Source organism: Stenotrophomonas sp. YJH_SMC_105-26, assembly GCF_059368915.1.
Window position 1 is genome coordinate 285986 of sequence record NZ_JCAFSD010000003.1, and the last position, 89968, is coordinate 375953.

Here is an 89968-nt window from a genome sequence, read left to right on the forward strand (position 1 = left end):
CGGCCATGGCACACATTGCAGGTTTCGACCTTGCCGTCTTCGGAGCCACTGCCATCGCAGTCGCCGCACTCGGCCAGGGTCGGGATCTCGATGCGGCGCTCGACGCCGCGTACCGCTTCTTCCAGGTCCAGCTCCATCACGTAGCCGATGTCGGCGCCGCGACGGGCCTGGCGCGGCCCACCGCCGCCACCGCCAAAAATGTTGCCGAAGATATCGCCGAAGATATCGTTCATGTCCGGGCCGCCCGGACCACCACCGCCCATGCCGTGCTCGAACGCGGCGTGGCCGTGGCTGTCGTACATGCGGCGCTTGTTGCCATCGGACAGCACTTCGTAGGCTTCCTTGCACTCCTTGAAGGAGGCTTCGGCCGCCGCATCACCCGGGTTGCGGTCCGGGTGGAACTTCATCGCACAGCGACGGTAGGCCTTCTTCAGCTCGTCGTCGGTGGCGGTGCGGGCAACGCCCAGCACTTCGTAGTAATCGCGCTTGCTCATATGGTGAATCTGGTTCCGGAAAGTCGGGATTCGTCAAAGCGGAAGAGCGGAACCAGGTCCGCTCTTGCGTCGGGCGCCCCGACACGCCGGTGGGCGGTCAGGACCCTGATGCGACAACGGGACGCTGATGGCCAGCGTCCCGTGTCGGTCCGGATCAGGACTTCTTGTCGTCCTTGACTTCGGTGAACTCGGCGTCGACCACGTCGTCCTGCGCCTTGCCGGCGTTGCCGGCGTCGGCGCCCGGGGCACCGCCCTGGTCGGCCGAAGCAGCGGCGAACAGCGACTGGCCGGCTTCCTCCAGCACCTTCGACTTGGCTTCGATCTGTGCCTTGTCGTCACCCTTCATCGCGGTTTCCAGGTCGGCCAGGGCCGCCTCGACCTTGCCGATGACATCGCCGCCGACCTTGCTGCCGTGCTCGGTGATGGCACTGCGGGTGCCGTGGATCAGGGCATCGGCCTGATTGCGGGCCTGCACCAGCTCCTGGAACTTCTTGTCTTCTTCGCGGTTGGCTTCCGCGTCGGCGACCATGCGTGCGATCTCTTCCTCGGACAGGCCCGAACCGGCCTTGATCTCGACCTTCTGTTCCTTGTTGGTCTTCTTGTCCTTGGCCGACACGTGCAGGATGCCGTTGGCGTCGATGTCGAAGGACACTTCCACCTGCGGCAGGCCACGCGGAGCCGGCTCGATGCCGGACAGGTCGAACTTGGCCAGCGACTTGTTGAAGCGGGCCTGCTCGCGCTCACCCTGCAGCACGTGCACGGTCACGGCCGACTGGTTGTCCTCGGCGGTGGAGAACACCTGCGAGGCCTTGGTCGGGATGGTGGTGTTCTTCTCGATGATCTTGGTGAACACGCCGCCCATGGTTTCGATACCCAGCGACAGCGGGGTCACGTCCAGCAGCAGCACGTCCTTGACGTCGCCGCCCAGCACGCCGCCCTGGATCGCAGCGCCCAGTGCCACGGCTTCGTCCGGGTTGACGTCCTTGCGCGGTTCCTTGCCGAAGAATTCGGTCACCGCCTGCTGCACCTTCGGCATGCGGGTCTGGCCACCGACCAGGATCACTTCGCTGATGTCGCTCGAACGCAGGCCGGCATCGTTCAGGGCGACGCGGCACGGCTCGATCGACTTCTTGATCAGGTCTTCCACCAGTGCTTCCAGCTTGGCGCGGGTCAGCTTGATGTTCAGGTGCTTCGGACCCGAGGCGTCAGCGGTGACGTACGGCAGGTTCACTTCGGTCTGCTGGGCGCTGGACAGCTCGATCTTGGCGCGCTCGGCAGCGTCCTTCAGGCGCTGCAGGGCCAGCGGATCCTTGCGCAGGTCGATGCCCTGGTCCTTGTTGAATTCTTCAACCAGGTACTCGATGACGCGGTTGTCGAAGTCTTCGCCGCCCAGGAAGGTGTCGCCGTTGGTGGCCAGCACTTCGAACTGCTTCTCGCCGTCGACGTTGGCGATCTCGATCACCGAGACGTCGAAGGTGCCGCCGCCCAGGTCGTACACCACGATCTTGCGATCCTTGTTGTCGCCCTTGTCCAGGCCATAGGCCAGCGCGGCCGCGGTCGGCTCGTTGATGATGCGCTTGACGTCCAGGCCGGCGATGCGGCCGGCATCCTTGGTCGCCTGGCGCTGGCTGTCGTTGAAGTAGGCCGGCACGGTGATGACCGCTTCGGTGACCTTCTCACCGAGGAAGTCCTCGGCGGTCTTCTTCATCTTCTCCAGCACCTTGGCCGAGATTTCCTGCGGGGCCATCTTCTTGCCATCGCTGGTCGACACCCAGGCATCGCCGTTGTCATGGGCCAGGATGCTGTACGGGACGTGGGCGATGTCCTTCTGCACTTCGGCGTCGGTGAACTTGCGGCCGATCAGGCGCTTCACCGCGTAGAAGGTGTTCTTCGGGTTGGTGACGGCCTGGCGCTTGGCCGAGGCGCCCACCAGGACTTCGCCGTCCTTGGTGTAGGCGACGATCGACGGGGTGGTGCGATCGCCTTCCGAATTCTCGATGACGCGGGCCTTGCCGCCGTCCATGATCGCCACGCACGAGTTGGTGGTGCCGAGGTCGATACCAATGATCTTGCCCATGGGGGAGACTCCTGAGGATGCTTGTTGGGGTCAGTCCGGCCGTTCGGCCGGTGGATGAATACGATGTGGGGGAGGCTCGTGGAACATTCAAGCCATCTCCCGAACGCTGTGTTTCCGGTCGCCCGGCGCGTTCAGCGTCGGGCCGGGTGACGGGACATTCCCGCCTTCCGGCCCTGGAGGGGTCAGTCGGCGGCCACCACCACCAGCGCCGGCCGCAGCAGGCGCTCGTTGAGCAGGTAACCCTTCTGGAACACGGTCACCACGCTGCCCGGGGCGGCGTCTGGGGCCGGCACCTGGCTGATGGCCTGGTGGTGTTCCGGGTTGAACGGCTGGCCGATCGGGTCCAGCAGGACCAGCCCGTTGTCGGCGGCAACCTTCAGCAGCTGCTTGTAGGTCAGCTCCAGGCCCTCGCGCAGCGGATGCGGGTCATCGCCGGCCGCCTTCAAGCCGGCATCCAGGCTGTCGAACACCGGCAGCAGCTCGCCCAGCAGCTTCTCGTTGGCGAACTTGCGGGCCTGCTCGATGTCACGGGCAACGCGCTTGCGCTGGTTCTCGATGTCGGCGCGCTCACGCAGCGCATCGGCCTTGATCTGCTCGACCTCGGCGCGCAGGCGCTCCACTTCGTCGTTGACGCCGGCGGCGGCGGCCGCATCGGCGGCAGTCTGCTGGGATTCGATATCTGGATGTTCGTGGTTCATGTCTGGGTCCCTGGCGGTCAGTCTCCGCCTCCACCCACCCTAGTGTGGGCGGGATGCTGCGTTTCAAGCGTCGGATGTTCCAGGAGTGCGCCCGGCTGGCGAAAACGCCGCGCCGAGTACATCGGCAGTAGCCTGGACCAGCGGGATCATCCGGTCGTAGGCCATCCGCTTGGGGCCGATCACGCCCAGCACGCCCAGCACCTGGCCATTGGCGGCATAGGGGGCGGTGACCAGCGAGACCCCCTGCAACGGCATCATCCCGGTCTCTTCGCCAATGAAGATGCGCACCCCCGGGGCCTGGATGGTGCGCTCCAGCAGCTGCAGGATCTCCCGCTTGCTGGAGAACAGCTCGAACAGCTCGCGCAGCCGCTCCAGGTCGGACAGGTCCTGCACCCCCATCAGACGGGTCTGCCCGGCCACCAGCATGTCATCGGCCGCCGGCTGCAGGGCCTGCTCGGCCAGCTCGATGCTGTGCGCCAGCAGCTGCTCCAGCTCCGAACGGGCATCACGCAGTTCCAGCAGCAGGCGGGTGCGGATCTCGGCCATCGGCAGGCCGGCGAAATGCGCGTTGAGGTAGTTGGCGACCTGTTCCAGCTGGCCCGGCGCGAACTCCTGGCGGGTCTCGATGACCCGGTTCTGCACCTCGTTGTCGGCGAACACCAGGATCGCCAGCACCCGGCGCCCGTCCAGCGCCACGAAATCGATCTGGCGGAACGCGAACTGCTCGCGCCGCGGGGCGCTGACCACGCCGACGAAGTGGCTCATCGCCGACAGCAGCTCCGAGGCGCTGCCAAGCAGGGCCTGGGTGCTGCCGCCGCCGGCCAGTTCCTGGCGCAGCCGGGCCAGCTCGCCTTCGCCCGGCGGCTGCATCTGCAGCAGGCTGTCGACGAACACCCGGTAGCCATGTGCGGTCGGGACGCGCCCGGCCGAGGTGTGCGGCGAAGCCAGCAGCCCCAGGTCTTCCAGGTCACCCAGGATGTTGCGGATGGTGGCCGGACTGACCTCCAGCCCGGCCACGCGCGCCAGCGTCTGCGAGCCGACCGGCTCACCGTCCTGGATGTAACGCGCGATCAGCGTGCGCAGCAGATGGCGCGCACGCGGGGCAAGCTGGTCGGGAGAACCGTGCATGGAATCAACCTGTGAGACACGGACACTAGATAATGGCGGCGGATCACCTTGGCAAGTCATTGGACCTCCCGCGCCCGCGTGCTAGCGTTGCGCGGCTGCTGACACCCCCTTACCCATGCTCAGACATCTTTCGATCAAGGATTTCGCCGTCGTCCGCGCCACCGAACTGGAGTTCGGGCCAGGCATGACCGTGGTTTCAGGCGAGACCGGCGCCGGCAAGTCACTGATGGTCGACGCGCTGGGCTTCCTGTCCGGCCTGCGCGCCGACAGCGGCGTGGTCCGCCACGGCGCCGCGCGCGCCGAGCTGTCGGCCGAGTTCGCGCTGGACCAGCTGCAGGCCGCGCGCCAGTGGCTGGCCGACAACGAGCTGGACGACGAAGAACAATGCCAACTGCGCCGCGTGATCCGTGCCGATGGCGGATCGCGGGCCTGGATCAACGGCCGCCCGGTGACCCTGGCGCAGCTGGGCGACCTGGCCTCGCTGCTGGTGGAGATCCACGGCCAGCACGAGCAGCAGGCCCTGCTGACGCGCCCTTCGCAGCTGGCCCTGCTGGATGCCTATGCCGGCAACGAGGACGAGCGCCGCCAGGTGCGCCGCGCCGCTGCGGCCTGGCAGGCGCTGGTCGATGAATCGCTGGCGCTGTCGCAGCAGGGCGACGTCAGTGACCGGATCGGCTTCCTGGAGCACCAGCTGCGCGAGTTGGACCGCGAGGATCTGGAACCCGAATCGATTGCCGCACTCGGTGCCAGCCACCGTCGCCAGGCCCACGCCAGCGCCCTGCTGAGTGCCTGCCAGGCGGCCAGCAACCAGCTCAACGGCGACGACGGCAGTTCCGCACTGGACCTGCTGCAGCAGGTGCGCCACGAGCTGTCGCGCCTGATCGAGCACGACCCGCGCCTGGGCGAGGTGGACGGGCTGATCGAGAACGCCTCGATCCAGCTGCACGAAGCCCTGTCGCTGCTGGACCGCGTGCATGACGACCTCGACGCCGACCCGGAACAGTTCGAGGAGAACGAGCGTCGCCTCGGCCGCCTGCACGACCTGGCCCGCAAGCACCGTGTGCCGATGGACGAGCTGGGCGCGCAGCGCGAGCGCATGCACGCCGAAGTGGAACAGCTGCGTGGTGCTGACGAACGCCTGCAGCGCCTCGCCGGCGAGATCGACAAGGCCGCTGCGGCCTGGCGCGTGCAGGCCGGGCTGCTGACCGCCAGCCGCCGCGCCGCCGCTGCCGAGCTGTCGGCCACCACCACCGGCATCATCGCCGAGCTGGGCATGGGCGGCGGCCAGTTCCTGATCGAGCTGGAACCGCAGGACGCCGGCAAGCCCGACCCGCAGGGTGCCGAGCGCGTGGAATTCCTGGTGGCGGCCAATGCCGGGCAGCCACCGCGTGCCCTGCGCAAGGTGGCCTCGGGTGGCGAACTGTCGCGCATCTCGCTGGCCATCGAAGTGGCCGCGCTGGACCTGGATGCAGTGCCGACCATGGTGTTCGACGAAGTCGACTCCGGCATCGGTGGCGCGGTGGCGGACATCGTCGGCCAGAAGCTGCGCGCCCTTGGCGAGAAGCGCCAGGTGCTGTGCGTGACCCACCTGCCGCAGGTCGCCTCGAAGGGCCATGCCCATTACCGGGTCAGCAAGGCCCCGGTGGAAGGCATGACCCAGAGCGCAGTGGAAAAGCTGGACAGCAAGGCGCGCGAGGAAGAACTGGCGCGCATGCTCGGCGGCGTGGAAGTGAGCAAGGAAGCGCGCGCCGCCGCACGCAAGCTGCTGCAGGTGTAACGCCGGCCGAGCCGAGCATTGGCTCGGCTTCCGCACGGTAGTGCCGGCCGCTGGCCGGCACCCCGATGCGGGTGGATGAAGATCATGAGGTTGCCGGCCAGCGGCCGGCACTACCCCTGTGGCTGCGTCAGATCGACGTTCTCCACCAGGAAATCAAGAAACGCGCGCACCCGCAGCGGCAGGTAGCCGCCCTGCCCCAGGAACACCGCGTGCACCTCTTCCAGGTCACCGGGATTGGCGTCCTCCAGCACCGGCAGCAAGCGCCCGGCGGCAATGTCCTGCTGCACCTGGAATGCTGCCAGCCGCGCCATGCCCAGCCCACCCAGCACCAGCTGGCGCAGCGCATCGCCGTTGCTGGCGCGCGCGTTGCCACTGGGCAGCAGCATGCGTTCGCGCCCGTCCTGCAGCAACGGCCAGCCCTGCATCGCGCGCGCATGGCCGATATCCAGCCGGTTGTGCGACTGCAGCTCCTCGGCAGTGCGTGGCAGCCCGTGCCGCTGCGCGTAGGCCGGTGCAGCCACGATCATCATCCGCGTCGCACCAAGCCGCCGCGCCACCAGGCTGGAGCTCTTCAGTGGACCGGCCCGCACCGCCACGTCGGTGCGCTGCTCAAGCAGGTCGATCACCTCGTCATTGAGGGTCAGGTCCACGCCTACCTGCGGGTTGCGTTCGAGGAATGCCGGCAGCAGCGGCAACAGGAAATGCTGGCCGAACGGCACGTTGGAGTTGACCCGCAACCGTCCACGCGGCTCGGCATGGGCACTGGCACAGCGCTCGGCCTCCTCCAGGTCGGCCAGCACGCGCAGGCCGCGCTCGTAGAACGCGCAGCCTTCCGGGGTCAGCTGCAGCTGGCGGGTGGAGCGTTGCAGCAGGCGCGTACCCAGCCGCTGCTCCAGCCGGGCCACCAGCTTGCTCACTGCTGACGGCGTCATGTCCAGGGTGCGTGCGGCGGCGGAGAAGCCACCGGTCTCGATCACCCGCACGAACACTTCCAGTTCGCCGGATCGGTTGATGTCGGGTCGCGCCATGGCGATGAATCCAGTTCACAGATGATTGTCCATACGCAGTCTAGTTCACAGATGACCCCGGAATCACCATGGCGTTCCCTCCCACCTGGATTGCCCGATGAACCGCTTGAGCCAGCTCACCGCCACCGCCCTGCTCGCCCTGTCCGGCGTCGCCAGTGCCGCATCCGCCCCGCACTGGGTCGCCAGCTGGCAGGCCAGCCCGCAACCGGTCTGGGACGCGGATTTCCTGTTCCCGACCCTGGTTCCGGCCACGCTGCAGGACCAGACCTTCCGCCAGACCGCGCGCATCAGCCTGGGCGGGCCCCGGCTGCGGGTGCGGCTGAGCAATGCCTACGGCACCCAGCCGCTGCGGATCGGGGCGGCCAGCGTGGCCGCGGGCGCGGGCGCCACCCCGCAACCGCTCAGCTTCGACGGCCAGCCTGGGGTGTTGATCGGTGCCGGTCAGGAACGGCTGAGCGATCCGCTGGCGGTGGCCACGGAAGACCACCAGGCGCTGCAGGTCAGCGTTTTCGTGCCGGGGCCGACGCCGGTGCAGACGTTCCATTGGGACGGCCGCCAGACCAGCTGGATCGCCGGCGGCAATCAGGCCCGGGCGCGCGACCTGCAGGGTGCCAGTTCCACTACCGCACGCCTGTTCCTCACCGGGATCGAGGTCGAGGCCGCCGCCAGTGCGCGTAGCGTGGTGGTGATTGGCGACTCGATCACCGACGGCGCCACCGCCAGCCTCGACCAGGACCAGCGCTGGACCGACCATCTGGCCGCGCGTCTGGCACCGCGCGGCGTCGCGGTGGTCAACGCGGGCATTTCCGGCAATCGGCTGCTGAGCGACGGCATGGGCGAGTCGGTTCTGGCCCGCCTGCGGCGTGACGCACTGGATCAGCCCGGCGTCGCCAGCGTCATCGTGCTGATCGGCATCAACGACATCAGCTGGCCCGGTACTGCCTTCGCCCGCGCGCAGCCCCGGCCCAGCCTGCCCGAGCTGCAGGCCGGCTATCGTGCCCTGGCCGAACAGGCCCACCGGCGGGGTCTACGCATATTCGGCGCCACCCTGATGCCGTTCGCGGGCGCCCTGCCCGGCACGCCGCTGGACGACTACTACCACCCGGACAAGGAGGCCCTGCGCCAACAGCTCAATGCATGGCTGCGCAGCAACAGCCCGTTCGACGCGGTGATCGACCTGGACGCGGCGCTGCGCGACCCGGCCGATCCGTCACGGATGGCCGCCGCCTACGACTCCGGCGACCACCTCCACCCGGGGGATGCCGGCAACCGGGCGATGGCCGAGGCGGTGGACCTGGAGATCCTGCTCGGTTGCAAGGGGTCAGAGCCCTTTGCTGGCGCAAAGGGATCCGACCCCGCAGAGCGCCCGGGGCCGGCCCCCTTTCCTGGAGGGAAAGGGCCCTGACCCCGGCAACGAAAAACCCCGGGCAAGCCCGGGGTTTCGTCGCTAGCGGCTGGCCGGAACGGCCTACTTGCGCTTCTTGCGCACGTAGAGCACCAGCGAGTGTTCTTCCAGCTCATAGCCGTGATCGGCCGCGATCTTGCGCTGCAGCTCCTCGATCTCATGGCTTTCGAATTCGATGATCTTGCCGCTGTCCACGTCGACCATATGGTCGTGGTGGCCACCACGGTCCAGCTCGTAAACGGCCTGGCCACCCTCGAAATTGTGCTTGAGCACGAGGCCGGCGGCCTCGAACTGGGTCAGCACCCGGTAGACCGTCGCCAGGCCGATCTCGTCGCCATGCTCGAGCAGCTGGCGGTAGATGTCCTCGGCGGTCATGTGGTGCTGGTGGTGCTGGGCATTGCGCTGTTCGAGCAGCGCCAGGATCCGCATCCGCGGATGGGTCACCTTCAGGCCGACTTTACGCAGGTCGTGGGTTTCCATAGGTCTCCGTTCATTGGCGATTTAGCGCCAGCTGCCTCGGATTGGGTCGCGGTGGCACGCCGGGAGTGTATCATCGGTTTGATTTCCCCAACCGCCAGTCCCGATGCGCAATCTCCTGTTGGTCGCCGCCGTCGCCCTGTCCACCACCGGGTGCGGCATCATCTACAAGCAACCCATCTATCAGGGCAACCTGATCCGGGAAGATGCCGTGGCCAAGCTGCAGGTCGGGCAGAGCAAGCAGCAGGTCACCGCGCTGCTGGGCACCCCGTCCATCCCCGACCCGTTCCACGCCCAGCGCTGGGACTATACCTCCAGCCAGCGCGTGAACCGCCTCGGCCGCACCGAAGTGAAGAACTTCGTGGTGTTCTTCGAGAATGACGCCGTTACCCGCTGGGAAGGCGACTACTTCCCGGGCAACGACAAGGCCCTGGCCCAGCAGACGGTGCGCCAGTTCGGCCGCAACCTGCCGAAGGACAAGAAGAAGAAGGGCCGCTGAGGCCTGCCCGTCCGCAGGGACGGGTTGCCGGGATCAACCGCCGAGCGCGCGACGCCGGCGGTTGTCCTTGGGGTCGGCCAGCAGCGGGCGCAGCAGCTCGATGCGGTCCCCGTCCAGCAGCGCCTGCTGTGGACGGGCCAGCACGCCATGCACCGCGGCGGCCGGACAGTCGGCACTACCTTCCAGCGCAGCGGCGGCGATGGCGTCGGCCACGGTCGCTCCCTCTTCCAGCTGCAGGTGGCGCGACAGCACGCGCTCCGGCCAAGCCAGCACCACCTCGACCTCGATCATCGCTCAGCCCTCGTCGGCGACGCGGACGAAATCATTGACCATGCGATCGGCCAGTCCCTGGAAGCCGATCGCCAGGGCCGGACCGAGCAGGCGCGAGCTGGGTTCGAACTCCAGGGTCAGGGTGACCTTGCACGCATCCTCGGCCAGCGCATGGAATTCCCAGCGGCCGTGCAGCTGCTTGAACGGGCCATCGCGCAGCTGCATGTCGATGCTGTGCGGGCGCTGCAGGGTGTTTTCAGTCTGGAACCAGGTACTGAACGACCCCAGGCCCAGGTCCAGGCGCGCCACCAGGCGGTCCTCGCCCTGCTCCAGGATCTGGGCAGCCGAGCACCAGCGGAAACGGCGCGGATAGGCCTGGACGTCGTTGACCAGGTCGAACATGCGCGCGGCCGAATGTTCGACCAAGGCGCTGCGGCGGATAGTAGGCATGAATACAGGACGTTTCGGCAATCGACCGGGCGGGCCCGAATCGGAGACAATACGGAAATGAGCAAGAACAGCGGCAAGGATAAAGCAAAGAGCGCGACGGCCAACAAAACCATCGCGTTGAACAAGCGTGCCCGCCACGAGTACCACATCGAAGAGCGCTTCGAGGCCGGCCTGGCCCTGCAGGGCTGGGAGGTGAAGTCGATCCGCGCTGGCCGCGGCAACATCATCGACGCCTACGCCTATGTGAAGCACGGCGAGATCTTCCTGATCGGCGCGCAGATCACCCCGTTGATCCAGGCCTCCACCCACGTGGTGGCCAATGACCGGCGCGAGCGCAAGCTGCTGCTGCACCGGAGCGAGATCGACAAGCTGGTCGGCAAGGTCGAGCGCGATGGCTACACGATCGTGCCCACTGCGATGTACTGGAGCAAGAACAAGATCAAGCTCGAAGTCGCGCTGGCCAAGGGCAAGCAGACCCACGACAAGCGCGATGCCGCCAAGGACCGCGACTGGGCGATCGAGAAGCAGCGTGTGATGCGTCGCGGCAACCGCGACGCATGACCGCCCCCATCGGCGCCATGGTGACTGCCAGCGCCGATGAAACGCGCACGTTGTGCGCGCGCCTGCTGGCCTTCAATCAGGCCCACGGCGGCGATTCACTCGATGAGACTCCAGTCCGCCTGGCCTGGCATGACGAGCACGGCGCGCTGCGCGGTGGTGTGCTGGCCGACGTCTGTGCCGGCTGGCTGCAGGTACATGTGCTGTGGGTGGATCCGGAACTGCGCGGGCAAGGCATCGGCCAGCGCCTGCTGGCGGAAGCAGAAGCCGCCGCGCGCCAGCTTGGCGCCCGCAACGTGATGCTGGATACCTTCGACTGGCAGGCCGAAGCTTTCTACCTGCGGCAGGGCTACACCGTCTATGGGCGGCTGCCCGATTGCCCGCCCGGGCACGAGCGGATCTACCTGCGCAAGCCATTGTCAGGTTCCTGACCGCGGCCGCGGAAACCGCCGACCGGTCACCCTGCCAGCACGCCCTGCCCGCGCATGCGCGGTGCCAGCGCTGCGTGCATCACGGCCAGGTGCATCACCACTGCCAGTTCCGGCGCATGCCGGTCATCGCCGGCGCGCCACCGCTGCGCCAGCTGGGCCGCGTCGGCCGGCAGCAGGGCCAGCAGCTGGGCGTCATCCAGCGAATCGGCCGCGCCCTGGAGCTGCCGCGCCATCTGTCGCGCCTGCCATACATGCACGCCGATGCTGAGGCTGGCCAGCGACATCAGGACCACGGCCAGCCCGTGCTCGAACCATTGCGACAGCACTTCCGGCCCCCACAGCAGGGCCGCCAACACGGCCAGGCCCGGCAGGCGCCAGCCCAGCCAATGGATGCGACCGCGCTGCGACCAGTGCACAACCACCGCACTGGCCACCAATGCCGCGGCCGCAGTCGCCGGCAGTTCGGTCAGCGCGGTGGCCGCAAGCAACACCGCCAGCACCGCCCAGACCCAGCCGGGCGGCAGGGCGCGTCGCTGGTAGTCGGCACCGACCGGCCCGATCAGCTGCCGCAGGCTGCGTTGTTGGCTTGCATCGGTCACCCACAGTCTCCGTGTCTGTCCTGGCCCGGATGGTCGCCGCCAGTGTGTCGCAAATTCGTGCCAGTGACGTTACCAATCCGCTATGCCGCTGGCTCTACAACATGTTGTGGATTGCCACGGTGACTGTTCAGCTGTTTTGGCGTAGCATTGGCAGCGTTGGGCAGGCACTGGCCGTGGCGACACGAAACAGGCCTTGTACCTTGCAGAACTTGAAGAAACCGGGGGTGCATTGGTTTCGACGGGGGTTGTGAAGTCGCCTGGCGCATGCCGAGGGGGTAGCTTTCCTCGTAAATCCAGCTGCAAAACTCTAGTTGCCAACGACGACAACTACGCTCTGGCCGCTTAAGGCCTAAGCCTCGAAACCGCTTGTGTCCATGCTCGCGGTGTAGAGTCACTATCATGGAATCGCGCTGGATGGCTGCCTGTCAGTCCGGCACTAGAACACAACAGGCTGGTTCCCGGATGCGCTTTGCGCACCGTGCTGTTCGGGGACGAGATCCAACGGTGAGCTAAGCATGTAGTGCTGGGGATGGAGTGCCTTCGGACGGCGGTTCAATTCCGCCCACCTCCACCATCTGTATGGCCTGTCGAGGCCGCAAGAAGCCGGATCTCCCGTCGAGGGGGTTCTGGCTTTTTTGTGCCTGCTCGTCGTGCGGGAAGCGTGGGGCATAATCGGGATGGAGCTTTCGCTCCATCGCTGCATTGCCCCGGCCTGCTGCCGCCAGAAGGATCTGCAATGAAAACCGCCACAACCACGCTCGTCCTGCTCCTCACCACCCTCGCCGCAGCCTCAGCCACGCACGCTGCGGCGCCGGCCATCGCGCCCCCCGGCACCGCCACGCTGGAAGCGCTGCTGGCCTGCAAGGCCGGCTCGAACTTCAGTGCGGCCGACGCCATCGATGCGCTGCAGGCCGCCGGCCTGGCCAAGAAACCGGGCGGCACCTTCGAGCCGGAGGACAAGCCGGTCGCGCTGTTTGGCGGCACGGTCACCAGTGCCGACGTAAACGTGGCCGAAGGCGAGAAGAGCCTCTTCGTGTACTTGAACGGTGTCGATTCCAAGCGCCTGGCCAAGGCCTGGTCGGTGACCGAGGTCAACGAGCATGCCAACACCGAAGAGCCGTCGTACGTGAAGCGCATCGACAAGCGCCACACCCTGCACGTGATCGCGGGCGACGACTACGAGGGTTATTCGGCTGCGGTGAAGTGCCAGATCAGCCGCTGATGGCGTAGCCGACGCTACAGCCAGCGCGGCACGCGATGACGGTATTGCGCGTACGCCTCGGGAAAGCGGGCCATCAGTGCCCGCTCCTCCGGCAGGATCTGCAGCCGGGTGATGTACACCAGGAACAGCGGCACCACCAGCAGCGCGATCAGGTTCTGCAGGTACACCATGGCGCCAAGCAGGACCAACGCCTGGCCCAGATACATCGGATTGCGCGTGCGGCGGTAGATTCCGCTGGTAACCAGCGCGCTCGACGCCGAAGGTCGCAGAGGATTGACGGTGGTACCGGCGCGCTGGAAAGACAGCTTGGGCAGCAGATTGAGCACGACACCCAGCGTCACCGTCACGCCTGCGAGCAGAACCGGCACCGGCACCCGAAGGTGGAAACCCGGCCACAGCCAGCGTGCTGCAAAGCCCGCAGCGGCGAACAGCAGCATTACCACGGGCGGGGGAATGCGGGTTTCCAGCCAGGCCATCGCGATCACCGTGTCCCTTCCATTCGCCGCAGTGTCACACGGGAATGGCTGAATCGCCCAGGGCGGCCAGGCCCAAACCAACCGTTCGGTCTATTCCGCTTTGACAGGCCGGCCGCTAGAGTGACGCCACCGCGCAGGAGCATCGTATGGCTACCACGGGCATGGGCTTCATCGGCCGCACGACCCTCATCATCACCGTGCTGCTCACCCTGGGGGGCTGCGCGACGCTGCGCCAGTTCGGACCGTCGGTGCAGGTCGCCTCGGTCACGCCCGGCCAGTACATCGCGCTCAAGCGCGGTGACATCCTCACCTCCGGCAAGCTCAGCGCGGCGACCACCGAGACCCTGCGCGTGGCCGGGCTCGATGAGGGCGTCTGTGCCAAGCCCGGCCTGCCCTGCATCGAGGCCATGGAAAGCAGCATCGTGGTGCGCGAGGAAGACAAGCGCTCCAGCCTGGCCGAGTTGTGGCTGCAGCATGCGATGACCCTGCCGGCACCGAAGCGCGAGTACTCGGCATCCGGCCGCGCCAAGACCGCGATCACCGAACTGGATGCCGACTTCCAACCGCGCCTCGATGCGTGGATGCAGGTCGCGCGCCAGGCCTATGCCTATCTGTTCTTCACCGAGCGCACCGCCAATCAGCGTGGTTTCGAGGACCGCCAGACCCAGGTGCGCGACTACTACAACCTGGCTGTGCAGGAAGCCTCGGTGCAGCTGTACAACGCGTACGCCACCGGGCGCGTGCACAGCCAGGCCAGCCATTTCCAGCTGGGCCGCTGGACCTTCGTGCTGGCCCCTTCAGGCGAAGCATCGCCGCTGGACACGCGCACCCCCACCGAGCTGGTACCGGCGGCCTCGCTGTCGTTCACCGGTACGCTGCGCAGCGTGCATCGCCGCGATGGCTTCGGTGCCGAGCTGGTGGCGGTGATGGACGATCCGGCTGGCAGCACGGCCACCCCGCCTTCGGCAGCGACGCCCGCCGCGCAGGCAAGCACCCCGGCCGCGCAGAGCTGGAGCGAGATGCCCTCGCCTTCGATGACGGTGCTGCTGCGCTTCTCGGGAAAGAACCTGTGGGAAGTGCTGCACGACGACGAGCCGGAACTGGAGATCCACGATCCCTACCAGGTCTCGGAAGTAACCCTGCACGGCCAGCAGGTGCCGTTGGCGGCCAACTTCACTGCGGGCTACGCACTGTGGCTGGCGCGCTCCAACTTCAGCCAGCAGTCGCTGCGCTCGTTGTTTGGTGGCAAGGGCGGCATCGACGCGCCGCATCTGTACATGATGCAGCCCTACGACCCGAACCGCCGCGTGCTGTTGATGATCCATGGCCTGGCCAGCAGTCCCGAGGCCTGGGTGAACGTGGCCAACGAACTGATGCGCGACGACGAGATCCGCCAGGACTTCCAGGTCTGGCAGTTCTACTACCCGACCAACATGCCCATCGCGATGAGCCACGATGCGATGCGCCACACGCTGGCCGAAGTGCTCAAGCACTTCGACCCCAGCGGCAAGGCGCAGGCCTCGCATGACATGGTGCTGGTCGGGCACAGCATGGGCGGGGTGATCGCGCGGTTGATGGTCTCTTCCTCCGGCGACCACCTGGTCGACACCCTGCTGGCCACCGCGCAGATGACGCCCGCCCAGCGCGAGCTGCTGCGCACCAAGGGCGCGCCAGTACTGACCTTCCTGCCGGAACCGGAAGTATCGCGGGTGGTGTTCATCGCCACACCGCATCGCGGCACCGACGTGGCCGGTACCCGCCTCGGCCGCTGGATCGGCCGCCTGGTACGGCTGCCGCTGACCGTGCTGGAGGACGTGGCGACGCTGGCCAACGACGGCCAGATCGATCACAACGATGGCAAGCACGGCTACCAGATGAACAGCATCCAGAACCTGGACAAGGACGACCCGTTCGTCCGCGCCGTGGCCGACCTGCCGATGTCACCGAAGGTGCACTACCACTCGATCATCGCCCGCGCCAAGGCCGATGGCCCACTGGAAAAAACCGATGACGGGCTGGTGCCCTACTGGAGCTCGCACCTGCCACACGCCGTTTCGGAGAAGGTGATCGTGTCCGGTCACAGCGTGCAGGAAGCCACGCCGGCCATCGTCGAGCTGCGGCGGATCCTGCATGAGGACATGCAGGAACACGGGCGTACGGCAAAGTAAGCCGCCCGCCCCTGCAGATCAGGCACCGGCCGTATGGCGCGAGAACGTGCCGTGCAGCGCCGCGGGAATCACGAAGCCTTCCATGCGCACCTCGGGCCGGTAGTCGGCGCTGGGGGTGAAACGGAATTCGCGCGCCAGCAGCGCGCACAGCAATACCAGCTGTGCATTGCCGACCGCCGATCCCACGCAGGAACGCGTGGGGAAGCCGTAAGGCACATAGATGCCGGCGGTGCGCTTGCGCCGCTCGGGCAGCCAGCGATCGGGATCGAACTGCAGCGGGTCATCCCAGTATTTCGCCGAGCGATGCTGGATGAACGAGCTCAGCTCGAACACCGTGCCCTCGGCGATGGCCTGCCCTTCCACCTGCAGATCGCAGGCGGCCACCCGACGGTTGTTGAAGGGCGTGGAATACAGCCGCATCACTTCCTTCAGGAAGCGCATCGTGCAGGGAATCCTGGCCATCGGCAGCGCATGGATCTCCGCATCCGAGAGCGGCGCGAATTCCTCCTCGATGCGCTGGCGCCAGTGTGGATGCATCTGCATCGCCAGCAGCAGGCAGGCGGCCATCATGCCGGGCACCCCGGAAATGGCGATCAGTTGCACGGTGACCAGGTAGGTGACCTTGTCCAGGCCGATGCGCTCGCGAAGGGTCAACAATGACTGCGCGTAGTCCAGCGGCGAACGTCCGCTGCGGACCCGGCGCCTGAGTTCGGCGGCGATCGCCCGCGATTCGCCACGACCGATGAGGAAGTTGCGCAGCAGATGACGCCGATGGATGACCTGCTCGACCTGGGTGGTGTAGCGCAGATGCAGGGCGCGTTCGATGGCCTCGGTACCGCGCGCGTCGAGCCCGTCGATCACCAGTGGCACCAGCGGATGCGCCATCACCTTCCACACGGCTGGCGTGGCATCCAGCTCGCGCCCGCACAGTGCGTCCAACGCCTGCCGCATGCGCGACTGCAGCGCCTCCAGGGTCTGCGCTCCGGTAAGCTCAGCACTGCGCGTGGCGATCAGGCTGCGCACTTCGGTCCAGCGCACGCGTTCGTGCCGGCGGAACAGGTCGGCCAGCGACTCGACCACGAACAGGTGCTCGGAATTCTCCTTGTCGACCTTGCCGGCCAGCTCTGGGCAGAACACCCCGATACCGCCGGTTTCCAGTTTCAGCACCGGTCCTTCGCGCTCCACCCGCGCAGCCAGGCGCTCGGCAGCAATGGCGCTGCCTTCATTCGACATCCCTTGCATGCAGTGCGTCTCCGGCAGGAAGGGACTCGAAAGACGAGTCCCTTCGTCTTGCTACCGCTCAATCGCGGGGTTGCCCCGCAGGATCAGAACTCGACCCAGAGCGGCCAGGTATTCCACACACTGCTCTTCTCGTTCGGATGGATATTCAGAGTGACGCGCAATGCTCGGGCGAATCTTTTCATTTTCATTCCTTTGCTTGCTGTGTGGTTATGCCGGGATTATCCCGGCACCGGCTAGATAACACGACATAATCCCGCTGTCCAACCGGGCCGGTGGCGCGATGCAGCATCCGGGTGGTGGTCCATTGAGGGGAATCCCTCATCGCGCCTGCGCACGCGGCCTCCTATGCTGGGCTCACTTTCCCCCAACGGAGGTCCGCATGAACACGCAAGAGCCCAGCCGCCAGCCCAGCCCCGATCCGGCCGAGCGCGATGCCTTCTTCCCGTCGCCGTACTCGCTGTCGCAGTTCACCTCGCCCCAGAGCGACCTGTCCGGGGCCGACTATCCGGATGCGCGCCGCGACGGCCGCTGGAAGGTGCTGATGATCGCCGCCGACGAGCGTTATCTACCGACCGCCAATGGCCACCTGTTCTCCACCGGCAACCATCCGGTGGAAACCCTGCTGCCGATGTACCACCTGGACAAGGCCGGCTTCGACATCGACGTGGCGACGCTGTCCGGCAACGCCGTCAAGTTCGAATGGTGGGCCTTCCCGCGCGAGGACCGCGAGATCGGCGCCCTGTACGAACGCTATGAGTCGCGCTTCCGCCAGCCGTTGCAGCTGGATGAGGTGGTGGCCGGCCTGGGAGCCGATTCGGACTATGCCGCCATCTTCATTCCCGGTGGCCACGGCGCACTGATCGGCCTGCCGGAGAGCGCGGCGGTGAAGGCCACGCTGCAGTGGGCCATGGCCGGGCAGCGCCACATCATCACGCTCTGCCATGGCCCGGCGGCGCTGCTGGCGGCGGGCGTCGACGAAGCCGACGGTGGCTCGCTGTTCCGTGGTTACCGCATCTGCGCCTTCCCCGACGCAATGGACCGGCAGACACCGGAGATCGGCTACATGCCGGGGCAGCTGCGTTGGTTCTTCGGTGAACGACTGGCCCAGCAGGGCGTGCAGATCGTCAATGAGGGCATCGATGGCAGCGTGCTGCAGGATCGCCTGCTGCTGACCGGCGATAGCCCGCTGGCCGGCAACGCGTTGGGCAAGCTGGCCGCGCGTACGCTGCTCGATGCACTGGCGGGGCGCTGAGCTAATGCCTGCGCTGGTGCCCGCGCTGCTGGAACTGGAACAGGCGCGGTCACTGCCCGCGGTGGGCGGCGTGCTGCGCGCCGCCGCCTCACCCCTGGGCTACGATCGACTGCTGGTGTTTGCCACCGGGACCGGGCTGGAACGCGACGCGCAGCGCGTGTACTGGATCGAGGGTGACTGGTTCGGCGACGGCAGCGATACCGGACTTGCCCGCTACCTGCATGCCTGCCCGGTCAACCGCCATGTACTGGACAGCAATGCGCCGTTCTTCTGGAGCAAGCGCCAGGGCGTGCGCGGCGAACGCTATCAGGTGGTGAAGCAGCCGCGCGGCGATGGCCTGCATGGATTACAGGTTCCGGTGTTCGGCCCGACCGGCCTGGAGGGTGCGGTCAGTTTCGCCGGCACCTCGATTGATGCATCCGCCAGCGCGCGCCTGCTGCTGGAAATGGTCGGAAGGTCAGCCTTCCGTGCGGCGCGCCAGCTCGCCGAGGCGCCCGCGGATGTTCGCGCAGGCGCGTTGAGCGCACGCGAACGCGAGGTGCTGCGCTGGGTCGCCGCTGGACGGCGCCAGGCGGAGATCGCGGCCACGCTGGGGCTGTCTCCCCGCACGGTGGAGAACCACCTGCGGCGAGCGCGACAACGGCTCGGCGTGGCCACCACCGCGCAGGCGGTGCGCGCGGCAGGCCGCCGTGGCGAGATTGAAGACTGAGCCAGGCAGTACAGATGCTGTCAGGCGTGCCGCGGCGTCAGCGTACCGATGAAATCGACCGGAATCGCAAAGCCTTCCAGCTGCATCCACGGCGTGGGCTCATCCTGCACCGTCAACTCGAAATCGCGGGTCACCAATGCGCAGAACAGCAGCAGCTGCGCGTGGCCGACCGCACTGCCGATGCAGGCCCGCGAGGAAAATCCGAAGGGCACGTAGGCGCCCTTGTTGGCCTGGCGTCGCTCCGGCAACCAGCGATCAGGATCGAAGCTGTCCGGGTTCTGCCAGTACTCCGGCGAATGATGCTGGAAGTAGGACGACAACTCGTATGCCCCGCCCTTGCGGATGCACACGCCCTCGATGTCGATATCGTGCGAGGCCGGACGATGCAGGGCGAACAGTCCCGGCCACAGCCGCAGGGTTTCCTTGACGAAACGCGACGTGCACGGCAGCGACTTGATCGGCAGCGCATACAACTGCTCCAGGCTCAGCGCCGAGGTTTCCTCGCGGATGCGCGCCTGCCAGTGCGGAAATCGATGCATCGCGTACAGCAGGCTGGCCGCCGTGATGCCCGGCAGGCCCGACATGCCGGCCAGCACCATCGACACCAAATAGGCCACGCGATCCACCCCGACCCGCTGCACCAGCGGCAGCAGGGATTGCAGGAAGTCCTCGCGCGGCACGGTCTGGCGCGCACGACGCCGGATGTGCCGCGACACCGTGCGGGCCGCGCGGCGGGAAAGATGGAAGTCGATGATCCGCCGCCAGAACGAGAAGTTCTGCAGCACGATGGCGTTGTATCGGGTCTTCTGCTCACCGATGAGCGCATCGACGTCGGATCGACTGAGGCCGTCGATCAGCATCGGCAACAGCGACTGCGAGATCGTCCACCAGCTCAGTTCGCTGAGGTCATGCGGCCTGTCCGCGCGCTGGGCAAGGAAGCCGTGCATGCGCGTGTAGAGGTCGCGCATGTGGCCGGGACTGGCCAGCCGCCCGGCCTGCTCGCTCAGCAACGCCCGCACCTCGCGCCACGCAACGGGGTCCCTGCCACTGCGCAGCCCAAGAAAATCAATCAGTGAATCCGGTACGGTGTGCCGGTCGGTGTTGGCCTTGTCGATCCTGACCGCCAGGGCCGGATCAAAGATGCCGACGACATCATTGTTGAAGCGCAGTACCGGCCCTTCGCGACGCACGCGTTCGAGCAGGTCGTCGATGGAAACCACTTCCGCATCCGCTGCACGCTCATCCATGCCCTGCCTCCAATGCCAGGGAAGATCATCGACCCTCCCTGGCGATGTCATCGAATACGTGGAGTCCTTCCGGTCAGAAGATATTCCAGTAGCGATACTTGGAACGGATGCACTGCGTGGAATTGTCCGAACGCAGGTTCAGCGACACCTGCAGGGCGCGAATCAATCGTGTCATGGCACAGCTCCTTGTGGTTCCGTTGATGGTTGCTGCGGTGCCGGGTTCAGTGGCCGGCAGCGCCGTTCTAGCACGCAGGCCCGCGCGGGCGGGTCAATGCGCTGTCAAAGGCCCTGCTGAATACACCGCGGCGACCGGCGGATACCGCCAGCGCGCGCACAGCCATGAACAGACAATCCGTGCGATGCTCTATGAAACCGTTTTCATGGAATGGAGGGATTCCACGATGTTGTCGCGTTTCCGTCGCCCTGTACTGTCTGCGCTGCTGGCGCTTGCCCTGCCTGCGACCAGCGCCTGGGCCGCAGCCCCCGCGCCGTTGAAGGTGATGTCGTTCAATGTGCGCACCCCGGCCGATACCGAGCCGGGCAAGCGCTGGCCCGACCGTCGCGACGCGATGGTGAAAGTCATCCTCGATGCGCACCCGGCGGTGATCGGCACCCAGGAACTGGTGCAGGAGCAGGCCGAGTACCTGGCAGGGCACCTCCCCGGCTACCGTTGGTTCGGCGAGGGCCGCCGCGGCGGCAGCGGCGACGAGCACATGGGCGTGTTCTACGACAGCAAGGTGCTGGCGATCGAGGAATCAGGCAACTTCTGGTTGTCCGATACGCCCGATGTGCCCGGCAGCATCACCTGGGGCAACCTGTATCCACGCATGGTCACCTGGGCGCTGTTCCGCCGCATCGACGACGGCCGCCGCTTCTACTTCATGAACACCCACCTGCCCTACCGCGACGAAGACGAGCCGCGGCGGGTCAAGGGTGCCGAACTGATCGGCAAGCGCGTGGCCAACCTGCCGGCCGATCTGCCCGTCGTGCTGACCGGCGACTTCAACAGCGAACCCGGCGGCGACACCTACAAGGCATTCACCCGCGTGCTGCAGGACACCCGTACCCAGGTGAAGGCTCCGCAGGGCCCGCGGCTGACCTTCCACGATTTCACCGGCAAGGCCACCGTGCAGCTGGACTGGGTCCTGGTGCGCGGCTTCCATGCGCGCAGCTTCCTGACTGATGACCGCCGCATCGGTGGCGTGCTGCCATCGGATCATTTCCCGCTGGTGGTCGAACTGGACTGGCCCAGGCACTGAGCAGCCACGGCAGCCGCCGCTACGGCGGTGGCTGCCGCGACAGCAGGCGATACAGCGCCTGATGCTGGTCGCGCGCCTGGCAGATGCGGGCCCCGATCGCCAGGAACACGGCCACGCCAATCAGGCCCAGCCCCAACATCGAATCCTGCAGGCGCAGGAAACCGACCGCCGCCGCCATCGTCGCCAGCACCAGCAGCACCACGACCGCCACTGACAGACCCGCACCGGGTGGACCCGGATCGCCGAACAACATCCGTTGGGTATCCCGCCTTCCATCCGCCATCGCCTGTCCTCCCGAGTGCCTGACCCACTTGTTACACGTCGGGCCGGCATTCCGGCAGAGTCAGAAACGTCACGAAGGTGAAGATGTACGCGGAACGCATCGCGTTACCCTGCCTCCTCCCCCGAACTGCGGAGCAGGACATGGCCCACCAGAGCCGGCTGGCTGGATTCATCATCGACTGCCAGGACCTTCCCGCCGACGCAGGTGCCGGCTTCTGGGCCGCCGCGCTCGGCCTGCAGGCACAGGCGGCGCGTGTCGAAGGGGGCGCCGAGTATGCCGACCTGCTGGGTGCACCGGCGGGCTTGAACGTGGAAGTCCAGCGGGTCGATCACCCGTCACGGGTGCACCTGGACATCGAGAGCGACGACATCGATGCCGAGGCCGACCGCCTGGAGAAGCTCGGCGCGCGCCGGATAGGCTTCGTCAAACGCTGGTGGGTGATGGAAGCACCGACCGGCCATCGCTTCTGCATCGTGCGCATGCGCGAGCGCGAGGTGCCGGCCAATCAGTGGCCTTGAAAGCAGGAGGGGACGGAAGCCACTGCCTCCGTCCCCTGCGGTTACTGCACCTGCGCCACGCTCGGTTGCTGCGGTGATTGCCCCCAGCCGCCCAGCGCCTTGTACACGCCCACCACGCTGACATTGACTTCGGACTCGGCCGCCGCCAGGGCGTCATCGGCCGCCAACTGCGTGCGCTGCGCATCCAGCAGGGTCAGGAAGTCTTCCGAGCCTTCGCGATAGCGGATCTGTGCCAGTGATTCGGCACGCCGTGCGGCCTGTGCCTGCTCGACCACGATCGCCAGCCGTGCCTGCTGCTTGGAATAGCGGGTCAGCGCGTTCTCGGTATCTTCCAGCGCCAGCAGCACGGCCTGCTCGTACTGCGCGGCCACGCCTTCGGCTTCAGCCTTGCTGGCACGCAGGCGTGCACGCACGGTACCGAAGTCGAATGCTGCCCAGCTCAGCGACGGGGTCAGCGACCAGGCCTTGTTGTTGCCATTGACCAGGCCACTGGCATCGCCGCCGAGGAACCCGACGAAGCCGGACAGCGACAACCGCGGGAACAGGTCCGCGGTGGCCACGCCCACGCGTGCGGTCGCAGCGGCCAGGCGACGCTCGGCCACGCGCACGTCGGCGCGCTGGCGCAGCAGTTCGCGGGTATCGCCCAGCGGCAGCGCCTTGGCGAAGGCCGGCACGTCGTGCGGCGCGAGCATGTCGGTCAGCACTTCCGGGCGCTGGCCGAGCAGCACGGCCAGCCGGTTGCGCGACTGCGCCTCGGCCACTTCCAGCAACGGGATGTCGGCCTCGATCGCCTTCAGGCGGGCGCGGCTGCTCTGCACATCCAGCTCGCTTCCCGCGCCCAGTTCCCAGCGCGCCTCGGTCAGCTTCTGCGTATCGCGCAGGTTTTCCAGCGTGTGCTGGGCCACCGCGATGCGCTTCTGCGTTCCGCGCAGCTCGAAGTAATTGCGTGCCACTTCGGCGGCGACCAGTACCTGCGCATCGGCCAGGTTGGCCTGCTCGGCACCGAGGTCGGCGCGTGCGGCCTCAGCGGCACGGCGCTTGCGGCCGAACAGATCCAGCTCCCAGCCGGCGTCGAAGCCGAGCTGGTAGCTTTCACTGAATATCCGCTGCCCACCCAGCTGCGGATCGGGTTGCTTGCGGCGGTCGTAGCTGCCGCCAGCGGTGATGTGCGGCGCCTGGTCGAAACGGCTTTCGACGAACACTGCGCGGGCCTGGCTGACGCGGGCCACGGCCACGCGCAGGTCCAGGTTGTCCGACAGGGCGCCATGCACCAGCTGTTCCAGCACCGGATCATCGAACTGCGCCCACCAGCTGGCCACCGGCGAAACGCTGCTGAAGACCGGCTGCTGTGCGCTCTGCAGGACCACCGGTTCCTGCACCGGTGCCTTGTAGTTCGGGCCGACGCTGACACAGCCTGCCAGCACCAGGCTGGAGACGGCCATCGCCAACGTGCGGATCACCATGGCAGCACCTCGCCCAGGTAGGTGAAGCTGCCGCTGGCACCGGATTCGCCGATCAGCGCCATCTGCACGCTGGAGCGCGCGCCTTCGGCGATTTCGATTTCGCCGTTGCCGCCGTTCATGTCGGTCTTCACGTAACCGGGATGCACGGTATTGACCTTGATCGGGGTGTTGCGCAGCTCGTAGGCCAGGCTCAGGGTCCAACTGTTCACCGCGGCCTTGGACGCGTTGTAGGCGGGAATCTTGAAGTGGTAGATGCCCGATGAGGGATCCGCGTGCAGGGTCTGCGAGCCGAGCATGCTCGACACGTTGACGATGCGCCCGGACTTGGCCTGCTTGACCAGCGGCAGGAATGCCTGGGTTACTGCGACCAGCGCATACACGTTGGTGTCGAAGGTACGCTTCCAGGTGTCGAGCGACTGCTCCGACGGCGCCTGCGCCGGGTTCTCGATCATGATGCCGGCATTGTTGACCAGGATGTCGAGGCGGCCGTGACGCTGGCGCACCTGCTCGACCGCTTCGGCGATGCTGGCCGCGTCGGTCACGTCCAGTTGCAGGGCTTCGACCGGCAGGCCTTCAGCCTGCAGCTTCAGTGCCAGCTCCACCGCCGTATCGCGCTTGCGACCGGCCAGCAGCGTATGCACACCTGCCTGGGCCAGCTGGCGCACGGTTTCCAGGCCGATGCCACGGGTGGCGCCGGTGACCAGCGCGATCTTGTTCTGATGGGTATTCATGGATGCATGCCTTGTGGGTGGAAAGCCGCCGCCGGCCAGTGACCGGCGGCGACGGGGTTCCATGTCAGTGGTGGATGGTCGGCTCGCCGTGCTGCACCAGCTGGCCACCGCCGTTGCGGGTGACGAACTTGCGCAGGGCCACGTAGAACACCGGGGTGAGGAACAGGCCGAACAGGGTCACGCCCAGCATGCCGGCGAACACGGTGATACCGGTCACCGAGCGCACCTCGGCACCCGCGCCGTGCGACAGCACCAGCGGCACGGTACCGGCGATGAAGGCGATGGAGGTCATCACGATCGGGCGCAGACGCAGGCGGCAGGCTTCCAGCGCGGCTTCAACGATGCCCTTGCCGCCCATCTCCAGCTCTCTGGCGAATTCGACGATCAGGATCGCGTTCTTGCACGCCAGGCCCATCAGCACCACCAGGCCGACCTGCACGAACACGTTGTTGTCGCCACCGGTCAGCCACACGCCGAACAGCGCGGACAGCAGGGTCATCGGCACGATCAGGATCACCGCCAGCGGCAGCGACCAGCTCTCGTACAGCGCGGCCAACACCAGGAAGGCCAGCATGATCGCCACCGGGAACACGATGAAGGCCGCCTTGCCCTGGGTCGCCTGCTGGTAGCTCAGGTCGGTCCATTCGGTGGTCATGCCCACCGGCAGCACCTTGCCGGCGATCTCGGTCAGCTTGTTCATCGCCTCGGCCGAGGACAGCAGGCGCGGGTCAGCCTCACCGGCCAGGTCTGCTGCCGGATAGCCATTGAAGCGCAGCACCGGGTCCGGGCCGAAGGTCTGCTTGATGGTGACCATCGAACCGATCGGCACCATTTCGCCGCGGTCGTTGCGGGTACGCAGCTTGCCGATGTCCTCGACCGTCTCGCGGAACGGACCGTCGGCCTGGGCGATCACCTGCCAGGTACGGCCGAACTGGTTGAAGTCGTTGACGTAGGCCGAACCGAGGTAGGTCTGCAGGGTGTCGAACAGCTCGGTGAGCTGCACGCCCTGCGCCTTGCCCTTGACGCGGTCCACTTCGGCATCCAGCTGCGGCACGTTGGCCTGGTAGCTGCTGATCGGGAAGGCCATGCCCGGCGTCTGCGCAACGGTGCCCTGCATTGCCTGCACCGCATTCTGCAGCGCGCCGTAACCCAGGTTGCCACGGTCCTCGATGAACATCTGGTAGCCGTTGCCGTTGCCCAGGCCGAGGATCGGCGGCGGCATCATCGCGAACGCGAAGCCTTCCTGCAGGCCGGCGATCTTCTGGTTGATCTCGGCATTGATCTGTGCGGCGGTGCGGCCATGGCGCTCGGCGAACGGCTTGAGCGGGATGAACGCCACACCGGTGTTCGGCGTGTTGGTGAACTGCAGCGCGTTCAGACCCGGGAACGAGATGGTGTGGGCCACGCCATCGGTTTCCTGGGCGATCTTGGCGACCTTGCGCAGCATTTCATCGGTGCGCGCGATCGACGAACCTTCCGGCAGCTTTACACCGGCGATCAGGTACAGCTTGTCCTGGGTCGGGATGAAGCCCGGCGGCACCAGCTTGAAGATCACGCCGGTACCGACCAGCAGGATCGCGTAGACCACGAACACCGCGCCACGACGGCCGAGGATGCGGGCCACGCCACGCTCGTACTTCTCCGAGCTGGACTTGAAGAAGCGGTTGAACGGACGGAACACCCAGCCGAACAGGCGGTCGATCAGGCGGCTCGGCGCATCCTTCGGAGCACCATGGGCTTTCAGCAGACGCGCGGCCAGGGCCGGCGACAGGGTCAGCGAGTTGATCGCCGAGATCACCGTGGAGATGGCGATGGTGACTGCGAACTGCTTGTAGAACTGGCCGGTGACGCCGGACAGGAAGGCCATCGGCACAAACACGGCACACAGCACCAGCGCGATCGCCACGATCGGGCCGGACACTTCACGCATGGCCTGGTGGGCCGCAGCGGTGGGTGACAGGCCTTCCTCGATGTTGCGCTCGACGTTCTCCACCACCACGATCGCGTCGTCGACCACGATGCCGATCGCCAGCACCAGGCCGAACAGGCTCAGCGTGTTGATCGAGAAGCCCAGCAGGTACAGCGCGGCGAAGGTACCCACCACCGACACCGGCACCGCGATCAACGGGATGATCGAGGCACGCCAGGTCTGCAGGAACAGGATCACCACCAGCACCACCAGGGCGATGGCTTCCAGCAGCGTGGAGACCACGGCCTTGATCGAGTCGCGCACGAAGATGGTGGTGTCATACACCGCTTCGTACTTCACGTCGGCCGGCATGGTCTTCTGCATCTCGTCCATCGTCGAGATGACCTGGTCACGAATCTCCAGCGCATTCGCACCGGGCGACTGGAAGATACCGATACCGACCGCGTTCTTGCCATCCAGCTGCGAGCGCAGGGTGTAGTCACCGGCACCCAGTTCAAGGCGGGCCACGTCGGCCAGGCGCACGATCTCGCCATCGGTGCCGCTCTTGAGCACGATGTCGCCGAATTCCTTTTCGCTCTTCAGGCGGCCCTGGGCGTTGATCAGGGTCAGGAACTGGCTGTTCGGCAACGGTTCGGCGCCGAGCTGGCCCGCCGAAACTTGCACGTTCTGCTCGCGCATGGCACGCACCACGTCGCTGGCGGTCAGGCCACGCGAAGCCACCTTGTCCGGGTCCAGCCAGGCACGCATGGCGTAGTCGCCGCCACCGAAGATCTGCGCGTCACCCACGCCCGGAATACGCGCCAGCGCATCCTTGACGTGCAGGCGGGCGTAGTTGCGCAGGTACAGGGTGTCGTACTTGCCTTGCGGCGAGGTCAGGTGCACCACCATCAGGAAGGTTGGCGACTGCTTCTGCGTAGTCACGCCCTGCCGGCGCACGTCCTCGGGCAGGCGCGCCTGCGCCTGCGCCACGCGGTTCTGCACCTTCACCGCCGCCGCGTCCGGATCGGTACCCGGGCGGAAGGTGACGGTCATCTGCAGCACGCCGTCCGAGCCGGCAACCGACTTCAGGTACATCATGCCTTCGACGCCGTTGATCGCTTCTTCAAGCGGCGTGGCGACGGTCTCGGCAATGACCTTGGGGTTGGCGCCCGGATACACCGTGCGCACGACCACCGACGGCGGCACCACTTCGGGGTACTCGCTGATCGGCAGGATTGGAATCGTGATCAGGCCTGCGGCGAAGATCACGATCGACAGCACCGCCGCGAAGATCGGCCTGTCGATGAAGAAACGGGAAAAGTCCATGGAGGAATTCCTGGGAAAGGCGTCCGGCGGGCAACAGCCACCCTGCCCCTCGCCGGGATGACGAAGGCAGGGAAGGCTGCCGCTGGCGCCGGCAGCTAAGCGGGGACGCGGATCAGGAGCCGGCGGATCAGTGGTTCAGGGCGGCGGTGGCATCGCGGCCCGGTGCCGGCGCAGCCTGCGGCTGCATCGCCACGGCCTTGGCCTGCACCGGCATGCCCGGCATGAAGACCTTCTGCACGCCGTCGATGATCACCTTGTCGCCGGCGGCAAGGCCGTGCTCGACAATGCGCAGGCCGTCGGCGGTGCGGCCGAGCTGGATGTCGCGGCGCTGGGCCTTGCCATCCTTGTCTACCACGTAGACGTACTTGCGGTCCTGGTCGGTCAGCACGGCCTTGTCATCGATCAGCATGGCCTGGAACTGGCCGCTGCCAAGCAGCTGCACGCGGGCGAACAGGCCCGGCGTGAACTGCCGGTCGGCGTTGTCCAGCAGCGCACGGACGCGGATGGTGCCGGTGCTGCGGGCCACCTGGTTGTCGAGGAAGTCGACCTTGCCCGCATGCGGGTAGCCCTCTTCGCCGGACAGGCCGACCTTCACCGGCAGCGCGCTGTCACGCTCGCTGGGGCGCTCGCCCTTGCGTGCCATCTGTGCATAGCGCAGGAAGGTGCTTTCGTCGGCATCGAAGTAGACGAACACGGTATCCAGCGAGACCAGCGTGGTCAGCACGCTGGCACTGTCGCCGGCGGTGACCAGGTTGCCGGCGGTGACCATCGCGCGGCCGGCGCGGCCGTCGATCGGTGCACGCACCTTGGTGAACTCCAGGTTGAGGCGGGCGGCATCCAGCGCCGCCTGCGCGGCCTGCACGGCGGCTCCGGACTGGTCGGCCGCGGCACGACGCTGTTCGGCGGTCTCGGTGGAGATCGCCTGCTGCTCGGACAACCGCTTGGCGCGCTCGGATTCGCTGCGGGCCAGCGTGGCCTGGGTGCGGGCGCGGGCCAGCTCGGCGGCGGCGCGATCGTACTCGGCCTGGTAGCTGCGCGCGTCGATGGTGAAGAGCACTTCGCCCTTCTTCACTTCCTGGCCTTCGACATAGTTGACCTTGTCGATGTAACCGGACACGCGCGGGCGCAGTTCAACGCTCTGCACCGCTTCGACGCGGCCGCTGAACTCGTCCCACTGGCTGACCTGCTTGACCAGCACCGGCGCGGCGCTGACCTGCGGCGGCGGCGGAGCACCGGCCTCTTCGGCATGGCCGCCGCTGCAGGCCGCAAGCACGGCCGCGGCGAGGATCGACACGCCGACCATCGCGATGCGATGGCCGAAACGATGTGGGGTGGTATTGGGGGAAGTCATGGCATGCATCCGTACGGAGGGGTGGTACAGCTATATGAGAACGTGTTGCAAAAATCGGCGGCGCATACTGCGACCTCAACCATGGTCGAGGTCAAGCGATGCCCGCGGTATCGCGCCACAGTGGAGGGACATCCAGGTGCAGCAGGCCGCGCGGCAGTTCGGCATCGCTGCTGTCGCAGCGGACGATGGCGCGGTTGTCGCGGCAGCCGTCCAGCAGGGAGACCACACGACGACCGACCAGCAACGAGCTTGGCCACTCGATGCACGCATTGGCCGCGTTGGCCGGGGTGCACACCGGACTGCAGACTTCCAGCATCTGCGCGCGCACACCCAGTGCCTGCGCTTCCTGGTGCACCACCTGCGCGTACATGCGCAGCGCGGCGGTGGTGATCGAGGTCTCGCCGTAGCCCGCCCAGGGCTTGGCGTTGGCGGGGCTGCCGATCATCACGTAGCGGCGCGCATGCACGTTGTCCTGCAGCAGTGGCAGCAGGTGACGCACCGCGTGCACGTGCGGCATCAGGTCGGCCTGCATCGCCCCCAACAGCTCATCGCCATTGCGGTCGGTCACCCGGCCGCGACGGTAGGGGCCACCCATTGCGGCGATGACCGCCGCCAGCGGACGCGGGCGCTGCGCGATGCGTTCGGCCAAGGCACGTGCCGAGCCGTCATCGCTGAGCGAGCCCAGCAGCGTCTCCAGGCCAGGCTCATCGGCGAACTGCTCATGCAGCGCCGCCAGCCGACCCGGGTCGCGGCCAACCACCAGCACAGGGCTGCCGGCTTCCAGCAATGCGCCGACCACGCCCTGGCCGACGGCACCGGTGCCGCCGAGGACCAGGACTTCGGGCGTCAGTATCCCATTCACGGGACATTTCCTCCCAAATCCGGGATAGTCCCGATCCGGCGCAGCCGGTCACCCTTGTGCGGGGCCAGGCGGATGGCACCGCCACGCTGCTGACGCATGGGCGCGGTAAACTCACGAAAGTCCTTGTGTACCAAGGAACTCGGACGGGCTTCGACGGTCATCGCCAGGTCCAGGGCGTTCTGGCCGACATGCCGGAAGCGGGCAAGAATGTTGCGCAGGCTCATGGCGAGGGGGCTCCATTTCACGAATGGCGCCACGATAGACCTCAAACCTTTACTTGATTAGTCCTGATTAAGGGGAATAATCATCCCGCTCCCGGTCCAATCGTTCTGTCACGATTGGCCCATCCCCGACGTCCAGGATCCCCGACCATGTCCCACGATCTCAACGAGACGCTGATCTTCGTCAAGGTGGTCGAGCAAGGCAGTTTCATTGCCGCTGCCAAATCGCTCGGCCTGCCCAAGACCACGGTCAGCCGCAAAGTGCAGGAGCTGGAAACGCGCCTGGGCGCGCGGCTGCTGCACCGGACCACCCGCCGCCTCGGCCTGACCGAAGCCGGCTCGATCTACCACGAGCATTGCCAGCGCATCGCGCGCGAGCTGGAAGAAGCCGAAAGCGCGGTGAGCCAGTTGCAGTCCGGCCCGCGCGGCTGGCTGCGCTTCACCGTGCCCTATTCGATCGGCATCACCTGGATCGCCCCGCTGCTGGGCCAGTTCCATGCGCAGTATCCGGAAATCCGCCTGGACATGCACATGGGCAACGAGAAGCTGGACCTGATTGCCGGCGAAGCGGATCTGGCGCTGCGTGTGGGCGCCCTGCCCGATTCCAACCTGGTCGCGCGCAAGCTGGGCAGCCTGCGCACGCAGGTGTTCGCCAGCCCGGCCTACATCGAGCGCTATGGTGAGCCGCTGCATCCGGAAGAACTGCAGTTCCATCGCATCCTGGCGATGCGCAAGCCGTATCACACTGGCAATTCACCGCGCTTCACCTGGCAGCTGGGCGAGAACGGCGGCGAGCTGCGTGACTTCCCGGTCACCCCGCTGATGACCGCCAACGACATGTCTGCGCTTAATGGTGCACTGGTGTGTGGCGAAGGCCTGCTGCTGACCGGTGATGTGATGGCCAAGCCGTTCGTCGAGTCCGGCATGGTACGGCGCGTGCTGGCCGGCTGGACCGGCCCGGAAGTGGACTTCAACGCCGTGTTCGCCGGTGGCCGCCTGGTCTCGCCGAAGGTGCGGGCGTTCGTCGATTTCCTGGTGGAAAAGCTCAACTTCGACGCCAACTACATGCTGGCGCAGTGCCCGGGTGCGAAGCTGGCACAGCAGCAGAAGGCCCAGGAAGACGCGGCGTTGGAGAGCAGCGGCAAGCGCATCCTGGAGAAGGTCGCCGCCTCGGCGGTGTAACCGGCTTCTGTAGAGTCGAGCCATGCTCGACTGCGGTTGGAACGGCGCCGACCAAGGTCGGCATCTACCAGGAGATGAGTTGCGGCATTTCCTTCCGGCTGCGCCGCGTCCGGTAGATGCCGACCTTGGTCGGGGCCGTTCGGAGAAGCCGCGAACGGGAACGCTGTCGGTGTGCCGAGCAAGCTCGGCACCCACAAAAATGCCGCCTGCAAGGGCGGCATTTTCGTTCCGGCTGCGTGGCTTTCGGTAGATGCCGACCTTGGTCGGCGCCGTTCGGAGAAGCCGCAACCGGAAGCGCTATCGGCGTGCCGAGCAAGCTCGGCACCTACAGAAAATGCCGCCTGCAAGGGCGGCATTTTCGTTCCGGCCAGGCCGGAACAGCAACAACGCTACGCGTTATTGCTTGAGCGGAATCACGCGGATCTCGACGCGGCGGTTCTTGGCACGGCCGGCATCGGTGCTGTTGTCGGCAATCGGATACGACTTGCCGGCCCCCAGCGTTTCGATGCGCACGCTCTGCACGCCTTGGCCGATCAGGTACTGCGCCACCGAATCGGCGCGTTCCTTCGACAGGCGGTTGTTGACCGCGTCGCTGCCGATGCTGTCGGTGTGGCCCACCACTTCGATCATGGTCTGGTTGTACTCGCGCAGCGTACCGGCCACACCGTTGAGCGAGCCGTAGAACTGCGGCTTCAGGGTGGCCTTGCCGAAGTCGAAGGTGATGCCGTCCGGCAGGTTCAGCATGATGTTGTCGCCCTGGCGCTGCACATCGATGCCGGTGTTGGCAGTGCGCTCGCGCAGCGCGCGTTCCTGGCGATCCTGGTACTGGCCGACGGCGGCGCCGCTGAGCGCACCGATACCGGCACCGATCAGTGCGTGCTGACGACGCTCGGTGGCGCTGTCACCGGTCAGAAGGCCGGCAGCCACACCGATGGCGGTACCGATCAGCGCGTTGCGGCCGGTACGGTTCTGCTGTTCGGTCGGGTTGCCGTACTGGTCGCTCTGCACATAGGAGCCGCCGGTGGCGCAGGCCGACAGGACGGCCGCACTCATCAGGGCCAGTGCGACGTTGCGGGTGGTGTTGCGGATCATGTGGTTCTCCTTGTTTTCCGGTCGGGTCGGCGGCTTACGGGCGCAGAGAGAATAAACAGCCCGATGCGATGTCGGGATGATGATCGGTCGCGGCAACAGGGCCGCGTTCAGCTAACTGACTGGAACGCTCAGCCCGCGCTTTACCCAGCCCCCGTCTGCCGGTAGGCGGCCAGCGCAGCATCGCGGCCGGCGGCCAGATCCACCAGCGGCGTACGCGGATAGCCCGGGGCATGCGCCGCCAGCAGCAGCGGATGCTGCCACGGCGCGAAGCGCGCCTTCACCGGCAGCGCCGCCAGTTCGGGCACCCAGCGGCTGATGTAGCGCGCCTGCGGGTCGAACTTCTCCGCCTGGGTGACCGGGTTGAACACCCGGAAGTACGGGGCCGCGTCGGCGCCGGTGCCTGCCACCCACTGCCAGCCCATCGTGTTGTTGGCCAGGTCGGCATCGACCAGGGTGTCCCAGAACCAGCGCGCGCCCTGCAGCCAGTGCGCACGCAGGTGCTTGCACAGGTAGCTGGCAACAATCATCCGTACCCGGTTGTGCATGTAACCGGTGTGCCACAGCTCGCGCAGGCCCGCATCGACGATCGGCACGCCGGTGTTGCCGCGCTGCCAGTCATGCAGTTGCGCTGCAGTGGGCGTGGCCCAAGGGAAGCGGTCGAAACGCGGATTGAGGTTGTCGGTCGGCGTCTTCGGGAAGTGATGCAACAGGTGGTAGGCGAAATCGCGCCAGCCCAGTTGCCGCAGATAGCCGTCGATGTCGGCGTCAGTGCCGGCACTGCGCAATCTCTCCAGCGCATGCGCGATGCGCCACGGTGCAATCTCGCCGAAATGCAGATGCGGCGACAGCCGCGAGGTGCCGACCCGGTCCGGCAGGTCACGCTGCTCGCGGTAACCGCGCAACGCGCCGTCCTCGAACACGGACAACGCCTCCAGCGCGCCGGCCTCGCCCGGCTGCCAGTGCTCCCAGAAGCCGGAATCCCAGTCCAGCGTGGGCGCCAGCCGCAGCTCGTCCAATGCGAGGCCGTCGACCGAGTGCGCGGTCAGTGCCTTCGGCGCGGCACTCAGCGTCGGCAGGCGCCAATGACTGAGTACGTTGCGCCAGTACGGAGTGAACACCTTGTACGGCTGACCCTGCTGTGTCGCGATGTCCCAGGGCTCGAACAACAGGCTGCCATTGCAGCTCTGTGCGTCGATGCCCTGCTCGCGCAGCGTGCGTTTGATGGTGGCGTCGCGTGCCTGCGTAGCCGGCTCGTACTTGCGGTTCCAGTACACCGCCTCGGCGCCGGTCTGCCCGATCAGCAACTGCAGGGCCGGCAGGCTGTCACCACTACGCAGCACCAGCGACGAACCGCGCGTGCGCAGGTCGGCGTCCAAGGCACCCAGTGAACGGTGGCGCCACGCATCGGAGGCCGCGCCAGGCACCCACTCGCCTTCCTCGTGCGGCGCGTGGAGATAGACCGGCACCACGTCGTGACCCGCATCCAGCGCGGCCTGCAGGGCCGGATTGTCCTGCAGCCGCAGATCACGGCGGAACCATACCAACGCTACCGACACATGCACCGCCTTCGATGTGGAAGGCGGACATGATAGCCAGGGGCGGTGAAGGTGATGCGCGCGTCCGGCCACCCACCCACGGCGGGGTTCTAGCGCTTGAACCGCTGCATGGCCTCGCGGATCACTGACCGTGCCTCGGCGGCGTTGCCCCAGCCATTTAGCTGCACCGGGTTGCGCCCGGCCGGCAGGTCCTTGTAGACGCGGAAGAACGCTTCGATCCGCTGCCGTTCGGCCTCCGGCAAGTCCGCCAGGTCGCGGATGTTGGCGTAGGTCGGGTCGACCTTGTCGGTCGGCACCCCGATGATCTTCTCGTCGTGCTCGCCGCCATCGATCATCTTCAGGTAACCGATCGGCCGGAAACGCACGATCACGCCCGGATGCAGCGGTTCGCGGGTCAACACCAGCGCATCCAGCGGATCGTTGTCGCCGGCCAGGGTGCGCGGCATCGAGCCGTAGTTGGCCGGATAGGCGACCGGCATCGACTGGAAGCGGTCCACGTGCACCAGGCCGTCTTCCTTGATCTCGTACTTGGTGAAGCTGCCGGCCGGGATCTCCACCGCCAGGTTCACTTCCTGCGGGGCCTGCGCCGGCTGGGCGACCAGGAAGGGATGCAGCACGGTATCGGCGGCGGTTACCGCACTGGCCAGCAACAGCAGGGACGCGCCGATGGCAGCCAATGGAATGATGCGGCGGGGTGTGGTCATCGGCGTCTCCTCATTCCCAGCAGCGGTCGGCGCGACCCTTGGCGGTCTGCGCGCGCGGGCAGTCGCGCGGAGCAATGCGGCCTTCGGTCAGCTCCGTGCGCTGCTTTCCACCCTTGGCATCACGACGCAAGTCGAAGGCATCGTAAAGACGGCCGGTCACGGTGCGTGCTTCATAGCGCAGGTGCTGCGGGTCGATGTTCAGCACCTGGAACAGCTGGGTGTCCTCGGCCACCGGGTCCATCGTCCTGCGCGCTTCGTCGGAAAGGCGGTACTGCTTCGGTCCGGCCACGGTCACCACATACTGCGGCGTCGCGGCCTGCCCTTCGCCACGGCGGCCATAGGTGTGGTCATGGCCCTGCAGCACCAGATCTACGTTGTGGCGGCGTACCACCGGCAGCAGCACGTCACGCAACGCGGCGTTCTCGCGCCCTTCGCGCGGCGAGTAGAACGGCTGGTGCAGCAGCACGATGGTCCACGCCTGCCGATTGCCGGTCAGCACCTTGTCCAGCCACTGTGCCTGCGCCTTGGCGGTGCCGAGGTCGAGTGCCGATGTGCCATCGACCACGGCCACGCGCACGCCCTGCGCATCGAACCAGTAGCTGGTCTGCTGCGCGGCGGTGGCACCATTGCCCGGCAGCGCGAACGTCACCGGCCAGTGGCGGCCCAGCACGCGGCGCTCCTGCGGGGTGTCCTCGAATTCCTCGAAGTACTCGTGGTTGCCGATGGCCGGCGCCACCAGCGTTTCCTGCGCCAGCCAACTGGTCGCAGCGAACCACTCACCCCACTCGCTGTCATCCATGTTGTCGCCTCCGCTGACCAGGTCACCGCCAAACAGACTCATGCGCGCCTGCGGCGCAGCCTTCTGCGCGGCACGCACCACGCGGCTGACATGGCTGACGTTCTTGTTCTGGGTATCGCCGAAGTACAGCAGGGTCAGCGGCTGATCGGCGCTGGCCAGCGTGCGCAGCTGGTTCCAGGCGCTCCAGCTGCCATTGCCCTGCACACGGTAGACGTACTGGGTATCCGGCTGCAGGCCATCGATATCTGCCCGATGGTGGTGCGACAGACCGTTCTCGGTCTGCAGCGCGCGGGTCGTCGCACGCACCTGGCGGATGCCTTCAATGGCCGGCGAATCTGCGGCCAGCGCGATTTCCAGCAGCGGCGCCTGCACGCTGTCGTCGGTACGCCAGGCCACGGCGAACCCATGGCTGGAATCAACCGCCGGCGAGGCGACGATGCGGTCCGGCACCGTCGTCGCCGCGTAGTGGCGGCTACCTGCCGGCACCTGGGTATTCGGTTCGCCCGCCGCGAACGACAGCGACGGCAGCGCCAGCAGCAGGCCCAGCGCCAGCGCGCGCATTACGCACTGCCCGCTCATGCGCCACACTCCAGCGGCAACGCCAGCTGCTTGGCGATGCTCTCCCAGTCGAAGGCCACCACGCCCTGGTCGTCATGTACTGCATACAGCGCACCGTGTGGGAAGCGCGCGCTGGGCTGCTGCATCATCCAGATGCCATCGGTGTTGGCCACGGTATTGCCCTGGAACGCGCCGACCGGCTTCAGCGTGTGCCGGTCGAACAGGTGGAACACGCTGCGCCGCTTGCCCTGTTCGGTGGTGATCCACCAGCCGTCCTTGCCGCAGGTGCGCAGGGTCACGCCTTCGGCCTGGGCCTTGAACACGTCGCGGCCAAAGGTGGTGCCAGTGAAGCGGCCCGCCAGGGTGTAGACCTTGAACTCGCTGGCGTAGCGCTCGTCCTCTTCGGCAATCAGCAGCCGGTCGTTCTCGGGGTCGCCCCAGATCGACTCGACCACGCGCAGTGCACCGGCCTCGGTGGTATCGCCGATGCTGGCCACCAGCTTCGCCTCGACCTTCGCGCCGTCGCGGGTCACATGGTACTGGCGCACCCGCTTGTCCAGCTCGGCCAGCGGCGGCAGGATGTCACGCCCCTGCGCATCCTCGCCGTTGTCCCAGGAATCGGTGACGTAGACGCTGTAGCCATCGGCACGGCGGTCGACCCACAGACCGTACGGCTTGCGCAGGTCGTCCGCAGCGAAGGTCGCCAGCGGCGCGAAGTCCGGCAGGCTCAGCACCTGCACGCGGTGATTGTCGCGCTCGACGATCCACAGCAGGTCGTCGGTCACCGCGATACCGTTTGGGCGGTCGAACTGCCCCGGTGCGGTGCCGCTGCTGCCGACGTCACGCAGGTGCTGGCCGGTGCTGCCGTCGTAGACCACCAGCTTGTCGGTGGCCTTGGCGGTGGCGATCAGCCACAGCGCGCCGTCCGGCGCGCGCCAGGCCGCCGGCGAGTCGATGTTGTCCGCCGGGGTCATCGGTGACAGGAACGCTTCGGCGATGGTGCTCACCACGCGCTCGCCATTGGCGGCCGGCGCGGCCGCTCCCGCAACCGGATCGTTGCCGGTGGCCGGCGTGCAGCCGGCGACCAGCGTAGCCGCCAGCGCGGCGGCCAGGACAGTGACGCCACGCCCCATCACAGCGCCACCTTCAGGCCCAGCGCATAGGTGCGGCCGTACTCTTCCATCTGCAGGGTGCGCGAGCGGGTGCCCTGGTACAGCTCCAGCGGCTTGTCCAGCAGGTTCTGCGCTTCGAAGTACATGCTCACGCGCGGGGTGAACTTGTAGTCCAGCGAGAAATCGAGCTGGGTGTTGGGTGCCACGTAGATGTCGAATGCACGCCCCTTGCCGATGCTGTCCAGATACTCGCTGCGGTACACGGCCGCCAGACGCGTGCTTACACCGTACTTTTCATAGCCGATGTGTGCGCTGTAGACATGCTTGGAAGCGCGCGGCAGGGTGAAGTCCTCGCCCTCACGTCCCTTGATGCCGGCATCGAACGTGGTGTCCAGCCAGGTGCCACTGGCACCGACCAGCAGGCCATCCAGGCCCTCCGGCAGGAAGGCCAGCTGCTGCTGCCAGTTGAATTCCGCGCCACGCACGGTGGCCTTGCGACCATTGATCGGCTGGGTCACGTCGAATCCGCCGTAGGCCGGATCATTGGTCCGCACGGTCTCCACGATGTAGCCATCGATCGACTTGTGGAACAGTCCCAGCGAAACGATGCCGCTGCTGCCGATGTACTTCTCCACCGACAGGTCGATGTTCTTCGACTCGTACGGATCCAGTTCCGGGTTGCCCAGGCGCACTTCCTCGTCACCGCGGCTGTAACCCACGCGCGGCGAGACGTCGCCGAAGGACGGGCGCGATACGGTCTTGTTGGCCGAGGCGCGCAGCACCCAGTCATCGGCCGCGTCATAGCGCAGATGCAGGCCCGGCAGCACGTTGGTGTAGCTGCTGTTGGCCACGCGCGGGGTGACGGTGAAGCTGCGGCCGTTGGCGGCCACGTCCACCTGGTTGCCGACTGCCTTGAAGCGGGTGTTCTCCACGCGCACGCCGCCGATGATGCGCAGCGCGCCCACATCCCAAGTACCCATGGCATAGCTGGCGAAGATGTCCTCGCTGGCCACGTAATCCTCTTCCAGCGACGTCATCGCATTGCCGCCGACATCCTGCGGGCGGGCGCTGTACTGGCCACCATTGGCGGCCCAGAACGCGCGCATCGCAGCCGAGTCCATGCCATCCCCCATGTTGCCGTGGCGATGCTCCGGCGAAGAGGTGGTCCAGCTCGACAGCACCACCTTCGGGCCGACGCGCAGTTCGCGCTCATCGACATTCACGTCGCGGTCGCGCCAGCGGCCGAGCAGGCCGAACTTGATGCTGCTGCTGTCGCCGTCGAAGCGCACGTTGACCTGCGCGCTGTGTTCCTTGTCGTTCACCTGCTTGGGCGAAAGCACGACGCGGTCGAACGCGTAGTTGCCGTTGTCCAGCCACTGCGGGTTATCGAAGCTGTAGCTGGGCAGGCGGCTGCTCTGGTCCAGGGTGCCATTGAAGGCCTTGCCGTTGAGCTTGAAGCGCGCCTCCATCTCGTCGTTCACGCGCTCTTCGGTACGGGTGTAGCCGATCCGGTAATCGACCACGGCGTTGGTCAGCTTGTTCTCGCCACCAAGACTGGCCGCAAAGGTGTTCTCCTTCTTGGTGCGGTAGCGCATGCGCTTGTCGATCGAGTCCTTCGGCATGCCATCGAGCCGGTACTGGTCGGTGCCGGTCTTGACCATCTTCGCGTCGTCGAAGTTGAAGATCACGCGCTGGCGGGTCTCCGCATCGTCGAACTGGCTGTACAGCGTGCGCAGGTAGTACGTGCTGTCTTCGTTGGGGCGCCAGTCGAGGTTGAGGTTGGCACCGATGCGCTTGCGCTCGATCTCGTACTTGCGGTGCTGCAGGTTGATCGCGGTCACGTCACCGGGGGCGGCATCGTCCTCGCCGTCATATTCCACTTCGGTGTTGTCCGACTCGAACTTCCGCTTCTGGTAGTTCACGTGCAGCGCCACGCCGAACGTGTCGTTGAACACTTCGCTGTAGTTGAAGGCGGCCTTGGGGCTGGTCTCGCCGGACAGCTGCTGGTGGCTGCCCTCGATCTTGCCGCGCAGGCTGCGGCCGTCGCGGTCGAAGGCCGACGCCGATTCCACCAGCACGGCGCCGCCGATGGCATCACCGGGCATGTCCGGGGTCGGCGACTTGACCACGCGCAGGCGCTCGGTGGAGTCCGATGGGATCACGTCCAGCGGCGCGGCGCGGCTGGAATCTTCCGGCGTACCGATGGCGATGCCATCCACGCTGACGCTGTTGAGATTGGCATCCAGGCCGCGAATGACCACGAAGCGGCCTTCGCCCTGGTCGCGGGTCACGCTGACGCCCGGCAGGCGCTGCAGTGATTCGGCCACGTTCTTGTCCGGATACTGGCCCAGGGCATCGGAGGACACCGCGTCCTCGATGGCGTCGCTGCTGCGCTTGAGGTCGACCGCGCGGATCTGCGATTCGAGCTGGGCGCGCACTTCGATACGGTCCAGGTCGACCGCGTCGGCCGCCACGGCGCCGGTAGCGGCTACCGCCTGTTGCCCGGCAGCCTGCAGCGGTGCCGCGGCCCCCATCGCCAGGGTCAGGGTGATGGCAACGGCCAACGGAGTCTTGATATGCACTGGGAATCCCCATTCCTGTTAAGAATGGGTCTGCACGGTATGTCCGCAAGGTTGCATGGCCGTGACATGCGCCTGCACATTTCATGTAGATCAGATCCAGGCCCGGTTTGGGGTTCGACACGCCAATCCGGCAAAATGGCCTCCTCTCTCCTTTTCCCCCTTCCCGACCATGAAGATCGTCGAAGTGCGCCACCCGCTGGTGCAGCACAAGATCGGCCTGATGCGCAACGCTGCGCTCAGCACCAAGGATTTCCGCGAACTGGCCAACGAGCTGGGTACGCTGCTGGCCTACGAGGCCACCGCCGACCTGGACACCGAGCCGCACACCCTGCCCGGCTGGGCCGGCCCGGTGACGGTGCAGCGTATTGCCGGCGCCAAGATCACCGTGGTGCCGATCCTGCGTGCCGGCCTGGGCATGCTCAGCGGCGTGCTGTCGCTGATCCCGGCGGCCCGTGTCAGCGTGGTCGGCCTGCAGCGCGACGAGGAAACCCTGCAGCCGGTGCCCTACTTCGAGCGCCTGACCGGCCGCCTGGAAGAGCGCGACGCGCTGATCCTGGACCCGATGCTGGCCACCGGCGGCACCCTGATCGCCACCATCGACATGCTCAAGCGTGCCGGTGCCCGCCGCATCAAGGGCATCTTCCTGGTGGCCGCGCCGGAAGGCATCGAAGCGGTCAAGGCCGTGCACCCGGACGTGGAGATCTACACCGCAGCCATCGATGCCCAGCTCAACGACAAGGGCTACATCCTGCCGGGCCTGGGCGACGCCGGCGACCGCATCTTCGGTACCCGCGTCGGTTGATCCGGTGAACCGGGGTCAGAGCCCTTTCACAGCGAAAGGGATCCGACCCCAACATCGCGGGGGTCGGACCCCTTTCGCAGAAAGGGCCCTGACCCCACCACCCCGCATTCCGGCCTACAGCCCGGCGGCGAAGGCTTCCAGCTGGTCGATGGCGGTGTTCCAGCCGTCGAAGAAGCCCAGCTGCTCATGCTGGTCACGCAGCGCCTTGTCCGGGTGCATCACCCGCGCGGTGTAGCGGCAGCCCTGCCCCTCGTCCTCCATCGTGATCACGGCGGTAAAGCCCAGCCAGGGTGACTGCGGTCGCCAGCCCGCACCCAGCATCGAGGTGAACACCAGGCGCTGCTGCGGCACGATCTCCAGGAAACTGCCCGGATTGTCACTGCTGCCGCCATCGGGACCCTGCATGAAGGTGTGGAAGGCCCCGCCGGGGCGCAGGTCGAATGCGCGTACCTCGGTGGTCCACGGCTTCGGGCACCACCACTGGCGCAGCAGTTCCGGGTCGGTCCACGCCCGCCACAAGGCGGCGCGCGGTGCGTTCAGCACACGGCAGATCACCAGATCGGTGTCGGGGTTGTTACCTGCGTCTACGGCCATGGGCCTGCTCCTGTCGGTGAAGGGTTTCGACGAAATCGACCATGCGGTCGGAACGCGCTTCCCAAGCCGCACGCTGTTCTGCGAGCCATTGTTCGGCCTGGCCCAGCCGCGCCGGCACCAGTTCGCAGGTGCGTGTGCGCCCCTGCTTGTGGCTGCGCACCACGCCGCTGCGCTCCAGCACGGCCAGGTGTTTCATCAGCGAGGGCAAGGCCATCCCGAAGGGTTCGGCCAGCATCGACACCGTGCGCGGCCCCTGCCCCAGCGCCGCTACGATCGCGCAACGGGTCGGGTCGGCCAGTGCCTGGAAGACGTCTTCAATGGCAGGATAATACTTACCCATATGGCTAAGTAATACGCCGGTCTGAACGTTGCCGCAAGCAGGCGCGGCACTGGCGTGATTCTTCACGTGGCCTTGCCGGCCCGAAGCAAATGCTCCGCGCACCCGCCACCCTTGGAGCTCCCGATGAAAGCCTCTTTCCTGTTGGCCGCCGTCCTGCTGGTCGGCCTGCCCCTGGCTGCCAACGCCGCCACCCCGCAGCAGCAGCGCATGGCCGAATGCTCGGCCAAGAACAAGGGCTTGAAGGGTGATGCCTACAAGACCGCGCAGAGCTCCTGCCTCAGCGGCCACGCCGCCGAGACCAAGGCGGTCAATCCGCAGCAGGAACGGATGCGCAAGTGCAACGCTGACGCGGGCGCGAAGAAGCTGGCCGGTGATGCGCGCAAGACCTTCATGAGCAGCTGCCTGAAGTCGTCATAATCGTCGCGTCCGGATCGAACGCCATCCACGCATGGCGTGGATCTGCCACCATCAGTGAAAGGCCGGGCATTGCCCGGCCTTTTCATTACCCCAGGGCGCGCGCCTTCAGCTCGCCCTGTTCGTGCAGGGTCACGAAACGTCCCTTGTCATCACGGCCCAGCTGCGCCAGCGCCACCTGCGGGTCGTGGGTGAAGAACAGCCGCACGTTGCGCGCCAGCTTGTCTTCAAGGAACTGCCGCTTCTCGTCGATCAGCAGCTCGGCGTTGCGGTCGTAGCCCATGGTGATCGGCACGTGTACCCATGAGCGCCCCGGGATCAGGTCGGCACAGAACACCACGCCACCATGCGCACTTTCGCCGGCATGCGCGTGACCGACGATCTCGGCCAGCATCAGTCCCGGCGTATGCCCGTCGCTGTAGCTGAAGCGCACGCTGCGGCCAAGTGCCTTCGAGTATTCCCCGTCCACCACTTCCAGCCGGCCACTGGCCTGCAGCAGGCCCGGCAGTTCCGGAATGAAGCTGGCACGGTCGCGCGGATGCGGCTGCACGGCGCGCTGCCAATGCTGCGCACCGACCACATAAGTCGCATTGGGGAACAGCAGTTCCGGCTCTCGCCCTTCGCTCCATGCCGCCAGCAGGCCGCCAGCATGATCGAAGTGCAGGTGGCTGAGCACCACCACGTCGATATCCTCGTGCTCGAAGCCGGCTTCGCGCAACGAATCGATCAGTACGTGCTGGCTTTCCTGCACGCCGTAGCGCTCGCGCATGCGCGGATCGAAGAACGCCCCGATACCCGTTTCAAACAGCACGGTCTTGCCTTCCAGCGGACTGGCAAGCAGTGCGCGGCAGGCCAGCTCGATGCGATTGAGCTCGTCCGGCGCCGCCCATTTTTCCCACAACGCACGCGGTGCGTTGCCGAACATCGCGCCGCCATCGAGGCGCTGCGAGTTTCCACGAATAGACCAGAGTTTCATGCGTCGATTATCGGCGCCGGCCCGTTAAATAATCGCTAGAAAGGAAACAGAAAACCCCACCGGCAAAGGCGGGGTTTCGGTAATCTGCCGGATTGCCGGCCAGCAGCCGGCGCTACCGGATCAGCGTGCCGGCACGACCTGGGCGCTGCCCACCGGGTTGCGGGGGTCGCTGCCGCCGAACAGCTTGTTCGCCTTGCGGTCCCATTCCACGGTCTGCAGGTTGCCCCACACGTGACTGGAACCGCGGCCGCCTGCGGCGACGTCACCCGGCAGGTCGATCTTGTGGCCCATCGCCTGCAACTGCTTCACCGTCGCCGCGTCGAACGCATCGTCCTCGGCTTCGATCAGGTCCGGCAGCCACTGGTGGTGGTAGCGCGGCAGCGCGGCAACCTGCTGTGCATCCAGGCCGTCGTCGTAGCCGAGGATGCCCAGCAGCACCATGGTGATGATGCGGCTGCCACCCGGGGTGCCCAGCACCACGACCTTGTCGGCGTTCTCCATGAAGGTCGGCGTCATCGAGCTGAGCATGCGCTTGCCGGCCTTCGGCGCATTGGCCTCATAGCCCATCACGCCGAACGCATTGGGCGTGCCCGGCTTCAGCGCGAAGTCGTCCATCTCGTTGTTCAGCAGCACGCCGGTGCCCTTGGGAATCAGCCCCGAGCCATACAGCAGGTTGACGGTCTGGGTGGCGCCGACGCGGTTGCCGTCGCGGTCGATGATCGAGAAGTGCGTGGTCTCGTCATCTTCCAGCGGCGTCGGGTTGCCCGACAGCAGGTCGCTGGGCGTGGCCTTCTCCGGATGGATGGTCGCCCGCAGGCCCTGTGCGTAGTCCTTGCTGGTCAGCACTTTCTGTGGGATCTGCACGAAGTCCGGATCGCCGAGGAAGAAGGTGCGGTCGCGGTAGGCGCGGCGCATCGACTCCACCACCAGGTGGGTGCGGTGGGCCGGGTCCATCTTCCTGATGTCCCAGCCTTCCAGGATCTGCAGCATGCTGGCCAGCGCGATGCCACCGGACGACGGCGGCGGCGCGGTGGTGATCTTCCAGCCGTTGTAGTTGAACACGATCGGCTCGCGCTGCTTGACGCGGTAACCGGCCAGTTCTTCAGCGGTCCACTTGCCGCCAGCCTGCTTCACGCCCGCCAGCAACAGCTTTCCGGTCTGGCCCTTGTAGAAGCCATCAAAGCCACCCGCGGCCAGGCGCTCCAGCGTCTGCGCCAGTTCCGGCTGCTTGAACAGGTCACCGCTGGCGATCGGCTTGCCATTGCGCAGGTAGACCTCGCGCGTGCCGGGATAGCGCTCCATCACTTCACGCCGCGACGCGTAGCCCTTGGCCATGCGGTCGTACACCGGGAAACCTTCGCGCGCGATGCGGATCGCCGGCTGCAGCGAGGCCGACAACGGCAGCTTGCCATGCTTGGCCGACAGCTCGACCAGCGCTGCGGGCAGGCCGGGAATACCCGCCGACCAGGCACCGTTGACCGAACGATCACGGTCCAGGTTGCCCTGCTTGTCGAGGAAGGCCTGCGGGGTCGCCGCGGCCGGGGCGGTCTCGCGCGCATCCAGCATCACATCCTTGCCGGTGGCCGCGTCGTGCAGCAGGAAGAAGCCGCCGCCGCCCAACCCGGAACTGATCGGCTCGACCACCGCCAGCGTGGACGACACCGCCACTGCAGCGTCGAAGGCGTTGCCGCCCTGCGCCAGGATATCGATGCCGGCCTGGGTGGCCAGTGCGTGGCCGCTGGCAATGGCCGCGCCATCAGGGCGATCGGCACGGGCCGGGCTGTCAGCCCAGGCCATGGGGCTCAGCAGCAGGCCGAGCAGCAACAGGGGGCGGACGATCAGCGTCTTCATTCGGATGGGGGCTCCGCGTAGAGTTCGGGGTGATCGTGCTGCAGCTGGCGCAGCTTGGCCAGCAGCTGGTCTTCCGTTTCCACGATCTCCGGGTCCGGGTCGATGCACTCGACCGGGCAGACGACCACGCACTGTGGCTCGTCGAAATGACCCACGCATTCGGTGCAGCGCGCAGGGTCGATCACGTAGATGGTTTCACCCATCGCAATGGCCTGGTTGGGGCAGGCCGGCTCGCACACGTCGCAGTTGACGCAGAGCTCGTTGATTTTCAGCGACACGGCGATACTCCTCGCCCGCGCCCTGGGACAAAGGACCGGCCAGCGCGGGCGCGCGGGCCGGTCAGGTCATCAGCGGCGCCCCTTGCAGGATGCCGCCCGGGCCATGCCGGAGCATGGCCGCCATGGCTCGGTATTACTTGGCTTCGACGAAAATGTACTCGGCACCGGTCGGCTGGATCGCAGCCTGCACGCGGGCGTTGTCGGCCGACTGGCCGATGAAGACGACGCGCACGCCCTTCATCGAATCCGGCGACACGTCCTTGAACACGGCCTGGATCATGTCCGCCATCTTGCCCGAGGCCGACGAACCGAAGGCCAGCATGTTGCCCGGCTGCACGCCACGGGCCACGGCCTGGGTCGCGCTTTCGGTCTGGCGCTCGTACTTGGCCTGGAAGTCCGGGTCCGATTCCGGCGAGAGGTAGTACAGGAACGGGCTGTTGGTGATGTTGCCCATGTTCTGGATCGCCACTTCCTGCAGGTACTTCTTCCAGCCTGCATCGTCGTCCTTGGCCGGGGCGACCAGGGCCGGCTTGGCCTCGTCGACCGGAGCGGCCTCTTCCTTCTTGCAGGCGGTGAAGGCCAGGGCCAACGAAGCGATCAGCATCGCGCGCATGGTGGTGTTCATGGGTTTCCTCCCGGAATGGTGCGTGGTGGTGTACGTAATGGGGTGCGGGTACAGCGGGGCTTACGACTGTGCCGACTTCGCTTCGCGGACCTTGCGCAGGGCTTCGAGCACCGCGGCCGGCACGAAACCGGACACGTCGCCGCCCAGGCGCGCGATCTCGCGGACCAGCGAGGACGAAATGAAGCTGTGCTGCTCGGCCGGGGTCAGGAACAGGGTCTCGACCTCGGGGATCAGGTGGCGGTTCATGCTGGCCATCTGGAATTCGTACTCGAAGTCGGACACCGCGCGCAGGCCGCGCAGCAGCACCCCGCCCTGCACCGAACGTACGAAATGGGCCAGCAGGGTATCGAAGCCGATGACCTCGACGTTGCCGTGGTGGGCCAGCGCGCCACGCGCCAGCTGCACGCGCTGCTCCAGCGGCAGCGCCGGGCCCTTGGACGGGCTCTGCGCCACGCCGACCACGACCTTTTCGAACAGCGGCGCGGCCCGGCTCACAAGGTCGATATGACCGTTGGTGATGGGGTCGAACGTGCCGGGGTAGACGGCAATGCGGCGATTGGCCACGGTCATGGGCGGATGCAGATGTTCAGATGAGGTCAAAGTGTAGCAGTGGCACGGCGGTACAGGGCAAAGCGCACCTCGCGGGTGCCACCCTCGCGGTGCAGCAGCCAGTCCGGCGGCAGCACCGGCACGTGGCCGGCCGGCGATTCCAGGTACAGCCAGGCGTCGGCGGCCAGGTGCCGCGGCAGCTGGGCCAGCACGTCCTGCCACAGGCCATCGGCAAACGGCGGGTCGATGAAGACCAGGTCGGCCTGCTGCGCCTGCGCCCCTTGCAGCCAGCGCAGGGCATCGGCCTGCACGACGGTGATCTGGTCGCTGGCCTGCAGCCTGGCGACGGCGGCGGTCAGGTTGCGTCCCAGCTGCGCATCGCGCTCGACCAGGGTGGCGTGGGCAGCGCCACGCGAGACCGCCTCCAGGCCCAGCGCGCCACTGCCAGCGAACAGGTCCAGCACGCGGGCCCCGCCGAGCTTGGGCATCAGCCAGTTGAACAGGGTCTCGCGCACGCGGTCGCTGCTGGGGCGAAGGCCCGGCAGGGTCGGCACCGACAGCCGGGTATTGCGCCAGCGCCCGCCGATGATGCGGACCTGGCCGTCATTGCCACCGCGGCCGCTCATCGGCGCCCCCGGCGGGAGGAATTCGAGAAATTCAGCATGAGCGGGATTGTAGTTCGGCCGGGCTTTGCCCGGCACCCGTCGAAGCCACGGCAACGGCCGAAGCAACGGCAAAAGCCGGCTATCCGTGGGTTGGCGGGGTGGGTCCGGTCGAGGGGGACGCTGCAAGTACGTCCATGTAAGCTCGGTCGCCGCATCCATGCGGCTCACGCCCCCTCAACCGGACCCACCCCGCCTTCGACAGTTTCCTGCGATCTGTCGGAACGGCTCTTGGGGTCAGATCCGTTTTCCTGCGGAAAACGGATCTGACCCCAGATTTGTTTCGATGTCTGACAGATGTGTCGACCAAGGTCGACACCCACCAACAGCCGAGTGAACCTGTCAGAGGCGGGGCGGTGTGGGGTGGCAGGACCGTTGGCGCCATGGATGGCGCCATCGAGCCCCCATGGGTGAGGGCGCTTTGCTTGCGAAGCACTGCTTCGCAAGCGCCCGAACGCACAGCCGCCAGCGGCTGGGCCGGCCCCCGGAGGGGGGGTTACGGCGTGTCCTGCCAACCCACACCGCCCCGCCATCCCACGGATAGCCCGCTGTTGCTGTTGCTGTTGCTGTTGCTGTTGCTTCGGCCTCTGCAGGTGCCGGGCGCCGCCCGGCCGACCAACCCCTTGATTTCGGGACAATCAGCCATACCCCTTGGCGAGGCCGCACGCGCTGGCGCGGCATTGCACATGGAGCCCTATCGATGACCGAGACCACCCAGACCGAAACCCTTGGCTTCCAGACCGAAGTCAAGCAGCTGCTGCAGCTGATGATCCACTCGCTGTACTCCAACAAGGAGATCTTCCTGCGCGAGCTGGTCTCCAACGCCGCCGACGCCGCCGACAAGCTGCGCTTCGAGGCCCTGACCCAGCCGGCCCTGCTGGAAGGCGACAGCGAACTGCGCGTGCGCGTCAGCTTCGACCCCGCCGCCCACACCATCACCATCGAAGACAACGGCATCGGCATGAGTCGCGCCGAGGCGATTGCCCATCTCGGCACGATCGCCAAGTCCGGCACCGGCGATTTCCTGCGCCAGCTGTCCGGCGACCAGAAGAAGGATTCGCAGCTGATCGGCCAGTTCGGCGTCGGCTTCTACAGCGCCTTCATCGTTGCCGACGAGGTCGAAGTGACCTCGCGCCGCGCCGGCCTGGCCGCAGGTGAAGGCGTGCGCTGGACCTCGCGCGGCGAAGGCGATTTCAACGTCGCCACTGTCGACAAGGCCGAGCGCGGCACCCGCATCGTCCTGCATCTGAAGGATGGCGAGCACGACTTCGCCGACGGCTGGCGCCTGCGCAGCATCCTCAAGAAGTACTCGGACCACATCGGCCTGCCGATCCAGATGCCGAAGGAAGGCGAGGAAGGCGCCACCGTCGAGTGGGAGACCGTCAACCGCGCCAGCGCGCTGTGGACCCGTCCGCGCACCGAGATCGGCGACGCCGAGTACACCGAGTTCTACAAGCACGTGGCGCACGACCACAGCGATCCGCTGGCGTGGAGCCACAACAAGGTCGAAGGCAAGCTGGAGTACACCTCGCTGCTTTACGTGCCCGGCCGCGCGCCGTTCGACCTGTACCACCGCGATGCGCCCAAGGGCCTGAAGCTCTATGTGCAGCGCGTGTTCGTGATGGACCAGGCCGAGCAGTTCCTGCCGCTGTACCTGCGCTTCATCAAGGGCGTGGTCGACTCCAACGACCTGTCGCTGAACGTCTCGCGCGAGATCCTGCAGTCCGGCCCGGTCATCGATTCGATGAAGGCAGCGCTGACCAAACGCTCGCTGGACATGCTGGACAAGCTGGCCGCCGACAAGCCGGAACAATACGCCACGTTCTGGAAGGAATTCGGCCAGGTGCTGAAGGAAGGCCCGGCCGAGGACTACAACAACCGCGAGAAGGTGGCCGGGCTGCTGCGCTTCGCCTCCACCCGCGGCGACAGCGATGCGCAGACGGTGTCGCTGGCCGATTACCTCGGCCGCATGACCGAAGGCCAGGACAAGATCTACTACCTGACCGGCGAGAGCTACAGCCAGGTGCGCAACAGCCCCCACCTGGAAGTGTTCCGCAAGAAGGGCGTGGAAGTGCTGCTGCTGACCGACCGCATCGACGAGTGGCTGATGGGCTACCTGACCGATTTCGACGGCAAGGGCTTCGTCGACATCGCTCGTGGCGATCTCGACCTGGGCGCGCTGGAAACCGAAGCGGACAAGCAGGAACAGGAAGCCGCGGCGAAGGACAAGCAGGGCCTGGTCGAGCGCCTGAAGACCGTGCTGGGCGATGACGTGGCCGAAGTGCGCGTGTCACACCGCCTGACCGATTCGCCGGCGGTGCTGGCCATCGGCGAACAGGACCTGGGCCTGCAGATGCGCCAGATCCTGGAAGCCAGCGGGCAGAAGGTGCCGGACAGCAAGCCGGTGCTGGAAATCAACCCGGGCCACCCACTGATTGCCAAGCTGGATGCCGAAGCCGATGGCGCGCGTTTCGACGACCTCGGCCGGGTGCTGTTCGACCAGGCCGCGCTGGCCGCCGGTGACAGCCTGAAGGACCCGGGTGCCTACGTGGCGCGGCTGAACAAGCTGCTGCTGGAGCTGTCGGCCTGATCGACAGGGTGGTCGCCGGGCATGGCCCGGCTTACCCGGCGGTGCTCTGGTAGAGGCCGACCTTGGTTGGCGCCCCAAAAGCGTGCCAACCAAGGTTGGCACCTACCGGGGCGGATCGAGCGTGCCAACCAAGGTTGGCAGCTACCGGCGCGGGTGGAGAGTGCCAACCAAGGTTGGCACCCACCAGGGGCGGCGGTTGGCGCCTGCCGAAGGGGTTCAGGCGTCGCGATCCAGCAGCGAACCCAGCATCTGGTCCTGGCGGCGGATCACCGCGGCATTGGCGGCGAAGGCCACCACCTCGGCTTTCGCGGCCAGCAGGTCACCCAGCGGCGCGCCGGCATCGGCGCCGACGGGAATCACAGCGGCCTGCACCCCACCCTGCCCGGCAGCACTGCGCTGCAGCTGCAGGCGCTGGGCATCCGGGGTCGCCAGGTTGGCCACGTTGTGCGCAGCCACCTGCACGCCCTGCTGGGACGCACGCATCCCGCCGAGGGCAATTCCCATCACGTTGTCCATGGCGGTCTCCGAGCCGCACGACGCAGCCCTCCGGACCGGTTAACGGCCGGCGGGCCGCGACCTTGAGTCCACATCGGCCCGACAGGCCCGAGTGGTAGCATATCCCCCTGATTTCAGCGCCTTTTGCCAATGCTCAGTTTTTTCCGCCGCAAGAAGCCCCAGGATGCCCCCGCAGCGGAGGCACCCAAGACCCAGCACTACTCGGCTGAAGAGCTGGCGGCGGCGTTCCCGTCGGCCGCGCCGGTCGAGGACAAAGAGCCAGCACCGGTAGCCGTACCGGCCGCGCCTGCGCCGGCCGAGCCGCCGCCGGCAGCCGTCGTTCCGGTCGCTTTCGAGCCCACCCCGGTGGTTCCGGCTCCGGTGGTTCCGGCTCCGGTCGTTCCCGCTCCGAGCGCTCCGCAATCGGCCGCCCGGATCGACGTCGCCCCGGTGGCGGCCCCGGCCATCGAACCGGCACCCGCACCACTGCCTCAGCCCACCCCGGCACCGGTCACCGACGACCTGCCTGCCGCCGCCTCGATCGATGGCGTTCCGGCGCCTGCCGGCAAGCCCGGCTGGCGCGAACGCCTGCGCAACAGCGTCATCGCGCGCAGCTTCGGTGGACTGTTCTCGCGCAACCCCAAGCTCGACGACGATCTGCTGGACGAACTGGAAACCGCACTGATCACCGCCGACGTCGGCGTGGGCGCCACCACCGATCTGGTCGAGGGCCTGCGCAAGCGCATGAAGTCGCGCGAGTTCGCCGACGCCAATGCGCTGCTGGCCGCGTTGCGCGCCGAGCTGATCGCGATCCTGCAGCCGGTGGCCAAGCCGCTGGTGATCGATCGCAACGCCAAGCCCTTCGTGGTGCTCACCGTCGGCGTCAACGGCGTCGGCAAGACCACCACCATCGGCAAGCTGGCCAAGCGCTTCAAGGACGACGGCCACAGCCTGATGCTGGCTGCCGGCGATACCTTCCGCGCCGCCGCCGTGGCCCAGCTGCAGGCCTGGGGCGAGCGCAACGGCGTAGCCGTGGTCGCGCAGGGGCAGAACGCCGATGCCGCTTCGGTGGCGTTCGACGCGCTGCAGGCCGGCAAGGCCCGCGGCACCTCGGTGCTGATCGCCGATACCGCCGGCCGCCTGCATACCCAGTCCGGCCTGATGAACGAGCTGGGCAAGATCCGCCGCGTGCTCGGCAAGATCGACCCCACCGCCCCGCACGAAGTGCTGATGGTGATCGACGGCACCACCGGCCAGAACGCGCTGTCGCAGTTGCGCCAGTTCAATGCCGCAGTGAACGTGACCGGCCTGGTGGTGACCAAGCTGGACGGCACTGCCAAGGGCGGCGTGGTGTTCGCGCTGGCCCGCGAGTTCGGCATCCCGATCCGCTTTGCCGGTATCGGTGAGCGCCCGGAAGACCTGCGCGTGTTCGATCCGGAAGCGTTCGTCGACGCCCTGCTGCCCGAAGCGCTGGGCGCCTGATACACCGCGCAGCCACGCATGGCGTGGCTCTACCGCAGCCTGGTAGAGCCACCCCACGGGTGGCTGCCTCTCTGGAACTCCAATGCCCCGCCAGCCGCACGCCAGCGCCGAAACTGCAGAACGGGACGGTTTCGTCGCCCGCCTGCTGCACTGGTTCGACGACCATGGTCGCCACGACCTGCCCTGGCAGCACCCACGCAGCCCCTATCGGGTCTGGCTGTCGGAAATCATGCTGCAGCAGACCCAGGTAGCCACGGTGATCCCGTACTTCCAGCGGTTCCTGCAGCATTTCCCGACGCTGCCCGACCTCGCCGCCGCCAGCAATGACGCGGTGATGGCGCAGTGGGCCGGGCTCGGCTACTACGCCCGCGCACGCAACCTGCATGCCGCCGCGAAGCGCTGCGTGGAACTGCACGACGGCGACCTGCCGCGCGATTTCGATGCCTTGCATGCCCTGCCCGGCATCGGCCGCAGCACCGCAGGTGCGATCCTCAGCCAGGCCTGGAACGGTCCGTTCGCGATCCTCGATGGCAACGTCAAGCGCGTGCTCAGCCGTTACCACGGCATCGACGGCTTTCCCGGCCTGCCGGCCATCGAGAAACAGTTGTGGTCGATTGCCGAGGCGCACGTGGCGCAGGTGCCGGCCGGGCGAATGGCTGATTACACCCAGGCGCAGATGGACCTGGGTGCGACGGTGTGCAGCCGCGCCAAGCCAGCCTGCGTGATCTGCCCGCTGCAGGACGCGTGCGTGGCGCGCCGCGAAGGCCGTACCGCCGAACTGCCCACGCCCAAGCCCAGCAAGACCCTGCCCGAGCGCGAAGCCGTGGCCCTGCTGCTGCGCGATGCCCAGCAGCGCGTGCTGCTGCAGAAGCGGCCGGACACCGGCATCTGGGCGCAGCTGTGGACGCTGCCGCAGGCCGATGCCGGCAGCGTACTGCAGGACTGGTTCGACGCGCACGTCGAAGGTTCGCTGGAAGACGCCGAGGAGCTGCCCGTGCTGCAGCACACCTTCAGCCATTACAAGCTGCACCTGCAGGTACTGTCGCGGCAGGTGCACGGCCTGCGCGTGGAAGAACCCACGCTGCGCTGGGTCGCCACCGACGAACTGCCCGCGCTGGGCCTGCCGGCCCCCATCCGCAAGCTGCTCGATGGCGCCACGGTCAAGGCGCCGAAACGAACGCCCAAGAAACCCCGCAACCACGAGTGAGTACCATGTCCCGAACCGTCTTCTGCCAGTACGAACAACGCGATGCCGAGGGCCTGGACTTCGTGCCCTACCCCGGCGAACTGGGCCAGCGCATCTTCAGCAACATCGGCAAGCAGGCCTGGGCCGCGTGGCTTGCGCACCAGACCATGCTGATCAACGAAAACCGCCTGTCGCCGCGCACCCCGGAGCATCGCGCATTCCTTGAGGGCGAACTGGTCAAGTTCCTGTTCGAGAAGGACGCGGAAAAGCCTGCCGGCTTCACCCCGGAAGCCTGACCCACAGGTAGTGCCGGCCGCTGGCCGGCATCGCGCAGATGCCAGGTTGCCGGCCAGCGGCCGGCACTACCGCGCTATTTCGTATTTTCCTCGCGCTCCTGCACCTGCGCCTGGCGCAGCTCCTGCTCGGAGGCACGCAGTGCCTTCACGTCCAGCTTGCGGATGCTGTTGATGAAGCACGGCATGCGCGGGCCACCGGTCGGGTCGCGCACCAGCACCTTGTCGAAACGCGATGACACGCGGCCCATGCTGCTGGTCAACCCGATGGCGGTGGCGTACGACAGGTCCGGGCACGGACCACTCAGTTCCAGCAGGTAAGCCTCGCTCGGCCGGGTCCACACCGCCAGCGCGCTGTCACCCAGTTCGGTCCAGCCATTGAGGCTGCCGAAGAACTGCATGTCGTTCTGCGGCGCGCCGGCGTGGGCGCGGTACAGATCCAGTTTCTCGGTACTGCTGAGCCGGCCGGTGGTCGCGCAGGCGGCCAGCGCCAGGCAGAGTCCGGCGATCAGGATCGGGGTCTTCATGGCGATCTCCTCGGGGAACCTGCTGCGATCATGCGCCGGCCGATGTGCGGCCGGCGCGATGGCAGGTAAACCCGTTCAGGCGCCGGGAGGCGGCCGTTGCCGGCCGCTCAGACGTCGGCGTGGGCCAGTGCGTGCAGGCGCCCTTCGCGCAGCTCCAGCACCCGGTCCAGGCGCCGCGCCAGGCTGCGGTCGTGGGTAACCAGCACCAGGCTGGTATGACGCGCACGGTTGAGTTCCAGCATCAGCTCGAACACGGTGCCCGCGGTGCGGTCATCCAGGTTGCCGGTCGGCTCGTCACCGAGCACGCAGGCCGGATGATTGACCAGCGCACGTGCCACCGCGGCACGTTGGCGTTCGCCGCCGGACAGCTCGCCCGGCTTGTGGTCCAGGCGATGTCCGAGGCCGACCGCTTCCAGCAGCGTGGTGGCCCGGCTGCTCGCTTCGGCCACGGCAGTGCCGGCCAGCAGCACCGGCATCATCACGTTTTCCAGCGCGGTGAATTCCGGCAACAGGTGGTGGAACTGGTAGACGAAGCCCAGCGCCTGGTTGCGCAGCAGGCCGCGCGCGGTATCCGACAGCGCCGACATGCGCTGGCCCGTGACGTACACCTCGCCTGCGGTCGGAACATCCAGCCCGCCCAGCAGGTGCAGCAGCGTGCTCTTGCCGGCACCGGAGGCACCGATGATCGCCACCGTCTCGCCGGCGGTCACGGTCAGGTCCAGTCCATCGAACACCGGGGTCTGCATGCGCCCTTCGGCGTAGGTCTTGCCCAGTGCTTCGGCGCGGATCACCTCATCGCCGCGGTTGAAGACCTTATTCATAACGCAGGGCCTCCGCCGGCTGGGTGCGTGCTGCCCGCCAGGCGGGATACAGGGTGGCCAGGAAGCTCATCAGCAGCGCGACCACGGTGATCGCCACCACGTCGCCGGTCTGCATGTCGGTCGGCAGGCCGGTGATGTAGTACACATCCTCCGGCAGCAGCTTGACGTTGAACACGCTCTCGATGGCACCGAGGATGCGTTCCAGGTTGAGGGTCAGGGTGATGCCGCCGATCAGGCCGGCCAGCGTGCCGAAGATGCCGATCAGCGAACCCTGCACCATGAACACCTGCATCACCCCGCCCGGGGTCAGGCCGAGGGTGCGCAGGATGGCGATGTCGGCCTGCTTGTCGGTCACCAACATCACCTGCGAGGACACCAGGTTGAACGCACCCATGGCGATGATCAGCGACAGCAGGATGCCCATCACCACCTTCTCCATGCGCAGCGAGTGGTAGAGGTTGGCGTTCTGCTGGGTCCAGTCACTTACCCGGTACGCACCACCCAGGCTCTGCGCCAGGTCCACGCCCACTTCCAGCGAGCGGTCCATGTCGTGCAGTTTCAGCCGCACGCCGGTGGCGCCGTCGCTGCGCAGCACGCGCTCCAGGTCCTGCATGTTGGCGAAGCCGACGCCCCGGTCGACCTCGTTGTAGCCGGCCTCGAAGATGCCGCTGACGGTGAAGCGTTTCATCCGCGGCACGGCACCGGCAGGCGTGCCCTGCACTTCGGCGAAGGTCACCAGCACCTGGTCACCGACGTCGACGCCGAGCCAGATCGCCAGTTCCTTGCCCAGCAGCAGGTTGAAGCTGCCCGGCGTCAGGCTGGCATAGCTGCCCTTGGTGACCTTCTTGTCGATCACCGATACCTTCGGCTCCAGCGCCGGATCGATGCCCTGGATGATCGCACCCTGCACGCGCGGGCCGCTGATCATCGACTGGATCTCGATGTACGGCGCGGCACCGGCCACGCGCGGATCCTTGCGGGCCACGTCGACCACGCGCATCCAGTCCGGCATCGGCTCGCCGTCGCGGCTGATGGTGGTGTGCGCGGTCATCTGCAGCAGGCGGCTGCGGATTTCCTTCTGGAATCCGCTCATCACCGCCAACGTGGTGATCAGCACCGTAACGCCGAGCGCGATGCCCAGGATCGATGCCATCGAGATGAAGGAGATGAAGCCGTTGCGGCGCTTGGCGCGCAGGTAGCGCAGGCCAATGGCCACGGGAATGGGTTTGAACATGCAGGCACGCCGGTCAATTCAGCTTATGGTGCCATCGTCCGGGGCTGACGGGAAACGGCGCGTGCGGCTACGGCCAGTCGCAGTTCACGTCGCTGCCCGGAATCGAGCACATCCGGCCAGAACAGCAGGCGCTGGCGGCGCCGATCCTCACGCCACAGCAACAACAGCCATGGGCCACGCACCACCAGCCGTGGCGTATCAACGTCCTGCCCGGCCACCTGCAGTGGCTCGGGAAGCGGCGGCAGAAGCACCTGCACGCGCGGCCTGCGCTGGCGCCAGGCCAGTTCGGCCAGGCCCGTGCACCAGGCCAGCACCACTGCGGGCATCAGCAGCCGTGAAGGCAGATCCGATGCGCGCAGCAGCCACGGCGCAGCCAGCAGCACCGCCAACTGGGCGGCGGCCTGCAGCCGCGAGGGGCGCCACTCAAGGCTTGAGGGCGAGGATCTTCTGCATGAGGGGGATCGCGTGCGCATGCGGGCAGGCCTCGTAGCCCATGAACCAGCGCCACAACTTATCGTCCTCGCAGTCGAGCAGGAACAGGAAAACCTCGCGCTCTTCGGTCGGCGCAGTGCTCCACTCGTGGTCCAGGTAGCGGCCGAACAGCTGGTCCAGCTCACGCATGCCGCGGCGGCAGCGCCAGCGCAGCTTCTTCAGCAGAACATCTTCTTCCATCGTGTTTCTCCAGATACAGCAAAGCCACGCATGGCGTGGCTCTACTGGGGTCATGCAACTACCCTGCGCCGTGTATCAGGCGCGGCGTTCCATCATCAGCTTCTTGATCTCGGCGATCGCCAGTGCCGGGTTCAGGCCCTTCGGGCAGGTCCGGGCGCAGTTCATGATGGTGTGGCAGCGGTACAGCTTGAACGGATCTTCCAGATCGTCCAGGCGCGCACCGGTGTCCTCATCGCGCGAGTCGATGATCCAGCGGTAGGCCTGCAGCAGGATCGCCGGGCCCAGGTAACGCTCGCCGTTCCACCAGTAGCTCGGGCAGCTGGTCGAGCAGCAGGCGCACAGGATGCACTCGTACAGGCCGTCCAGCTTCTTGCGGTCTTCCGGCGACTGCAGGCGCTCGCGGTCCGGCGGTGCCGGGGTCTGGGTGCGGATCCACGGCTTGATCGACGCGTACTGCGCGTAGAAGTGGGTCAGGTCCGGAACCAGGTCCTTGACCACGTTCATGTGCGGCAGCGGGTAGATCGGCACTTCCTTCTTGCCGCAGTCCGAGATGGCTCGGGTGCAGGCCAGGGTGTTGGTGCCGTCGATGTTCATGGCGCACGAACCACAGATACCTTCGCGGCACGAGCGGCGGAAGGTCAGGGTCGGGTCGATCTCGTTCTTGATCTTGATCAGGGCGTCCAGGACCATCGGGCCACAGGCGTCCAGATCGACTTCATAGGTATCGGTGCGCGGGTTGCTGTCGTCGTCAGGACTCCAGCGGTAGATCTTGAAGGTGCGCACGTTCTTGCCGCCGTTCTTGACGGGGAAGTGCTTGCCCTTCGTGATCTTGGAATTCTTGGGGAGTGAAAACTCGGCCATGGCTGCTCTCGTTGGCTCAGGCGGCCCGCGCCCGTGGGCGCGGATTGCATGGTAGGCGGGGTCGGATCAGTACACGCGCGGCTTCGGCGGCACCACGGACACGTCGTCGGTCAACGTGTACATGTGCACCGGACGGTAGTCGAAGCTGCACTTGCCCTTCTCGTCGACGCTGACCAGGGTGTGCTTCTGCCAGTTGACGTCGTCGCGGTCCGGGAAGTCCTCGTGCGCATGCGCGCCGCGGCTTTCCTTGCGCTGTTCGGCCGAGTTGATCGTCGCCACCGCATTGAGCAGCAGGTTGTTCAGCTCGTAGGTCTCGATCAGGTCCGAGTTCCACACCAGCGAACGGTCGGAGACCTTCACGTCCTGGAACGAGTCGAAGATCTTGTCCATCTTCTCGCAGCCTTCCTTCAGCGTCTGGCTGGTGCGGAAGACCGCCGCGTCGGCCTGCATGGTGCGCTGCATGCGATCGCGGATGACCGAGGTCGGGGTATCGCCGTTGGCGTGGCGCAGCTTGTCCAGCAGGCCCAGCGCCTTGTCGCAGGCATCGGCCGGCAGCGGCTTGTGCGCAGCGCCCGGCTTGATGGTCTCGGCACAGCGGTTGGCCACGGCACGGCCGAACACCACCAGGTCCAGCAGCGAGTTCGAGCCCAGGCGGTTGGCGCCGTGCACGGACACGCAGGCCGCTTCGCCGATGGCGTACAGGCCCGGCACTACCGCGTTGTCGTTGTCGCCGACCTTCTGCACCACTTCGCCGTGGTAATTGGTCGGGATGCCGCCCATGTTGTAGTGCACGGTCGGGATGACCGGAATCGGCTGCTTGTGCACGTCGACGCCGGCGAAGATGCGGGCGCTCTCGGCGATGCCCGGCAGCTTCTCGTCGATCACGCCCGGGCCGAGGTGGGTCAGGTCGAGCAGGATGTGGTCCTTGTGCTCGCCGACGCCGCGGCCTTCGCGGATCTCGATGGTCATCGAACGGCTGACCACGTCGCGCGAGGCCAGGTCCTTGTAGTGCGGCGCGTAACGCTCCATGAAGCGCTCGCCGCTGCTGTTGCGCAGGATGCCACCTTCACCGCGGACACCCTCGGTGATCAGGCAGCCGGCGCCGTAGATGCCGGTCGGGTGGAACTGCACGAACTCCATGTCCTGCATGGCGATGCCGGCACGCATGGCCAGGCCGCCACCGTCGCCGGTGCAGGTGTGCGCCGAGGTGGCGCTGAAGTAGGCACGGCCGTAGCCGCCGGTGGCCAGTACCACGCCCTGGGCGCGGAACAGGTGCAGGGTGCCGTCGGACATGTCCAGGGCCAGCACGCCGCGGCAGGCGCCTTCCTCGTCGAAGATCAGGTCGAGCGCGAAGTACTCGATCATGAAGCGCGCGTCGTGCTTCAGCGACTGCTGGTACAGCGTGTGCAGCATCGCGTGGCCGGTACGGTCGGCCGCCGCGCAGGTACGCTGCGCCGCCGGGCCTTCGCCATACTTGGTGGTCATGCCACCGAACGGACGCTGGTAGATCTTGCCTTCGGCGGTGCGCGAGAACGGCACGCCGTAATGTTCGAGCTCGATGATGGCCGGGATGGCCTCACGGCACATGTACTCGATGGCGTCCTGGTCGCCCAGCCAGTCCGACCCCTTGATGGTGTCGAAGAAGTGGTAGCGCCAGTCGTCCTCGCCCATGTTGCCGAGCGCGGCCGAGATACCGCCCTGGGCGGCAACGGTGTGAGAACGGGTCGGGAAGACCTTGGTCAGGCACACGGTCTGCAGGCCCTTGGCGGCCAGGCCGAACGTGGCGCGCAGGCCGGCACCGCCGGCGCCGACCACGACCATGTCGTACTTGTGTTCGGTGATCTTGTAAGCGGACATCTAATCTGGATTCCTGTGTAGGTGCCTGGGCTCAGGCAACGCCGAGGGCGATGCGGCCCACCGCAAACACACTGACGATCATGCCGAGCACGGCGACGAACTTCACCGCGGTCTGCAGCACCAGGGCCAGCAGCGATTCGTGGATGTAGTCTTCCAGCACGACCTGCATGCCGAGCTGCGCGTGCCAGAACATGGCGATCAGCAGGCCGATCAGCGGCACCGCGTTCCACGGCTTGGCCACGGCGGCGGCGGCGGTGGCGTAGTCCGAGCCCAGCAGGCCCAGCACGAAGACCAGGAACCAGATGCCCAGCACCACCAGTGCGGCGGCGGTCAGGCGCTGGTGCACGAAGTGCTCGGTGCCGGTCTTGGCCGAGCCAAGGCCGCGCACGTTCTTCAACGGGGTACGGAACTTGCTCACGCGGCACCTCCGAACATCACATAGGCCCACACCAGCAGGGTGATCACCAAGCTGCCGATGACCGACAGCCAGCTGCTGCGGATGAAGGCGGGGATGCTGAAGCCGATGGCGAAGTCCTGCACGACGTGGCGGATGCCATTGCACAGGTGATAGGCGAACGACCATGTCCACGCGAACAGGAACACGCGGCCATACCAGGCCCCGGCATGGCCGGTGAAGCAGTTCCAGGACTCGGGCCCCATCATCAGGGCCAGCAGGCCGGCGGCGATGATGAGGGCACCAACAGACAGAAAGACGCCAGTGGCTCGATGCAGGATCGAGGTGGCCATCTGAATCTGCCAGCGATACACCTGAAGGTGCGGGGAAAGTGGGCGTTGTCTGGTCGCCATTCGCTGGGCTCGTTGTCTCGGCTGGGCGGCACACGGCCGCGTTGGCTCAATGCTGATCAGAAATCGATGCAGCGTCCGTTTTTCTCCCAATCGCCATACCGCACCGGATCAAGTCCGCCGCGGCCGCCGAATTCTTCCGCTTTTTCCTGTTCCACGGGCACGGGTGCCACGGGGACCAGCGGGGCTTCAGATTCGTCGTCGGGAGTGGGGGTTGTTTGGCCTATCATGTTCGGTCTCGCAACGCACAAATTTTAGACCTCGTTCACGTGCCTGACAACCTGCCCCCTGCTTTCGTCGGATATCCTCGCCTGCCCGGCCACCAGCTGCTGAGCCTGCAGGGCCCGGATGCGGCTGTCTTTGCCCACGCCCAGTTCAGCAGCGATGTCACCGCCCTGCCCCTGCAGCACTGGCAGTGGAGTGCCTGGCTGAGCGCCAAGGGCCGCACCCTGGCGGTGTTCCAGCTGCTTCGGCTGGCCGAAGACCACGTGATGCTGGTGCTGGCTGACGGCGATGCCGATGCGATTGCGTCGCAACTGCAGCGCTTCGTGTTCCGCCGCAAGGTGAAGGTGCAGGTGCGCAGCGATCTGGCGGCGGCTGGCGCGTTCACCGCGCCCGAGGCCGCCAGCGGCGCGGCGATTGCGCAGACCGCAGGCGACGGCTGGGAGCTGGACCTGGGCAGCGATGCCCTGCCGCGCACCCTGCGCGTTGGCAGCGCCGACGCGTTCGCGGCCGGCAATGAAGCCGATGAGGCCGCTTTCGCCCTGGCCTGGCGCCAGGCCGACCTGCGCTACGGCCTGCCGCGGCTGGAAGAAGGCCAGCGCGAAGTGTGGACCCCCCAACAGCTGGGCCTGGACCGCCTGAACGGCTACAGCGTGAAGAAGGGCTGCTATCCCGGCCAGGAAATCGTCGCCCGCACCCACTTCCTCGGCAAGGCCAAGCGTGCGGTGCAGTTGCTGCATACCGCAGCACCGGCACAGGCCGGCGATGGCGTGCAGCAGGATGGCGCGGGGCTGGGCACGATTGCCAGCGTGGCCGGCGACCTGGCACTGGCGGTACTGCCACTGGAGGCCAGCGACGCTGATCTGCAGGTGGGCGATGCCATTGCGCAGCGCGTGCCGTTGCTGGATGGCCTGGCCCGCTGAAGCAGGCGGGGACCTGCACGGGTGGGTGCAGGAATGGTAGTGCCGGCCGCTGGCCGGCAACCATGCAGGGTTGAGGTTGCCGGCCAGCGCCCGGCACTACCCCTTACAGGCGCGCGCCGGTTTCCGGGTTGAAGAAATGCAGGCCCTGCGGATGGATCGCCACGCGGATCTGCTCGCCCACCTCGGGCAGCGCCTGCGGCGCCACGCGCATGGTCAGCGCGTGCTGGCCACTGCTCAGGTTGACGAAGATCTCGTTACCGACCGGTTCGATGCCTTCAATGCGTGCGACGAACGCATGCGCATCGTCGGCGGCCGCCGGCTGCAGGTGCTCCGGACGCACGCCCACCGCGATCGGCTTCTGCAGCCAGGCCGGATCGATGGTGGCCTGGCCCAGCGGTGCACGCCACTCACCATCGACCACGGTCACGCCACCGGCATCGCCCTGCAGCGTACCGCGCAGCACGTTCATCGCCGGGCTGCCGAGGAAGCCGGCCACGAACAGGTTGGCGGGGCGATCGTACAGCGCCATCGGCGTATCGATCTGCTGGATGACGCCATCCTTCAGCACCACGATGCGCTGGCCCAGGGTCATCGCTTCGACCTGGTCGTGCGTCACGTAGATCATGGTGGTACCCAGCTTGCGGTGCAGCTGCGCGATCTCGGTACGCACGCTGTGGCGCAGCTTGGCATCCAGGTTGGACAGCGGTTCGTCGAGCAGGAACACCGCCGGCTCGCGCACCAGCGCACGGCCCAGCGCGACACGCTGGCGCTGGCCACCGGACATCGCCTTGGGCAGCTTGTCCATCATCTCGGTCAGGCCCAGCGTCTGCGCCGCCTCGGCGATGCGCTTGTCGATGGTCGCCTTGTCGTGACCGCGCAGCTTCAGGCCAAAGGCCAGGTTCTCGGCCACGGTCATGTGCGGGTACAGCGCATAACTCTGGAACACCATCGCGATGTCGCGATCCTTCGGCGCCACGTCGTTGACCACGCGATCACCGATGGTCAGCGTGCCGCCGCTGATCTCCTCCAGGCCAGCCACCATCCGCAGCAGGGTCGACTTGCCACAGCCGGACGGGCCGACCAGCACCATCAGCTCGCCATCGGCGACCTCGAAGCTGGCGTCCTTCACCGCGACCTGGCCGTTGTCATAGACCTTGCGCACACCCTGCAACTGCACTTTTGCCATATCACCTATCCGGTCCGCCCGAAGCCGGGCTGTCTTTTGGGACTGCCTCGGCCCTCCCGATGGCAGTGATGATTGCGCGCTTGCCGCATGACGGCGAGCACTGCAATCGAATACAGTTGCCCATTCTGCCATGTAAACGTTTTCACGTGGCACTATCCGATGATCGGTGCGCACCGATCTGCGTCGGCGGTTGAACGAAGGTTCCGCCGAGGCAGTGGTTTCGAATGGAACGGTCTTCCGGCACCCCGGAGAACGCCCCTGACGAACCTCGGACAGGCAGTTGCGCGGATGTCCCCCGAACCCAGCCATGAAGCGATTGACAACGATGTCACCCGGATCTGAAACTCGAGCGATGCACGACACCCTCTTCCTGTTCGGTGCCACAGGTGATCTGGCCCAGCGCTACCTGTTCCCTTCGCTGCTTCGCCTGCTTGGCGACGGCCTGCTGCCGGAGGACTTCCGCATCCGTGCGCTGGCCCTGTCCGGGCATGACACCGAAGCCTTCCATGACATCCTGCGGCCGCGCCTGCAGCAGGCCATGCCGATGGCCACGCAGGACGACATCAGCGCCCTGCTGCGTCGCATCGACTACCGCTCTGTGGACCTGCGCGACGTCGACTCGGTTGCCGCCGCGGTCGCCGACCTCGTGCACCGCAAGTGCGTCAGCTACCTCGCCATCCCGCCGGGCCTGTACATCTCCACCTGCGAAGGCCTGGCCAAGGGCGGCGCCCTCGCCGCGCCGGCACGCCTGATGCTGGAAAAGCCGATCGGCAGCGACAGCGAGAGCGCCGAGGAAATCATCAGCACCATCGGCCAGTGGATCGACGAGGACCGCGTGTTCCGCCTCGACCACTACCTGGGCAAGGCCGCGGTGCAGAACCTGATCGCACTGCGCTTCGGCAACACGCTGCTGGAAGCGGTGTGGAACCGCAACTACATCGAATCGGTGCACATCCTGGTGGCCGAAAGCGAAGGCGTGGATGGCCGCGATGCCTATTACGCCCGCTCCGGCGCGCTGCGCGACATGGTGCAGAGCCACATCCTGCAGCTGCTGTGCATGGTGGCGATGGAACCGCCGGCATCGCTGGAAGCCGATCGCATCCGCGACGAGAAGGTCAAGGTGCTGCGCGCCCTGCGCCCGCTCGATGCCCGGCACGCCGCGCGTGACAGCATCCGTGGCCGCTACACCGCCGGCACCATCAATGGCCAGCCGGCACAGGCCTACCAGCCGCCGGAAGGCAGCGACGTGGAAACCTTCGCCGGTGTCACCGCGCATATCGACAACTGGCGCTGGAGCGGCGTGCCGTTCCACCTGGTCACCGGCAAGCGCCTGCCCGAGCGCACCACCCGCGTGGTGGTCACGCTGAAGCCGGTCACCCACTGGCTGTTCGAGCGCCCGCAGCGCGCGCAGGCCGCACCGAACCGCCTGGTGTTCCAGCTGCAGCCGCAGGAAAACATCGAACTGGGCCTGATGAGCAGCCTGGCAGGCCCGGAATGGGGCGCGCTGGAGCTGCATCCGCTGGAGCTGGAACTGTCGGTGCCGACCGGCCTGCACCGCCGTATCGCTTACGAACGCTTGTTCCTGGATGCCTTCAACGGCAACCACACGCTGTTCGTGCGCGATGACGAAGTGCGTGCGGCCTGGGCCTGGATCGACAGCGTCGCCGACGCCTGGAAGGACGCCAAGCTGCCGCTGGAGCCCTACCCCGCCGGCCAATGGGGCCCGGGCAATGCGGGCGGGTTCCTGCCGCAGGACCTGGACGCGCCCGACAGCGGAGCGTCGGCATGAGTGCCAGCTCGCAGCCAGTGCTGGTCGCCGACATCGGTGGCACCAACGCGCGCTTCGCCCTGGCCGACACCTCGCTGGACGCACCGCTGCAGAAGGACAGCATCCGCGAGTACGCGGTGGCGGAGTTCCCGTCGCTGGGTGATGCCGCGCGCCACCATCTGGAACAGATCGGCGCCACGGCAAGCCGCGGCGTGTTCGCCGTGGCCGGTCGCGTGGATGGTGACGAAGCACGCATCACCAACCATCCGTGGGTGATCTCGCGCAGCCGCACCGCTGCCATGCTCGGGTTCGACGAACTGCACCTGATCAACGACTTCGCCGCGCAGGCGATGGCGATTTCGCTGCTTCAGCCCGATGACGTGGTCCAGGTCGGCGGGGCTGCCTGGGTACCGGGCAAGCCCGGCCAGCCACGCAACTACGCGGTGATCGGGCCCGGTACCGGTCTCGGCGTCGGCGGCCTGATCATGCGCCACGGCCGTTGCTATCCGCTGGAAACCGAAGGCGGCCATGTCAGCTTCCCGCCGGGAACCCCGGAAGAGATCCGCATCCTGGAGATCCTGTCCGAGCAGTTCGGCCGCGTCTCCAACGAGCGCCTGATCTGCGGCCCCGGCCTGGTCAACATCCATCGCGCCGTGTGCGAGATGGCCGGCATCGATCCGGGCCAGCTGCAGCCGGTGGACGTGACCGCCCGCGCCCTGCACGGCGATCCGCAGGCGATGCGCACCGTGGATGTGTTCTGCGCCGTGTTCGGCGCCATTGCTGGCGATCTGGTGCTGACCCAGGGCGCCTGGGACGGCGTGTTCCTGACCGGCGGGCTGACCCCGAAGATGCTCGATTCGCTGCAGCACTCCGGTTTCCGCCAGCGCTTCGAGCACAAGGGCCGGTTCTCTTCCATCATGGCGCGCGTGCCCTCGTTGGCGGTGATGCATCCCCACGCCGGACTGCTGGGCGCCGCCGCCTATGCCGCCGACGCCGAACGTGACGCACCTGGAGTTGCCGCATGAGCCCCACCACCTTCCACGACGACCGCATCGAGTTCATCAACCATGGCGATGCCGATGGCTGGATCGAAGCCGTTGCCGCCGAGATGGCGCACACCCTCAACCACGACATCAACGAAGTGGGCCGCGCCCGCATCCTGCTGTCTGGCGGCACTACACCGGCGCCGGTCTACCAGGCGCTGGCCGAGTTGGACGTGCACTGGGACCGGGTGGAAGTGAGCCTGGCCGACGAGCGCTGGCTGTCGCCGCAGGATCGCGACAGCAATGCCTGGCTGGTGCGCGAGCACCTGCTGAAACGCGCCGAGGGTGCGCATTTCGATCCACTGGTGCGGATCGGCAAGCCCCTGCCCGAATGCGTGTACACCGCCAACCTGCAGGCACAGCACAGCCAGCCGCCGAGCCTGGTGGCACTGGGCATGGGCAACGACGGCCACACCGCCTCGCTGTTCCCGGGCTCGAAGGACCTCGCCCGCGCACTGGAAAGCACCCTGCCCTATGCCGCGCTGGATGCCACCGGCTGCCCGGGTGCGAACCAGTGGCCGCTGCGCATCACGCTGACCCCGCATGGGCTGCGCCAGTGCCGACAGCGCCTGCTGCTGCTGCGCGGCAAGCAGAAGCTGCAGGTGCTGCGCCAAGCGTTGGACAGCAACGACGCCCAGCAGTATCCGATCCTCAACGCGATCAACCTGGAAGGCGCGCGCCTGCGCGTCCACTGGGCTGATTGATGTCGGCGGCGGTGCCCTGCCGCCGCTTGCCTCTCGCCACCTTGAACGCCGGTAGCCAATGAGCCTCCATCCGCAATTGCAAGCCATCACTGAGCGTGTCATCCGCCGCAGCGCCGCCTCGCGTGCCGCCTACCTGGCCGCGATCGACGCCTCCCTGCGCGAAGGCCCGTTCCGCAGCCGCCTGAGCTGCGGCAACCTCGCCCATGGATTCGCCGCCTGTGGCGGTACCGACAAGAGCCGCCTGCGGGGCGGCGTGACGCCGAACCTGGGCATCATCACCGCCTACAACGACATGTTGTCGGCGCACCAGCCGTTCGAGACCTATCCCGAGCAGATCCGCGAGATCGCCCGCGAGCTGGGTGCTACGGCACAGGTGGCCGGCGGCGTGCCGGCGATGTGCGACGGCGTCACCCAGGGCCGCGGCGGCATGGAACTGTCGCTGTTCTCGCGCGATGTGATCGCCCAGGCCACTGCGATCGGCCTCAGCCATGACATGTTCGATACCACCGTCTACCTCGGCGTGTGCGACAAGATCGTGCCGGGCCTGCTGATCGGCGCGCTGGCCTTCGGCCACCTGCCGGCGGTGTTCGTGCCGGCTGGCCCGATGACCCCGGGCATCCCGAACAAGCAGAAGGCGGAAGTGCGCGAGCGCTATGCCGCCGGCGAAGCCACCCGCGAAGAGCTGCTGGAAGCCGAGTCCGCCTCGTACCACGGCGCCGGCACCTGCACCTTCTACGGCACCGCCAATTCCAACCAGGTGCTGCTGGAAGCGATGGGCGTGCAGCTGCCGGGCGCATCGTTCGTCAATCCGGGCACGCCGCTGCGCGACGCCCTCACCCGCGAAGCCACCGAACGTGCACTGGACATCACCGCGCTCGGCGACGACTTCCGTCCGCTGGGCCGGATCATCGATGAGCGCGCGATCATCAACGCGGTCATCGCGCTGATGGCCACCGGCGGTTCGACCAACCACACCATCCACTGGATCGCAGTGGCGCGTGCCGCCGGCATCGTGCTGACCTGGGACGACTTCGACGAACTGTCGCAGCTGATTCCGCTGCTGGCCCGCGTCTATCCGAACGGCGAGGCCGACGTGAACCGTTTCGCGGCCGCTGGCGGACCGGCCTTCGTGTTCGGCGAGCTGATCAGGGCGGGCCTGATGCACGGTGACCTGGTCAGCGTGGCGCGCGGCGGCATGGCCGACTACGCGCGCGAGCCGCAGCTGCGCGACGGCCAGCTGGTCTACCTGCCGGGCCTGCAACACAGCGCCGATGACGAAGTGGTGCGTGGCGTCGACAATCCGTTCGAGCACCAGGGCGGCCTGCGCCTGCTGCGCGGCAACCTGGGCAAGTCGCTGATCAAGCTGTCGGCGGTGAAGCCGCAGTACCGCACGATCGAAGCACCGGCCGTGGTTGTCGATGCGCCGCAGGTGCTGAACAAGCTGCATGCCGGCGGCCTGCTGCCCGAGCACTTCGTGGCGGTGGTGCGTTACCAGGGCCCGCGTGCCAACGGCATGCCGGAACTGCATTCGCTGGCGCCGCTGCTGGGGCTGCTGCAGAACCAGGGCCGGCGCGTGGCACTGGTCACCGACGGCCGCCTGTCCGGCGCCTCGGGCAAGATTCCGGCGGCGATCCATGTGACGCCGGAAGCGGCACGCGGTGGTCCGCTGGCCAAGGTCCGCGAAGGCGACATGATCCGCCTCGATGGTGAGGCCGGCACGCTGGAAGTGCTGGTGGACGCGGCCGAGTGGGCCGCGCGTCCGCTGGCCCCGAACACGGCGCCTGCCGCGCATGACCTGGGCCGCAACCTGTTCGCGATCAACCGACGCGTGGTGGGGCCGGCCGATCAGGGTGCGATTTCGATTTCGTGCGGGCCGGCGGCGGCCGATGGCGGGCCGTGGGAATACGACGCGGAGTACGAGCTGGGGCACGATGCCGCAGCGGCGGCGGCGCCGCATGAGGCAAAAGACGCCTGAAGCGAAAAGCCGCGGCAGGCTTCCCGGCCTGGGCAGTAGAGCGCCCTGGACAATTCCCGGCGCGTCATTTGCGCTGCGGCCACTGAATCAAGAAGAGCAAAGGCAAGGGCAAAAGCATGGGTATCGAACAACATCAGGTGAAGGCGGCGGAGCTGTTGCGTGCGGCGGGCATCCTGCCGGTGGTGACGATTCATACGCTGGACCAGGCGCGTGCGGTCAGTGCGGCGTTGCTGGAAGGTGGCCTGCCGGCGATCGAGTTGACGCTGCGTACGCCAGTGGCGATGGAAGCATTGGCGATGCTCAAGCGCGAGCTGCCGGACGTGGTGGTGGGCGCCGGCACGGTGCTGACCGTGGAGCAGATGCAGCAGTCGATCGATGCGGGCGCGGACTTCCTGGTGACCCCGGGTACGCCACCGGCGCTGGCCGATGCGCTGGCGGCGGCACCGCTGCCGGTAGTGCCGGGTGCGGCCACGCCGACCGAACTGCTGTCGCTGTATGCGCGCGGCTTCCGCGTGTGCAAGCTGTTCCCTGCCACCGCCGTGGGGGGGCTGGCGATGATCAAGGGTCTGGCCGGCCCGGTTGCCGACCTCAAGCTGTGCCCGACCGGCGGCATCACCGAAAACACCGCCGCCGAGTACCTCGAGCAGAAGAACGTGGTCTGCATCGGCGGTTCGTGGATGGTGCCGGGCAGCTGGATCGCCGACGGTCAGTGGGACAAGGTGCGCGCCAGCGCCGCCGACGCCGCGAAGATCATCAAGCGCGTACGCGGCCACTGAGCCCGACACAGCTGTAGAGCCGAGCCCACGCTCGGCTCCGCGCCCGCAGGCCGGAAAGCAGCCGAGCATAGGCTCGGCTCTACATTTCCTCTATCGGCAGTGACGGCGCACGGAACCTGTCGGTGGCCCTGCGGAGGGCTCAGCCGTTGGCCGAATCCCTTACAGCGGCCGTGCCGGATCCACCAGCCCGTACTGGCTGGCCATGCGCGCCAGCGCGATGTTGTCGTGGATCCCCATCTTCTCGAACAGCCGCGCCTTGTGCGTGTTCACTGTCTTCGCGCTCAGGCTCAGGCGCCGCGCGATGTCTTCCTGGCGCAGGCCCTGGGTCAGCAGCAACGCCACTTCCAGCTCGCGCGGCGACAGGCTGTCGAATGGAGAGCCGTTGCCTTCAACGGTCGACAAGGCCAGGTTCTGCGCGATGCTGGTGCCCAGGTAGCGACGGCCCATGGCCACATCGCGCACCGCACGCAGCAGCTCCTGTGCATCGCAGCCCTTGCCGATGTAGCCCGCAGCCCCGGCTTCCAGCAAGCGCTTCGGCAGCGGCCCGTCTTCCAGCACCGACACGATCACCACGCGGGTGTTGCGATGGCTGCGGACGATGCGCTCGGTCACCTCCATGCCACTCACGCCGGGCAGGTGCAGGTCGCACAGCACCACGTCCGGCAGCAACTGGCGGACGTCGCGCAGCGCATCTTCGCCGGTCTCGGCTTCGCCCACCACCTCGATGTCGGTCTCCCCCGACAGGATCATCTTCATCCCGGTGCGGACCAGTGCGTGGTCATCCACCAGGTAGACTCGAATCGTCATTCACGTACCTCTTCGAATGCGGCCATTGCAGGTCAAGCTAGGCAGGGCGCCGATACCCCTGCAAGCGCGTTCGAGATGCGACCCGGGCATTCTGCCTTGCGCATCACAGTACCGCGCGTTGTGCTTGCCCCCTGTCTTGCAGAACCTGCTGCAACGAAACAACTGATCTATTACGTAGACGCCCCGGAGGGGCCATCCACGTCAATCCCCCTGTGATGATGCTTCGCTGGCCGTCGCTGGCGGCGAATCCTGACGTCGCCAAGGATGCCGGCGACTGAACATGACCAGATAGCACCCTACCACCCAAACCAGCGCGGCACACCATCCGGCCAGGATATCGGAGGGGTAATGCACGCCCAGATAGACCCGGGAGACGCTGACCAGCAGGCTGAACGCGGGCGCCAGCAGCAGCACCGGCCAGCGCCAGCGGGTGTTCCAGGCCAGCAGCACCAGGGTCACGGCCAGGGTCATCGAGCCCATCGCGTGGCCGCTGGGAAAGCTGAACGTCGATTCCGGCGCGATCGATTCCCACAGGCTGGGGCGCTGGCGCTGGAAGAAATGCTTGCTGCCCATGTTCAGCAGCGCCGAGCCGACGAAGCTGACCGCCACGAAGGTGGCCTCACGCCAACGCCGGTAGCCCAGCAGCACGCCGATGATCAGCACGTCGGCGGGAATCAGGAACCATTCGTAGCCCAGCCTGGAAATGAGCACGAAGAAGCGGTCCAGCAGCGGTGAGTGCAGGCCATGCATCTGCCACAGCAGCGGCGCATCGAAATGGAACGATTCAAACTCGTGCACTTCGTCGGCCAGGGCGACGAAACCCGCCAACGGCAGCAGCACGCCACCGAACAGCAGCACCAGGCGCCAGGCATTGTGCGCCATCCAGTGGCGGAAACCGGAGGCGGACTCCGGCGCAGCGAGGATCGCAGGCTTATCCGGCGCTTCGGACATATTTGTGTTCGACGTAATCGTCGATCAGGGCGACGAACTCCTGGGCGATGTTCTCGCCACGCAGGGTCACCTTCTTCTCGCCATCGACGAACACGGGCGCGGCCGGGGTTTCGCCGGTGCCCGGCAGGGAAATACCGATGTTGGCGTGCCGCGACTCACCCGGCCCATTGACGATGCAGCCCATCACCGCCAGGGTCATGTTCTCCGCACCCGGATGGTGGATCTTCCACAGCGGCATCTTCTCGCGCACGTGGTTCTGCACCACCTTGGCCAGTTCCTGGAAGAACTCGGAGGTGGTGCGGCCGCAGCCCGGACAAGCCGTGACCAGCGGCGTGAAGGCACGCTGGCCGGTGGTCTGCAGCAGTTCCTGGGCGACGATCACCTCCTGTGTGCGCGACTGGCCCGGTTCCGGGGTCAGCGAGATGCGGATGGTGTCACCGATGCCTTCCTGCAGCAGCACGCCCAGCGCCGCCGACGAGGCGACGATGCCCTTGCTGCCGATACCGGCCTCGGTCAGGCCCAGGTGCAGGGCAAAATCGGAGCGCTGGGCCAGGTCGCGGTACACCGCGATCAGCTCCTGCACGCCACTGACCTTGGCCGACAGCACGATGCGATCGCGCGGCAGGCCGAGCTCCACCGCCTGCTCGGCCGAATCCAGCGCCGAACGGATCAGCGCCTCGCGCAGCACGCGACCGGCATCCCAGGGCTGCTCGCGCAGGTTGTTCTCGTCCATCAACTTCGCCGCCAGGGCCTGGTCCAGCGAGCCCCAGTTGGCACCGATGCGCACCGGCTTGTTGTAGCGGATCGCGAACTCGATCAACTGGGCGAACTGCAGGTCCTTCTTCTTGCCGAAGCCGACGTTGCCCGGGTTGATGCGGTACTTGGCCAGCGCTTCGGCACATGCCGGCTCGGCGGTCAGCAGCTGGTGGCCGTTGTAGTGGAAATCACCGATCAGCGGCACGTCGATGCCCATCATCGCCAGCTTGTCGACGATGCGCGGGATCGCCGCAGCGGCTTCCACGGTATTGACGGTCAAACGCACCATTTCCGAACCGGCCCGCCACAGCTCGGCCACCTGCTTCACGCTGGAGGCCACGTCGGACGTGTCGGTGTTGGTCATCGACTGCACCACGACCGGCTTGCCTCCGCCTACGGTGACCCCGCCGATCTGCACGGCATGGGTCTGGCGGCGGGGCCAGGAGGTGGCATCGGAGGGAGGAGTCGGGCGGGTGACGGCGTCGTGCATGGGCGCATTCTACCGCCCGCCCCCGCATTCCGGGTGACTCGCATTCAGCCGGTGGCACGGCTGCGGCCGATTGTCGCAGGCACAGCCGCCCGTGAACGCATACGATGAGCGTGAATGACCGGTCCCGACGCCCCGTTTCTCCGTACCCTGTGCAGCCTGCGCTGGCTTGCCGTAGGCGGCCAGGCCGCCACCATCCTGGTTGCCACCTGGGTGCTGGGCCTGCCGTTGCCGCAGCTGCCGCTATGGGCCGGCGTGGCGGTGCTGGCCCTGTTCAACATCTATACCCAGTTGCGTCCGGACGCGGCTGACACCGCACCGCTGACCGCGTTCGGCCACATCCTGGTGGACGTGATCATCCTGACCTGGATGGTCGGCTGGAGCGGCGGCATGGCCAACCCGTTCAGCTCGCTGTTCCTGATCCTGATCGCGCTGGCCGCGTTCGCCCTGCCCCTGCGCTGGGCACTGGCGGTCGCACTGGCCTGCCTGCTCGGCTACGCCGCCAGCGGCATCTTCGGCCAGCCATTGCCGGACGGTTATTTCCGCGCGCAGGACCTGAATCGCTGGGGCGTGGTCGCCAACTTCCTGATTTCCGCCGCGGTGGTACTGGCCTTCTCCACCCGGCTGGCGCTGGCCCTGCGGCAGCGCGAACTGGAACTGTCGGCACTGCGCGAGCGCTTCGCCCGCAACGAGGGCATCGTCGCGCTGGCCACCCATGCCGCCTCGGTGGCGCATGAACTGAACACGCCGCTGGCGACCATGACCCTGCTCGCCGACGATGTGGCCGAGCGCAGCGAAGAGCCGGAAGTGCGCGAGGACATGGAAACCCTGCGCGAGCTGCTGGTGCAGTGCCGGGAGCGCGTGCTGGCGCTGGCTGCTCCGGCCTCGGCCGACGCACCGGGCCGCAGCCATTCCAGCGCACAGCAGGTGCTGGAGCAATGGCGCCTGGTGCGGCCGACCATCGACCTGCACCGCAACGATGATGCGCCGCTGCGGCTACCGCTGGACCCGGGCGTTGGCCATCTGCTGATGGTCCTGCTCAACAACGCCGCCGATGCCGGCGAGAAAGCCGGCCGGCCACGCGTGGACCTGGACCTGCGCATCGAAGGCGACGACCTGATCGGCGAAGTCCGCGACTACGGCCATGGCTTCGACGCCCGTGCCGCCGTGCTGCCGGGCAAGCTGTTCGGCAGCAGCAAGAGCGAGGGCATGGGCGTCGGCCTGGCCCTGTCCCATGCCACCATCGAACGCCTCGACGGCGAGATGTGGATGCGGCCGGCCCAGGGGGCCGGCAGCCGCGTCGGCTTCCGCCTGCCGCTGGCCCCACGCGAGGACACCCCATGAGCCTTAACCATTCCACCCTGGGCCTGCTGGTCGACGACGACGAGCTGTACCTGCGTACCCTGCAACGCAGCCTGGCCCGCAAGGGGCTTGAAACGCAGACCGCACAGGATGCCGCCAGTGCGCTGGCGCTGGCCCGGCAGCATCCACCGGCGTTCGCGCTGATCGACCTGAAGCTGGGCAGCGATTCCGGCCTGGCACTGATCCAGCCGCTGCGCGCGCTGCGCGCGGACATGCGGATCCTGCTGGTAACTGGCTACGCCAGCATCGCCACCGCGGTGGAGGCGATCAAGCTCGGTGCAGACGATTATCTGCCCAAGCCGGCCACGGTGCCGATGATCCTGCGCGCCCTCGGCGAGGAAGACGACGGCCCGGCCGACGATGGCGAAATGGAAGTGCCCGATGCGATGACGCCGATCAGCCGCCTGCAGTGGGAACACATCCAGCAGGCGATGCACGAGACCGGCGGCAACGTGTCAGCGGCCGCGCGCCTGCTCGGCATGCACCGGCGCTCGCTGCAGCGCAAACTGGCCAAGCGGCCAAGCCCGGAGCGCGACCCGAGCCGGTGACGCGGTAGTGCCGGCCGCTGGCCGGCAACCCATCTGCTGCGGTAGTGCCGGCCGCTGGCCGGCAACCTCATGAACGATTGAAGCATCACCTGGATGCCGGCCAGCGGCCGGCACTACCAGAGCATCAGCGCTTCAGCTGCGCCAGGATCTCGCGGGTCATCGGATCGGCAACCGCCACATCCTCGCCCTGCAGCGCCGGCAGCAGGCCACTGGCCAGTTGCTTGCCGAGCTCGACACCGAACTGGTCGAACGCGTTGATGTTCCAGATCACCGACTGCACGTACACGGCGTGTTCGTACATGGCGATCAGCGCACCCAGTGCCTGCGGGGTCAGCGCGTCGAGCAGGATCAGCGTGCTCGGCCGCCCGCCCGGGTAATCACGGTGCGGATCGTCGCTGCTCTGGCCATTGGCCAGCGCCTCGGTCTGTGCCAACAGGTTGGCCAGCAGGGCCTGGTGATTGATCGTGTAGGGATCATCGTTGTGCACACAGCCGATGAAGTCGGCCGGAACGACGCTGGTGCCCTGGTGCAGCGCCTGGAAGAAGCTGTGCTGCACATCGGTGCCTGCCCCACCCCACCACACCGGCACGGTGTCGGTGGTGACCGGCGCACCATCACGCTGCACGCGCTTGCCCAGGCTTTCCATCACCAGCTGCTGCAGGTAGGCCGGCAGCAGCGCCAGACGCTGGTCGTAGGTCATCACCGCATGCGTGGCATGGCCCAGCAGGTTGCGGTTCCAGATGTCGGTCAGGCCATGCAGCACCGGCAGGTTGCGCTCCAGCGGTGCATCCAGCGCATGCGCATCCATCTGTGCGGCGCCTTCCAGCAGCTGCTCAAAGCGCTCGAAGCCGATCGCCAACGCGATCGGGAAACCGACCGCCGACCACAGCGAATAGCGGCCACCCACCCAGTCCCACATCGGCAGTACGCGATCGGCGGCGATCGCGAAGGCCTTGGCGGCGCGATCCGAATTGGCGCTGACTGCATACAGGCGCTCGCTGCCGCCCAGCCAGTCGTGCAGGATCTGGCCGTTGAGCAGCGTTTCCTGCGTACCGAAGGTCTTGGAGATGAGGATGCCGGCGGTCTTGGCCGGATCCAGCGTGGCCAGCGTGCGCTGCATGGCGGCGCCGTCCACGTTCGAGACGAAATGCACGCGCAGGCGCGCACCGCTGACCGGACGCAGCGCGTCGGCGACCAGGCGCGGGCCAAGGTCGGAACCACCGATGCCGACGCTGACCACATCGGTCACGCCACTGTCTTCCAGCGCGCGCACCAGCACGCCCATGCGCTGGCGGATCCCGCGCGCGGTGGCATAGGCCTCGGCCGCCACCGGCGCATCGACCACATCGCCGCGCAGCGCGGTATGCAGCGCGGCGCGCCCTTCGGTCAGGTTGACCTGTTCGCCGCGGAACAGGCGCGTGATGGCACCGCCGACATCACGCTCGGCAGCCAGCGCCAACAGCGCCTGCAACGCCGCGGCATCGTATTTCTGCCGGGCGAAATTGACGTACAACGGACCGACCCGCAGCGCCAGCTCCTGTACACGGCCGGGTTCGGCGGCGAGCAGGCTGGGAATGCTTGCGCCCTTCAGGCGCTGGGCGTGGGAATGCAGCGAGTCGAATCCGTTGTTCGTTGTCATGCGGCCTGGGTCGGGATCGTGTCGTTGGTGTGGGTGATCTGGTTGTTGCCATCAACGTACACCAGCTTCGGCCTGAAGCTGTCAGCTTCCTGCTCGGTCATGCTGGCGAACGCGGCGATGATGATGATGTCACCGACCTGCACGTGGCGCGCAGCGCCACCGTTGAGCGAGACAACGCCGCTGCCGGCTTCGGCGCGGATGGCATAGGTCGAGAAACGCGCACCATTGGTCACGTCCCAGATGTGCACCTGCTCGAACTCGCGGATGCCGGTGGCAGCCAGCAGGTTGTCATCGATGGCGATCGAGCCTTCGTAGTTCAGCTCGGAATGGGTGACGGTGGCGCGATGGATCTTGGTCTTGAGCAGGGACAGGTGCATGGGGGCGCTGCAACGGCAAAGGAAAGAGCGGATTCTAGCACCCGCGCAGCGCGGGGCATCACGGCCGGCAACCTGTTCAGGTAGGCGGTGAAACCGGGGTCAGAACCCTTTTCCCCTGGAAAAGGGATCTGACCCCATGCATCGCGCGGCGCCGCCGGAACTCAGAACTCCAGGTTGTCGATCAACCGGGTGGTTCCCAGGCGCGCGGCAATCAGCGCCACGCGGCCACCGCCGTCGAAGGTCGGCTCGGCCAGCTCCGGGGTGCGCAGCACCGCGTAGTCGACCTGGAACCCGGCTGCCTGCAATGCGGCCGTGGCGTCGGCTTCGATGCGATCACGTGCCTGCCCCGCCACGTAGCCCTCGCGCATGCCCAGCAGGGTGCGGTGGATGGTGGTCGCGACCGGGCGCTGTTCGTCGCTCAGGTACTGGTTGCGCGAACTCTTGGCCAGGCCATCCTCGTCGCGCACGATCTCAGCACCGACGATCTGGATCGGGAACGACAGCTCGGCCACCATCTGCCTGATCACGGCAAGCTGCTGGTAGTCCTTGCGGCCGAACACGGCCACGTCCGGCTGCACCTGCAGGAACAGGCGCGCCACCACCGTGCAGACGCCATCGAAGTGCCCCGGGCGGCTGGCGCCTTCCAGCACTTCACTGACACCCGGCGCGTGCATGCGCGTGGTCCTGTCCACGCCCAGCGGATACATCGTCTCCACGCTGGGCAGCCACACGGCATCGCAGCCGACCTGCTCCAGCCCGGCCACGTCGGCCTCGGGCGTGCGCGGGTAGCGACTGAAATCCTCGTTGGGGCCGAACTGGGTCGGATTGACGAAGATGCTCGCCACCACCTTGTCGGCGTACTGGCGGGCCAGGGTCACCAGCGAATGGTGCCCCCCATGCAGGTTGCCCATGGTCGGCACCAGCGCCACGCGCAGGCCCTCACGCTTCCACTGGGCGATCTGCTCGCGCAACGCGCCGAGCTCGTTGAAGGTCTGGATCATTGGGCGTAGGCGTGCTGTTCGTCGGGGAAGCTGCCGTCGCGCACCGCGTCGGCAAAGGCGCGGGTGGCACCGGCCACCGAGCCACCTTCGGCAAGGAAATCCTTGACGAACTTGGGACGGCGATGGCCACTGTCCAGGCCGAGGAAATCGTGCAGCACCAGCACCTGGCCATCGCACTGCGGGCCAGCACCAATGCCGATGGTCGGCACATCCACCGCAGCGGTCACTTCGGCAGCGACCGGGGTCGGCACGCATTCGAGCACCATGATGCTGGCGCCTGCGGCGGCCACGGCCCTGGCGTCCTCCACCAGCTGGCGCGCAGCATCGCCGCGGCCCTGGATCTTGAAGCCGCCCAGTCGCAGCACCGACTGCGGGGTCAGGCCGAGGTGCGCGCAGACCGGAATCTCGCGCTCGACCAGGTAGCGGATGATGTCGACCTTGAAGCCGGCACCTTCGATCTTGACCATCTCGGCACCGGCCTGCAGCAGCTGCAGCGAGGCATCCAGCGCGCGTTCCGGGGTGGCATCGGCGCCGAACGGCAGGTCGGCCACCAGCAGCGCACGCTGCAGCACGCGGGCCACGGCCCGGGTGTGGTAGACCATGTCGGCCACGGTCACCGGCAGGGTCGAATCATGACCCTGCACGACCATGCCCAGCGAATCGCCGATCAGGATCAGATCGACGCCGTTGGCATCGAAGGTGCGGGCGAAGCCGGCGTCGTAGGCGGTCAACATGACCAGCTTCTGGCCATTGCGCTTGGCCTCGGCCAGGGCGGGAACGGTCCAGGGCTTGCTGTCTGCGTGGGTGCTCATGTGCTGATAACCGGGGGAGATAACCCGGGCATTATCACCCTATCGGCGCGATCCCGCAGGCATCGACCTGCATCACTGCATCCTGCACGCGTCCATGGCCAGGAATTGTAAGTTCCGGCGCGATTTCGGCCAGCGGCACCAGCACGAAGGCACGCTCGTGCAGGTACGGATGCGGCACCTTCAGCCCAGGCTGGTCGAGCGCCTGCGCGCCATACAGCAGCAGGTCCAGGTCCAGCGCGCGCGGGCCCCAGTGCACTGCCGGATCACGCGTGCGACCGAAGCGCTGCTCCAGCGCCAGCATGGCCTGCAGCAGCTCATCGGCCGGCAAGGTGGTTTCGACCGAGGCCACCGCATTGACGAACGGCGGCTGGTCTTCATTGCCCCAGGCCGGCGTTGCGTAAAGCCGCGAGGCCTGGCGCAGCCGGGTCCCGGGCAGGCCGTCCAGCGCGGCAATCGCCGCGCCGACGGTGGCGGCCGCGTCGCCGAGGTTGGCGCCGAGGCCGATCCAGGCAAGGGTCATCGCCTACTCGCCCGCTGCACCGGCCGGGGCACCCGGACGACGGCGGCGACGGCGGCGCTTGCGCGGCGCTCCGCTCTCGTCATCGCCATCTTCGCTGTGCATCGCATCCAGCGACGACTCCAGCTCACGACCGGACTGCGCCTGCGCTTCGCGCCAGAACTCGACATCGGCGGCGTGCTCGGACGACGCCACCTGGCGCAGGCTGAGGAAATCGAACGCGGCACGGAAGCGCGGATGGGTCAGGGTGCGGAACACGCGCTTGCGCTGGCGCGAGCTGAAGCGCGACTGCAGCAGCCAGATTTCCTGCATCGGCAGCGAGAAGCGGCGCGGCAGCGCGATGGTGCTCAACTGCTGCACGGTGACGCGGTCGGCGGCGCGGCGCTGCGCCTCTTCCGGTGCCACGCCCTGCTTGAGCAGGGTCGCCTGTGCACGGCAGAACGCCGGCCACAGCAGCAGCGCGAACAGGAACGCCGGCGAGACCGGTTCGTCGTTGGCCACCCGCGCATCGGTATTGGCCAGGCCCTCGACCAGCATGCGGCGCAGCGCGCCGGTGCGGTTGGCTTTCAGCGCCTTGGCGCTTTCCGGGAACAGCACGTCGAGCAGGCCGTAACGCTCAAGGCCTTCGAAGCTGGCCACGCCGTGTCCGGACAGGAACAGCTTGAGCACTTCCTCGAACAGGCGCGCTGGCGCGGCTTCGTTGAGCAGGCCGGCCAGGTGCGGGATCGGCGCGGCAGTACCCTCTTCGATCTGGAAGCCGAGCTTGGCCGCCAGGCGCACCGCTCGCAGCATGCGTACCGGGTCTTCCTGGTAGCGCTGCACCGGGTCGCCGATCAGCTTCATCAGGCGCGCCTGCACGTCCTCGAAACCACCGGTGTAGTCGCGCACCGAGAAGTCCTCGATGGCGTAGTACAGGGCGTTGCAGGTGAAGTCGCGGCGGATGGCGTCGTCTTCGATGGTGCCGTACACGTTGTCGCGCACGAGCATGCCGTTTTCCATCTCGCGGTCGCCGCTGCCGTCATCGCTGTTGGCACGGAAGGTGGCGACTTCGATGATTTCGCGACCGAACACTACGTGGGCGAGGCGGAACCGGCGGCCGATCAGGCGGCAGTTGCGGAACAGCTGCTTGACCTGCTCGGGCGTGGCGTCGGTGGCCACGTCGAAATCCTTGGGTTGGCCATTGACCAGCAGATCGCGCACCGCGCCGCCGACAAGGTAGGCGCCGAAGCCGGCATCGCGCAGGCGGTAAAGCACGCGCAGGGCGTTCGGGCTGATGTCCTTGCGGGAGATCGTGTGCTGGTCGCGCGGGATGACGCGCAGGCTGAACGGTGATGTAGCAGAGGAAATGATGTTGGCGCTTCCGGTTGAAGTTTCGGGATTGCCCAATGGCATCGAGGTGCATATACTAGCGCTCCTGCCTCGGCAGCGACACAGTTACGCTCCCTTCGTCTAGTGGTTAGGACGTGGCCCTCTCAAGGCTAAAACAGGGGTTCGAGTCCCCTAGGGAGCGCCAGTCGCCGCAGCAGGAACCGAAAAAGCCCGCCTTGTGCGGGCTTTTCTGTTTTCCGGGATTGCAGTGATTGCGGTCGGGTTGGTCGCTTTGGCGCCTCCCTGCAATCGGCTCGAGCCGGTGGGGTCACCCAGGGCAGGACACGCCGTGAACCCATCCATGGGGGCTCGATGGCGCCATCCTTGGCGCCAACGGTCCTGCCCTGGGTGACCCCACCGACTCTGGACGGTTTCCCGCCAGCTGCGGCAACAACCGACCAGCGCTTCGCCGCATCCGCACGCACCATGAAACTGTCAGGAGGGGGCAGGCCGCCCTCTCCAGGACCGTTGGCGCGATGGGTTGGGCGCATGCGCCCGACGGGTTGGGCAGGAGCCCAAGCCTGGTCTTGCCGAGTGCGCAGGACAGCGCACGCGAGCAAGGCGCCATCGAGCACCATGGATGGGCTCTTGCGTGTCCTGGAGAGGGCGGCCTGCCCCCTCACACTCTGGACAAGCAGGCGCCAACGGAACGCAACCGAAGCCAGTCGCCGTCAGCCTTCCATCTGCTCCAGCTCCTTGCCCTTGGTCTCGCGCACGTAGCGGACCACGAAGACGATCGAGAGGATCGCCGCGACCGCGTAGATGCCATAGGCGCCGGCCAGGCCGATGCCGGCCAGCAGCATCGGGAAGGTCACGGTGATCGCGAAGTTCGAGGTCCATTGCGCCGCACCCGCCACCGCCAGCGCCGGGCCGCGGATCTGGTTGGGGAACATCTCGCCCAGCATCACCCACATCACCGGGCCCCAGGACATGTTGAAGAACACCACGTAGACGTTGGCGGCGACCAGCGCCAGCCGTCCCATGCCATCGGACAGCTGCAGGCGCCCGCCGGCCAGGCTGCCGCTGGCAAACGCCACCACCATCAGCACCAGCGCCACCGACATGCCGACCGAGCCGACCCACAGCAGCGGCTTGCGCCCGATGCGGTCGATCAGCAGCACGGTGAGCAGGCAGGCGCCGATGCTCAGCGCGCCGGACAGCACATTGATCAGCAGTGCGTCGCTTTCAGAGAAACCCACCGCCTGCCACAGCACCGCGCCGTAGTAGAACACCACGTTGATGCCGACCAGCTGCTGGAACATGGCCAGGCCGATGCCCACCCAGAGGATCGGGCGCAGCCTGCCGGTAGCCCTGCTGCGCAGGTCGCCGAAGCGCGGCTTGTGCTGGTCCTGTGCCAGGCTGGCTTCGATCTCGGCCTGCTTGGCCCGGGCAGCGGCCTCGCCGTACAGTCGCGACAACACCGCCCTCGCCTGCCCCTGGCGGCCCTTCAGCACCAGGAAGCGCGGGCTTTCCGGAATCACCAGCAGCAACAGCAGGAACAGCGCGGAGGGCAGCGCCTGCATCCAGAACATCCAGCGCCACGCCTCATGGCCCAGCCACAGCGGCTCGGTCGAGGCGCCGGCGGCGCGGGCCAGCAGGTAATTGCTGAGGAAGGCCGCGAACAAACCGCAGATGATGGCCATCTGCTGCACCGTGGCCAGCCGGCCGCGATAGCGCGCCGAGGCGACTTCGGCGATGTAGGCCGGTGACATCACGCTGGCCGCCCCCACCGCAAAGCCGCCCAGCACGCGGGCCGCGATGAACAGCCAGGACGCGTGAGCCGCCCCGGCGCCCAGCGCCGAGACCAGGAACATCAGCGCGGACACGATCAGGACACCACGGCGCCCCAGGCGGTCGCCCAACCAACCGGCCAGGAATGCACCGATCGCGCAGCCCAGCAGCATCGAGGCAACTTCGAAACCCAGCGCCGCCTCGCTGGAGTTGAAGGCCTGGCGCAGGCCATCGACCGTGCCGTTGATGACACCACTGTCGAAGCCGAACAGGAAGCCACCAAGCGTGGCCACGCAACTGATCAGGACGATGAACGCCGTGTTTTCACCACCGTGGGAGGCGGTGCGGGACGGGGCCTGGGACATGGACGATCCTGCTGGGAAGGGAGCCCGGCCACCAGGACCGGTTGTCGCGCAGCCTCGCACACGCCCTGCCGTGCCGCCAATGGCCGCGCCTGCCAGACGCCCGTTTTCCGTCCCATCCCGACACCGGGGGCCAACCTGTTCTAGAATTGGCGGGTTCAGGAATCGATCCACCCCCAGCCCATGCCCTTTGTCGTCACCGAAAACTGCATCAAGTGCAAACACACCGATTGCGTGGAAGTGTGCCCCGTGGATTGCTTCCACGAAGGCCCGAACTTCCTGGTGATCGACCCGGATGAGTGCATCGACTGCACCCTCTGCGAGCCGGAGTGCCCGGTCAACGCGATTTTCCCCGAGGACGACGTCCCCGCCGGCCAGGAAGGCTTCGTTGCCCTCAATGCCGAGCTGGCGAAGGAATGGCCGGTGCTGACCGTGCGCAAGGACCCGCCCGCCGACGCCGGCGAATGGGACGGCAAGCCGGACAAGCTGAAGCTGCTGGAGCGCTGAGAAGCGCCCGCGGCGGCAACGGAAAAGGGCGCCCATGGCGCCCTTTTCTGTTCTCGGTAGGTGCCAACCTTGGTTGGCACAAAAGCGCCGACCAAGGTCGGCCTCTACCAAGGCACGTCTTCCGGTAGGTGCCAACCTTGGTTGGCACGGAAGCGCCGACCAAGGTCGGCCTCTACCAGGGCGGCCCTTACTGAGCCAGCTTCGCCTTCAGCGCGGCGATCAGCTTCACCGGCGCTTCGGCGGTGGCCGGCAGGCCACGCGGGTCGACCGCGGAGATGTAGGCACCTGCATCAACCGCCACCACGCGGACCAGGAAGTTGCTGCCTTCGTAGGCCACGTCGTACGAGCCCAGCAGCTGCGCGCGGCTGGCGATGGTCACGCCTTCCACGCCTTCCAGCGCGGTACCGACCTTGGCGAAGGCTTCATCCTTGCCACCGGCAATGGTGAAACCGGTGTTGCCCACCGCCGGGGCTGCGGCGACCGGCGCCGCCGGCTTGGTGGCCGAGGCCAGTGTCGGCACCTTGTTGTCGGTGGTGGCGTTGGGCAGGTTCAGGTCCGGCGGTACTTCCAGCGGGCGCATTTCCGGGGCCAGGGCGTAGTCGCCCTTGACGCCACGCTTGAAGCAGCCGGTGGTGCCGGCCGCAACCGCTACAGCAAGCAGGGCGTAGGACAGCACGCGGACAGTGGAAACGGATTGACGCATGTGAATCTCCTGGGTCAGACCAAGACGGAAGGTCAGTGGCTGGAAAGGGCTTCGAGGGCGGCGATGTCGCCGGCAAGGTGGTCGGCCGCGGGATGATGTGCTGCCGACAGCGGCAGCAGCGGCAGGCGCAGGTCATGGCCGATGCCGATGCGGCGCAGCAGCGCCTTGACCGGGATCGGGTTGGGTTCGACGCCACAGAAATCATGGAATGGATGCAGGCGCGCGTCCCACGACTCGGTGGCTTCGTGGTCGTGCGCGGCAGCCAGCTCGCACATCCGGCGATACGCGCCCGGAAGCACGTTGGAACCGACCGAGATCAGGCCATCGATGCCGGCCCGGATCGAACGCGCGGCGGTGCCGTCGTCGCCACTGAGCACGGCGAACTTCGGGCTGCGCAGCGCCAGCAGCGCCTGCACCCGGCCGGTGTCACCCACCGCTTCCTTGATGCCGACGATATTGGGGTGGCTGGCCAGCTCGGCCACGGTCTCCGGCTGCATGTCGCAGCCGGTACGGCCGGGCACGTTGTACAGCACGACCGGCAGCCCGCCCTGGTCGGCCACCGCGCGATAGTGCGCGATCAGGCCAGCCTGGGTCGGCCGCACGTACGGCGGGGTGACCACCAGTGCGTGGCTGGCGCCAAGGGCGGCGGCACGGCGGGTCTGTTCGATGGTCTTGGCGGTGCCCGACAGGCCGGTGCCGGCCATGACCGGGATGCGGCCGCCGATGCGTTCGACGGCGCTGGCCAGCAGCTGGTCGTACTCGGCATCGGTCAGGGTCGCCGCTTCGCCGGTCGAGCCAGCCACGACAACGCCATGGACGCCACCCTCCAGTTGCAGGTGCAGCAGGCGCTGCCAACCATCGGGATCGAGGGCGCCGTCGGCCCGGAACGGGGTCGCCAGCGCGGTGATGAGGCCGGAAAGGGACAAGGACGTGCTGCTCTTGGCTGGGAAGGGAAACGCCCGCCACGAAAGGCTGGGGGCGGCCTGAATGTTACTTGCGGCGCGAAAGCACGGGCAAGTATGCTGGACACCGGTGGATCCCCGCCTCTGGCGGGCATTCAGACTCACGCATGCATTACCCGGAATCGCCTTGACCGACACCACCCCGCGCCCCGCGCCGAGCGAAAACCACCTCCTGATCAACGCCTATACGACGCATCCGGAGTCCCCCCTGCTGTCCGTCACCCGCCGCATCGCCGACAGCGGCTGCAACCTGGTGGACGCACGCCTGGCCACGGTCGGCCGCGATGTCTCGGTCACCGCCCTGGCCACCGGCTCCTGGGACTCGGTGGCCAAGCTCGAGGCGATGCTGACCCGGCTGGAGCGCGAGGAGGGCCTGAAGCTGGTCTGGTACCGCACCGCCGCCAAGCAGGCGCAGTCCAACCTGCTGCCGTACATCGTCGAAGTGATCGCCGCCGACAAGCCGGGCATCCTGTTCCAGCTGGCCGACTTCTTCGACCGCCAGGGCATCACCATCGAGAACCTGCAGAGCACGCGCTACCGCGCCATGCAGACCGGTGCGGAAATGTTCAGTGCACAGGTCACCATCGGCGTGCCGGCCAACATGCACATTGCCGCGCTGCGCGACGATTTCCTTGAGTTCTGCGACCACCTGAACCTGGACGCGATCATGGACCCGATGAAGTTCTGAATGAATTCCTGATTTTTCGCGCGCCTCTCACGGGCGCGTGGCGTTTCATGCAATTGTCTTGGAAAGAACCCAGGCTCGACAGAAGGACCTCATGAACAACGGCGATACCCTGGACAGCACCACCCTCTCCCTGCCGCTGGCGCTGTCCGGTGGCGACCAGGCCACCCTCGGCGACTATGCCGGCCAGTGGCTGGTGCTGTACTTCTACCCCAAGGACAGCACTCCCGGCTGCACCACCGAAGGCATCGACTTCAACGCGCTGCTGCCGAAGTTCAAGAAGGCCGGCGCGGTCGTGCTGGGCGTCTCGCGCGATTCGGTGAAGTCGCACGACAATTTCTGTGCCAGGCAGGGCTTCGGCTTCCCCCTGGTCAGCGATGGCGACGAAGCGCTGTGCAGCGCCTTCGACGTGATCAAGATGAAGAACATGTACGGCAAGCAGGTACGTGGCATCGAACGCAGCACCTTCCTGATTTCCCCCGACAGCCGCATCGTGCAGTCCTGGCGCAAGGTCAAGGTCGCCGGCCATGCCGATGCCGTTCTCGCCGAACTGAAGGCCTCCCAGTCCAAGTGAGTCCCACTGCCTACTGTGTCTGCCATCACCCTGCCAGGCAGCAGGCCGTGGTGGTTTTTCCCTGTCCGTAACCAGGAATCGACGATGACCCGAGGCAAGCGCATCTACGTGCTGGATACCAACGTGCTGATGCACGATCCGACCGCGCTGTTCAAATTCGAGGAGCACGACGTTTACCTGCCCATGCAGGTGATCGAGGAGCTGGACAACGGCAAGAAGGGCACCTCCGAAGCGAGCCGCAACGCCCGCCAGGTGAGCCGCTTCCTCAACGAGCTGGTGCAGGCCTCCGGCCTGGACAACCTGGCCGACGGCATTCCGCTGCAGCGCCCGAATGGGCTGCAGCTGCGCGGCAAGCAGAGCGCCGGCAAGCTGCGCTTCCAGACCAGCCATTTCGACGCTGGCAAGAGCTTCGGCAAGGTGATCCCGGACAACGCCATCCTCGGCGCGATCCTGGCCCTGAAGGAAGAAACCCCCGACCTGCCGGTGGTGTTCGTCTCCAAGGACATCAACCTGCGGATCAAGGCCGCCATCGCCGGCATCGTGTCCGAGGACTACGAGAACGACCGCGCGCTGGACGATTTCAGCCTGCTCTACACCGGCGCTACCGAGCTGCCGGAAGACTTCTGGAAGCGCCACGGCGACGACCTGCGCAGCTGGAGCGACAAGGGCCGTACCCATTACGAAATCCAGGCGCAGGACGGCGAGGAGTGGTACCCGAACCAGTACGTCTACCTGCCCGGCGAAGATGAAGTCGAGCTGCGCGTCAGCCGCGTGGTCGGTGACGGCAAGGTGGTGCTGTCGCTGGTCGATGATTTCCGCCACGGCAGCCACGCCGTGTGGGGCATCAGCGCACGCAACCGCGAGCAGAACTTCGCCCTCAACGCACTGATGGATCCGGAGATCGACTTCGTCACGCTGCTGGGTACCGCCGGCACCGGCAAGACCCTGCTGGCGCTGGCCGCCGGCCTGGCGCAGACGATGGACCAGCAGCGCTACCGCGAGATCATCATGACCCGCGCCACGGTCAGCGTCGGCGAGGACATCGGTTTCCTGCCCGGCACCGAAGAAGAGAAGATGACGCCGTGGATGGGCGCGCTGACCGACAACCTGGAAGTGCTCACGCACAACCAGGAAGGCGGCACGTGGGGGCGCCAGGCGACCAACGACCTGCTGGCCAGCCGCATCAAGATCCGCTCGATGAACTTCATGCGCGGCCGCACGTTCCTGTCGCGCTACCTGATCCTGGACGAGGCGCAGAACCTCACCCCGAAGCAGATGAAGACGCTGATCACCCGCGCCGGCCCCGGCACCAAGATCGTCTGCCTGGGCAACGTCGAGCAGATCGACACCCCGTACCTGACCGAGACCACCTCGGGCCTGACCTACGCGGTGGATCGCTTCAAGAACTGGCCGCATAGTGCACACATCACCCTGCGCCGTGGCGAGCGTTCGCGCCTGGCCGATTACGCTTCGGAGGTGTTGTGAACCGCCGCACCCGCCTGCTGCTGCCCACGGCTGCAATCACCCTCGCAGCCGTGCTGGGCGCCTGCACCACTACGCGCGGCCCGGCCAGTGTGCCCACCGCCGAGCGCACCGGCCAGTCCTGGGTGGTCACCCGCCCGATCATCGCCGCGCAGGTGCTCGACACCTGCTCGCGGCCCAGCCCCGGCCGCGAGGCCGGGCGGGTCAGCGGCTACTGGGCACCCAGCCGGCAGCAGATCGACCAGCTGGAAGCGAATCTGTCTTCGCTGGAGGCCCAGGTGCCGAAGGTGCTCGACTTTGACCGGCAGTACGTCGGCATCGAAAGCGCAGGCCGACGCCTGATCTACATCAATGCCTTCCACCTGCCCGACGACAGCGGCATCAATCCGGCCCGCGAAGCGATCCGCGTCTGCGATGGCGGCGCGCAGTTCTGGGGCGCGGTGTTCGACCCGGCCAGCAACACCTTCAGCGAGCTGCAGTTCAACGGCGGCTTCGGCGGGCCCTGAGGGGCCCCGCCGATGGGAATACGCCTGCCCACCTGGGTCTGGATCGGCGCGGTCGCGCTCTCGTGCGTGGCCGGCATGGTCAACGTGGTCGGCTTCCTCGGTTTCGAGCACCAGGCGGTCAGCCACATGACCGGCAGTACCAGCCAGCTCGGCATGGCACTGGCCCAGGGTGACTGGCGCGCGGTCGGACACCTGTGGGGACTGCTGATCGCGTTCTCGCTGGGCGCAATGCTCAGCGGCCTGCTGATCCAGGACAGCACCCTGCAGCTGGGCCGACGCTACGGCGTGGCGCTGGCGCTGGAGTCAGCACTGTTGCTGGTAGCCATTCCGCTGTTCGAACGGCACCAGATATGGGGTGCACTGGCCGCTGCCATGGCCTGCGGCCTGCAGAATGCGATGGCCACCACCTTCAGCGGCGCGGTGGTGCGCACCACCCACCTCAGCGGCATGTTCACCGACCTCGGCATCGGCTTGGGCCACCTGCTGCGCGGGTTGCCACTGCAGGTACGGCGACTGACCCTCAGCGGCCTGATCATCAGCGGCTTCCTCGCCGGCGGCATCCTCGGCGCCTGGCTGTTCGTGCGCTGGCAGTACGACGCCCTGCTTGCCCCCGCCCTGCTGACCGGCCTGACCGGACTGGGTTATGTGCTGTACCAGCAGTGGGCGCGTTGGCGGCATTGAGGGCGGCGCTCCGGGGGGTCAGATCCCTTTTCCTGCGGAAAAGGGATCTGACCCCATCTATCAGCGGCGACGCTACCTCCTTTACGGTGACCACGGCACAATCGCTGGATGAGCCCGACCACTCCCGTTTCCGCCCTCACCATCGCCGGCTCCGACTCCGGTGGTGGCGCCGGCATCCAGGCCGACCTGAAGGCCTTCGCCGCACACCGCGTGCATGGCCTTTCCGCGATTGCTGCACTGACCGCGCAGAACACCCGCGGCGTCATCGCCGTGCATGTGCCGCCGATCGATTTCCTGCGCGCGCAACTGGACGCCTGCTTCGACGACTTCGACATCCACGCGGTGAAGCTCGGCATGCTGGCCAACGCCGAGGTGATCAATGCCGTCGCCGATGCATTGGAGCGCCATCGCCCGCCACACGTGGTGCTGGACCCGGTGATGGTCGCCACCAGCGGCGCGCGCCTGCTGGAAGACAGCGCCCTGCAGGCGATGCGCGAGCGGCTGATCCCGCTGGCCACGCTGATCACCCCGAACACGCCGGAAGCAGAGCTGCTGGTCGGACGGAAGATCGGCAACGGCGATGACGCGGAGCGCGCCGCTTCCGCCCTGCTCGACCTGGGCGCCGGTGCGGTGCTGCTCAAAGGTGGCCATCTGCAGGAAGGCAACCGCGTGATCGACCGCTACTTCGACGGCGTCAGCAGCGAAGAATTCATCCATGCCCGCCTGCCGCTGGACGCACATGGCACCGGCTGCACGCTGGCCTCGGCCATCGCCGCGCAACTGTGCAACGGCTTGAGCCTGGCCAATGCCTGCGAAGCCGGTATCGACTACGTTGCACGCGGCCTGCAGCAGGGCTATGCCCCCGGCCGCAGCGAGGTGCTGGTGCTCGATCACTTCGGCGCGGCACCACACGCATGAGCCTCACACCGGACGTCCTCGCCGTGCAGTGCGCTGATGGCCATCGCTATGAAGTGATTGCCTGCGTGCCTGCACAGCCCATCGCGCGCCTGCTGTGGCTGCCTGCACTGGGCGTGGCCGCGCGCCACTACCTGCCGCTGGCGCAGGCGCTGGCGGCGAAGGGCGTGGCGGTGTACCTGCACGAGTGGCGCGGCAATGGCAGCAGCTCACTGCGGCCGTCGCGCACGCAGGACTGGGGCTATCGCGAGGTACTCGAACAGGATCTGCCCACCAGGCAGGCGGTCCTTGTCGCGGCGGATGACGAGGCCGGCGCGCTGCCCTGGATCATCGGTGGCCACAGCCTCGGCGGTCAGCTGGCCTGCGTGCATGCCGGCCGCAATCCGCAGCACTTCAACCGCTTGTGGTTGGCGGCCAGTGGCTCACCGTTCTGGCGCGGCTTCCCGCCACCGCGCGGCTGGCTGCTGCCACTGGTCTACCGCTTCCTGCCGTGGATCGCACAGCGCCAGGGCGTGCTGCATGGCCGGCGCCTCGGCTTCGGCGGCACCGAAGCGCGCGGACTGATCGCCGACTGGGCGCGCGTCGGCCTGAACAACCACTATGCCGCGGCCGGCATGGACGAAGACCTCGACGCACAGATGGCGCGCGTGCATGGCAGCGCGCAGGCGGTGTTGATGGAACACGACTGGTTGGCACCGACCGGATCGATGCAGACATTGCTGGCCAAGCTGCCGAATGTGGACGCGCAGCTGCGCGTGCTGTCGGCGCAGGAACTGGGCACGCGTGCGGATCATTTCGCCTGGTTGAAGGCCCCTGACGCTGTGGCAGACCGCTTTTTCATTCAGTTGGATGAAAATTTTCACAAAACTGTTGACGGTACGCGCCGACATCCGCATAATTCCGCTCCTGTCGCAGGGCGCCCGTAGCTCAGTTGGATAGAGTACCTGGCTACGAACCAGGCGGTCGGGAGTTCGAATCTCTCCGGGCGCACCACTCGACAGGTTTTCAGCATCCGCCGCTGGAAATGCAGTAAAATTTGATTGTGTACCGCGCGCCCGTAGCTCAGTTGGATAGAGTACCTGGCTACGAACCAGGCGGTCGGGAGTTCGAATCTCTCCGGGCGCACCATACACAGTCAGCACAACAAGTTTATGTAATTGGCGCCCGTAGCTCAGTTGGATAGAGTACCTGGCTACGAACCAGGCGGTCGGGAGTTCGAATCTCTCCGGGCGCACCATTACACCGAAACAGCAGGCCTCGGCCTGCTGTTTTTTTTATGCGTGTTTTTCGGCAGGGCTGCGCCCTGCACCCCTGGTAGTGCCGGCCGCTGGCCGGCAACCTCAACGGCAACAGCAGAAGCTGGCATTCCGTGGGTTGGCGGGGCGGTGTCGGATTGCGGGGACGCCGCAAGTACGTCCATGTAGCAACTGTGTTGATGGAGGGGCTTGGCCCCTCCATCAACACAGTTGCTACATGGCGATCGTCGAGATCCAGGCTTACACGGCGGCCCACGCCGGCTCTCGACACCTACGCTGCCAGATTCCGATCAGATAAGGCTTGGCAGCCGCTTGCTCGTGTGCGCTTTCCTGCGCACACGGCAAGACCGGGGTTGGGCGTCCTGCCCAACCCGCCCGAGGCATGCCTCGGGCCCATGCGGCTGACACCCCGCACTCCGACACCGCCCCACCTTCGACAGGTTCACGCGGCTGTTGGTAGGTGTCGACCTTGGTCGACACATCTGTCAGATATCGAGTGAATTCATCCACGCATGACGTGGATCTACCGTGTCGACCAAGGTCGACACCTACCAGAGCAGTACGCCGTTCCGACAGATCGCGGAAAACTGTCGAAGGCGGGGTGGGTCCGGTTGCGGGAGTGTCCGCGGCATGGATGCCGCGGCCAAGCCCCCATGGGTGAGGGCGCTTTGCTTGCGAAGCACTGCTTCGCAAGCGCCCGAACGCACAGCCGCCAGCGGCTGGGCCGGCCTGGGGGTTTACGGCGTCTCCCGCA

The 89968-nt window shown here is 66.9% G+C and carries 91 protein-coding genes, 4 tRNA genes and 1 other RNA gene (1 of these 96 only partly in view); 39 read left to right on the top strand and 57 right to left on the bottom strand.

Going from position 1 to position 89968, the window contains the following annotated elements; translation table 11 throughout:
* The 4 genes from dnaJ to hrcA form a co-directional block, all read right to left on the bottom strand.
* On the bottom strand, positions 1 to 494 hold the start of the coding sequence (gene dnaJ / locus AC5P7F_RS11095) for a molecular chaperone DnaJ (protein ID WP_014036853.1). The gene continues 631 nt to the left of window position 1, outside the view; 494 of the gene's 1125 nt are visible here — the first part of the coding sequence; it begins with the start codon at positions 492 to 494; the stop codon falls past the left edge of the window.
* A gap of 154 nt (positions 495 to 648) precedes the next feature.
* Entirely contained in the window at positions 649 to 2571 is a 1923-nt protein-coding gene (dnaK, locus tag AC5P7F_RS11100) for a molecular chaperone DnaK (RefSeq protein WP_014646813.1), read from the bottom strand.
* A gap of 182 nt (positions 2572 to 2753) precedes the next feature.
* On the bottom strand, positions 2754 to 3269 hold the full coding sequence (grpE, locus tag AC5P7F_RS11105) for a nucleotide exchange factor GrpE (protein ID WP_164077417.1): 516 nt from the start codon (positions 3267 to 3269) through the stop codon (positions 2754 to 2756).
* Positions 3270 to 3332: 63 nt separating this feature from the next.
* Positions 3333 to 4397 carry a heat-inducible transcriptional repressor HrcA gene (gene hrcA, locus AC5P7F_RS11110; protein WP_075076180.1) on the bottom strand — a complete coding sequence of 355 codons (1065 nt, stop codon included), beginning with the start codon at positions 4395 to 4397 and terminating at the stop codon, positions 3333 to 3335.
* 115 nt (positions 4398 to 4512) lie between these two features.
* Between hrcA and recN the strand changes: the two genes are divergently transcribed.
* Complete coding sequence (gene recN, locus AC5P7F_RS11115; RefSeq protein WP_014646810.1) at positions 4513 to 6174, top strand: DNA repair protein RecN; 1662 nt, start codon at positions 4513 to 4515, stop codon at positions 6172 to 6174.
* Positions 6175 to 6284: 110 nt separating this feature from the next.
* Here the strand turns inward: recN and AC5P7F_RS11120 are convergent, their stop codons facing one another.
* Complete coding sequence (locus AC5P7F_RS11120) at positions 6285 to 7202, bottom strand: LysR family transcriptional regulator (RefSeq protein WP_032959114.1); 918 nt, start codon at positions 7200 to 7202, stop codon at positions 6285 to 6287.
* 97 nt (positions 7203 to 7299) lie between these two features.
* On the opposite strand from AC5P7F_RS11120, the gene AC5P7F_RS11125 reads away from it, so the two are divergent.
* A complete protein-coding gene (locus AC5P7F_RS11125) occupies positions 7300 to 8607 on the top strand; it encodes a GDSL-type esterase/lipase family protein (protein ID WP_164077416.1) in 1308 nt (435 codons plus the stop codon).
* A 63-nt stretch (positions 8608 to 8670) separates the two neighbouring features.
* Here AC5P7F_RS11125 and fur read toward each other — a convergent pair whose 3' ends face one another.
* Complete coding sequence (gene fur, locus AC5P7F_RS11130) at positions 8671 to 9087, bottom strand: ferric iron uptake transcriptional regulator (protein ID WP_014646807.1); 417 nt, start codon at positions 9085 to 9087, stop codon at positions 8671 to 8673.
* Positions 9088 to 9190: 103 nt separating this feature from the next.
* Here fur and AC5P7F_RS11135 point away from each other — a divergent pair, with 103 nt between their 5' ends.
* Positions 9191 to 9583, top strand: a complete 393-nt coding sequence (locus AC5P7F_RS11135; protein ID WP_014036847.1) for an outer membrane protein assembly factor BamE — start codon at positions 9191 to 9193, stop codon at positions 9581 to 9583.
* Between the two features lie 33 nt (positions 9584 to 9616).
* Here AC5P7F_RS11135 and AC5P7F_RS11140 read toward each other — a convergent pair whose 3' ends face one another.
* Both AC5P7F_RS11140 and AC5P7F_RS11145 read right to left on the bottom strand, forming a co-directional pair.
* Positions 9617 to 9874 (bottom strand): RnfH family protein, encoded by a 258-nt coding sequence (locus AC5P7F_RS11140; RefSeq protein ID WP_014646806.1) that lies wholly within the window; start codon positions 9872 to 9874, stop codon positions 9617 to 9619.
* 3 nt (positions 9875 to 9877) lie between these two features.
* Positions 9878 to 10303: a type II toxin-antitoxin system RatA family toxin gene (locus tag AC5P7F_RS11145; RefSeq protein ID WP_032959119.1), complete on the bottom strand. Its 426-nt coding sequence runs from the start codon at positions 10301 to 10303 to the stop codon at positions 9878 to 9880.
* Between the two features lie 57 nt (positions 10304 to 10360).
* Between AC5P7F_RS11145 and smpB the strand changes: the two genes are divergently transcribed.
* On the top strand, positions 10361 to 10864 hold the full coding sequence (gene smpB, locus AC5P7F_RS11150; protein WP_005409231.1) for an SsrA-binding protein SmpB: 504 nt from the start codon (positions 10361 to 10363) through the stop codon (positions 10862 to 10864).
* Positions 10861 to 11292, top strand: a complete 432-nt coding sequence (locus AC5P7F_RS11155) for a GNAT family N-acetyltransferase (protein WP_014646804.1) — start codon at positions 10861 to 10863, stop codon at positions 11290 to 11292. The genes smpB and AC5P7F_RS11155 overlap by 4 nt, the downstream gene beginning before the upstream one ends.
* A gap of 26 nt (positions 11293 to 11318) precedes the next feature.
* On the opposite strand, the gene AC5P7F_RS11160 is transcribed toward AC5P7F_RS11155, so the two are convergent.
* The gene (locus AC5P7F_RS11160) at positions 11319 to 11891 is read right to left on the bottom strand and encodes a hypothetical protein (RefSeq protein ID WP_014646803.1); all 573 of its coding nucleotides are present in this window, start codon (positions 11889 to 11891) and stop codon (positions 11319 to 11321) included.
* 220 nt (positions 11892 to 12111) lie between these two features.
* Between AC5P7F_RS11160 and ssrA the strand changes: the two genes are divergently transcribed.
* Positions 12112 to 12465: a transfer-messenger RNA gene (ssrA, locus tag AC5P7F_RS11165) on the top strand.
* Positions 12466 to 12627: 162 nt separating this feature from the next.
* On the top strand, positions 12628 to 13113 hold the full coding sequence (locus AC5P7F_RS11170) for a hypothetical protein (protein ID WP_032959123.1): 486 nt from the start codon (positions 12628 to 12630) through the stop codon (positions 13111 to 13113).
* A gap of 14 nt (positions 13114 to 13127) precedes the next feature.
* On the opposite strand, the gene AC5P7F_RS11175 is transcribed toward AC5P7F_RS11170, so the two are convergent.
* Positions 13128 to 13589: a methyltransferase family protein gene (locus AC5P7F_RS11175; protein WP_134966513.1), complete on the bottom strand. Its 462-nt coding sequence runs from the start codon at positions 13587 to 13589 to the stop codon at positions 13128 to 13130.
* A 146-nt stretch (positions 13590 to 13735) separates the two neighbouring features.
* On the opposite strand from AC5P7F_RS11175, the gene AC5P7F_RS11180 reads away from it, so the two are divergent.
* Positions 13736 to 15757: an esterase/lipase family protein gene (locus AC5P7F_RS11180; protein WP_164077415.1), complete on the top strand. Its 2022-nt coding sequence runs from the start codon at positions 13736 to 13738 to the stop codon at positions 15755 to 15757.
* Positions 15758 to 15775: 18 nt separating this feature from the next.
* Here the strand turns inward: AC5P7F_RS11180 and AC5P7F_RS11185 are convergent, their stop codons facing one another.
* Positions 15776 to 16999 (bottom strand): cytochrome P450, encoded by a 1224-nt coding sequence (locus AC5P7F_RS11185; protein WP_262243324.1) that lies wholly within the window; start codon positions 16997 to 16999, stop codon positions 15776 to 15778.
* 379 nt (positions 17000 to 17378) lie between these two features.
* Between AC5P7F_RS11185 and hchA the strand changes: the two genes are divergently transcribed.
* Both hchA and AC5P7F_RS11195 read left to right on the top strand, forming a co-directional pair.
* Positions 17379 to 18251 carry a glyoxalase III HchA gene (gene hchA, locus AC5P7F_RS11190; RefSeq protein ID WP_134808750.1) on the top strand — a complete coding sequence of 291 codons (873 nt, stop codon included), beginning with the start codon at positions 17379 to 17381 and terminating at the stop codon, positions 18249 to 18251.
* A 4-nt stretch (positions 18252 to 18255) separates the two neighbouring features.
* On the top strand, positions 18256 to 18960 hold the full coding sequence (locus AC5P7F_RS11195) for a PA1136 family autoinducer-binding transcriptional regulator (RefSeq protein WP_164077414.1): 705 nt from the start codon (positions 18256 to 18258) through the stop codon (positions 18958 to 18960).
* Between the two features lie 20 nt (positions 18961 to 18980).
* On the opposite strand, the gene AC5P7F_RS11200 is transcribed toward AC5P7F_RS11195, so the two are convergent.
* Positions 18981 to 20207 carry a cytochrome P450 gene (locus AC5P7F_RS11200; RefSeq protein WP_049439203.1) on the bottom strand — a complete coding sequence of 409 codons (1227 nt, stop codon included), beginning with the start codon at positions 20205 to 20207 and terminating at the stop codon, positions 18981 to 18983.
* A gap of 401 nt (positions 20208 to 20608) precedes the next feature.
* On the opposite strand from AC5P7F_RS11200, the gene AC5P7F_RS11205 reads away from it, so the two are divergent.
* A complete protein-coding gene (locus AC5P7F_RS11205) occupies positions 20609 to 21466 on the top strand; it encodes an endonuclease/exonuclease/phosphatase family protein (RefSeq protein ID WP_032959133.1) in 858 nt (285 codons plus the stop codon).
* 19 nt (positions 21467 to 21485) lie between these two features.
* Here the strand turns inward: AC5P7F_RS11205 and AC5P7F_RS11210 are convergent, their stop codons facing one another.
* Entirely contained in the window at positions 21486 to 21749 is a 264-nt protein-coding gene (locus AC5P7F_RS11210) for a hypothetical protein (protein ID WP_032959134.1), read from the bottom strand.
* A 140-nt stretch (positions 21750 to 21889) separates the two neighbouring features.
* Here AC5P7F_RS11210 and AC5P7F_RS11215 point away from each other — a divergent pair, with 140 nt between their 5' ends.
* Positions 21890 to 22267, top strand: a complete 378-nt coding sequence (locus AC5P7F_RS11215) for a VOC family protein (protein ID WP_014646791.1) — start codon at positions 21890 to 21892, stop codon at positions 22265 to 22267.
* Between the two features lie 41 nt (positions 22268 to 22308).
* Here AC5P7F_RS11215 and AC5P7F_RS11220 read toward each other — a convergent pair whose 3' ends face one another.
* From AC5P7F_RS11220 to AC5P7F_RS11245, 6 genes are all read right to left on the bottom strand, one after another.
* Positions 22309 to 23730, bottom strand: coding sequence for an efflux transporter outer membrane subunit (locus AC5P7F_RS11220; RefSeq protein WP_142234585.1), 1422 nt, complete (start codon positions 23728 to 23730; stop codon positions 22309 to 22311).
* On the bottom strand, positions 23724 to 24461 hold the full coding sequence (locus AC5P7F_RS11225) for an SDR family oxidoreductase (RefSeq protein ID WP_049439198.1): 738 nt from the start codon (positions 24459 to 24461) through the stop codon (positions 23724 to 23726). The genes AC5P7F_RS11220 and AC5P7F_RS11225 overlap by 7 nt, the downstream gene beginning before the upstream one ends.
* 64 nt (positions 24462 to 24525) lie before the next feature.
* Positions 24526 to 27696, bottom strand: a complete 3171-nt coding sequence (locus AC5P7F_RS11230; RefSeq protein WP_481462491.1) for an efflux RND transporter permease subunit — start codon at positions 27694 to 27696, stop codon at positions 24526 to 24528.
* Between the two features lie 127 nt (positions 27697 to 27823).
* The gene (locus AC5P7F_RS11235) at positions 27824 to 29047 is read right to left on the bottom strand and encodes an efflux RND transporter periplasmic adaptor subunit (protein ID WP_014646787.1); all 1224 of its coding nucleotides are present in this window, start codon (positions 29045 to 29047) and stop codon (positions 27824 to 27826) included.
* Positions 29048 to 29138: 91 nt separating this feature from the next.
* Entirely contained in the window at positions 29139 to 29909 is a 771-nt protein-coding gene (locus tag AC5P7F_RS11240; RefSeq protein ID WP_014646786.1) for an SDR family NAD(P)-dependent oxidoreductase, read from the bottom strand.
* Positions 29906 to 30133, bottom strand: a complete 228-nt coding sequence (locus AC5P7F_RS11245) for a hypothetical protein (RefSeq protein ID WP_134808747.1) — start codon at positions 30131 to 30133, stop codon at positions 29906 to 29908. Before AC5P7F_RS11245 ends, AC5P7F_RS11240 begins: the two co-directional genes overlap by 4 nt.
* 147 nt (positions 30134 to 30280) lie before the next feature.
* Between AC5P7F_RS11245 and AC5P7F_RS11250 the strand changes: the two genes are divergently transcribed.
* Positions 30281 to 31312, top strand: coding sequence for a LysR family transcriptional regulator (locus AC5P7F_RS11250; RefSeq protein WP_032959145.1), 1032 nt, complete (start codon positions 30281 to 30283; stop codon positions 31310 to 31312).
* 396 nt (positions 31313 to 31708) lie between these two features.
* On the opposite strand, the gene AC5P7F_RS11255 is transcribed toward AC5P7F_RS11250, so the two are convergent.
* From AC5P7F_RS11255 to AC5P7F_RS11280, 6 genes are all read right to left on the bottom strand, one after another.
* On the bottom strand, positions 31709 to 32404 hold the full coding sequence (locus tag AC5P7F_RS11255; protein WP_014646784.1) for a YiaD family glycine zipper/OmpA-like lipoprotein: 696 nt from the start codon (positions 32402 to 32404) through the stop codon (positions 31709 to 31711).
* 140 nt (positions 32405 to 32544) lie between these two features.
* Positions 32545 to 33960 (bottom strand): cryptochrome/photolyase family protein, encoded by a 1416-nt coding sequence (locus tag AC5P7F_RS11260; protein WP_032959146.1) that lies wholly within the window; start codon positions 33958 to 33960, stop codon positions 32545 to 32547.
* Between the two features lie 89 nt (positions 33961 to 34049).
* Positions 34050 to 34664 carry an inorganic diphosphatase gene (locus AC5P7F_RS11265; RefSeq protein WP_049405742.1) on the bottom strand — a complete coding sequence of 205 codons (615 nt, stop codon included), beginning with the start codon at positions 34662 to 34664 and terminating at the stop codon, positions 34050 to 34052.
* Between the two features lie 10 nt (positions 34665 to 34674).
* Positions 34675 to 36042, bottom strand: a complete 1368-nt coding sequence (locus AC5P7F_RS11270; protein WP_197641374.1) for a purple acid phosphatase family protein — start codon at positions 36040 to 36042, stop codon at positions 34675 to 34677.
* Positions 36039 to 37154 carry a phytase gene (locus tag AC5P7F_RS11275; RefSeq protein WP_164077412.1) on the bottom strand — a complete coding sequence of 372 codons (1116 nt, stop codon included), beginning with the start codon at positions 37152 to 37154 and terminating at the stop codon, positions 36039 to 36041. The genes AC5P7F_RS11270 and AC5P7F_RS11275 overlap by 4 nt, the downstream gene beginning before the upstream one ends.
* Positions 37154 to 39667, bottom strand: a complete 2514-nt coding sequence (locus AC5P7F_RS11280) for a TonB-dependent receptor (protein ID WP_414616461.1) — start codon at positions 39665 to 39667, stop codon at positions 37154 to 37156. The genes AC5P7F_RS11275 and AC5P7F_RS11280 overlap by 1 nt, the downstream gene beginning before the upstream one ends.
* Positions 39668 to 39884: 217 nt before the next feature.
* Between AC5P7F_RS11280 and upp the strand changes: the two genes are divergently transcribed.
* Positions 39885 to 40517, top strand: a complete 633-nt coding sequence (gene upp, locus AC5P7F_RS11285) for a uracil phosphoribosyltransferase (RefSeq protein WP_005409099.1) — start codon at positions 39885 to 39887, stop codon at positions 40515 to 40517.
* 114 nt (positions 40518 to 40631) lie between these two features.
* Here the strand turns inward: upp and AC5P7F_RS11290 are convergent, their stop codons facing one another.
* Together AC5P7F_RS11290 and AC5P7F_RS11295 are read right to left on the bottom strand one after the other, a co-directional pair.
* Positions 40632 to 41111, bottom strand: coding sequence for an SRPBCC family protein (locus AC5P7F_RS11290; protein ID WP_014646778.1), 480 nt, complete (start codon positions 41109 to 41111; stop codon positions 40632 to 40634).
* A complete protein-coding gene (locus AC5P7F_RS11295) occupies positions 41092 to 41517 on the bottom strand; it encodes an ArsR/SmtB family transcription factor (protein WP_232503937.1) in 426 nt (141 codons plus the stop codon). Before AC5P7F_RS11295 ends, AC5P7F_RS11290 begins: the two co-directional genes overlap by 20 nt.
* A 57-nt stretch (positions 41518 to 41574) precedes the next feature.
* On the opposite strand from AC5P7F_RS11295, the gene AC5P7F_RS11300 reads away from it, so the two are divergent.
* Positions 41575 to 41868, top strand: a complete 294-nt coding sequence (locus AC5P7F_RS11300) for a PsiF family protein (protein WP_014646776.1) — start codon at positions 41575 to 41577, stop codon at positions 41866 to 41868.
* Positions 41869 to 41953: 85 nt separating this feature from the next.
* Here AC5P7F_RS11300 and AC5P7F_RS11305 read toward each other — a convergent pair whose 3' ends face one another.
* From AC5P7F_RS11305 to rsmD, 6 genes are all read right to left on the bottom strand, one after another.
* Positions 41954 to 42841 carry an MBL fold metallo-hydrolase gene (locus AC5P7F_RS11305; RefSeq protein ID WP_019338337.1) on the bottom strand — a complete coding sequence of 296 codons (888 nt, stop codon included), beginning with the start codon at positions 42839 to 42841 and terminating at the stop codon, positions 41954 to 41956.
* Between the two features lie 120 nt (positions 42842 to 42961).
* Positions 42962 to 44692 (bottom strand): gamma-glutamyltransferase, encoded by a 1731-nt coding sequence (ggt, locus tag AC5P7F_RS11310; RefSeq protein WP_014646774.1) that lies wholly within the window; start codon positions 44690 to 44692, stop codon positions 42962 to 42964.
* Positions 44689 to 44970 carry a YfhL family 4Fe-4S dicluster ferredoxin gene (locus AC5P7F_RS11315; protein ID WP_004153175.1) on the bottom strand — a complete coding sequence of 94 codons (282 nt, stop codon included), beginning with the start codon at positions 44968 to 44970 and terminating at the stop codon, positions 44689 to 44691. Before AC5P7F_RS11315 ends, ggt begins: the two co-directional genes overlap by 4 nt.
* 133 nt (positions 44971 to 45103) lie before the next feature.
* Positions 45104 to 45595: a hypothetical protein gene (locus AC5P7F_RS11320; RefSeq protein ID WP_032959157.1), complete on the bottom strand. Its 492-nt coding sequence runs from the start codon at positions 45593 to 45595 to the stop codon at positions 45104 to 45106.
* Positions 45596 to 45655: 60 nt separating this feature from the next.
* A complete protein-coding gene (gene coaD, locus AC5P7F_RS11325) occupies positions 45656 to 46165 on the bottom strand; it encodes a pantetheine-phosphate adenylyltransferase (protein ID WP_014036814.1) in 510 nt (169 codons plus the stop codon).
* A 26-nt stretch (positions 46166 to 46191) separates the two neighbouring features.
* Entirely contained in the window at positions 46192 to 46770 is a 579-nt protein-coding gene (gene rsmD, locus AC5P7F_RS11330) for a 16S rRNA (guanine(966)-N(2))-methyltransferase RsmD (protein WP_164077410.1), read from the bottom strand.
* Between the two features lie 736 nt (positions 46771 to 47506).
* On the opposite strand from rsmD, the gene htpG reads away from it, so the two are divergent.
* Positions 47507 to 49396 carry a molecular chaperone HtpG gene (gene htpG / locus AC5P7F_RS11335; RefSeq protein WP_046429950.1) on the top strand — a complete coding sequence of 630 codons (1890 nt, stop codon included), beginning with the start codon at positions 47507 to 47509 and terminating at the stop codon, positions 49394 to 49396.
* Between the two features lie 216 nt (positions 49397 to 49612).
* Here htpG and AC5P7F_RS11340 read toward each other — a convergent pair whose 3' ends face one another.
* A complete protein-coding gene (locus tag AC5P7F_RS11340) occupies positions 49613 to 49912 on the bottom strand; it encodes a hypothetical protein (protein WP_014646771.1) in 300 nt (99 codons plus the stop codon).
* Positions 49913 to 50041: 129 nt separating this feature from the next.
* On the opposite strand from AC5P7F_RS11340, the gene ftsY reads away from it, so the two are divergent.
* The 3 genes from ftsY (at position 50042) to AC5P7F_RS11355 (ending at position 52855) form a co-directional block, all read left to right on the top strand.
* Entirely contained in the window at positions 50042 to 51373 is a 1332-nt protein-coding gene (ftsY, locus tag AC5P7F_RS11345; protein WP_164077409.1) for a signal recognition particle-docking protein FtsY, read from the top strand.
* Between the two features lie 82 nt (positions 51374 to 51455).
* Positions 51456 to 52580: an A/G-specific adenine glycosylase gene (gene mutY / locus AC5P7F_RS11350; protein WP_164077408.1), complete on the top strand. Its 1125-nt coding sequence runs from the start codon at positions 51456 to 51458 to the stop codon at positions 52578 to 52580.
* Between the two features lie 5 nt (positions 52581 to 52585).
* Positions 52586 to 52855, top strand: a complete 270-nt coding sequence (locus AC5P7F_RS11355) for an oxidative damage protection protein (protein ID WP_049442323.1) — start codon at positions 52586 to 52588, stop codon at positions 52853 to 52855.
* Positions 52856 to 52929: 74 nt separating this feature from the next.
* Here AC5P7F_RS11355 and AC5P7F_RS11360 read toward each other — a convergent pair whose 3' ends face one another.
* From AC5P7F_RS11360 to AC5P7F_RS11405, 10 genes are all read right to left on the bottom strand, one after another.
* Positions 52930 to 53379 carry a DUF6491 family protein gene (locus AC5P7F_RS11360; RefSeq protein WP_032958624.1) on the bottom strand — a complete coding sequence of 150 codons (450 nt, stop codon included), beginning with the start codon at positions 53377 to 53379 and terminating at the stop codon, positions 52930 to 52932.
* A gap of 107 nt (positions 53380 to 53486) precedes the next feature.
* Positions 53487 to 54200 (bottom strand): lipoprotein-releasing ABC transporter ATP-binding protein LolD, encoded by a 714-nt coding sequence (gene lolD, locus AC5P7F_RS11365; protein WP_049407617.1) that lies wholly within the window; start codon positions 54198 to 54200, stop codon positions 53487 to 53489.
* The gene (locus AC5P7F_RS11370; RefSeq protein ID WP_032958619.1) at positions 54193 to 55434 is read right to left on the bottom strand and encodes a lipoprotein-releasing ABC transporter permease subunit; all 1242 of its coding nucleotides are present in this window, start codon (positions 55432 to 55434) and stop codon (positions 54193 to 54195) included. Before AC5P7F_RS11370 ends, lolD begins: the two co-directional genes overlap by 8 nt.
* A 23-nt stretch (positions 55435 to 55457) precedes the next feature.
* Complete coding sequence (locus AC5P7F_RS11375) at positions 55458 to 55907, bottom strand: hypothetical protein (RefSeq protein ID WP_041863309.1); 450 nt, start codon at positions 55905 to 55907, stop codon at positions 55458 to 55460.
* Positions 55858 to 56106, bottom strand: coding sequence for an FAD assembly factor SdhE (locus AC5P7F_RS11380; RefSeq protein WP_005409080.1), 249 nt, complete (start codon positions 56104 to 56106; stop codon positions 55858 to 55860). Before AC5P7F_RS11380 ends, AC5P7F_RS11375 begins: the two co-directional genes overlap by 50 nt.
* 75 nt (positions 56107 to 56181) lie before the next feature.
* Positions 56182 to 56967, bottom strand: a complete 786-nt coding sequence (locus tag AC5P7F_RS11385) for a succinate dehydrogenase iron-sulfur subunit (protein WP_005409079.1) — start codon at positions 56965 to 56967, stop codon at positions 56182 to 56184.
* A 66-nt stretch (positions 56968 to 57033) separates the two neighbouring features.
* Positions 57034 to 58824 (bottom strand): succinate dehydrogenase flavoprotein subunit, encoded by a 1791-nt coding sequence (gene sdhA / locus AC5P7F_RS11390; protein ID WP_014646765.1) that lies wholly within the window; start codon positions 58822 to 58824, stop codon positions 57034 to 57036.
* A 31-nt stretch (positions 58825 to 58855) separates the two neighbouring features.
* Positions 58856 to 59242: a succinate dehydrogenase, hydrophobic membrane anchor protein gene (gene sdhD / locus AC5P7F_RS11395; protein WP_005409077.1), complete on the bottom strand. Its 387-nt coding sequence runs from the start codon at positions 59240 to 59242 to the stop codon at positions 58856 to 58858.
* Positions 59239 to 59631 carry a succinate dehydrogenase, cytochrome b556 subunit gene (gene sdhC, locus AC5P7F_RS11400; protein ID WP_024958620.1) on the bottom strand — a complete coding sequence of 131 codons (393 nt, stop codon included), beginning with the start codon at positions 59629 to 59631 and terminating at the stop codon, positions 59239 to 59241. The genes sdhD and sdhC overlap by 4 nt, the downstream gene beginning before the upstream one ends.
* 56 nt (positions 59632 to 59687) lie before the next feature.
* The gene (locus tag AC5P7F_RS11405) at positions 59688 to 59858 is read right to left on the bottom strand and encodes a DUF1674 domain-containing protein (protein ID WP_080342731.1); all 171 of its coding nucleotides are present in this window, start codon (positions 59856 to 59858) and stop codon (positions 59688 to 59690) included.
* Between the two features lie 39 nt (positions 59859 to 59897).
* Here AC5P7F_RS11405 and ygfZ point away from each other — a divergent pair, with 39 nt between their 5' ends.
* Positions 59898 to 60773 carry a CAF17-like 4Fe-4S cluster assembly/insertion protein YgfZ gene (gene ygfZ / locus AC5P7F_RS11410; RefSeq protein WP_032958610.1) on the top strand — a complete coding sequence of 292 codons (876 nt, stop codon included), beginning with the start codon at positions 59898 to 59900 and terminating at the stop codon, positions 60771 to 60773.
* A gap of 103 nt (positions 60774 to 60876) precedes the next feature.
* Here the strand turns inward: ygfZ and AC5P7F_RS11415 are convergent, their stop codons facing one another.
* Complete coding sequence (locus tag AC5P7F_RS11415) at positions 60877 to 61959, bottom strand: ABC transporter ATP-binding protein (protein ID WP_014646762.1); 1083 nt, start codon at positions 61957 to 61959, stop codon at positions 60877 to 60879.
* A 352-nt stretch (positions 61960 to 62311) separates the two neighbouring features.
* Between AC5P7F_RS11415 and zwf the strand changes: the two genes are divergently transcribed.
* The 5 genes from zwf to AC5P7F_RS11440 all read left to right on the top strand — a co-directional run bounded on the left by zwf (position 62312) and on the right by AC5P7F_RS11440 (position 68225).
* Positions 62312 to 63748 (top strand): glucose-6-phosphate dehydrogenase, encoded by a 1437-nt coding sequence (gene zwf / locus AC5P7F_RS11420; RefSeq protein WP_014646761.1) that lies wholly within the window; start codon positions 62312 to 62314, stop codon positions 63746 to 63748.
* Positions 63745 to 64752 (top strand): glucokinase, encoded by a 1008-nt coding sequence (gene glk / locus AC5P7F_RS11425; RefSeq protein ID WP_014646760.1) that lies wholly within the window; start codon positions 63745 to 63747, stop codon positions 64750 to 64752. The genes zwf and glk overlap by 4 nt, the downstream gene beginning before the upstream one ends.
* Positions 64749 to 65474, top strand: coding sequence for a 6-phosphogluconolactonase (pgl, locus tag AC5P7F_RS11430; RefSeq protein ID WP_014646759.1), 726 nt, complete (start codon positions 64749 to 64751; stop codon positions 65472 to 65474). Before glk ends, pgl begins: the two co-directional genes overlap by 4 nt.
* Before the next feature lie 58 nt (positions 65475 to 65532).
* Positions 65533 to 67449, top strand: a complete 1917-nt coding sequence (gene edd / locus AC5P7F_RS11435; RefSeq protein WP_032958604.1) for a phosphogluconate dehydratase — start codon at positions 65533 to 65535, stop codon at positions 67447 to 67449.
* Positions 67450 to 67565: 116 nt separating this feature from the next.
* A complete protein-coding gene (locus AC5P7F_RS11440) occupies positions 67566 to 68225 on the top strand; it encodes a bifunctional 4-hydroxy-2-oxoglutarate aldolase/2-dehydro-3-deoxy-phosphogluconate aldolase (RefSeq protein ID WP_014646757.1) in 660 nt (219 codons plus the stop codon).
* 159 nt (positions 68226 to 68384) lie between these two features.
* On the opposite strand, the gene AC5P7F_RS11445 is transcribed toward AC5P7F_RS11440, so the two are convergent.
* The 3 genes from AC5P7F_RS11445 to ispG all read right to left on the bottom strand — a co-directional run bounded on the left by AC5P7F_RS11445 (position 68385) and on the right by ispG (position 71229).
* Positions 68385 to 69032 (bottom strand): response regulator, encoded by a 648-nt coding sequence (locus AC5P7F_RS11445; protein ID WP_005416124.1) that lies wholly within the window; start codon positions 69030 to 69032, stop codon positions 68385 to 68387.
* 201 nt (positions 69033 to 69233) lie between these two features.
* On the bottom strand, positions 69234 to 69983 hold the full coding sequence (locus AC5P7F_RS11450; RefSeq protein WP_032958602.1) for a phosphatase PAP2 family protein: 750 nt from the start codon (positions 69981 to 69983) through the stop codon (positions 69234 to 69236).
* Complete coding sequence (gene ispG, locus AC5P7F_RS11455; RefSeq protein ID WP_041863307.1) at positions 69964 to 71229, bottom strand: flavodoxin-dependent (E)-4-hydroxy-3-methylbut-2-enyl-diphosphate synthase; 1266 nt, start codon at positions 71227 to 71229, stop codon at positions 69964 to 69966. The genes AC5P7F_RS11450 and ispG overlap by 20 nt, the downstream gene beginning before the upstream one ends.
* A gap of 114 nt (positions 71230 to 71343) precedes the next feature.
* Here ispG and AC5P7F_RS11460 point away from each other — a divergent pair, with 114 nt between their 5' ends.
* Positions 71344 to 72570, top strand: coding sequence for an ATP-binding protein (locus tag AC5P7F_RS11460; RefSeq protein ID WP_164077406.1), 1227 nt, complete (start codon positions 71344 to 71346; stop codon positions 72568 to 72570).
* Positions 72567 to 73136, top strand: coding sequence for a response regulator (locus AC5P7F_RS11465; protein ID WP_164077405.1), 570 nt, complete (start codon positions 72567 to 72569; stop codon positions 73134 to 73136). Before AC5P7F_RS11460 ends, AC5P7F_RS11465 begins: the two co-directional genes overlap by 4 nt.
* A 124-nt stretch (positions 73137 to 73260) precedes the next feature.
* On the opposite strand, the gene pgi is transcribed toward AC5P7F_RS11465, so the two are convergent.
* From pgi to pcnB, 6 genes are all read right to left on the bottom strand, one after another.
* Entirely contained in the window at positions 73261 to 74775 is a 1515-nt protein-coding gene (gene pgi, locus AC5P7F_RS11470; protein WP_164077948.1) for a glucose-6-phosphate isomerase, read from the bottom strand.
* Positions 74772 to 75152, bottom strand: coding sequence for an aspartate 1-decarboxylase (panD, locus tag AC5P7F_RS11475; RefSeq protein ID WP_014646751.1), 381 nt, complete (start codon positions 75150 to 75152; stop codon positions 74772 to 74774). Before panD ends, pgi begins: the two co-directional genes overlap by 4 nt.
* 161 nt (positions 75153 to 75313) lie before the next feature.
* On the bottom strand, positions 75314 to 76153 hold the full coding sequence (gene panC, locus AC5P7F_RS11480; protein WP_014646750.1) for a pantoate--beta-alanine ligase: 840 nt from the start codon (positions 76151 to 76153) through the stop codon (positions 75314 to 75316).
* Positions 76150 to 76965: a 3-methyl-2-oxobutanoate hydroxymethyltransferase gene (gene panB, locus AC5P7F_RS11485; protein WP_014646749.1), complete on the bottom strand. Its 816-nt coding sequence runs from the start codon at positions 76963 to 76965 to the stop codon at positions 76150 to 76152. Before panB ends, panC begins: the two co-directional genes overlap by 4 nt.
* A gap of 34 nt (positions 76966 to 76999) precedes the next feature.
* Positions 77000 to 77485: a 2-amino-4-hydroxy-6-hydroxymethyldihydropteridine diphosphokinase gene (gene folK / locus AC5P7F_RS11490; protein ID WP_100449799.1), complete on the bottom strand. Its 486-nt coding sequence runs from the start codon at positions 77483 to 77485 to the stop codon at positions 77000 to 77002.
* A 3-nt stretch (positions 77486 to 77488) separates the two neighbouring features.
* On the bottom strand, positions 77489 to 78868 hold the full coding sequence (gene pcnB / locus AC5P7F_RS11495; RefSeq protein WP_100449798.1) for a polynucleotide adenylyltransferase PcnB: 1380 nt from the start codon (positions 78866 to 78868) through the stop codon (positions 77489 to 77491).
* A 52-nt stretch (positions 78869 to 78920) separates the two neighbouring features.
* Here pcnB and AC5P7F_RS11500 point away from each other — a divergent pair.
* A tRNA-Glu gene (locus AC5P7F_RS11500) sits at positions 78921 to 78995 on the top strand.
* Positions 78996 to 79521: 526 nt separating this feature from the next.
* Here AC5P7F_RS11500 and AC5P7F_RS11505 read toward each other — a convergent pair.
* Entirely contained in the window at positions 79522 to 80946 is a 1425-nt protein-coding gene (locus AC5P7F_RS11505; RefSeq protein WP_075077236.1) for a sugar porter family MFS transporter, read from the bottom strand.
* Between the two features lie 180 nt (positions 80947 to 81126).
* Between AC5P7F_RS11505 and fdxA the strand changes: the two genes are divergently transcribed.
* Positions 81127 to 81450: a ferredoxin FdxA gene (gene fdxA, locus AC5P7F_RS11510; protein ID WP_005409054.1), complete on the top strand. Its 324-nt coding sequence runs from the start codon at positions 81127 to 81129 to the stop codon at positions 81448 to 81450.
* A gap of 187 nt (positions 81451 to 81637) precedes the next feature.
* Here fdxA and AC5P7F_RS11515 read toward each other — a convergent pair whose 3' ends face one another.
* Together AC5P7F_RS11515 and dapA are read right to left on the bottom strand one after the other, a co-directional pair.
* Positions 81638 to 82153, bottom strand: a complete 516-nt coding sequence (locus tag AC5P7F_RS11515; RefSeq protein ID WP_032960832.1) for a hypothetical protein — start codon at positions 82151 to 82153, stop codon at positions 81638 to 81640.
* Positions 82154 to 82185: 32 nt separating this feature from the next.
* The gene (gene dapA / locus AC5P7F_RS11520; RefSeq protein ID WP_014646744.1) at positions 82186 to 83079 is read right to left on the bottom strand and encodes a 4-hydroxy-tetrahydrodipicolinate synthase; all 894 of its coding nucleotides are present in this window, start codon (positions 83077 to 83079) and stop codon (positions 82186 to 82188) included.
* 163 nt (positions 83080 to 83242) lie between these two features.
* Here dapA and AC5P7F_RS11525 point away from each other — a divergent pair, with 163 nt between their 5' ends.
* The 10 genes from AC5P7F_RS11525 to AC5P7F_RS11570 all read left to right on the top strand — a co-directional run bounded on the left by AC5P7F_RS11525 (position 83243) and on the right by AC5P7F_RS11570 (position 89195).
* Positions 83243 to 83803 carry a glycine cleavage system transcriptional repressor gene (locus tag AC5P7F_RS11525; RefSeq protein WP_005409051.1) on the top strand — a complete coding sequence of 187 codons (561 nt, stop codon included), beginning with the start codon at positions 83243 to 83245 and terminating at the stop codon, positions 83801 to 83803.
* 91 nt (positions 83804 to 83894) lie between these two features.
* Positions 83895 to 84374: a peroxiredoxin gene (locus AC5P7F_RS11530; RefSeq protein WP_014646743.1), complete on the top strand. Its 480-nt coding sequence runs from the start codon at positions 83895 to 83897 to the stop codon at positions 84372 to 84374.
* Positions 84375 to 84458: 84 nt separating this feature from the next.
* Positions 84459 to 85859 carry a PhoH family protein gene (locus AC5P7F_RS11535; protein ID WP_014646742.1) on the top strand — a complete coding sequence of 467 codons (1401 nt, stop codon included), beginning with the start codon at positions 84459 to 84461 and terminating at the stop codon, positions 85857 to 85859.
* Positions 85856 to 86362 (top strand): hypothetical protein, encoded by a 507-nt coding sequence (locus tag AC5P7F_RS11540; RefSeq protein WP_014646741.1) that lies wholly within the window; start codon positions 85856 to 85858, stop codon positions 86360 to 86362. The genes AC5P7F_RS11535 and AC5P7F_RS11540 overlap by 4 nt, the downstream gene beginning before the upstream one ends.
* 12 nt (positions 86363 to 86374) lie before the next feature.
* Entirely contained in the window at positions 86375 to 87043 is a 669-nt protein-coding gene (locus AC5P7F_RS11545) for a YoaK family protein (protein ID WP_032957720.1), read from the top strand.
* A gap of 108 nt (positions 87044 to 87151) precedes the next feature.
* The gene (gene thiD, locus AC5P7F_RS11550; protein ID WP_046429932.1) at positions 87152 to 87961 is read left to right on the top strand and encodes a bifunctional hydroxymethylpyrimidine kinase/phosphomethylpyrimidine kinase; all 810 of its coding nucleotides are present in this window, start codon (positions 87152 to 87154) and stop codon (positions 87959 to 87961) included.
* Positions 87958 to 88884 carry an alpha/beta hydrolase family protein gene (locus AC5P7F_RS11555; RefSeq protein ID WP_495204155.1) on the top strand — a complete coding sequence of 309 codons (927 nt, stop codon included), beginning with the start codon at positions 87958 to 87960 and terminating at the stop codon, positions 88882 to 88884. The genes thiD and AC5P7F_RS11555 overlap by 4 nt, the downstream gene beginning before the upstream one ends.
* Positions 88875 to 88951 (top strand) — tRNA-Arg (locus tag AC5P7F_RS11560). The genes AC5P7F_RS11555 and AC5P7F_RS11560 overlap by 10 nt, the downstream gene beginning before the upstream one ends.
* 58 nt (positions 88952 to 89009) lie before the next feature.
* Positions 89010 to 89086, top strand: a tRNA-Arg gene (locus tag AC5P7F_RS11565).
* A 32-nt stretch (positions 89087 to 89118) separates the two neighbouring features.
* Positions 89119 to 89195: transfer RNA gene (locus tag AC5P7F_RS11570), tRNA-Arg, on the top strand.
* Positions 89196 to 89968: the final 773 nt, after the last annotated feature.

Coding starts and splice junctions, on each gene's coding strand:
- AC5P7F_RS11375 (WP_041863309.1), bottom strand. CDS start 55,907: ATGCGCACGCGATCCCCCTCATGCAGAAGATCCTCGCCCTCAAGCCTT.
- AC5P7F_RS11380 (WP_005409080.1), bottom strand. CDS start 56,106: ATGGAAGAAGATGTTCTGCTGAAGAAGCTGCGCTGGCGCTGCCGCCGC.
- thiD (WP_046429932.1), top strand. CDS start 87,152: ATGAGCCCGACCACTCCCGTTTCCGCCCTCACCATCGCCGGCTCCGAC.
- recN (WP_014646810.1), top strand. CDS start 4,513: ATGCTCAGACATCTTTCGATCAAGGATTTCGCCGTCGTCCGCGCCACC.
- AC5P7F_RS11200 (WP_049439203.1), bottom strand. CDS start 20,207: ATGGATGAGCGTGCAGCGGATGCGGAAGTGGTTTCCATCGACGACCTG.
- AC5P7F_RS11305 (WP_019338337.1), bottom strand. CDS start 42,841: ATGAAACTCTGGTCTATTCGTGGAAACTCGCAGCGCCTCGATGGCGGC.
- AC5P7F_RS11140 (WP_014646806.1), bottom strand. CDS start 9,874: ATGATCGAGGTCGAGGTGGTGCTGGCTTGGCCGGAGCGCGTGCTGTCG.
- AC5P7F_RS11120 (WP_032959114.1), bottom strand. CDS start 7,202: ATGGCGCGACCCGACATCAACCGATCCGGCGAACTGGAAGTGTTCGTG.
- folK (WP_100449799.1), bottom strand. CDS start 77,485: ATGACCCTTGCCTGGATCGGCCTCGGCGCCAACCTCGGCGACGCGGCC.
- AC5P7F_RS11230 (WP_481462491.1), bottom strand. CDS start 27,696: ATGGACTTTTCCCGTTTCTTCATCGACAGGCCGATCTTCGCGGCGGTG.
- AC5P7F_RS11170 (WP_032959123.1), top strand. CDS start 12,628: ATGAAAACCGCCACAACCACGCTCGTCCTGCTCCTCACCACCCTCGCC.
- AC5P7F_RS11320 (WP_032959157.1), bottom strand. CDS start 45,595: ATGAACACCACCATGCGCGCGATGCTGATCGCTTCGTTGGCCCTGGCC.
- AC5P7F_RS11135 (WP_014036847.1), top strand. CDS start 9,191: ATGCGCAATCTCCTGTTGGTCGCCGCCGTCGCCCTGTCCACCACCGGG.
- hrcA (WP_075076180.1), bottom strand. CDS start 4,397: ATGCACGGTTCTCCCGACCAGCTTGCCCCGCGTGCGCGCCATCTGCTG.
- AC5P7F_RS11440 (WP_014646757.1), top strand. CDS start 67,566: ATGGGTATCGAACAACATCAGGTGAAGGCGGCGGAGCTGTTGCGTGCG.
- pgi (WP_164077948.1), bottom strand. CDS start 74,775: ATGACAACGAACAACGGATTCGACTCGCTGCATTCCCACGCCCAGCGC.
- hchA (WP_134808750.1), top strand. CDS start 17,379: ATGAACACGCAAGAGCCCAGCCGCCAGCCCAGCCCCGATCCGGCCGAG.
- AC5P7F_RS11355 (WP_049442323.1), top strand. CDS start 52,586: ATGTCCCGAACCGTCTTCTGCCAGTACGAACAACGCGATGCCGAGGGC.
- AC5P7F_RS11460 (WP_164077406.1), top strand. CDS start 71,344: ATGACCGGTCCCGACGCCCCGTTTCTCCGTACCCTGTGCAGCCTGCGC.
- sdhA (WP_014646765.1), bottom strand. CDS start 58,824: ATGTCCGCTTACAAGATCACCGAACACAAGTACGACATGGTCGTGGTC.
- AC5P7F_RS11145 (WP_032959119.1), bottom strand. CDS start 10,303: ATGCCTACTATCCGCCGCAGCGCCTTGGTCGAACATTCGGCCGCGCGC.
- AC5P7F_RS11270 (WP_197641374.1), bottom strand. CDS start 36,042: ATGAGCGGGCAGTGCGTAATGCGCGCGCTGGCGCTGGGCCTGCTGCTG.
- AC5P7F_RS11125 (WP_164077416.1), top strand. CDS start 7,300: ATGAACCGCTTGAGCCAGCTCACCGCCACCGCCCTGCTCGCCCTGTCC.
- AC5P7F_RS11235 (WP_014646787.1), bottom strand. CDS start 29,047: ATGACTTCCCCCAATACCACCCCACATCGTTTCGGCCATCGCATCGCG.
- AC5P7F_RS11340 (WP_014646771.1), bottom strand. CDS start 49,912: ATGGACAACGTGATGGGAATTGCCCTCGGCGGGATGCGTGCGTCCCAG.
- AC5P7F_RS11555 (WP_495204155.1), top strand. CDS start 87,958: ATGAGCCTCACACCGGACGTCCTCGCCGTGCAGTGCGCTGATGGCCAT.
- AC5P7F_RS11255 (WP_014646784.1), bottom strand. CDS start 32,404: ATGATCCGCAACACCACCCGCAACGTCGCACTGGCCCTGATGAGTGCG.
- AC5P7F_RS11175 (WP_134966513.1), bottom strand. CDS start 13,589: ATGGCCTGGCTGGAAACCCGCATTCCCCCGCCCGTGGTAATGCTGCTG.
- AC5P7F_RS11195 (WP_164077414.1), top strand. CDS start 18,256: ATGCCTGCGCTGGTGCCCGCGCTGCTGGAACTGGAACAGGCGCGGTCA.
- glk (WP_014646760.1), top strand. CDS start 63,745: ATGAGTGCCAGCTCGCAGCCAGTGCTGGTCGCCGACATCGGTGGCACC.
- AC5P7F_RS11465 (WP_164077405.1), top strand. CDS start 72,567: ATGAGCCTTAACCATTCCACCCTGGGCCTGCTGGTCGACGACGACGAG.
- AC5P7F_RS11405 (WP_080342731.1), bottom strand. CDS start 59,858: ATGATAGGCCAAACAACCCCCACTCCCGACGACGAATCTGAAGCCCCG.
- panC (WP_014646750.1), bottom strand. CDS start 76,153: ATGATCCAGACCTTCAACGAGCTCGGCGCGTTGCGCGAGCAGATCGCC.
- fur (WP_014646807.1), bottom strand. CDS start 9,087: ATGGAAACCCACGACCTGCGTAAAGTCGGCCTGAAGGTGACCCATCCG.
- AC5P7F_RS11300 (WP_014646776.1), top strand. CDS start 41,575: ATGAAAGCCTCTTTCCTGTTGGCCGCCGTCCTGCTGGTCGGCCTGCCC.
- AC5P7F_RS11155 (WP_014646804.1), top strand. CDS start 10,861: ATGACCGCCCCCATCGGCGCCATGGTGACTGCCAGCGCCGATGAAACG.
- ggt (WP_014646774.1), bottom strand. CDS start 44,692: ATGAAGACGCTGATCGTCCGCCCCCTGTTGCTGCTCGGCCTGCTGCTG.
- zwf (WP_014646761.1), top strand. CDS start 62,312: ATGCACGACACCCTCTTCCTGTTCGGTGCCACAGGTGATCTGGCCCAG.
- AC5P7F_RS11360 (WP_032958624.1), bottom strand. CDS start 53,379: ATGAAGACCCCGATCCTGATCGCCGGACTCTGCCTGGCGCTGGCCGCC.
- AC5P7F_RS11220 (WP_142234585.1), bottom strand. CDS start 23,730: ATGGTGATCCGCACGTTGGCGATGGCCGTCTCCAGCCTGGTGCTGGCA.
- AC5P7F_RS11215 (WP_014646791.1), top strand. CDS start 21,890: ATGGCCCACCAGAGCCGGCTGGCTGGATTCATCATCGACTGCCAGGAC.
- AC5P7F_RS11505 (WP_075077236.1), bottom strand. CDS start 80,946: ATGTCCCAGGCCCCGTCCCGCACCGCCTCCCACGGTGGTGAAAACACG.
- grpE (WP_164077417.1), bottom strand. CDS start 3,269: ATGAACCACGAACATCCAGATATCGAATCCCAGCAGACTGCCGCCGAT.
- AC5P7F_RS11370 (WP_032958619.1), bottom strand. CDS start 55,434: ATGTTCAAACCCATTCCCGTGGCCATTGGCCTGCGCTACCTGCGCGCC.
- AC5P7F_RS11445 (WP_005416124.1), bottom strand. CDS start 69,032: ATGACGATTCGAGTCTACCTGGTGGATGACCACGCACTGGTCCGCACC.
- AC5P7F_RS11545 (WP_032957720.1), top strand. CDS start 86,375: ATGGGAATACGCCTGCCCACCTGGGTCTGGATCGGCGCGGTCGCGCTC.
- AC5P7F_RS11275 (WP_164077412.1), bottom strand. CDS start 37,154: ATGGGGCGTGGCGTCACTGTCCTGGCCGCCGCGCTGGCGGCTACGCTG.
- edd (WP_032958604.1), top strand. CDS start 65,533: ATGAGCCTCCATCCGCAATTGCAAGCCATCACTGAGCGTGTCATCCGC.
- AC5P7F_RS11225 (WP_049439198.1), bottom strand. CDS start 24,461: ATGAATACCCATCAGAACAAGATCGCGCTGGTCACCGGCGCCACCCGT.
- lolD (WP_049407617.1), bottom strand. CDS start 54,200: ATGAATAAGGTCTTCAACCGCGGCGATGAGGTGATCCGCGCCGAAGCA.
- panB (WP_014646749.1), bottom strand. CDS start 76,965: ATGAGCACCCACGCAGACAGCAAGCCCTGGACCGTTCCCGCCCTGGCC.
- AC5P7F_RS11205 (WP_032959133.1), top strand. CDS start 20,609: ATGTTGTCGCGTTTCCGTCGCCCTGTACTGTCTGCGCTGCTGGCGCTT.
- AC5P7F_RS11250 (WP_032959145.1), top strand. CDS start 30,281: ATGTCCCACGATCTCAACGAGACGCTGATCTTCGTCAAGGTGGTCGAG.
- AC5P7F_RS11290 (WP_014646778.1), bottom strand. CDS start 41,111: ATGGCCGTAGACGCAGGTAACAACCCCGACACCGATCTGGTGATCTGC.
- ftsY (WP_164077409.1), top strand. CDS start 50,042: ATGCTCAGTTTTTTCCGCCGCAAGAAGCCCCAGGATGCCCCCGCAGCG.
- AC5P7F_RS11415 (WP_014646762.1), bottom strand. CDS start 61,959: ATGGCAAAAGTGCAGTTGCAGGGTGTGCGCAAGGTCTATGACAACGGC.
- AC5P7F_RS11450 (WP_032958602.1), bottom strand. CDS start 69,983: ATGTCCGAAGCGCCGGATAAGCCTGCGATCCTCGCTGCGCCGGAGTCC.
- AC5P7F_RS11530 (WP_014646743.1), top strand. CDS start 83,895: ATGAACAACGGCGATACCCTGGACAGCACCACCCTCTCCCTGCCGCTG.
- AC5P7F_RS11515 (WP_032960832.1), bottom strand. CDS start 82,153: ATGCGTCAATCCGTTTCCACTGTCCGCGTGCTGTCCTACGCCCTGCTT.
- ispG (WP_041863307.1), bottom strand. CDS start 71,229: ATGCACGACGCCGTCACCCGCCCGACTCCTCCCTCCGATGCCACCTCC.
- pgl (WP_014646759.1), top strand. CDS start 64,749: ATGAGCCCCACCACCTTCCACGACGACCGCATCGAGTTCATCAACCAT.
- AC5P7F_RS11280 (WP_414616461.1), bottom strand. CDS start 39,667: ATGGGGGCCGCGGCACCGCTGCAGGCTGCCGGGCAACAGGCGGTAGCC.
- fdxA (WP_005409054.1), top strand. CDS start 81,127: ATGCCCTTTGTCGTCACCGAAAACTGCATCAAGTGCAAACACACCGAT.
- AC5P7F_RS11385 (WP_005409079.1), bottom strand. CDS start 56,967: ATGGCCGAGTTTTCACTCCCCAAGAATTCCAAGATCACGAAGGGCAAG.
- coaD (WP_014036814.1), bottom strand. CDS start 46,165: ATGACCGTGGCCAATCGCCGCATTGCCGTCTACCCCGGCACGTTCGAC.
- AC5P7F_RS11185 (WP_262243324.1), bottom strand. CDS start 16,999: ATGCAAGGGATGTCGAATGAAGGCAGCGCCATTGCTGCCGAGCGCCTG.
- AC5P7F_RS11245 (WP_134808747.1), bottom strand. CDS start 30,133: ATGAGCCTGCGCAACATTCTTGCCCGCTTCCGGCATGTCGGCCAGAAC.
- panD (WP_014646751.1), bottom strand. CDS start 75,152: ATGCACCTGTCCCTGCTCAAGACCAAGATCCATCGCGCCACCGTCACC.
- rsmD (WP_164077410.1), bottom strand. CDS start 46,770: ATGAGCGGCCGCGGTGGCAATGACGGCCAGGTCCGCATCATCGGCGGG.
- AC5P7F_RS11210 (WP_032959134.1), bottom strand. CDS start 21,749: ATGGCGGATGGAAGGCGGGATACCCAACGGATGTTGTTCGGCGATCCG.
- AC5P7F_RS11180 (WP_164077415.1), top strand. CDS start 13,736: ATGGCTACCACGGGCATGGGCTTCATCGGCCGCACGACCCTCATCATC.
- AC5P7F_RS11535 (WP_014646742.1), top strand. CDS start 84,459: ATGACCCGAGGCAAGCGCATCTACGTGCTGGATACCAACGTGCTGATG.
- AC5P7F_RS11265 (WP_049405742.1), bottom strand. CDS start 34,664: ATGACCACACCCCGCCGCATCATTCCATTGGCTGCCATCGGCGCGTCC.
- dnaK (WP_014646813.1), bottom strand. CDS start 2,571: ATGGGCAAGATCATTGGTATCGACCTCGGCACCACCAACTCGTGCGTG.
- mutY (WP_164077408.1), top strand. CDS start 51,456: ATGCCCCGCCAGCCGCACGCCAGCGCCGAAACTGCAGAACGGGACGGT.
- sdhC (WP_024958620.1), bottom strand. CDS start 59,631: ATGGCGACCAGACAACGCCCACTTTCCCCGCACCTTCAGGTGTATCGC.
- htpG (WP_046429950.1), top strand. CDS start 47,507: ATGACCGAGACCACCCAGACCGAAACCCTTGGCTTCCAGACCGAAGTC.
- smpB (WP_005409231.1), top strand. CDS start 10,361: ATGAGCAAGAACAGCGGCAAGGATAAAGCAAAGAGCGCGACGGCCAAC.
- upp (WP_005409099.1), top strand. CDS start 39,885: ATGAAGATCGTCGAAGTGCGCCACCCGCTGGTGCAGCACAAGATCGGC.